Below are 94,269 nucleotides of genomic sequence, written 5' to 3' on the forward strand. Positions count from 1 at the left end.
TTAGACTTTAAGTCTAACCAGTGCGGAGCGGTAGTTCAGTTGGTTAGAATACCGGCCTGTCACGCCGGGGGTCGCGGGTTCGAGTCCCGTCCGCTCCGCCACTTATTTCGAAACCTCGCTATGGCGAGGTTTTTTCGAATCTACAATTTGAAAGATTCTACAGGTAAGTATCTCCAGTTCGAATCTGATTGTGGAAAAATTTAGGGGTGTAGCTCCAATTGGCAGAGCAGCGGATTCCAAATCCGCGTGTTGGGAGTTCGAATCTCTCCACCCCTGCCATATTCAAGGCTCTAGCAGAAATGCTAGGGCCTTTTTGTTTTTCTAAAGGCGAGTACTTCACCCCTAGCTCTCAAACTCGCTTCCTTGTTGAGAATTGTTCTTACTATCTGTTACATTTGGTAACTTGTTTACTCAATAGTCGTTAGTTTATGGATATTTCTCGTCGCCACTTTATTAAAACAGGATTAGCTGTTTCAGCATTAAGCGTTTTGCCTGCATGTACTCTAACTCGTGCTAAGAGTGATAAGGGTGAGTTCGTTTATGAGCTCACCGCAGAGCCAGCAACGGCTGAACTAGTACCTGGTTATACAACGAATGTACTTGGATTTAACGGTGAGATTCCAGCCCCAACGATTCGTTGTCGTCAAGGACAAGAAGTCACGATCAGATTTACCAATAAGCTTTCAGAGCCAACCACAATTCACTGGCATGGGTTAAGAATTCCAATAGAAATGGACGGTGTACCATTCTTAAGCCAAGCGCCAATCATGCCGGGTGAAACGTTCGAGTATCGTTTTACCCCACCTGATGCGGGTACCTTCTGGTATCACCCGCATATGAATAGCGTCAAACAACTCGGTATGGGGTTGGTAGGGCTGATCATCGTCGAAGAAGCGATTCCAGTAGAGTTTGATGAAGAACATGAGTTGATGCTTAAGCACTGGCACCTCGATAAGCAGGGGGCGTGGAAAGAATTAATGATTCCTCGTCTTAGCGCGAGAATGGGAACCCCCGGAGAGTGGAGTAGCGTCAATGGTGTACATGAGCCTAAGTATCAATTAAAGGAAAATGCCACTACCCGGCTGCGTATCGCCAACGTCGACAATACGATTACCTATCCAATTGCTATTGAAGGGGCCGAAGCATGGGTGATAGCCATCGATGGTAACCCGATTAAAGCTCCCTATAAGCTCTCTCAACATAAAATTGGCCCGGGTATGAGGGTTGACCTTGCCTTAATCGCTCCGAAGCAAGGAGAGTCCGTTTATGTCCGATATATGAAGGGTAGATTTCCGTTTCCTCTGTGTGAGTTTGAAGCGATCAGGTCTGATCTTTCCGATCATAGGCCGAGCCCTCAACTTCCTCTTAATCCTGTGCCTGATCTTGATTTGGTCAATGCGGAGAAAATTGATTTTGTATTTGAATGGGAAGGGGCAATTTCACCGGTTGGAAAAGATGGTAAGTCGGTTCCTAAGTTTTGGTTAACCAACAAACGGGCTTGGGAAGGGATGTCGAAAGATAATATCCCCGCTCCACTCGCTTCGTTACAACTGGGTAAAACTTATATTTTCTCTCTCAAGAACGTCACTCAGTATCATCATCCAATTCATATCCATGGTCATACATTCACAGTTTTGGAGCTCAATGGTAAAAAGGTCGAACAGCCTTTCCACACAGACACTGTTTTACTAGGCAAAAACGGTACGGCTATCGCAGCGTTCGTGGCGGATAATCCAGGGCGCTGGATGTATCACTGTCATGTGATCGAGCATATGAAAACCGGATTAATGGGGTATATTGAAGTAAAGTGACTCCTGTAACTTTTCAAATGTTTGCAGTTAGCAATGGCTAAATCTTAATTTATGATCTTCCGCGAGCGTGTATTTTGGCTACAATACACCCAGTAAATTGGAGGAATTATGGGTCAGTTTTCAATATTGGGTTTTATCGCACTCGGTGGTGCATTTGGAGCATGCTCTCGTTATCTTGTTTCAGAGCTTTGTGTTGTGCTTCTTGGGCGTGGTTTTCCATACGGTACGCTAACTGTTAACGTGGTCGGTTCTTTCATTATGGGCTTGCTTATTGCGGCTTTCGAAAATGAGATGCTTGCTACCGAACCATGGCGCCAAATTATCGGGTTGGGTTTTCTTGGGGCACTCACCACCTTCTCTACGTTCTCTATGGATAATGTGCTTCTAATGCAGCAAGGCGCTTTTTTTAAGATGGGTTTGAATGTGTTGTTGAATGTCTTTTTAAGTATTTCTGCTGCATGGATTGGTTTTCAAATACTCATCAAGAGCTAATGTTGGTTAAAATTTAGCTAATTATTGTTCATCACGGCTTGGTTTACCCAAGCCGTTTTTATATACTGCAATTACTTGTCGGAGTGCCATAAGGCTGAGACCGTTAATTCGGGATCCGTTGAACCTGATCAGATTAAAATCTGCGAAGGGAACAAGAGAAGATATCTACACCAGAGTTCTGTCTGGTTACCTATCAAATAGTCGAATGTTGTTATATACCATTAGTGCACACTAATAAGGTCATAATTCGATTCCTCTTGTCGCATCTTTCCGCCAAGCATTTTTATCCCATTACTTTTTATCTAAGAATAACAAAGCAAGGAAAAATGCTATGTCGAGTCGCAAACAAGCGAGACTGGAAGCAAAACAGTTCATTGATACACTTTCGGTACAGCCGTACCCAAATTCAAGCAAAGTCTATGTAGAGGGTTCACGCCCAGATATTCGTGTGCCTATGCGAGAAATCTCACTCGCGGATAGTCTTATTGGAGGCACAAAAGAAGCGCCTATTTTCGAACCTAATGAGCCTGTACGTGTTTACGATACTTCTGGTGTATACACTGACCCAGAACACACAATTGACCTTTACAGCGGTCTACCAAAGCTAAGAGAAGGGTGGATTGAAGAACGTGCCGATACTGAATTACTCGACGATGTTAGCTCGGTATACACCAAGGAGCGTTTAGAAGACGAGACGCTTGATGAGCTACGTTATGGCAATTTGCCACGAATTAGACGTGCTAAAGATGGTCAGTGTGTCACCCAGCTTCACTATGCGCGCAAGGGTCTTGTTACCCCTGAGATGGAATACATCGCCTTACGTGAAAACATGGGGCGCGCTCAATATCGCGATGAGGTGTTGAATCAACAGCACCCTGGTCAAAGCTTTGGGGCCAACTTACCCAAAGACATTACTGCAGAATTTGTTCGTAAAGAAGTCGCAGAAGGTCGAGCGATTATCCCTTCCAATATTAACCACCCAGAATCTGAACCAATGATTATTGGGCGTAACTTCTTAGTTAAAGTAAACGCTAATATCGGTAATTCATCAGTGACATCTTCAATTGAGGAAGAGGTTGAGAAGCTAGTATGGGCGACTCGCTGGGGTGGCGATACTGTTATGGACCTGTCTACTGGCCGCAATATTCACGAAACTCGTGAGTGGATTCTACGTAACAGTCCAGTGCCGATCGGTACTGTGCCAATGTACCAAGCGCTTGAAAAAGTTAACGGCATTGCGGAAAACCTCAACTGGGAAGTGATGCGCGATACTCTGATTGAGCAAGCAGAGCAGGGCGTCGATTACTTCACTATTCACGCAGGTTTACTGCTTCGCTATGTACCTATGACGGCAAAACGTGTGACTGGCATTGTTTCTCGTGGTGGTTCTATTATCGCTAAATGGTGTTTAGCGCATCATCAGGAAAGCTTCTTATATACTCATTTCCGCGAGATATGTGAAATCTGTGCCAAGTATGACGTGGCGCTTTCTCTTGGCGATGGATTACGTCCTGGCTCAGTAGCTGATGCGAACGACGAAGCGCAATTCGCTGAGCTTCGTACTCTTGGTGAACTAACCAAGATTGCTTGGGAATATGACGTACAGGTCATTATTGAAGGACCTGGCCATATTCCGATGCATATGATCAAAGAGAACATGGAAGAGCAGCTAGAGCACTGTCATGAAGCGCCGTTTTACACCCTTGGCCCACTGACAACCGATGTTGCGCCGGGCTATGATCATATCACTTCAGGTATTGGTGCCGCGATGATTGGTTGGTATGGCTGTGCGATGCTTTGTTACGTTACACCAAAAGAGCACCTTGGCTTACCGAATAAAGAAGACGTTAAGGTAGGTATGATCACCTATAAGCTCGCAGCACATGCGGCCGACTTAGCCAAAGGTCACCCTGGTGCTCAAGTCCGTGATAATGCGCTTTCTAAAGCGCGTTTTGAATTCCGTTGGGAAGACCAATTTAACCTATCGCTAGACCCTGACACCGCACGAGCTTACCACGATGAAACTCTACCTCAAGAGTCTGGAAAGGTTGCACACTTCTGCTCAATGTGTGGACCTAAGTTCTGTTCAATGAAGATTTCACAAGAGGTTCGCGAGTACGCGAAGGATACTGAACAGGTAGCGGCGGACAAAGCTATCTCGATTAAAATGCTCGACGATCCACTTGAAGGTATGCGTCAAAAATCGCAGGAGTTCCGAGAGACAGGTTCTGAGCTATACCACCCAGCAGCTCATGCAGAGGTTAGTGACTAATGAGCAAAATCCTAATTCCGTCATCATTGATTGAGCTAACAGGCATAGTTCAGCAATGTTTGTTGTTGGCGAAAGAGCAGGGCTTTTGTATCGAAGAGGTTGAGTTGGGTGTGAGCCCAACTCAGTCTGTTCAGCTTGTTCGCGACCAACAAATTACACATGTCGCTACCGATCTCATTGATGGGTACGACTATGAGTCAGAATACACATTTGCACTTTATTATCGTTCAGGGTTGTCGGTAGAAGCCTGTGCAGAGCAATCATCTAATGCCATTTATATTGGCATTGCTGATGGTTTGGCTCTTGATAAAAAGGATGAAGTTCTTCAGCTCGATGTTTGGCGTCATCCCATTAACGATGAAGTGAGAGCGCTTTCCATTAAGTCTAAACTCAATTCTGTATTTGAGCCTGAGTATCACTTTGCTTGGATAGTCGTGTTGAGTGTACTCGATTTTCCTATCGAAGATGCGTTAACACTCGCACGAGGAATGACAACTCAACAAACGAATGTTTCACGTGAAACAGTGTTGAATGAGAAATCATTGACTCAGTGGGCTGAGCATTTCAATGATTTCCCAACCCCCGTATTAGAAGATAGCCGACTGGGCATACAAGTTGGGTGGTCTGCGCAAGGGGAGAGTGTCAGCTTTGCTAACTTAACTAAGCAGAGTTTAGGGCTTTACCCAGTGGTTGATGATGTTGCTTGGATTGAGCGCTTACTGCCATTAGGTATCAACACCATTCAACTGCGAATTAAGAACCCGCAACAAGCCGATTTAGAACAACAGATCATTCGAGCGATTGAACTCGGTCGCCAGTACCAAGCGCAAGTGTTTATCAATGACTACTGGCAGTTAGCGATCAAGCATGGTGCCTTTGGTGTTCATCTTGGGCAAGAAGATATAGAAGAGTCAAACTTGGCTCAGCTAACCAAAGCTGGCATTCGTTTAGGCCTTTCTACCCATGGCTATTATGAGCTGCTTCGTATTGTGCAAATCCACCCTAGCTACATTGCGCTGGGACATATCTTCCCAACCACCACTAAGCAGATGCCATCGAAGCCACAAGGTTTAGTGCGCTTAGCTCTATATCAAAAATTGATTGATAGCATTCCTTATGGTTTCACGCATGAGGGTGCTAGTGGTTTGACTCTCGGTTATCCGACGGTTGCAATCGGTGGTATTGACCAATCGAACGCAGACCAAGTTTGGCAAACCGGCGTTTCTTGCTTGGCGGTTGTTAGAGCGATTACTTTGGCGCAGTCACCTAAGCCTGTGATTGAGTTTTTCACCCAGTTGATGAAGGAAAGGCAGTCAAATTTTACTGATTCAATCTCTACGGCAACTAGTGAAGAGAGAGAACAACATGCTCACTGATCAGCAGTTCCTCCGCTATCAGCGTCAAGTCGCTCTGCCAGAAATTGCTGAAAGTGGTCAGGAGAGGCTGAGCAAGTCGCACGTGTTGATTGTTGGCTGTGGCGGACTTGGAAGTGCTGCGAGTCTCTATTTGGCGTCGGCGGGGGTCGGTAAGTTAGTGGTCGTTGATGATGATGAGGTCGATAGTAGTAACTTACAGCGTCAGATCATCTATCGTGAACGTGATCTCCAGCTTGCTAAAACGGAAGCGACGGTTAAACAGCTTTCAGAACTTAACTCCATGATCCAAGTTCGAGCGCTTCACAAGCGGCTCGACAAGGCACAGTTGCAGCTTGAAGTTATGCTGGCGGATGTCGTATTGGACTGCACTGACAATATGCCAACTCGTCAGCTAATAAACCAAGTTTGTTTTGAACAAGAAACGCCACTGATATCTGCAGCCGCGATTGGCTGGCAAGGGCAATTTGCTGTCTTTGACTATCAAGCGAATAGTCGTGCTGACGGAGAAGAAACTAAGGCTTGTTATCGCTGTTTGTATCCATTCGATGAGCTGCAACAAACGCAGAAATGCAGTGAGAGTGGTGTGGTTGGCCCTGTGGTGGGCACACTTGGTAATTACCAAGCATTGGCGGCGATTCAAAAACTCGCTACTGGCCAGTTTTATGTCGAGACCTCCAAGCTGCATCTTTTTGATGGCTTAAAAATGCAGTGGCAAACCATGGGGATTAGCAAAGACCAACAGTGCCAAGTTTGCGCTCAAGATCAGAGTGCAAATTAACGAGAGCAAAACAACCAATAGGTCTAATTGAAGTAACGGTTGGAAATAAGAGAGTTAGAAGCAATGGCGTTATCAGAACAACAAATAACACAAGCACTTGCTGAAGAACTCGATGTGATCACTATTGTCATTAACGACCAATCACATCAAGTTGCCAGTGCGTCAAATCTACAGCAAATCATTCACCAGTTTGAGCTGCCTGAAATCGGGTGTGTTTTTGCAATTAACAACAATGTTGTGCCGCGCAGTGAGTGGGCGAGCACAGTACTTTCGCAGGGAGATAGTATCTCTTTGTTTCAAGCTATCGCAGGGGGTTAAAGTCGATGCTTAAAATTGGTGATAAACAGTTTGAATCACGACTGTTCACAGGAACCGGAAAGTTTGCTAATAGCCAATTAATGGCGCAAGCAATTCAAGCTTCAGGCTCTCAATTGGCAACTATGGCGCTAAAGCGTGTCGACGTGAACGATCAGCAAGATGATATTTTGAAGCCGCTAGTGCAATCGGGCGTAAACTTGTTACCAAACACTTCTGGTGCAAAGAATGCGAAGGACGCTGTGTTTGCTGCGCAACTCGCGCGTGAAGCGTTGGGAACTAACTGGTTGAAATTAGAAATCCACCCAGATCCTAAGTACTTAATGCCGGACCCAATTGAAACACTAGCTGCTGCTGAGCAGTTGGTTCGCGAAGGGTTTATCGTACTTCCTTATTGCCATGCAGACCCTGTGTTGTGTAAGCGGTTGGAAGAAGTAGGCTGTGCGGCAGTTATGCCATTAGGGGCGCCAATAGGCTCAAATAAAGGTATCGTTTCTCACGACTTTCTAGAGATTATCATCGACCAGGCTGATGTTCCTGTGGTTGTGGACGCAGGTATTGGTGCGCCTTCACATGCGGCGCGTGCAATGGAAATGGGCGCCGATGCGGTACTTGTTAATACGGCTATCGCCGCATCTAGCGATCCAGTTGCAATGGCACAGGCATTTAAAATGGCGGTTGAATCTGGGCGAATGGCTTATGAAGCGGGTCTTGCTGGTAAGGTGTCTCACGCAGTCGCATCGAGTCCACTGACTTCATTTTTAGATGAGCTATAGGTTCTAAGCGAGAATAACATGAGCTTTGTTGAACAATTTAAGCAGCTCAATTGGGATGACATTTCGATGTCGATTTATGCCAAGACAGCACAAGATGTTGAACGTGCATTGAATAAGCCCAAGCGTGATCTGGAAGATTTTAAGGCATTGATTTCGCCTGCTGCTGAGCCCTATTTAGAGCAGATGGCTCAGTTGTCTTACACGGCAACTCGTAAACGGTTTGGCAATACTATGTCACTCTATATTCCACTGTACTTGTCTAACTTGTGCGCCAATGCTTGTACTTATTGTGGATTCTCAATGGAGAATCGTATTAAGCGTCGCACCCTAAACAAAGATGAAGTGTTTGCGGAAGTGGAAGCGATTAAACGAATGAAGTTTGATAGCGTTTTGCTGGTAACAGGCGAACATGAAACCAAAGTTGGCATGAACTATTTCCGTGAGATGGTGCCGATGATTAAGCAGCGCTTTAACTATTTGGCGATGGAAGTTCAACCGCTCGATCAAGACCAATATGCAGAACTTAAGACCTTAGGCTTGGATGCCGTGATGGTGTATCAAGAAACTTATCATCCTTCTACCTATGCTGAGCACCACTTGCGTGGTAACAAGATGGACTTTGAATATCGACTAGATACCGCGGATCGATTGGCAAAAGCGGGCATTGATAAGATTGGAATTGGTGCTTTAATAGGTTTGGAAGAGTGGCGAACAGATTGCTTTTATGTTGCGGCGCATCTGGATTATCTAGAGCGCACCTATTGGCAAACTCGTTACTCGATTTCGTTCCCGCGATTGCGTCCCTGTGAGGGAGCGCTTCAGCCAAAGTCGGTGATGACAGATAAACAATTGGTTCAACTCATTTGTGCATACCGCTTGTTGAATCCTGAAGTTGAGTTGTCTCTATCTACTCGTGAGTCTCCGAAGTTTAGAGATAATGTCTTACCCTTGGGCATTACAACCATGTCTGCTGCATCAAAAACTCAGCCAGGTGGTTATGCGATGGATGACGTTGAACTGGAGCAGTTTGAGATCAGTGATGAGCGAAGCGCAGGTTCGGTCGAAGATATGATTCGCGCAAAAGGGTTTGACCCGGTTTGGCGAGATTGGCACTCGGCTTATTCAGGCTTGTCTTGAAAATAGTGTTTCACGTGAAACACACGCAATAAAAAGAGGGTTGATGCATTACATCAGCCCTCTATTTTTATCCAGTTATCCAGTTATCCAGTTATCCAGTTATCCAGTTATCCAGTTATCCAGTTATCCAGTTATCCAGTTTCTAGCCATGAGCAAGTGGTAAGGTTGCCTGACGCAGCCAATCCTTCACTTCACCTTCTACTAGAGGGCTGATCTCATCCCAGACTTTTTGATGATAGTCATTCAACCAAGCCAGCTCAGGTCGAGTCAGCATATCTACATTGATGTTACGCTTGTCGATTGGGCAGCGTGTAAGCGATTCAAAAGACAGAACAGGGAAATCGCCGTTGGTAGGCGTTTCGACAACAAGTTCTAGGTTCTCGATGCGGATACCAAATGCGTCAGCGCGGTAATAACCTGGCTCGTTCGATAACACCATGCCTTCAGTTAAAGGAACATCGATTTGTCGCTTGGAAATACTCGCCGGTCCTTCGTGAACACTGAGGAAGTGACCAACACCATGACCGGTACCATGATCGTAATCATAGCCTTCAGCCCATAGATGCTGACGAGCGAGCGTATCAATTTGGTAACCTCGTGTACCTTTAGGGAAACGTGCGCGAGCAACACCGATATGACCTTTTAGCGCAAGTGTGAATTGCTTAATCATCTCTTGTGATGGTTGACCGATAGCGATTGTGCGCGTGATGTCTGTGGTGCCATCTAGGTACTGACCACCCGAATCGACAAGGTAAAGCGTGTTCAATTCAAGCTGACCTGGCTCTGGTTGATTCTCGTGGTTGTAGTGGCACATCGCTGCGTTGCCACCTGCTGCTGAAATCGTATCGAAGCTAAGATCCATCAGAGTTGGGTCTTCACTACGAAATGCTTCCAGCTTATCTGACAAGGTTGCTTCGTCATGTAGGATACCTGCGGCTACCTCAGCATCGAGCCAGCAGAGGAATTTGCTCATCGCAACGCCATCACGGATATGACATGCTTTCATGCCGGCGATTTCAATTGCGTTCTTCGCCGCTTTTGGCATCAGGCATGGATCAGCTTTGCTAACTACAGTTGCGCCTGCATTTTGTAGAATTAGCTTAAACCATGCGTTGCTTGTTGCCGGATCCACTAGTACTTTCTTTCCGTTTAAAGTTTCTAAACGCGCTTGTAAAGCTTCAGGGTGATGAACCGTTAAGCCTGTCCCTACGTGCGCGTCAAATTCTACTGGTAGGCGAGCTGGGTCGAGGAAGAATTCTACGCTTGAGTCTGAATGAAGAATCGCGTGAGAAAGCAAAACGGGTAGTCGTGAAACGTCAAGGCCGCGGACGTTAAGCAACCAGCAAACTGAATCAAGAGCGGTAATCACTGCGCTGTCTGCGCCAGACTTTTTAACTAGTTGCGCGATTTCTTGGCGTTTACTTTGACTAGATTGTCCGACCGCTTCCGTCGCCATTAGGCGAACATCAGAAACCACAGGAGCAGGGCGGTCGTGCCAAAGCTCATCAATTGGGTTGTTGTCGAGGATCTTTAACTCGAGTGTGCCGGCAAGTTTTGCTTGTGCCATGTCTAACCAAGCAGAATTGTGCATGCGTGGGTCGATGGCTACAGATGCGCCATTTACAAGTTGGTCTTTAATCCAATCTAGCGCAGGCTCTTCAATCAGGTGACGATATTCGAACAGATCAGCAGGTACCTGCTTAGTCACTTGCACCGTGTAGCGACCATCAACAAAAATAGCGGCTTTATCTTTGGTGATTACCGCAGCACCAGCTGAACCGGTAAAACCTGTTAGCCAATGTAAACGCTCATTATGCGCTGGTACGTATTCGCCCAAATACTCGTCTTCATGTGGGATAAGTAGGGCGTCAATATTGTTCTGCGCTATCCAGTGACGAATCGCGGTTAGGCGCTGTTCTGTTGTTGTAAGCATCTATGTTAATCCTTCATATTATTATGGCGTCCATATCGACGAGAGTGACTAAAATTGGACGATGCGAATAAGCTACTCTTTTTACCGTCAGCCTGCAAATTATCTAAGAGCAGTGGTTTTATCGCGGATAATTTGTCGTAGCCAAGACAAAGCAGGGTCATTTTCTCTGTCTTTGTGCCAGAACAAAGTGTAAGCCATAGGAGGAAACTCCATCGGCAGTGGTAGCACAGCTAAATCGAGTTGTTTTGATGCGAGTTTGACGAAGTGACTCGGTGCGGTAAAGACAAAGTCGGTGTATGAGCACAGGCTCGCTGCGCTGTTAAAGTCAGGCACCGTAATCGCGATATCACGTTCTTTACCTATGTCCGCCAGACGATAATCTAATAGCCAGCGTTCATTGCCGTCACACCTGACTTGTACGTGACGTTGAGTTAGATAGTTTTCGAGGTTCCAGTTTTGATTTAGGGCAGGGTGCTGCTTACGGACTAAGCACATTTGGTTATCGCGATAGATTTCTTGCTCACAAATATCGCTAGGAGGCAGCATAGTTAACTTTGCATCATTTATATCAATGTCTTTGCCAGTAATGCCTAAGTCAATTTCCCCACGCTGTATTTGCCTAAATGTCTCTTCAGCCCAAGCGTGAGTGCTTATGGTCACTCCTGGAGCGCGCTTAAATATCTCCGGCAAAAAATGCGGGAGAATAAGTGGGTAAACACTCTCCACCGCAGCAATCTGATAGCGATAGTCACTTGAGCTAGGCGAGAATTGTTCTGGCTGAGTCAGCTGTTCTAGTTGGTTAATCAGGACTTCTAGCTTAGGTTTTAAAAACAGCGCTTTAGGTGTCGGTTTAAGGCCATGAGCATGGCGAACAAACAAAGGGTCGTCAAACTGGGTTCTTAGCTTGGCTAAACTCTTGCTCACAGCGGATTGGCTTAAGCACAATCGGTGCGCAGCGCGAGTGACGTTGAGTTCTTCGATTAAAACACGCAAACAAACCAATAAGTTGAGATCGATGCGCGCTAGCTTTTCTATATTCATTAGAAATTCTCAAAGGGAATAACATTAATGACTATACGTCATTGGTTGGCATATCTAGTTTAGCTTAGAATATCGACAAATTCATCAAGTGCATCGGAGTTCAAAGTGCAAGCGGTAAGTGAAAGTTCCCCACGTAAATCACAGTTAGTGTTGTTAACACTGCTGGTTCTATTTAGCCCATTAGCGATAGACATATACTTGCCAGCACTACCAATGATCTCTTCTACGTTCCACGTGGAACATGCACTAGCTCAAGACACAATTACATGGTTCTTGTTTGCAATGGGTGTAGGGCAACTGTTTGCTGGCCCTTTAGCAGACAAACTAGGACGTCGAACTGTTGCATTGGGAGGCGTGAGTATCTATGCCGTGAGCGCTTTATTGGCGTGGAGTGCTCAGAATATTGAGTGGATGCTCATGTCTCGACTGCTACAAGGCTTAGGTGCGTGCGCGACATCGGTAGCGGCCTTTGCAACAGTTCGCGATATCTTTGGGCCGCAGAAAAGTGGCAAAATGATCAGCTACCTCAATGGTGCTATCTGTTTCATTCCTGCCTTGGCTCCTATTTTAGGCAGTTGGTTAACACAGCAATTCGGTTGGCGCTCTAACTTTAGCTTTATGGCCGGATTTGCTGCAGTGGTTCTAGTCATGCTTTGGACGGGACTAAAAGAGACTAATCCGCAACTGAGCAAAGAACCCGTTTTCAAGCTTAACCGTTATCTTGATGTTGTGAAAACACCTACCTTCCTTTTCCATGCAACGTTATGCATGCTGGCAATGGCTGTCATACTCGGCTATGTCACTTCTGCGCCTGTTGTGTTGATGGAAAACTTAGGCTTGTCGATGAATCAATTTACTATGTGGTTTGGTATCAATGCGGCAATTAACATCGTGGCTTGTATGAGTGCGCCTAAGTTCATGGATAAGTTTGGTACTCACAAGGCTTTGTCAGTGGGTATTATTACTTTGGCGATTGCTGGTATTACTATGTTGGCAATGAAAGACCAAGCAACGGCCTTTGCTTTCATGTTGCCAATCTTTATGTCTTCTATTGGTTTTGCGTGGATTCTGGGTGCCGCTGCAGGCAAAGCTCTAGCGCCTTTTGGTGATAAAGCCGGTACAGCAGCAGCACTATTAGGACTGTTTCAGATGAGTGGTTCAGGCTTAGTAGTTGGCACCGTTCAGCGAATTGGTATGGAGCCACAAGTGATGATTGCGACGCTGATGCTGATCGTTGTTCCTGCGTTAGCAATTCTTTGGTCGAAAACAGGGAAAACCTGGCATCACGCAATGGCTTAGAGGCACTGACAAGCCTTGATAATCTAACCAAACGATGTATATTTGAGCTTCTTATTTCGAGTTTTGTGGATAAATCACAACGATGTCAATGACAACATACGAGATGGCTCGTTTATTGGAGCAACTAGAAGAGGCTCCAGAAAAGGTCATGTTTGGTAAACTTTTGAGTGAATTAGGCAATCAAAGTGGTGAACGTATTCGCAGCGCCGCAAAACAGGTGCCATTGCCAATTCTGCGTGATATGGTTTACCAGTTTCAGCAAGTGATTGACTCACGTAAAGGTGAGCAGATTGAGTCGCTGGCGAAAGAGATCGCCGAGCAAGGTATTTCAGTTGATGATCTTAAGCACTACCTAAGCTCGAAATAGTCAGGCTTTTACAAATACTAAAACTCGCTACGGCGAGTTTTTTTATGGGTTAACGTTACGATTGATCGGGTTTTGCAAAGAGATAAGGGTTTCCGTCGATTGCACTTCATCAATCGCTTGTAGCTTATCGATAAGAACGTATTGCAGCTCTTCAATGGAGCGGCACATTAACTTAACGAAAATATTGTACGCTCCAGTGGTGTAATAAGCTTCGACAACTTCTTCTAAAGCGTTGAGCTTCTCCAGTGCAGAATGATAGTCTCGTGCAGCATTGAGGTTAATACCGATAAAGCAGCATACGTCATAGCCGAGTTTCTTCGTATCAACGATAACCTCTGTACCTTGGATAATATCTCCAGCTTTCATTTTCTCGATTCGTACATGAATCGTCGCCGGGCTGACTTCAAACTGCTTAGCCATTTCGGCATAAGGGGTTCGAGCATCTTCCATTAAAGTTTTTAAGATGGCTTTGTCTAAGTCATCAAGTTTAATACCGTGTGCCTGCATGTAAGTCCTTGTAAATCAGCCTAACTTAGTGGAATAAGTACAAATTATCACCAGTGGTGATACAATTATATCTATATTCCTTTGATTTTGAGACTATTTTAGTGCGTTTGTGCCTCCTCCTACTAGCGCTAGTTGTCAGCTTTGTTGCGCGAGCAAATGAAAAAGATGTGTTAGTGGTCCACTCTTATCACCAAGGGTTCTTTTGGACAGATACATTTCAGAGTGGTCTAGAACATCAGCTTAGCAACACCTATATCTCTACTCGGGTACTTTATCTAGATACCAAACGAATGCAGAGTGAGGCTTATTTGGATCAGCTATACTCACTGTATAAAACCAAGTTTGAACAAGAAAAATTCAAAGCCATTGTCGTTAGTGACAATAATGCATTAATACTAATGAACAGACTGGCTGATGTGATTGGTGATACGCCAGTTATCTTTGGTGGCATCAATAACTACACCCCTTACATGCACCGAGATTTAAACGCGACTGGAGTTATTGAAGATATCGATCTCTATAGCAATATCTCGCTGATAGAGCGCATTCAACCCGAAGTTAAATCCATCTACATTATCAGTGACCACTCGGTGACAGGCGCCGCTGTTCGCGCTCAAGTTGGTCAGTTCTTATCGAATTACCCAAACTACTACAGCAAAATCATCTCCTTTATTCCAGACACGTTTGATCAGCTATTAGAAATGGTTCAACTGCTGGATAGTCGTTCTAGTGTACTTTTTTGGATCTACTACCGAGAGCGAGATGGTTCTGTTGTTGCTACTAAAGCTCAGTGGGAGAAGCTGAACCAACTATCTCTTGCGCCAATCTATATGGTGCATGATTTAGGCTTGGGATCTGGAACGGTTGGAGGAGTGATTCAAAGTGGTCGCCAACACGGTCAACAAACGGCTGAGCTGTTGATGAAAGTTCTGGAAGAAGAATCTAAACCATTGCCTAGGGTTGAAGTGGGCATTCCGGAAATCAAACTCGACTACCAAGCTGTGCTCAAATGGGGTTTAGGTATCGAGGGGGAGGCGACGTCGGTCATTTTCAATAAACCACAATCTTTTACCGATCGTTATCAACAAGAAATTAAGATTGTAGGTAGTGTAGTTCTTTTCCTTTCCTTGATTATCATGGGGCTCATTTACTACCTCAGCCGTATCAAACGCAGCGAGCAATTAGCAAAAGATAGCCAGACACTTATAGAGATGGTGTTTGACCAAAGCTATCACTTTATTGGCGTTCTTGATGACAATGGGCATATTACTTCTAGCAACAGCAAGCTGCAGGATTTGCTCTATGACCAGAATTTTAGTGTAGATAGACCCATCTGGCAGCATAGGCATTGGGAACAGGAAGCGTCACAGCAGTTGAAGCAGTTTTTTACCACTGAGCACGATACGTTGGCTCAGTTTGAAGCAGAGATTTGGCACTCAGATCAAGGCTCAATAGTGCTAGAGCTTTCGCTTAAACCGATTCCAATACCCGATAAGGGCACTCAATACTTACTGGAAGCTCGCGATATTACCTCACGTAAGATTACCGAGGAGCGCCTGTTTCAACGTGAAGCTAACCTCAGTCACTACTATGATCAGCAACCCGTGATGATGCTGACTCTTGATGAGCAAAACCGCATTCAACAAGTGAATCAGTTTGCCGAGCAGTTGTTAGGTTATGCGGCTGACGAAGTGTTGGGGCATCGGCTTAGAGAGTTTTATTTCCATGAGGCAACGCTAATACCTCGGCAAGTGTTGTTACAACCCAAGCTTGCCATAAAGGGGGTTTGGCGTCGTGAGGTCGAATATCGTCACGCTAATGGGCACACGGTGTGGGTTCGAGAAAACATTCGTCCTTTGGCGGAATCTGGGCACCTGCTGATAGTTGGTGAAGATGTCACTGAGACTAAAGCGCTTTCGGAACAGCTTCAATATCAAGCGCAGCATGACTTGCTTACCGGTACCTACAGCCGCAACTACTTCGAAGCAGAATTAGAAAAGGCTCTGCGGGAAGTAGAGAGCTACACTCGAACGCATGCCATGCTTTACATCGACCTCGATCAGCTAAAAGTGCTTAATGACACTGCAGGTCATGAAGCGGGCGATGCTGCGATTCAGTTCTGTGCCAGCATGCTAGAAGAAACATTGCCTTACAACACGATATTGGCGCGCATGGGGGGAGACGAATTCGCAATCCTTCTCAAAGACTGTACCGAAGTTGATGCTAAGAAACTGGCAACAACCATCATTAATACCTTAAGCGAACATGCCTTTATCTGGGAAGACATCAGGCTCAACCTAAATTGCTCGATTGGTATTCGCTTAATAGACCATACCGCCTCTTCGCCACAAATGGTTCACGCTCAAGCGGATACGGCTTGTCATATTGCTAAGGAAGAAGGGCGAAATCGATACAGTATGTACTGTCTTGATGACCAAGAACTACGTCGTCGTGAGCAAGAGATGGAAAGCGTTAACCTAGTTCACAACGCCCTAGCCAATAACAGACTAGAGCTGTTCGCTCAGCAAATTCTTGACTTGACGGGTGAAGAGCAGGGTATGCACTTCGAAATTTTGGTTCGAATCAGAAACGTGGATGGTGAGTATATTTCACCGGGTATCTTTATGCCGGCCTCTGAGCGTTACAACATCGCCCATTTAATCGATAAGCAGGTTGTGAGTCAGACCTTAGAATGGTTTGAACAACACCCACATGCGCTAGAGCTGCTGGGGCTGTGTTCGATAAATCTGTCTGGTCACTCAATGGGCAATAAAGAGTTTACGGCTTACTTGCTTGAGAAATTGAAATCGAGCTCAGTGCCGTGCGAGAAAATCTGTCTTGAGATCACCGAGACGGCAGCCATGAGCAACATGAATCAAGCGATAGAGTTCTTTGGACAACTGAAAGCGCTGGGCTGCTGCATTGCGCTAGACGATTTTGGCTCGGGTCTTTCTTCATTTGGCTACCTGAAAAAACTTCCGGTCGATATCGTAAAAATTGACGGTATTTTTGTCCGCGATATGGACACTAACGAGATGGACCACTTAATGGTGCGTTCAATTAACGATCTGGCTCGTCAAATGGGCAAGCAAACTGTCGCTGAGTTTGTCGAAAACGCTCAGATTATTGAGCAATTGATGGAGCTCGGAGTCGATTATGCGCAGGGCTACGTGATTGGCAAACCGAAACCACTTGCTGAGCTGGTATCAGAGCTAACGCCATAACATAATGCTTAGTGAAATGGCTCAAGATCCAGTAAACTGCGCCCGAGTCGAGACAATACCCTAGGAACATTGCGTGCAACTACAACTGCTATGTGAAGACCAAACACAATCTGAACGTTTTCAACAGATAACCCAACGCTGGGAGTTAACTCATAGCGATGACAGCCCATTTGCTCTTGTGCTCACTGAACAGCGTTTGGAGTTACGCAAGTTGGATGAGCCAAAACTAGGCGCTATCTTTGTTGATTTAGCAAGTGGTGCAGTTGCACACAGGCGTAAATTTGGTGGTGGCAAAGGTCAGGCGATCGCCAAAGCGGCCGGATTAAATAAAGGTGCCACACCAACGATACTTGATGGTACGGCTGGTCTTGGGCGTGACGCTTTTGTATTGGCTTCATTAGGCTGTAAAGTTCAAATGGTTGAGCGTCATCCAGTTGTAGCAGCGTTATTGGATGACGGACTAACCCGAGCCAAAAGCGACCCTGAAATCGGAGTGTGGGTGAGCGAGCGGATGTCATTGATTCACGCATCTAGCCACAATGCACTGAGCCAACTTGCTGAAGATCCTGAGTTTGTTAAACCAGATGTGGTTTATCTCGATCCTATGTACCCGCACCCTGAAAACAAGAAAAAAAGCGCGTTAGTGAAAAAAGAGATGCGCGTCTTTCAGTCTTTAGTCGGTGCCGATCACGACGCTGATGGACTGTTGGAACCCGCCTTAGCCCTTGCTACTAAAAGGGTGGTGGTGAAAAGGCCTGACTATGCAGACTGGCTCAATCAACAAAAACCTATGATGGCTATCGAGACCAAAAAAAATCGTTTTGATGTTTATGTTAATGCATCAATGACTTAGCGAACACTGTATCAATAGTGCGATTTTTGTCCTTGCTAATTCGCTATCAAGCAGGTATATCTTACTAAGAACTATTCGTATTCTTAGCTGGAGTTGTAGCGTGGCTAAACGTTTCTGTAAGATGAATCGCAAGCAAATTGCGGAAAATTTGGGTGATATCCATCGTTTGGTGGTTGAACCTAAATACCTTTGCCGTTCCTGTGCTCGTTCGTCTGCTTCTAAAGACTCTCTTTGCAAGCCAGCTGCTATTCCACCTCAAGCATGTCAAAACAAGCCGTTAGAGCAACAACAGAGCTGCGCTTTACTTGCAGAAGCCTTGCCTAACACTCAAGTAAATCTCCCCTCAGAGCAAAAAGCGCAAGCCGTCAGAAGAGTGGTTGAGAGGGTGAAAGAGAAAGCCTTGCTGCAAAAAGCGCAACTTCAATCTAGCCAAACCGAAACTGTAGCCAGTGAAATGTTTGATTTAGAGGACAAAAAATCGCTTAAGAAAGCAAAGAAAGCGATAAAGAAACACTACAAACAGCAGAAGAAACTGCTCAAGTTAGCTGACAAGCAACGTAAGCTGATTAAAAAGCAGAAGAAATTGGAAAGTAAGGTGAGTATATCTCGCTTAATTGCTGAAAGCTCAGAAGCACAAACTAGCTCAAACCTTCATTAATCCTCCAAATAATAAAAAGCTCTCCATCGATGGAGAGCTTTTTAGCATCTAATGATTCTATCTACTGTGGATTGGCTTGATAGCTCTGCTCAACTTTACGCTTAACCCAGGTTTCGTTGACCCATAAAGAAAGCAAGATAATAGCTCCACCGATACTCAATTGAGTGATATCTACATCTCGATTCCAAATCACAATGTTAACGATGAGACCGGCAGGCACCAATGCATTGTTCATTACCGCGAGCGCTCCTGCATTGACCATAGTTGCGCCTTTGTTCCAAGCAAAGTAACCGAGGCCAGAAGCAATCAGACCTAGATAAATAAGAACACTCCACTGGGTCGTCGTGGTTGGCATCTTGTCTAGGTTGCCCATCAAGGCGAACGCGACCGTTGCTACACACAAAGCGCCTAAATAGAAGTAGCCAAAAATTGCGTGCTGCGGCAATTCAACATCGTAATTTTCCATCAGGTATTTGTAGCCAACCTGACCGATCGCGAAACAGACATTGGCGCCCTGAACCACTAAGAAGCCGACGATGAAGTTTTCATTGATTCCAGCGAATTTAATAAAGGCAGCGCCAGCGACGGCAATAACCGCAGTGACTAAGTACCACGGCGAGAAGCGACGTTTAAGCAGGTCGTAAATAAGCGTGACGTAGATTGGAGTGAAGACGGTAAACAGCAGTACTTCTGGTACAGAAAGCAATAAGAAAGATTGGTAGTAGAAGCAGTACATTAAGCCGAGTTGGAAGCCACCAACCACCATTAGTTTGGCAATCAGCCCTTTATCGACCCCTTTGAACTTAAGAAATGGTAGGAAAACCAAGCTCGCTAATGCCACACGCATTAATACCGAGAACCAAGAATCAACCTGACCAGCGAGATAAACACCGATCAGGCTGAATGAAAACGCCCACAATAAAGTGACCGCAGATAAATAACCCATGATTAAGACTCATTCGCAAAAACTATGGGTGCAGTGTAACTCTATTTAGTCTTTGAGTGGTACTACCAACATATCAACTGGCGAGCAATTAATTAGCTGGCGAGTTGACGAAAGCAGTTTACTCCAAAAGTCTTGATGGTGGCCGCATACCACGAGGTCGATATTGAACTCTTTAATGGTGTCGCACAGTTCATTGTTCAGATCACCGCTGCCGACCAGCGTGTGCTTAATTGGGAAATCGGCATGATCCGCCAAATTTTGTAACTGCTTTTGTGAGGCTTCGATAGCCTGATGTTGGGTTTCAGCCAGATTAATATCAATTAGGCCTGTATAGAGCTCGGCGTAATTAACATCGATATGGACAAATGACACTGATGCATCAAGTGGTTTTGCCAAGGATACGGCTCTTTCGACCAAGAGTTTGCTGTCCTCAGAGAGGTCGATGGCAACCAAAATATGTTGATAACTCATAGTGCTATCTCCTTGTAAGAGTCTTAATTAAAGATTAGCACCTTGAATTAATAAATTTTGCTGAAGTGATCTCAGATCCACATTTGGCATACAAAGTGTTATGGTTGTGAACATGATATAGTCAATTTAACTTCATAGACTTAGTAGGAGTGGTAAATGCTTTCTCAAGCAATGGTCGATCAATTGAATGAGCAAATTAATCTCGAATTTTTCTCATCCAATCTATACTTACAAATGAGTGCTTGGTGTGAAGACAAAGGATTTGAAGGTGCAGCTGAATTTTTACGCGCACACGCCGTAGAAGAAATGGAGCACATGCAGCGTCTATTCACATATGTGAGTGAGACAGGTGCGATGCCTATTCTAGGTGCAATTGAAGCACCAAAGCACGAGTTTAATAGCCTAGGTGATGTCTTCCGTGAAACGTTTGAACACGAGCAGATGATTACGGAAAAAATCAACAAACTTGCTCATGTTGCGTTTACATCACAAGACTATTCTACGTTCAACTTCTTACAGTGGTACGTTGCAGAGCAGCACGAGGAAGAGAAGTTATTTAAAGGGATCTTAGATAAGTTAGATCTAGTTGGCGAAGACGGCAAAGCGCTGTTCTTTATCGACAAAGATTTAGCAGCTTTGGCAAAAGAAGGTTCATCTTCAATTATGGATGCCCCTGCTGAATAAACTTCAGCGTAAGACACTCTAAGTAGATCGTCTTTTTCTCCGGGCATACCAGAAGATGTAGGGAGGAAAAGATGATCAATGCTGACACAATTCTATTTGCGCTAATGATGGTAACTCTAGTCAATATGGCTCGTTACCTTACTGCACTGCGTTCTCTAATATACATCATGCGTGAAGCCCACCCATTACTATACCAACAAGTTGATGGTAACGGTTTCTTTACCACTCATGGTAATGTCACTAAGCAAGTTCGCTTGTTCCACTACATCAAGAGCAAAGAGTATCACCATCATCATGATGAAGTGTTTACTGGAAAATGCGATAGAGTCCGTGAGCTATTTATTCTTTCGACCTCTTTACTCGCGGTAACCTTGTTGGCTGCGATGATTCTTTAGGTCAATTGGCATTCGTTCAAAATGCCGTTAAAATAGCCGCGCAAATTGCGAAGGATGTGCATCAGGCACATCCTTTTTTATTGGTTTTTATTTGAGTAGTAGTTCATGACAGAGAAGTTTGATGTCGTCATCATAGGCGCAGGTGCAGCAGGGCTGATGTGTGCAGCAGAAGCTGGCAAACGCGGTCGTAAAGTGTTGGTGCTTGATCATGCCAAAAAGCCTGGACGTAAAATCTTAATTGCTGGTGGCGGTCGTTGTAACTTCACTAATTACGATGTGTCAGCCAACAACTTCCTGTGTCAGAACCCTCATTTCGTTAAATCTGCGCTGTCTCAATACACCAACTGGGACTTTATCTCTATGGTCAGTAAACATGGGATTGAGTTTGAAGAGCGAGATCATGGCCAGCTATTCTGTGTCGGTGACTACAACTCAAAAGACATCGTTAAAATGTTATTGGCTGAGTGTGACTTACCAAGCGTGACTCAACGTTATCAGCAAGATGTCCATCATATCGAGAAGACTGAGGCGGGCTTTGAGCTACATGCCAATACCAGTGTGATCGAATGTGAGTCGCTAGTCGTGGCGACAGGTGGTCTTTCCATGCCGAAACTGGGCGCGACGCCATTTGGCTATAAAGTGGCAGAGCAGTTTAATCTCAGCGTTGTACCCACCAGTGCGGGTCTTGTACCTTTTACTCTGCACAAAGAAGATAAAGAAGCGTTTGCTGAGCTGTCTGGTATTGCTATTCCGGCTGAAATTACCGCTCAAGATGGAACCGTGTTTAAAGAGGCACTACTGTTTACTCACCGTGGTTTATCAGGGCCTTCTGTGTTGCAAATCTCGTCGTTCTGGAAAGCGGGGCAAAAAGTCACGATCAACCTGGTTCCGGAAGTTGACGTTAATGAACTACTGCAACGCTCATTAGAGAAACACCCAAACCAGAGCCTGAAAAATACCTTGGCTAAAGTACTACCTAAGCGCCTTGTCGAAGTACTGATAGAGCGTAAGGTATTTACAGACAAGCCCCTTAAGCAGTTCAATGCTAACCAGCTAGAAGCGGTCACCGCTCAGCTTGAAAACTGGCAGATTGCTCCCAATGGAACGGAAGGGTATCGCACAGCAGAGGTTACTCTCGGTGGCGTAGATACTAATCACCTTTCCTCAAAAACCATGGAGTGTAAGCAGGTTCAAGGCTTGTACTTTATAGGTGAGGTTATGGATGTCACAGGTTGGCTTGGTGGCTACAATTTCCAATGGTGCTGGAGTTCCGGTTTTGTCGCCGGGCAATGGGTCTAGCCTGAATGGATAGAAAAAAGCGGAAGAGTCTAGACTCTTCCGTTTTCCATTGAAGGGAAATAAGCAGAATGGAAGGGGTTATAATTTATCCGCAGCAACGGTTTTGATACTGGTCCAGTTGGTGTTTGCATCCTGAATGAAGCCTTGAGTATCCTCTAACCAGCGCTGTTGTACTGTTTTGTCGAGATTGAGATAAAGCTTGCCGTCTTCAATTTTCCACGCCTGTGGGTCGGTTTCAAACTTCTTACCCATTGCTACCCCAAATGCGCAGTAGCCACCATACTGAGGGGCGAAAGCTTGGGGATCCGCTTTGAATTGATCGCGGTTTTCACTGCTCGCGAAGTGATAAATGGCATTTTTATAGGTGGCGGAAAACTGTGGGTTGCCCTGTACTGCACCTGCGTCAGTAAAGTACGCGACCGGATCATAGCCTTTGATTGCTAGATCATTCTCATCCACACTCATATCTATATCTGCTGCCATCAGTGAGAAACTGGTTCCGAGTAGCGCTGCCATAAGAGTCAGTTTTTTACCGGTTGATTTAATGCGTGCCATAACAAGCTCCTTGCCTATGTTTGGTTATCTTGTATGAAATAAATTAGCCGACTCATCCGGTCTATAGAGGGACTAAAAGTCTAAAAAGTACGCGAATCGTTCGGAGGTAACATGGATCTGCTGTCAAAATTGATGGGGCACTTTTCTATCCGCACTGGTGTTTTCTATTCTGGCCAATTATGCGGCGTCTCTTCGTTCAAGCAGAGTCCGCATAACCAAGGGCATCTTCATGTGCTTAAATCTGGTCATTTGAAGTTGGCAAGCTCATTGGGGAGTGCGCATCACCTAACGCAACCCAGCATCATTTATCTACCTAGTAGTACGCTGCATGTGATAGAAGGCGTCGCTGAGGGGGCTGACCTCGTTTGCGCTAATGTTGAGTATCGCGCAGGGCGAGTGAACCCTCTGTTGTCGGCGTTGCCAGACGTCGTGGTCATCCCATTTGAAGTCGCCCCTAACTTAACGCCAGTGATTGAGCTGTTGTTTCAAGAGTCGCATAGCGAGTCTGCAGGGCAGCAATTTATGATGGATAAGTTGAGCGATACATTGATGGCACTGATCTTTCGCTATTTAATTGATGAGCAAAAAATAGAGCAGGGACTGTTTGCTGCCTTGGCGCATCCACGCTTGGCGGCAGTTGTATCCGCAATTCACCAGCTACCAGCCCGTCATTACACTATTGCCGAAATGGCTTCGTTAGCTGCTATGTCACGCACTCAGTTTATTGAAACCTTTAAGCAGGTTGTTGGTGACACTCCGGGGGATTATGTGCAGAAGTGGCGAGTGTCGGTTGCTCAATCTTTATTGCTAAAAAACAAACCTCTTAACTGGGTTGCTGATGAAGTTGGATATGGTAGCTACTCTGGCTTTTCTCGCGCTTTTCAACATGTTTCGGGTACTTCTCCACGCCAGTGGCTACAGGACTCGAAGCAATAAGTTACCCCATTTTATGAAAGGCTTATCGACCTAGTTGTTAATTTCTGTCCTATATTAAATGGGGAGAAGAGAGCAAGGAGTAACCTCTATGAGTCAACAAGCACTGATTTCTCGTATTAACGAGTTGCCGCGAATCGAAAGTGTACTGCAAGAGTTATTGGAGATGGTCAACCGAGACTCGATCGACTTCGGTGAGCTCGCCCATAAGATGGCAATGGATCAGGTATTGTTGGCAAGGGTTTTAAGGATGGCAAACTCTGCTCAATTTGGTGGTGTAAAAGGGGTGGCGAATATTAATGATGCCATTGTTCGTATCGGAATTGGTGCTATACGTAACCTAATTTCTTCTTCGATACTTGCTTCGACGTTTCCCAAGATAGAAACCCTCAATATCAAAGATTATTGGGCGGCAACCTTTGAAGTAGCGACAATTGCTAGCACCATAGCGAGAGACATCAAGCTGGACCCCAATGAGGCGTTTAGTACTGGCGTGCTGCATAACATTGGTGAACTCATGATTCATACTCTAGAGCCTGAAAAAGCGGTCGCTATCAGCCAACGTGTCGCCAATGGGGAAAATGCTGCTCAGGTGCAAAAAGAAGTACTTGGTGTTGATGCTCAAGAGCTCGGAGCCGTGCTTGCTGAAAGCTGGAAGTTCCCTAATCAGCTTGTTGATGCCATCGCCAATGTTAATCACCCAGCTAAAGCGGTAGAGTCGAAACGACTTGCTTGCTTGATGTATCTGGCGCGAGATGCGCATCAACGCTGGGACATGATGTTGGAAGAGAGTGAAAAGCTGAGTTACCTGGAAAACAGTAAAGCGGCTAAAGCACTACATGTATCACCTGAGCTAGCCGCTAAGATTGATGAGGTGCGCGGGCAAGGAAGTGAGCTAGCCTATCAACTATTTTAGATAGGCTAGGTCAACAAGACCCTACCGGTGTTAACGTGTTGTTATACAGGCTGTTTGGCGTGATCTTTTTTGCCAAATTTGATCTGCTGGATCACTAGGCCAGTAATGATCAGTACCAAGCCAACCAAAGTTGATGGATGTATTTGTTCACCGATAATCGTTGCTAGCAACATCAGCGAGATAAAAGGGGAAGCAAAGATAAGGTTGCTCAAACGCGATGTATTTTGAGTTAACTTCAATGCGCTCAACCAAAGAACAAAAGTAATCCCCATTTCAAACAAGCCCACATAGCTGACGGCAAGCCATCCCTGGGTAGATATATGGCTAAAGCTCAGCCCTTCATACAGCGTTAAGCCAATAGCGAATGGAATCGCGACCAGAAAACCGAGCAAAACGCCAACTATCGGGTCCGCTTTGTTTTTGGTGTTTAAAATCCAGTAACTTGCCCATAGCAGGGTGGAGAATAGAGCGAGGCCAACTCCAAGCGGGCTCTCAAAGCTTAAGCCAAGTACATCGCCTTGTGTGGCAATTACTATCACTCCCAAGTAGCTAAACGTACAAGCGATCCAGTCTTGCTTACGGATTTTCTGACCTAAAAACACGGCCGCCATCAGGGTAAGCGTAATTGCCCAGCTGTAATTGATCGCTTGTGCTTGTGATGCTGGAAGCAAGTCATAGGCTTTAAACAAAATCACGTAGTAAGCGAGTGGGTTAATCAAGCCTAACAGTAGGTAATACCAAGGATTGGAGAGAAACGTACTCGGTAGTGTTTTAAGCTTACCTTGCACGGCACAAATCGCCATTAGTGCCAGCGCGGAAACGATACTAGCAACAGTCAACATTTGAATAGGGGAAAACTCAGCTAAGGTGAGTTTGAATGCGGTGGCAACCGTTGACCAGAGTAATACTGCTGATAAACCTAAGCCTAAAGCACGGCGCTCGTTCATGATGCTCCTTCAATAAAACCAACCAGTTAAGACTTACTGGCGACAAGTATGGGACAGGGTAGTGAGCGCCTAGTCTAGCTGTTCGATATCTAGCCGACAAACTGGACATTTATCCAGTGCTAAAATACCATTGAAAGTATCTCATTCTGAACAGTTAAATCTTTATTATGCAATGGATTCTTGAGCATCAAGCTATGTTGATCAGTGGCCTATCCGGTGCCGTAGCAAGTGGCGTGGTAGTTGGCTGGTGGGTCAAACAGAAAATGCGCTTTGACAATCAGCTTCTTGAACAACAACTGGAATCGAATCAGCACCTTGCCAGTAGCCAGATTGCGCAGCTAGAAAAAGAACTCCGTGAGGCACAGCAAGAACTCGACGAGCTAGATAGTGAACGTGACAAGTCAGCATACGAGTTAAAACAGTCTCACGGCAAGTTAATGGCAGTGCTAGAGAAGCTGCGCTATTTCGAGGCAGTGAAGCAGGAACGTCAGCAGTATGCCGATAACCTCAACCAAATTCGTGAGCAAAAGTCACAATTAGAGGCACAGTTGCGTGAGCAAGAAGCGCGACATGAGCAACAAAACAAAGCTAGCCAAGAAAAGCTCCAACTGTTAGAGCAGGCAGAGGAGCGCCTCAAGCAGCAATTTGAACAGCTTGCCAATCAGCTATTTGAAGCCAAAACGGCCAAAGTGGACCAGCAAAACCGCCAGAGCTTGGATGGTTTGCTTTCTCCTCTAAAAGAGCAACTGGAAGGGTTCAAGAAACAAGTGAACGACAGCTTTAATCAGGAAGCCAAAGAGCGCCACACCTTAGTTCACGAGTTAAAAAACCTCCAACGCTTAAATGAACAGATGACCAAAGAAGCGCTTAACCTGACTCAAGCGCTAAAGGGCGACAACAAGCAGCAGGGTAACTGGGGCGAAGTGGTACTCGCGCGCGTGCTCGCTGATTCTGGCTTACGTGAAGGGCATGAATATCAAACCCAAGTCAGTTTGCAAAATGAAGCGGGTAAACGCTATCAGCCCGATGTCATCGTTCACTTACCGCAAGATAAACAAGTGGTGGTGGACTCGAAAATGGCTTTGGTGGCCTACGAAAGGTACTTTAATGCTGAAACTGATAACGAGCGAGATCGAGCACTAAGTGACCACTTACTTGCATTGAGAGCGCATATAAAAGGGCTGTCTCAAAAAGATTACCATCAGCTAAAAGGCATTCAGAGTCTAGACTATGTACTGATGTTTATTCCCGTTGAGCCTGCATTTCAGGTCGCTATTCAAGCAGACCCGAGTCTGGTAAAAGATGCCATGGAGCAAAACATCATTTTGGTGAGTCCAACGACTTTGCTTGTAGCGCTACGTACGATCGATAACTTGTGGCGTAACGAGCGGCAAAATCAGAATGCTCAGGTTATTGCTGAGCGTGCCAGCAAACTTTACGACAAATTGCGCCTGTTTGTTGATGATATGGAGAGTCTTGGCGGCGCATTAGATAAAGCCAACCAAAATTACCAAGGGGCAATGAACAAGCTCGCGACTGGGCGCGGGAATGTGATTCGCCAAGCGGAAAGCTTTAAACAACTGGGCGTTGAAGTGAAAAAACCGATTTCCAATGATTTGGCGCAACTCGCTCAGCATGACCATTTCACAGAAAATGCTGCCTTGGATAAAAATGACTCTTTCGTACAAAGACATCCGGATGAGGATAAAGTAAACTAATCGCCCGCAGTGCTTAGGTCGTATTAATTCAATGCGCTGCTCGAAGAGGAATCATCATGACGGATACAAGCGTGCAATCGAATACAGCTTTAGAAACAAATGAAACCACGCACTTTGGTTTCAGTACCGTAGCCAAAGAAGAGAAAGTGGCTAAAGTTGCTCAGGTCTTCCACTCAGTAGCAGCGAAGTACGACATTATGAATGACTTAATGTCGGGTGGTATTCATCGCCTGTGGAAGCGCTTTACTATCGACTGCAGTGGTGTTCGTCCTGGTCAGCGCGTGCTTGACCTTGGTGGTGGTACGGGTGACCTAACCGCAAAATTCTCGCGAATTGTTGGCGAAAAAGGTCATGTGGTACTGGCCGATATCAATAACTCTATGCTTAACGTTGGCCGAGATAAGTTACGTGACAATGGTATTGTCGGTAATGTCCATTACGTGCAGGCGAATGCCGAAGAGTTGCCGTTTCCTGACGACTATTTTGATGCGATTACGATTAGCTTCTGCTTACGTAACGTAACAGATAAAGATAAAGCACTACGCTCTATGTACCGTGTGCTCAAGCCGGGTGGACGTCTACTCGTTCTAGAGTTCTCTAAGCCGATCTTAGAGCCGCTATCAAAGATTTATGATACTTATTCATTCCATTTACTGCCTAAGATGGGCGAGTTAGTGGCTAATGATGCTGAAAGCTACCGTTACCTAGCGGAGTCTATCCGTATGCACCCAGATCAAGAGACACTGAAAGGCATGATGAATGAAGCTGGTTTCGATAAAACCAGTTACTACAACCTGACGGGTGGTATCGTTGCCCTTCACCGTGGTTATAAGTTCTAAGGTCGGTTGCTATGCCATTTGAACCTCTTGTTACTGCAGTGATTGAAACGTCACTCAATACCCTTATCAACGATGACCCTGAGCTGGGTCGTCGTCTTGCTCGCTTAAAAGGGCAAGTGATTCAAGTTCATCTTAAAGAGCTGAACAAGACATTGACCTTTATCTTTAGCCAGCAAATTGATGTTTTGGCGAATTATGAAGGTGAGCCGGATTGCTATTTATCCTTGAACCTCTCGGTACTGCCAGAACTGCGTGAGCAGGCCAATATCACTAAGCTGATCAAGCAAGATAAGTTGGTCTTAGAAGGTGATATTCAGTTGGCGCAAAAGTTTTCTCAGCTGATGACGGACTGCAAGCCAGATATTGAAGAGTGGTTATCACGTGTGACTGGAGATGTTGTCGCGCACACTGTGGTTCAGGGTGCTGCCAATGTCGGTCAATTCTTCAAGTTGCAAGCGGCAAAGCATCAAGACCACCTTGCACAAGTCCTGACAGAAGAGTGGAAAATTGCGCCAGCACCGCTAGAGGTGGCGCATTTCTGCGACCAAGTCGATGAAGTGAAAAGCCAAGCGTCACGTATCGAGGCTAAATTGAATCAACTGTTGGAGCGCGCATGACCCCGACAGAGATGCGTCGTTTATACCAGATTATCCGTGTTCAGCTAGAGTATGGATTGGACGAACTACTGCCAACACACCAACTGACCAAAGCGCCACTGCTGGCAAGAAAAAGCCTGTTTTGGATTAAGAACAAACATCCAGAGAAGCCACTCGGTGACAGACTGCGTTTAGCACTGCAAGAGCTCGGCCCTGTATGGATTAAATTTGGTCAGATGATGTCGACTCGTCGAGATCTTTTCCCGCCGCAAATTGCTGATCCACTAGCCTTGCTTCAAGATCAGGTTTCCCCATTTGATGGTCAGCTTGCCAAGCAGCAAATCGAACAAGCTCTCGGTGGTTCACTAGAAACATGGTTTGATGATTTCGAGATTGAACCGCTTGCGTCTGCCTCGATCGCTCAGGTGCATACCGCCAAGCTAAAATCGACTAACCAAGAAGTGGTATTGAAGGTTATTCGACCAGATATTCGCCCGGTCATTGATGCAGATCTAAAACTGATGTACCGAATGGCGCGTATAGTCGCCAAAGCACTTCCTGAAGCACGTCGTTTAAAACCTGTTGAAGTGGTGCGCGAATATGAGAAGACCTTGCTTGATGAATTGGACTTGCGCCGAGAAGCGGCCAACGCGATTCAGCTAAGACGTAACTTCGAAGGAAGTGAAGAATTGTACGTTCCTGAAGTTATTACCGACTTCAGTAATGAAACTGTCATGGTTTCTGAGCGAATATACGGCATCCAAGTTTCTGATATTGAAGGGTTGAAGGCTAACGGCACTAATATGAAGCTGTTGGCGGAGCGCGGCGTAAGCGTGTTCTTTACCCAAGTATTCAGAGATAGCTTCTTCCACGCGGATATGCATCCGGGCAATGTATTTGTTGAGCCGGAGCATCCAGAAAACCCGCGTTGGATTGGCTTAGATTGTGGCATCGTTGGTACGCTAAATAGTGAAGATAAACGCTATCTAGCGGAAAACTTTTTAGCTTTCTTTAATCGCGACTACCGACGTGTGGCGGAATTGCATGTTGAGTCAGGTTGGGTTCCACGTGAAACCAACATTGATGAGTTTGAATTCGCAATACGCATTGTATGTGAGCCGATATTTGCTAAGCCGTTGTGTGAAATTTCGTTTGGTCATGTTTTGCTAAACCTGTTTAACACAGCGCGCCGCTTCAATATGGAAGTACAGCCGCAGCTCGTATTGCTGCAAAAGACGCTGCTTTATGTTGAAGGTTTGGGCCGCCAACTCTACCCGCAACTTGATTTGTGGGAGACGGCTAAGCCATTCTTAGAAGAATGGATGATGAACCAAGTTGGTCCTCAAGCGGTAATTAATGCGGTTAAAGATCGTGCGCCGTTTTGGGCTGAGAAACTCCCCGAGTTGCCAGAGCTTCTCTACGATAGTTTGCGCCAAGGTAAAATGATGAACCAGCGTATGGATCAGCTTTACCAAGGTTATCGTTCAAGCAAGCGTCAGCAGGCGACAGGTAAATTTTTATTTGGTGTTGGAGCCACATTAGTCGTATGCTCGGCAATATTGGTCAACAGCACTTATGAGCAACTTTCACTGGCCAGCGCCCTAGGTGGGGTCACATTTTGGTTGCTTAGTTGGCGAGCTTACCGTCAATAGACGTTAAACTCTTGAAATAAATTTGTTTAATAAGACCCGAGGTAAAAAGAATGGGTGGTATTAGTATTTGGCAACTTCTGATTATTGCTGTCATCGTCGTTCTACTATTTGGTACTAAGAAGCTACGTGGTATCGGTGGCGATCTAGGTGGAGCAGTAAAAGGCTTCAAGAAAGCAATGAGCGAAGATGAGTCGGACAAAGATAAGAAAGACGCAGACTTCGAGCAGAAAGCGATTGATCAGCAGAAAACAGACGCAACTGCTGAAACTAAGAAAGACAAAGAGCAGGCGTAGATCGTGTTTGATATCGGTTTTTGGGAACTGGTATTAATATCTGTCGTTGGGCTGGTGGTTCTTGGTCCGGAGCGTTTGCCTCATGCCATTCGTAGTGTTTCCAAGTTTGTTGGTGCGGCGAAAAACATGGCAAACAGCGTGAAAGATGAACTTTCACATGAGCTTAAGGTTCAAGAGCTACAAGAAAACTTGCGCAAAGCCGAGAAGATGGGCATGGAAGATTTATCTCCAGAGCTAAAATCTTCGGTGGAGCAATTAAAGCAAGCTGCGCAAGATGTTCAACGCCCATACGCGAGCAAAAGCGAATCAGCGACGAACAGTGCTGAAGCGGCCAACGAAACTGTTGAGCCTGCTCAGAACGCCAATGACTCAGTAGGGGTGGTTGAGAGTCTAAACACTCAATCAGCACCACAGGCAGATAAAAAAGCCGAATAGTCTCGCATATAGGAGGAGCTGCTATGGAGTAGCTCCTTTTCGATCTTTATGAGTAGAGGTTTCCATGTCTTCTGTTGAGCAGACACAACCTTTGATCAGCCATTTACTAGAGCTGAGAAATCGCCTGCTACGAGCAATTGTAGCGGTATTGGTGGTTTTCATCGGGCTGATCTATTTTGCCAATGACATCTATGAGTTTGTCTCTGCACCTTTGGTAGAGCGTCTACCTGAAGGGGCAACCATGATTGCTACTGATGTGGCATCACCTTTCTTTACCCCGTTAAAGTTGACCTTGATTGCGTCTATCTTTATCGCCGTTCCGTTTATTCTCTATCAGGTATGGGCATTTGTCGCACCTGGCTTGTATAAACATGAACGCCGTTTAATCATGCCGCTAATGTTCTCTAGCTCACTACTGTTCTATTGTGGTGTCGCGTTTGCGTATTTTGTGGTGTTTCCATTGGTGTTTGGCTTCTTTACCGCTATTTCACTGGGTGGAGTAGAGTTCGCCACGGACATATCGAGTTATCTTGATTTTGTTCTCGCGCTGTTCTTAGCCTTTGGTATTGCCTTTGAAGTGCCAGTGGCGATCATCTTGCTATGTTGGACTGGGGCGACTAACCCTCAGAGTTTAAGCCAGAAGCGCCCGTATATTATTGTTGGTGCGTTTGTGGTCGGGATGATGCTGACGCCGCCAGATATGATCTCGCAAACACTATTGGCAATTCCTATGTGCCTACTGTTTGAAGTTGGTTTGTTCTTTGCGCGCTTTTATGTGCGTAAAGGGGATAGTGAGGAACAGGCGGAAGAGTAGAGTTTCCACTAGGCCATAAGAGCAACGGGGTTGATAGCTAGCTATCAACCCCGTTTTGTTTTTGGAGAGCTAAAGGCTAAACAGCGTCTTGGCATTGTGAGTGGTGAGGCTATCTACTTGTTCGATACTGATTTCTCTTAGGTCAGCGACGCGCTGAGCAACAAGCGAGGTATACGCAGGTTCATTGCGTTTTCCACGATGAGGAACTGGAGCGAGATAAGGGCAGTCAGTTTCTAAGATAACGTAGTCCATATCTAGATGTGGAATCACTTTATCCATGCCACCATTTTTAAACGTCGAAACGCCACCAAGCCCAAGATGAAAGCCGAGATCATTGATCGCTTGGGCTTCTTCAACACTGCCACCAAAACAGTGGAATACTCCGCTTAATGAACCATCTTGTTCTTGGCGAAGTAGTGTGAGGGTCTCTTCTATTGAGTCTCGTGTGTGAATGACCACTGGCAGTTTCATCTCTTTTGCCCAATTGAGCTGAGTAATAAACGCCATCTCCTGCTCGGCTTTGAAGGTTTTATCCCAGTACAGATCGATACCAATTTCACCTACGGCGATGAAGTTGTGCTTATCAAACCAAGAATGAATGATGTCTAGGCTCTGTTTAACATTGGCGTCGACGTAACATGGGTGTAGTCCCATCATCGAGCGGCAAACGTCTGGATACTCAGCCTCGGTGCGCAACATCGGCTCAATCGATTCTAAATCAATGTTTGGCAGTAATATCTTATCAATGCCTTGTGCCAACGCACGCTGGACGACTTGGTCGCGATCAGAATCAAATTCAGTGGCATAAATATGTGCGTGGGTATCAATCATTGCTTATCTCACTCTCTATCAGAGCTGAGAGTATACGGCAGTGTGAGCATTTGGTCATTTTTTGCATTTTTCTCGACTCTCTCTGGCGTCGTCGGCTTGGAGTGATATTATGCAATTCAAGCACTTTCACCACACAAGGAGAATAGAGTGTCAGTTTCGATTCAAGGTCAATTCCCTGGCCGTCGTATGCGCCGCCTGCGCAAGCATGACTTTAGCCGCCGCTTGATGGCTGAAAACCAATTGTCTGTTAACGATCTGATTTATCCAATGTTTATTCTTATGGGTAAAGATCGCCGCGAAACCGTGGAGTCAATGCCGGGTATCGAACGTTTGTCGATTGATCTAATGCTAGAAGAGGCGCAGTACTTAGCTCAGCTAGGTGTTCCTGCGATCGCTCTATTCCCTGTGGTCAACCAAGATGCAAAAAGCCTATGTGCTGCTGAAGCCTACAACCCTGAAGGTTTGGTTCAGCGTGCGGTTCGTTCTCTGAAAGAGCATGTGCCAGAAATCGGTGTGATCACGGATGTCGCGCTTGACCCGTTCACGACTCATGGCCAAGACGGCATCATTGATGAAGAAGGTTATGTGCTAAATGATGAGACAACTAAAGTCTTGGTTAAACAGGCTCTGTCTCATGCCGAAGCCGGCGCTGATGTTGTTGCCCCTTCAGACATGATGGATGGACGTATTGGTGAGATTCGTAAAGCGCTTGAGCAAGCGGGTCACATCAATACTCAGATCATGGCCTATTCTGCCAAATACGCCTCTTGTTACTATGGGCCTTTCCGCGATGCGGTCGGTAGTGCAAGCAACCTTAAAGGCGGCAATAAGAAAAACTACCAAATGGATCCTGCTAATAGCGATGAAGCGATTCATGAAGTGGCGATGGATGTGAATGAAGGCGCAGACATGGTCATGGTGAAACCTGGTATGCCTTACCTTGATATTGTTCGCCGCGTTAAGTCGGAACTTGAAGTACCAACCTTTGCTTATCAAGTCTCTGGTGAGTATGCGATGCACAAAGCGGCATTTGCCAATGGTTGGTTAAAAGAGCGTGATACCGTAATGGAGTCGCTACTCTGCTTTAAGCGTGCAGGAGCAGACGGCATCCTTACCTATTTTGCTAAAGACGTCGCAGAGTGGTTAGCGGAAGAAAATGCGCAAGCAGCGACGTTCTTAAAAGAAGACTAGGGTCTGTTAAACAAAGAATATCAAAGGCTGGCGTTTGTCAGCCTTTTTTAATTTTGGAGAATATCGATGAGTATTATTTATCGTTTAGGAACGCTAGAAGAGTGTGTTCAAGTCGTTGAGCAGATCGCGGAGTTTGCCCATAAAGAGAGTGTTGAGAGTTTGTCTGCACGTTTAGAAGGGAAGCAGCGCTCTTTGATCCAGGTGGCGCAACAAGGTGATGACATCCTAGGGTTCAAGATTGGCTACCAGATCGACGAAACGACTTTCTACAGCTGGTTTGGTGGCGTGTCTTCTTTAGCGAGAAACAAAGGGGTGGCGCAAAAATTATTAGATATTCAGGAGCAATGGGTAACAGAGCAAGGTTATAAACAGCTTAAAGTGAAATCACGTAACCAATTTCCTGCCATGCTCAGACTGTTGATTAAAAATGGTTATCTTATTGAAAATTATGAACTAAAAGAGCCGTTATTAGAGAGCCGAATTCACTTTGTAAAGCAGTTAGGCGAGTGTCATAAAAATTAAATGAGATTTTTTCTCATTTAGGTGTTGACGCATTAAATGAGAATGGTTATTATTTATCTCGTCTTAGGGAATGAGAGAAGTTCACAAGGACGTTGAGTTACCAGATTCACAATTGGAGACGGTGATGACACTGAACTTAATCGAACTTGCACGAGTTCTTTTTGACACGACATTGCTCACATTGCTTCCAGTGTAATTTATAGCTTTATGGCAAAGCACCTCATTCACCTGAATTGCTTTGACCCCTTTTTGCTAGGCGACATCGAAAGATGTCGCTTTTTTTATGCCTGCTATTTCGCTCCGAACAAAAGGACACCAGTAGTCTTTTCCACAACGCAAGATCATCTCAGGATCGATCTTTAAACGATCGATTGGATAATTTGTTTATTATTTACAAAGGCTTGTGGTCTATTTTTAGTTTTTTGTGCACTGTTTTATATCCTGTGGGTAAATAATATAAACAGAGTTATCCACAGAGTGGTGAGTGGGATGATAAAGGAATAACCAAATGTGTGAGTAGAGTTCAAAGAGTTAAAATGGATTCGCTGAACCAGTCATGGCATCCTAAGCAGATCTTTTTTGCATTTTCTTTGGATACGTAAAGACTATGGCCAACATTCCTGATAATCCGTTGATTCTGATTGACGGTTCTTCTTATTTATACCGCGCATTCCACGCTTATCCAGAAACGATGAGTAATGGCGAGATCCCAACCAATGCCGTTTATGGTGTGGTTAACATGCTGCGTAGCATGATGCGTCAGTTCTCTTCAGATCGTATTGCGGTTGTCTTTGATGCAAAAGGAAAAACCTTCCGTGATGATATGTACCCAGAGTACAAAGCTAATCGTCCTCCAATGCCCGATGATCTGCGTTGTCAGATTGAGCCTTTGCACAATGTAATTCGCGCGATGGGTTTGCCATTGATTTGTACCCCGGGTGTAGAAGCCGATGATGTGATTGGTACGCTCGCTTACCAAGCATCTCAAGCGGGTATGCCTGTGTTGATCAGTACCGGTGATAAAGATATGGCTCAGCTGGTGGATGACAATGTTACCTTGATCAACACCATGACCAATGTGGTGATGGATCGTGAAGGTGTGGTTGAGAAGTTTGGTATCCCACCAGAGCTGATTATTGATTACCTCGCATTAATGGGTGATAAGGTCGATAACATTCCTGGTGTACCGGGTGTTGGTGATAAAACCGCAACGGCTTTGCTGCAAGGTATTGGCGGTATTAACAAACTGTATGAAAACCTCGACGACATTGCTCCACTAGGTTTCCGCGGTTCGAAAACCATGGCGAAAAAGCTACTCGACAACGAAGAAAATGCACGCCTGTCGTATGAGCTTGCGACGATCAAGCTGGATGTTGAGTTAGAAGAGACGCCTGAATCTCTGCTTAAAACTGAGCCTAACAAAGATGAGCTGATCAAACTGTATGGTCAGTTGGTGTTTAAATCGTGGCTAAACGAGCTTCTTGATGGTGGCACTGGTGTGGTTGAGGCTGATGAGAAGTCGGGCAACCAGAGTGGTGCATCGGCCAGTACTGCGGCAGATATCGACACATCGGCAGTGACTATCGACCGTAGTCAGTATGAAACGATCCTAGATGAGTCTTCATTCAATGCTTGGCTAGAGAAGCTAAAAGCTGCTGAGGTGTTCGCCTTTGATACTGAAACCGATAGCTTGGATTACATGGTTGCAAACCTTGTTGGCCTCTCTTTTGCGACCGAAGAAGGTATTGCTGCCTATGTTCCTGTTGCCCATGATTACCTAGATGCCCCTGCGCAGCTAGAGCGCGATTGGGTGTTGGCGCAACTAAAACCTATCTTAGAAGATGAGGCTCAAGCGAAGGTAGGTCAAAACCTTAAGTACGATGCGAGCGTGTTGGCACGTTACGGCATCGAGATGAAAGGCATTAAGCATGACACCATGTTGGCCTCTTACGTCTATAATAGCGTGGGTGGTAAACATGATATGGACAGCTTGGCGCTGCGTTTCCTTCAGCACAGCTGTATTTCATTCGAGCAGATTGCAGGTAAAGGCAAGAACCAGCTAACCTTCAATCAAATCGACCTTGATGAAGCGTCACCTTACGCGGCAGAAGATGCCGACGTTACGCTACGTCTTCATAACCGCTTAATGAGCAATATTGAGCAGGATGAAAAGCTGAAAGGTATCTACCAAGATATCGAGGTTCCTTTAGTGCCTGTGCTTTCTCGTATCGAACGTACTGGTGTTCTAATCGATGACATGAAGCTGTCTGCACAGTCTCAAGAGATTGCCCAGCGTCTGGATGAATTAGAGCAGAAAGCGTTTGAAATTGCAGAGCAAGAATTCAACATGAATTCGCCAAAGCAGCTTCAAGCCATCCTGTTTGAAAAGATGGGTCTACCAGTAATCAAGAAGACACCTTCAGGTACGCCTTCGACTAACGAAGAAGTGTTGCAAGAGCTGGCATTGGACTACCCATTACCTAAGCTGATCCTTGAATACCGTGGTCTAGCTAAACTTAAGTCTACCTACACAGATAAGCTACCTAAGATGATTAACCCAGAAACTGGGCGTGTGCATACTTCGTATCATCAAGCGGTAACCGCGACTGGGCGCCTTTCTTCAACCGATCCTAACTTACAGAATATTCCAATTCGTAATGATGAAGGTCGCCGTATCCGACAGGCATTTATAGCTGAACGAGGCTATAAGATCATGGCTGTCGACTACTCGCAGATTGAATTGCGTATTATGGCGCATTTATCTGGTGATAAAGCCCTATTGGATGCTTTCCAGCAAGGTAAAGATATCCACTCCGCGACTGCGGCAGAAATTATGGGTACCACCATTGACCAAGTGAGTACTGAGCAGCGTCGCCGTGCGAAGGCAGTTAACTTCGGCCTTATCTATGGTATGAGTGCCTTTGGTTTGGCTAAGCAGCTAGGTATTCCTCGTGGCGAAGCGCAAGACTACATGAATAAGTACTTCGAGCGTTACCCTGGTGTGATGCAGTATATGGAAGATACACGCAGCGCCGCAGCAGAGCAGGGCTATGTTGAAACTATCTTTGGTCGTCGTTTGCACCTTCCTGAAATTAAGTCACGTAACGGTATGCGTCGTAAAGCGGCAGAACGTGCAGCGATCAATGCACCAATGCAAGGAACGGCAGCTGACATTATCAAGAAGGCGATGCTGTTAGTCGACGAGTGGATTCAAACTGAAGGCGACGGGCGAGTGAAACTGCTTATGCAGGTTCACGATGAATTGGTATTTGAAGTTCAAGAGTCAGCTTTAGCCGAAATTGAAAGTAAAGTACAACAATTGATGGAATCCGCAGCACAGCTAAATGTCCCTCTGGTTGCTGAGGCAGGGCATGGAGACAACTGGGATCAGGCGCACTAGGCAAAAAATCGCCTAAAACACCTATTTTGTATGAGCCAGCGCACAAACGCTGGCTTTTTTTTATCTCTAAAAAAGTTAACTGGCATTTGGCTTAAATGTAGTTTAATAAAATTTTAATGAAAAAAACTTACGAAAAGAGTTTTCATTTCTGACCAATTGTTGTACATTAATCTGCGTAGGGTACAGAGGTAAGATGTTCTATCTTTCAGACCTTTTGTTTCACGTTATTGGATTAGGCTGATTCAGCCGCCCCAGTCAGTTTTTGACTGGGGCGTTTTTTATTGTGCCAAAGAAAAATCCCTACTTATCAAAAAGCTACATACCAAGCGAATCCTTTCCCTGATATTTCCCCTGATGCCATCTAAAAGCCATTAAAATAATTATGGTTATTGACCTTGGTGTAATTTGGCCAAAGTTTGTAAATTTATACCAGTCACAGTTTGGTTATTTTGATAGAAAAACCAAAACCAAAATAGGCCATAAAATATAGCTTTAATTTCGGTTTTTATGGTTGTTTTTCAATGAGATGGCTGGTGTTTGGCTGTGGTTTGTCTGAGCGGGCACCCCTCTGTTGGGAGTGTTGATTTACGCCTTTAGATACATAATCCTAAGCGCATAATTAATAATAACTACTATTTCTCTCCCGTTGCCCCGCCAGGAAGGTGGGGCTTTTATTTTTCTATGCCGATAAAAAAGCCCTACCATTTTAGCGGCAGGGCTTTAGCTATCATTGTCTGGTCGAGTGTTTACTCTGACTCGCTATCGAGATTCTCTTCTTCGATGAGCTCTTCAACAACTGATTCCGCCAGTGCTGGAGCGAACCACTCATCGAGCTTGCTACGCAGTGTATCGACACCGATGCCTTTTAGCGATGAAAAAGCAGCAACGCTGACATCGCCACCAAAACCTACCGCGTCTTTTTTGATCTTCAGAACTTGTGCTTTGCGTGCCCCGCTCTTTAATTTGTCTGCTTTAGTTAGCAGCACCTGAACAGGAATACCACTGTCTACCGCCCAAAAGATTAGCTGTTGGTCGAGGTCTTTCATTGGGTGACGAATATCCATCAGAACCACTAAGCCCTTTAGACATTGGCGTTTTTGCAGGTACTCACCCAACGATTTTTGCCACTTCTTCTTCATTTCTAGTGGTACTTGAGCAAAGCCGTACCCTGGAAGATCGACAATATGACAGCCATCGGTAACCTTAAAAAGGTTAATAAGTTGTGTACGGCCTGGCGTTTTACTGGTTTTCGCTAAACTACGTTGGTTTGTCAGGCGGTTTAGAGAACTCGACTTACCCGCATTGGAGCGTCCTGCAAACGCAACTTCGATACCTTCATCTTCTGGCAAGGCGCGGATATCCGGCGCACTTGTGATGAAATGGGTGTTTTGATAATGAATTTTTACGCTCACTGTTAACTCCATCTCGACTTTGTGTAGTCGATTGATTACTTTTTTGTGAAATTGTGTAAAATAACCGTGCTCGGCATAAGGTCGCCTATTGTACCATGAGTGGCAACGCAGAGTGGTACCGGAAGCTTGATAATTATAATGGAATGTCATGAAGAAATTAGCGCTAATCTTGAGTCTTTTAGCCAGCTGCTCCGTGTGGGCCCAAGGTAACATTGAAGCTGGTAAAGCAAAATCCCAAACCTGTGTTGCCTGCCATGGTGCTGACGGCAACAGTCAACTCGCTATGTACCCGAAAATTGCAGGTCAGCATGCTAAATATATTGAAAAGCAGCTGAAAGAGTTCAAGTTGGGTATGACTAGTAATGGTAAGCAAGGTCGTATGGATCCTGTGATGAGTGGTATGGCTATGCCACTGTCTGAGGAAGATATGAAAGACCTAGCGGCTTACTATGCCTCTCTACCAATTGCTCACAACACTACGCCTGAGAATGTGGTTGATGCAGGTAAAGTTCTTTACACCGCGGGTGATGCAGAGCGTGGCCTAACGGCATGTATCGCTTGTCATGGTCCACGTGGTAACGGCACAGAACTTTCTGGCTTCCCGAAAATTTCTGGCCAGCATGCTGACTACATTAAGGCTCAGCTTGAAAAATTCCGTGATGGTTCTCGTGGCAACGACATGAACGCTATGATGCGTGATATTGCGAAAAAACTAACGGATGAAGATATAGATACACTTTCTAAATATGTTGGTGGCCTACACTAAGCCCTACTTATTCGTTCGAGCATAAAGTTGTATTGAAAAAGCCCAAGCAGTTGCTTGGGCTTTTTCGTTTGAGCGTGATCACATGACTCGCGTGGCCTTGATGAGTCATCTTTCCTCGTTGCTTGTAAGAGATCGCCCATACTTGAATGTGCAAGTTTCTATTGGTTGTTTGTAACTCATTGAAAAATAGGGCTCTGAAATTGTGGGAGTAAAAAAGTGCACTTTTTTAGCTTGAGTGGATTGTTCGAAACGACCAAAGCGATAGAGTGTACTCATCGGCAGGGCGCTGATAACGGATTTAAGACTAGGAAGTCTCCACGGACGCAAGTTATGGAAACTTGGTAGTTATAGAAAGGATGCAAGGGTAGGTAGGAAACCTACTTGATAGGGATGGTCGACTTGTCTAATGGTTTAAGACAGTGAAACGGATCAGGCTAAGGACTAGCCCAGACATCAGGAAGTAAATGGAAAGCCAAAACTCACCAGGATGGTGGCAAACAACACTTTTGGCAGGGAAAGCACTAAAAACAAATGGAATATTGGTGCACTGAAGTAAGTGCAACACAGTTTTGCCGTAAGGCATTTAGAAAGCGATAGATAACTCTATCGCTTTTTTTATTGCTATTTTTTATGAAGTGATGATTATTTGCACAATAGTGCTCCACTCTAACGCCAGTTTCTGGTATGTTTCGCATCCCGTTTGAGGATATGTTAAACGCACCCAATATGCATAGTTGCCCCCTTTGTCAAAGCTTGGAGACTCAGCACTACTACCAAGACAAACGTCGAGAGTATTTACAGTGCCTGCAATGTGAGCTTGTGTTTGTTAATCCAGATCAGCGTTTGGATGCAAAACAGGAAAAAGCCCACTACGATTTGCATGAGAATGACCCAAATGATCAAGGGTACCGACGCTTTTTATCTCGGGTTGCAGACCCCATATTAGAGCGTATTGAGGCTAATTCTCACGGGTTAGATTTTGGCTGTGGTCCTGGCCCAACATTGTCACTGATGTTGGAAGAGCAGGGACACACCATGAGTCTTTACGATATCTACTATCACCCGAATCCTTCGGTGTTAGAAAATTCGTATGACTTTATTACTGCTACAGAGGTTATAGAACACCTCTATGAACCGAATAAGGTGTGGCAGCAATGGTTGAATTTAGTTAAGCCAGGTGGCTGGATTGGTCTTATGACTAAGATGGTCATCGATGTTGAAGCGTTTGCCTCATGGCACTATAAAAACGATCAGACCCATGTGGTGTTCTTTAGTCGTAAAACGTTTCAGTATTTGGCAGAGCGGGATCAGCTCAAGCTTGAATTTATTGGTAATGATGTAATTTTACTGAGGAAAGCCCAGTAATGAGCCGTAGTAAGAAAGCAAGATCGGGTGGCAATGGCGACGTAGTTGTTGTTCGCAACCGAACTCAATCAGACGTTGAAGGACGTCTACGTAAGAAAGACAAAAAGCGCAAAGGTCTAAAGACTGGCGGCCGTAACTCTGAAGCAAAAGTTCAGAAGCAGCAGACTACCGCGCAAAAGCGCGATCCGCGTTTAGGCAGCAAGAAGAAAATTCCTCTTGTGGTTGAAGCCGCTAAGAAGCCAACTAAGGCTGAGCGTCGTATTAATGCAGAGAAAGAGCTAGAAATGCTAGAGAGCGATGCACAATTGAATGTGTTGCTCGATCGTCTAGACAATGGTGATAGCCTAGGTGCTGGTCTACAGAAATACGTTGACGAAAAATTAGCTCGTATCGAAGTGCTGATGAAGCAGCTAGGTATCTACGAAGAAGAGCCTGAAGAAGAACTTGAGGAAGAGATCGTAGAACAACCTGTTGTGCAGAAGAAGACCAGCAAGAAAGCAGGCTCAGATGATGAGTTACTTTCTCAGTTCGAAGACTTAGACTTGAACCAATTTAAAGGATAATCGAGCATTATGAATGTAACCTTGTTAGCCATTGCAGGCGGAGCCATCATCCTCGGTCTAGCGTCATATGCAGGTTACCTTCTGCTCAAGCTCAAGAAGCAAAAGGAATTGCAACTGCAGCATCAAAAGTTAGCCATTGAAAAACGCAATGCCAACATCTTTGAAAGTGTGCATGTTCTTTGCTTAGCGGGTATTCAAGAGCAGTGTGATCTGTCAGAAATCAGCATTCGCCTCTATAACATCATGGACTATGTTCAAGGTGAAGAGCGCGTTGATTTTGAAAAAGAATTTCCAGCGACGTCAGAGCTTTTCCACATCGTTAAAGATATGGCTCGTGGCGAAGAGCGTCAGGCGTTAGCGAAAAAAGAGCGCATGAAGCAAAACCTTGAGCGCCATAAAGCGGAGTCTCGTCTTCAAGATGCTATTGTTGAAGAGCTGAAGCTTCTGCAGAAAAAGGTTCAACCTCTCAACAATCAGATCAACATCCAAATGATCTAGATTGGCTTTATAGCTCGATCGACTACCCTTTAGAGGGAGTGATCGAGTTATCAATTCTGAGTATTGCTACTCAAAAAGCAGCCTGTCCCACAACCAGTGATATCGAGGTGTGGCAAAATAGCCTGCTAACAATAATGGCTCGTGTAGCCAAACGAAGCATTATAGCCCAAACGGAAATACCATCATGTCGCAGCATGTCGTCGCAAGCCAGCAAATAGTCTGGGACCAAGCCATCCTTGATAAGTACAACTATTCGGGTCCTCGTTACACTTCATACCCAACTGCTTTGGAGTTTCATGAAGCGTTCACGGTAGCGGACTACGATATGGCGTGCACTCAGTACCCAGACAGACCGCTGTCTCTTTATATCCATATCCCTTTCTGCCACAAGCTTTGTTACTACTGTGGTTGTAATAAGGTGATCACCCGTCATGCCCATAAAGCGGATGAGTACTTGGATGTATTAGAGCTTGAGGTTCGTACTCGTGCGGCATTGCTGCAAGGGCGTAAAGTGACTCAGCTGCATTTTGGTGGCGGTACACCGACGTTTTTGACCAAGGCACAAATCAGCCGAGTGATGAATATCTTGCGTGATGAGTTTAATTTCGAAGGTGATGCTGAAATCAGTATCGAAGTTGACCCGCGTGAAATCGAACTCGATATGCTTGATCACTTACGCGGTGAAGGCTTTAATCGCCTCAGTATTGGTGTACAAGACTTCAATAAGGAAGTTCAAAAACTGGTTAATCGTGAGCAGGATGAGAAATTTATCTTTGCCATGGTTGAACGTGCCAAACAACTGGGTTTCCGTTCGACTAACCTAGATCTGATCTACGGCTTGCCAAAGCAGACCCAAGCACGCTTTGCTGAGACTTTAGCTCAGGTATTACAAATGCAGCCAGGCCGCTTGTCGATCTTTAACTACGCGCACATGCCGCAGCTATTTGCCGCGCAGCGTAAGATTAAAGATGAAGACCTACCAGTAGCAGAAGAGAAGATGGCGATTCTGCAAGATACTATCTCGACACTGACTGGTGCAGGGTATCAGTTTATCGGTATGGATCACTTTGCTCTGCCAGATGATGAGCTTGCGGTTGCTCAGCGTAATGGTGTGCTCCACCGCAACTTCCAAGGTTACACCACCCAAGGCGAAGCGGACTTAGTGGGCTTTGGTGTGTCAGCGATTTCCATGATTGGCGATGCGTACGCGCAAAACCAAAAAGAGCTCAAGAAGTACTACGCGCAAGTAAACGACCTACGTCATGCTCTATGGAAAGGGGTAGCCCTTGATAGTGATGACTTACTTCGACGCGAAGTCATTAAACAGCTTATCTGTAACTTTAAACTTGATAAGACCATGATTGAGTCTGAGTTTAAGGTGACGTTCAATGACTACTTTAAAGAAGACTTGCAGCTACTACAGACGTTTATCAATGATGAATTGGTGGAAGTGGATGACGAAGAAATTCGCGTTACACTGCGTGGTCGCTTACTGATCCGTAACATCTGTATGTGTTTCGATAAGTATTTAAGGGCAAAGGCGCGTCAGCAGCAGTTTTCCCGAGTCATTTAAGTTTTCGTCATATTTGAAGCCACAGCGTCGTTGTCTTCACAACCTTATCCCAATCACATAGTGGACTATGCTCATGGGAATAAGGTTATTCGACGCCTAGCTGTGACTCCAACTATCTAGAAAACTACTTTAAATGCAAAAGCCACCGTTATTCTTTCGATCTGAAAAAGCGGTGGCTTTGTTGTATCTGTGTTTATAGTTAGGGCGCGATGTAAGTATCGTGGGCCATTTCCCACAGTGCTTTGACTAGTGGGTTATCAAGCTGCGAGCGTTTGCAGCACACGCCGAGTTTAAAGGGTTTTATCGAAGCGACTTTTAAGCGCTCGATTTTTTCCTTAACAGGGCTGTTGTTAATCACCACATCGGGAGCGATTCCCACACCGCAGCCAAGGGCAACCATACTGACGATCGCTTCATGACCAGAAACTTGGGCGTAGATATTTGGCTTAATCTTCATTGCCTTAAACCAAGCGTTGGCGCGGTCTCGGGCGGTACCTGACTCAGGCACAATAAATGGAATTGTTGACCAATCAGGCTGCTCTTTTTGCAGCTCCTTAGCAAAATTACTGACCCCGACCGGAGCAATCACGGAAAGGGGAATTTCACTGATGGTTTCAAACTCGATTCGAGCGGGCAGTTGCTCAGGCTGGGCAGAAATCGCGATATCCACTTCATCACTCAATACCTTGTTGATTGCTTGTGCTGGATCTCCGGTTGAAAGCTTAAATTCAATAAACGGATGCTGAAGACGAAACTCGGACAAGAGCTCAGGCAAATGGCTGTAACTGGCCGTTACCGAGCAAAAGAGACGAATTTCACCTTTCAGTTCTTCTTCATGGCCTTTGAGTTGGGCGTTGTAGTTTTGCCACTCACCAAGAATGTTTAATGCGACAGGCAAAAGCTTTTTCGCGGCTGGGGTCAGCTCAACGCTGCGATTATCTCGCACAAACAGCACTTGAGCAGTGTCGTTTTCCAGTTTTTGTATCTGTCGACTCAGGGCTGACGGGCTGATATGCATCGCCGAAGCTGTCTTAGCGAAGCTCTTACTATCACACAGATGAATGAACAACTGCAGACACTTAATGTTCATGAAATGGTCACATCCTTGTTGCATTAATTGCAATTACTAATTGTGAATATATCACTTTAAGCAACTAAATACCTGTTTTAGTATGGACTTATTCGGTACCCAAGCTACCGACCTCAACGGAAAAATTCTTTAAAGGAGCGCCCTGATGGCTAACTATTTCAACACTTTAAACCTACGCGAGCAGCTAGACCAACTAGGTCGTTGTCGTTTTATGGATCGCAGCGAGTTCGCAACTGAAGCTGATTACCTGAAAGGTAAGAAAGTGGTTATTGTTGGTTGTGGTGCTCAAGGCCTAAACCAAGGTCTAAACATGCGTGACTCAGGCCTAAACGTAGCGTACGCATTACGTCAGGCGGCAATTGACGAGCAGCGTCAATCTTTCAAGAACGCAAAAGAGAACGGTTTTGAAGTAGCAAGCTACGAAACGCTAATCCCTGAAGCAGACCTAGTAATCAACCTTACGCCAGATAAGCAGCACACTAACGTAGTTGAAACAGTAATGCCGCTAATGAAAGAAGGCGCAGCACTAGGTTACTCACACGGCTTCAACGTAGTTGAAGAAGGTATGCAAATTCGTAAAGACCTAACAGTTGTGATGGTTGCACCTAAGTGTCCAGGTACAGAAGTACGTGAAGAGTACAAGCGTGGCTTCGGTGTACCAACGCTAATCGCTGTTCACCCAGAGAATGATCCAAAAGGTGAAGGTTGGGATATCGCGAAAGCATGGGCAGCAGGTACAGGCGGTCACCGCGCAGGTTGTCTAGAGTCTTCATTCGTAGCGGAAGTTAAATCTGACCTAATGGGTGAGCAAACTATCCTATGTGGCATGCTACAAGCGGGCTCTATCGTTTCTTACGAGAAGATGGTTGCTGACGGCATCGACCCAAGCTACGCAGGTAAACTTCTACAATACGGTTGGGAAACCATCACGGAAGCACTGAAGTTCGGTGGCATCACTCACATGATGGATCGTCTATCTAACCCAGCGAAAATCAAAGCATTTGAGCTTTCTGAAGAGCTAAAAGAGCTAATGCGTCCGCTTTACAACAAGCACATGGATGACATCATCACAGGTGAGTTCTCAAGCACTATGATGGCTGACTGGGCTAACGATGACGCAAACCTACTAGGCTGGCGTGAAGAGACAGGCGAAACAGCATTTGAAAACTACCCAGCAGGCGATATCGAAATCTCTGAGCAAGAGTACTTCGACAACGGTATCCTACTAGTAGCAATGGTTCGTGCCGGTGTTGAACTCGCATTCGAAGCAATGACAGCATCAGGCATCATCGATGAGTCTGCGTACTACGAATCTCTCCACGAGCTACCACTAATCGCAAACACAGTAGCACGTAAGCGTCTATACGAAATGAACGTAGTAATCTCAGACACAGCGGAATACGGTAACTACCTATTCGCTAACGTAGCAACGCCGCTACTACGTGAGAAGTTCATGCCTTCAGTAGGTACAGACGTAATCGGTAAAGGTCTAGACGAGACGTCTAACCAAGTAGATAACGCAACGCTAATCGCTGTGAACAATACTATTCGTAACCACCCAGTAGAGTACATCGGTGAAGAGCTACGTGGTTATATGACAGATATGAAGAACATCGCGGTAGGCGGCTAATTACTTGCCTTAAGGCTTAATTTCGGTGTCGAAGGTGCTCATTTGCTCGCGCAAACTCCGCGCCTTCTCCTAGAAATAAAATCTTAATTCTTCGTAATTCACTAACCTAGGTTAGTAAAGAACTCCAGACAGACTGGGGTGATAAATACAAAATAAAACACAACATCTAATTAAAAGGCTTGGTCTCCGTTGACCAAGCCTTTTTGTTTGGGGCAGCGCAACGCGCTTGGAACGGGCTTCGCCCTGCGAGATGCTAGAACGCTTCGCTCCGAGATTCGAGAACGGACTTCGTCCTTCCGGAAGAGGATGTTGATAGGAAAGCGATAGAACTACTGTTACAAGAAAGGTGACATGATTTGTTCCTAAAGAGAGAGATAATGTGCATGCTCTCCAGCTCTCCAGCTCTCCAGCTCTCCAGCTCTCCAGCTCTCCAGCTCTCCAGCTCTCCAGCTCTCCAGCTCTCCAGCTCTCCAGCTCTCCATAGGACGAAGTCCGTTCCCGCATCCAAACTCCGTAGCACGGCGTTCACAAACAAAAAGGGCCGACGTTCTCACGTCAGCCCTCAGGATTCTCTAGCCTTTCAGCTTACTTATCCGCAAGCTTCTCTTCTAAATCCGCGAGCTTCTTTTCCATCTCAGTCAGCTTTTGACGAGTGCGCAGAAGGACTTGAGTCTGAACATCAAACTCTTCGCGGCTAACTACGTCTAGCTTGTTAAGTTGGCCTTGGATGACTTGGCGAACTTTTTGGTCAACATCTGCACCAAGCTCTTTGACTGGTGCTGGCATTGAATCGTGAATTTGTTTAGCGATTTGCTCTAGTTTCTTTGGGTCAAACATGGTGACTAAAACTCCTTTCTATTTGTGCTCATTCTATGTAATTGATAGGTGAAAGTCGCTACTTCGATAGTAAAAATTCGAAGCTGTTATACCAATTAGAATAAATAGTTGCTCAGCTATTGAGCGGGATAGTTACCGAAATGACAGGTACAAAAAAGGCCACCGAAGTGGCCTTTAACAGAAGTGACTGATTATTTGTTCTCTGCCCGTTCACGATGTGCGGCTTTTGCTTCATCAATTCGTGCTAGCTTTTCCAAGTCTTTGTCTTCAACAAACACTGGTAGAGGCTTATGTTTTTCAGCTAGGTAGCTGTAAATCACAGGCAGTACGAATAGCGTAAAGATTGTACCAATCGCTAGACCAGCAACGATTACGATACCGATACTAAAGCGCTGAGCTGCACCTGCGCCAGTTGCGTACATTAGCGGGATAAGACCAGCAATCATCGCAGCTGTCGTCATCAGGATAGGGCGTAGACGAACTTTCGCCGCTTCCATTACCGCTTCTGTCTTGCTCAGTTTGTTGTGTAGCTGCTCTTCTTTCGCTACCTCACAGATCAAGATACCGTGCTTGGTGATAAGACCAACCAGAGTAATCAGACCTACCTGAGAGTAGATGTTCATCGAAGCCGCACCCCATGCCAGAGCAATCAAGGCACCACAGATAGCCAATGGTACAGAAACCATGATAACTAGTGGATCTTTCACCGACTCGAACTGAATTGCCAGTACCAAGAAGATGATTGCTAGTGCCAGACCGAATGTTGCGTATAGTGCGCTACCTTCTGTTACGTACTGACGTGCTTCACCCATGTAGTCATGGTTGTAACCGCTTGGTAGTTTGCTCGCTGCAATGTCTTCAAACCATGCAATTGCATCACCCATAGCCGCACCAGGAGCTGGAACCGCACCAATGGTTGCTGAGTTTAGCTGGTTGAAGTGAGGCAGTGAACGAGGTTCTGCGACAACATCAATCGTAATTAAGCTACCTAGAGGCACCGCTTTACCATCAGCTGCTTTAACGTAGAAGTTGTTCATCGACTCTGGGTTTAGACGCCACTTACGTTCTACCTGAGGGATAACTTCGTACGAACGTCCGTTAAGGTCGATACGGTTTACGTAGCCATCTGCCATCATTGTACTTAGCGTAATACCGATATCTTGCATGGTCACGCCGTACGCACCTGCTTTATCTTTGTCGATGCTGATTTTCATCGTCGCAGAGTCGTAGTTCAGGTCGAGATCTGAATACACGAAAAGTGGGTTAGTTTGTACTTCAGCCAGAATGTCAGTGGTTACTGCAAACAAGCTTTCAAACGCATTTGGCGTTGTGATAACAAACTGAATTGGTAGACCTGAACCCGCACCTGGTAGCTCTGGCATCTGGAATGCTGTTACTGCCATACCAGGTACGTTCGATACTAATCCACCTACTCGGTTTGCTACTTCAGACTGACTGGCTTCACGCTCACTCCAAGGCACCATAGAGGCAATACCAAATGCTTGGTTTGAGTTTGGTACACCAGTGAACACCTGTGCAAACGCAACTTCTGGCTGATCAGACAGAATCTTGTTGACGTCATTCATGGTGTTTTGCATGAAGTCCAAGTTTGCGTTTGATGGTGCTGTACCCATCAGCATCACTACGCCTTTATCTTCCGATGGTGCCAGTTCACTTGGGATGAACTTAAACAGCATTGGTAGACTGGCAAATACGATGATAGCGAAAGCAATCACTACTGGGCGATGCTGCATAACTGCGCCAAGCATCTTCGCGTAGCGGTTAGTCATGCCATCAAGCACGCTATGTACTTTTGTCTCAAATTTGCTTGGCTCTTCATTGGCCTTAAGCATCTTTGAACACATCATAGGTGAAAGAGTCAGTGCCACAATACCGGAGACAAATACGGAACCGGCAAGGGTTAAGGCGAACTCTTTAAACAGCGAGCCGGTAATACCACCCATCAAGGCAATTGGTGCATATACCGCACCCAACGTGAGCGTCATTGCGATAACAGGGACGGCAATTTCACGAGTACCAATAATCGCAGCGCGGAATGGTGACTCACCCAGTTTGATGTGACGGTCGACGTTTTCCAGTACAACGATCGCATCATCTACTACCAGACCGATGGCGAGTACCATTGCCAGTAGCGTCATTAGGTTCCATGAGAAGCCCATCGCTTGCATTACCATTGCCACACCAATCAGAGACAGTGGGATAGTAACGATAGGGATGATTACCGCACGGAATGAACCTAGGAACAGGGTAATAACCACTAGTACGATAAGTGCTGCTTCAACAATCGTTTTGATTACTTCGTTAATCGACTCGTTAATCGCAATCGTTGAGTCGTACATCACGTTCATTTTGATGGTACTTGGCAGGTTACGCTCTAATTGAGGTAGCAAATCAAGTACATCGGCTGCGATGTTGATTGGGTTAGCACTTGGCGCTGCGTTAATAGCCGCAACGACGGCTTCTTGTCCGTTAGCACTTGCACGGTAAACATCGTGGCTCTTCTCAAGCGATACTTTGGCAATATCACTTAGACGAGTAACGTTACCTTCGTCAGTACTCACAACTAGGTTAGAGAGCTCTTCTACGTTAGATACCTGAGTATCTGCGCTACCGTTGTAAAGTACGAACTCACCAATTGCTTGACCAGTCGCTGACTGGTAGTTGTTGGCATTAAGCACATTCATTACGTCGGTTGCGGTCAAGCCTAGCGCCGCCATCTTGGCAGGATCTAGCCAAATACGCAGTGCGTATTTCATACCACCGTAGAGGTCAACCTTAGACACACCGTTAACAGTGAATAGCTGCGGGTTGATTACACGCTCTAGGTAATCGGTAATTTGACTTGATGATAGCTCGTCACTGGTGAAACCAATGTAGAGTACCGCCGTTGTTGAACCTGTCGACATGGTTACGGTTGGGTCTTCTGCTTCTTTTGGAAGTTGAGAGCGAACCGAGTTAGTCTTCGCCAGAATGTCAGACAGCGCCGCATTCGGGTCGGTATTGAGCTTCATGTTGACGGTAATGGTGGATTTACCCAGTACCGAAGACGAAGTCATATAGTCGATGTTGTCTGCCTGCGCGACCGCTTGCTCCAGTGGCTGAGTAATAAAGCCTTGGATCAAATCGGCACTCGCGCCGTAGTAACTGGTATCTACGGTGACAACGGTGTTTGTCATTTCAGGGTATTCGCGAACCTGCATCTTGAACACCGCTTGGAGACCAAGCAGGGCGATCAAGAAACTGATCGATACCGCTAAAACTGGACGTTTAATAAAAACATCAGTAAAGCGCATGAGGCCTCCAATTACAGCATTGGTGTTTCAGCTGGTGGAGTAGTTGCATCGCTTTCTACTACACGAACTTTCGCGTCGTTACTTAGACGAACCTGACCGGAAGTCACCACAACATCACCCGCTTTCACACCTTCTAGGATGTGGGCGATATCTTTAGTGCGTTCACCTACTTTAACCACTTGTTGCTTAACGCGCTTCTCGCCGTTCTCTTCGCTAATGATGTACACGTTGTCACCGTATAGCGTGAAAGTAATGGCGGTTTGAGGTAGCGTTACTTGGTTTTCTAGTTTAGGCAGAATGATATTTGCACGTGCGAACATACCACTACGTAGCTTACCGTCACTGTTCGGGATATCCGCTTGTACCTGAATCAGACCACTTTGAATGTTTACCGCAGGCTCGATCGCTGAGATAGAACCCTTAAATGGTTTCTCTGGGTAAGCATCAACAAAGATATCGACTTCCTGATCAAGAGAGATGCGTGAGATATCCGTTTGTGGCACTGTGAAGCGTAGGCGCATAACGCTCGTATCTTCTAGACGAACAATATCGGTACCCGATTGCAGGTACTGACCTAAGTAAACGTTACGAATACCAACCACACCCGCAAATGGTGCTTTGATTTCACGGCGATCGATTGATGCTTTTAGGCTTTCAATATCCGCTTTAAGCGAGAAGTAGTTTGCTTCCGCTTCATCATACGCTTCTTTAGAAATAGAGCCTTTCTTGTACAGACCTTGGTAGCGTTTGTATTTAGCTTCGGCTGCCGGTAGCTTAGCTTGCGAGCTCTTAAGGTTGGCTTTCTCTACATCAGAGTCAAGCAAAACCAATGGCTGGCCTTCTTCAACTTGAGTGCCTGATTCAAAAGCAATTTTGTCGATCACACCGCTAGTTTCGTTAGCAATGGTCACACCTTGGTTTGGCTCGATGAAGCCGATCGCTTCAATCACAGGTACCCAGTCCACAGGGTTTACTTCGGTTACCGTGACAGGAAACTCTGGCTCAGGACGATTCGCCATGTATTCAGCGATCTTCTGTTGTTTGAATAGATTGAAACCTATCACACTGCCGAACAGCAGTATCGCGATAAGTAACATAAAGAAAGTCCACTTTTTCATTCTGATTAGAACTCCAAATTAGTGTTTTATAATCGCATCCCAACTTGCTTCGATCGCTGCGTCAATGGCGTCTTGGTCAAGTTGGTAATATCCGAGAGATTGCTTACGTGCCAGAGTGACACTGACTTCTAAACTAAGTGCAGCCAACACTGGGTTTTCTAGGGGCTTAAATACCCCTTGTTCTCGCCCTTCAGTGAAGAGTTGATCCACTTTGCTAAACATCTTGCGTTCGATCTCTTTGGTTTCATGGCTTCGGACGCAGGGCAAAGAGTCGTACTGAGCACGATTCTTTAAGTTGCCGATGTTTGACCCCGAGAGATCGAAAATGTTTAACCACATTTTGCGAAATCGTTCTTTTAACGGCATAAATTCTTCAACACCGTCCTGAATGGCTTCAGCATTGCGTTGGATGACCGCTAATCGAACCTGTTGCAGTAAATCTTCTTTATCAGAGAAGTAGCGATATATCGTTCCTGCTGCGACCCCAGCTTCCTTGGCCAACTTATGCATCGAGAGACCTTGAAAGCCTGATTCTGCAATCAGTTTTTCTGCGGCATCTATGATTTGTTGTCTTTTATCTACCATAAAATGAGAACCAGACAGTGACATATAGTGGGTTGATGAATGAACGTTCATTCATTATAGCCTAAGAAGTCATCAAATATGCAACAAACTATCGAATGATTTATGAAAAAAGTTGTTATTCACACTTGTTGAGAAACATTTAGCCGACGTTGTCTTGGCTATAAACATAGCAATCTGTCTGTTGCACTATTATTATATGCGCCACATTTTTCCTACCGCTGAGATGATCATGAAGCTGAACCCCAATCAAGATGAAGCAGTTAAATACGTATCTGGCCCTTGTTTGGTGCTTGCTGGAGCAGGGTCGGGTAAAACGCGTGTTATTACCAACAAAATTGCTTATCTGGTTCAGCAGTGCGGTTATAAAGCGCGTAATATCGCGGCGGTGACTTTTACCAATAAGGCGGCGCGTGAAATGAAAGAGCGCGTTGGCCAGACATTAGGTAAAAATGAATCAAAGGGGTTAATGGTCTCTACCTTCCATACGTTGGGCCTCAATATCATTAAGCGTGAATACAAATCATTAGGTCTAAAATCCGGATTTTCACTGTTTGATGATCAAGACCAAATGGCGCTACTTAAAGAGCTGACAGAAAAACAGCTCGATGGTGATAAAGATCTACTGCGTCAGTTGCTCGGCACGATTTCTAACTGGAAAAACGACATGCTTACGCCTGAGCAAGCCAAGGCGCAGGCGAAGGGCGAGCAGCAACAGTTGTTTGCCTTCTGTTTTGAGATGTACCAGAAGCAGATGAAAGCCTATAACGCTCTCGACTTCGATGATTTGATCTCATTACCTGTTCTTCTACTGCGTACCAATGAGGAAGTTCGTCAGCGTTGGCAAAATCGAATTCGCTACTTGTTGGTCGATGAATACCAAGATACCAATACCAGTCAATACGATCTGGTTAAACTGATTGTCGGCGAACGAGGCCGATTAACCGTAGTAGGGGATGATGACCAGTCAATCTACTCTTGGCGTGGAGCGAAGCCACAAAACTTGGTGTTGCTGGGTGAGGATTACCCAAATCTGCGCTTGATAAAGCTTGAGCAAAACTATCGCTCAACCAGTCGTATCTTGCGCGCTGCCAATATCCTTATCGCGAACAATCCACACGTGTATGAGAAGTCCCTGTTCTCAGAAATTCCTGATGGTGAAAAGCTCAAAGTCCTGTTAGCAAAAAATGAAGAGCATGAAGCAGAGCGAGTTACCGGTGAGCTTATTGCGCACAAATTCCTTAATCGCACTGACTATAAAGATTATGCGGTTTTGTATCGTGGTAACCACCAATCGCGTCTGATTGAAAAGTCTTTGATGCAGAACCGGGTGCCATACAAGTTATCTGGGGGCACCTCGTTCTTTGCTCGTGCCGAGATCAAAGACATCATGGCTTATCTGCGTGTCTTGGTTAACCCAGATGATGACAACGCATTTCTGCGTATTGTTAACACGCCAAGACGTGAAATTGGCCCAGTAACATTAGAAAAACTGGGCAGTTACGCCAATATGCGTGGCAAAAGCCTATTTGAAGCGAGTTTTGAGCTAGGTTTGGAGCAGTCGTTGAGTGGGCGTGGGCTAGAGAACTTACGCCGCTTCACTGCTTGGCTTGTTAAAATTGCCGATCAAGCAGAGCGTGGTGATACCGTGGAAGCGGTGCGCTCGTTAGTACGTGATATCAATTACGAAGACTGGCTATACGAAACATCCTCTAGCCCTAAAGCGGCTGAGATGCGGATGAAAAACGTCTCAGATCTGTACTCTTGGATTGTGGCTGACCTTGAAGGAGATAACTATGACCAAGAAGAGAAGAGCATTAAAGAGGTCGTTCAGCGCTTGACGTTACGCGACATGATGGAGCGCGGCGAAGAGGACGAAGACAGCGACGCGGTTCAATTGATGACGCTACATGCTTCTAAAGGTCTAGAGTTTCCTTACGTCTACCTGATAGGAACAGAAGAAGGGATCTTACCGCACCAAACCAGTATCGATGAAGAGAATGTCGAGGAAGAGCGCCGCTTAATGTACGTTGGCATCACGCGCGCGCAGCGAGAACTGACCTTTACCATGTGTAAAGAGCGTCGTCAGTTTGGTGAGCTAATTAAGCCGACACAAAGTCGTTTTCTCGATGAGTTGCCATTTGATGATGTGGAATGGGAGCAGGTTAAGAAGCCGGTGACGCAGGAAGAGCGTATGGCGAAAGGCCAAGCACATATTGCTAACTTGAGATCGATGTTCAACAAGAAGTAATAGAATAGCAGATACTAAAAAAGGCTTGGTGTAAACCAAGCCTTTTCTCTTTATATATAGAGGGAACTTATAGCCCTTCAATCATATGGTCAATTGCGGCGATGATTTCATCATCTGAACAGTCCATACATGAGCCTTTCGCTGGCATTGCATTAAAGCCGTTAATAGCGTGGTTGTTTAGCACATCTCGGCCTTGAGCAATTCTTGGTGACCAGTCACCAGCATCACCAGTTTTTGGTGCGCCGCTGACACCAGATGCGTGACAAGCAATACAGAAAGTACCGTAAACAGTCGCACCATCGCGCGGACCAGTTGGTTCAGCTTTAACTGGCTCTGCACCTGCTAGGTAAACATCACCAACAGGCTTAATACGTTCTGCAATTGCATCATATTCTTCTTGGCTTACATTTGCTGCAAAAGTGGCGCTAGAAAAAGTGATCGCAGCGACCAAAGCGGTTAACATTTTTCGAGACATATCCATTAAACTCACTTTACATTCCTGAAGGTAAGTTCGTGCTTACCCATTATTAGAGTGTGGCTTGACCAACAGTTAGACCTTGCCAAAAAGCGTGGTTGGCTGTTAAATCAATGTAAATAATGGGTGATTATATCCTGTTAAGTTGTTGCAATAAACAACAAGTTACCCGCTTTCAGGGGGGTATCTAATGGGAAATAGGGGTTTATCACACTTTAATTGCCGAAAAAGGCACCAAACGATAAAAAAAGTTGAAAAAGTACTAGACGGCATAGTGTGATATACGTATTATTCCACTCCGCCGATAGGGCATGCGCCCGTAGCTCAGTTGGATAGAGCGTTGGCCTCCGGAGCCAAAGGTCGAAGGTTCGAATCCTTTCGGGCGTGCCATTCGCCTAAAGGTATATCGGTAAAAATTTCAGTGGTGGCTATAGCTCAGTTGGTAGAGCCCTGGATTGTGATTCCAGTTGTCGCGGGTTCAAGTCCCGTTAGCCACCCCATTATTCTGGTAGCATTGCTTCCATTCTTGATGAAGTTCGAGATAAAACATAAGTCGGTGAATAGCGCAGCTTGGTAGCGCATCTGGTTTGGGACCAGAGGGTCGGGGGTTCGAATCCCTCTTCACCGACCACTATTTAGTTTAACGCGAATAGCGGTAAACAAAGGCAAAGCCAGTGGTGGCTATAGCTCAGTTGGTAGAGCCCTGGATTGTGATTCCAGTTGTCGCGGGTTCAAGTCCCGTTAGCCACCCCATTTATTTAGGTAACTTAGGTTTCCTGTTCTGATAAGTCAGAATAAAACACAAGTCGGTGAATAGCGCAGCTTGGTAGCGCATCTGGTTTGGGACCAGAGGGTCGGGGGTTCGAATCCCTCTTCACCGACCACTATTAGAAAGCCTCGTCAGAAATGACGAGGCTTTTTTGCATTTGGGAAACCAGGAACGCTTCGCTACGAGATCGGGCTACGCCCGCGAGAATCGGGAACGGACTTCGTCCTGCTAGAGGTGGGGTTGGTGACTCAACGAAAGTTGTTGACGGTATTTGATCTCTAGCAGGATAAAATAATCCCGCAATCCCGCAATCCCGCAATCCCGCAATCCCGCATCTCTCATACTTAAGCATTAACTAGCTTCAGTAAGGCAATAAAAATCGTAGATAATAGATTTGCCATTTGGGTTTTTTGGTTTGATTTAATTCTGTATAAATAAAAATAGATGGACTAAACGACCTAATTTGAAATTATATTTGGAGTTATGTTTTAAATTTGTTAATGGTGGTGGGGTTTGAATGACTGAATGGTTATTCTATTTTGGTTATAACCAAATGCGATGTTAAATAACCAAAAGTTACGTTTTTATTGGTCTGGTAAGTGTTTTTGGCGCAGGTATGACCAATGGAAGATATAGCTCTATTGCATATTTATTTTGCTATGCTGCTTGGTTTTTGTTCGAACTCGACTTTTTATCCTATCTTTGTTGCTTTTCTGTGAATTTTTTGCCAAATTGATGACCTTGTAATTTGCCAGAATGATATTCTGGTACGAATGGATTCACTTTTCAGACAGGGCAGAAAGCTGCCGAAGCAGTAGAGGTCTGGTAATGTCACTTTTAGAAGTTAAAAATCTTCGAATAGAGTACCCTTCGCGTCATGGTGTTCATGCCGCAGTTAAATCACTCTCCTTTAATATTGAACGTGGAGAGATCGTCGGCGTTGTTGGCGAGTCTGGTGCCGGTAAGTCGACCGTTGGTAATGCGGTCATCGATTTGCTGAGCCCACCTGGTCGTATCGCGAGTGGCGATGTTTACTTAGACGGTGAGCAGATCTCTGGTTTATCCCCAGAACAGATGCGCAGCGTTCGAGGTTCTAAAATTGGATTCATCTTCCAAGATCCAATGACTTCTCTAAACCCACTTTTTACCGTTGAGCAGCAACTCAAAGAAACCATTCATGCCAATATGAAGGTATCTGATGAAGAGGCATATCAGCGTGCGCTGTCATTAATGCAGCAAGTTGGTATTCCTCAACCAGAGAACCGCTTAAAGCAGTACCCACACCAGTTTTCTGGTGGTATGCGTCAACGTGTGGTTATCGCGATTGCTTTGGCGGGTGAGCCTGATCTGATTATTGCCGATGAACCGACTACTGCATTGGACGTATCTATCCAAGACCAGATTCTGAGTTTGATCCGCGAGTTGTGTATCAAGAACAACGTTGGTTGTATGTTGGTTACCCATGATATGGGAGTAGTTTCCAACGTAACAGATCGCGTTGCGGTGATGTACCGTGGTGATTTGGTTGAGTTTGGCCCAACGGCGAAAGTACTCGGTGATCCAGATCATTCCTACACACGCAGTCTGATTTCAGCGGTACCTCGCTCTGATATGAAGCTTGATCGCTTCCCGCTGGTTAGCTACATCGAAGAAGCGCACGAGATGGAGCCGCTCGATGTTAAAAGCCACTGGCTAGGTCAAAGCCAAGACCATCGCGATTACACAGGTTCGTTGCTCAATGTTGAGAACGTTAACCTACGCTTTGTGACCAAAGACTCTCTGTTCGAAAGTCGTCGTGAGTATGTCCAAGCTTCTAACAATGTCAGCTTTGAAGTCTTTGAGGGTGAAACTTTCGGTCTTGTTGGTGAGTCGGGCTCTGGTAAGTCGACTATTGCACGAGTGATCGCGGGCTTGTATGCGCCGAACTCGGGCAAGGTAACTTTTGAAGGAATCGACCTAACGTCTCTCAAATCAGAGAAAGAGCGTCGCCCGCTGCGCCGTCAAATGCAGATGGTGTTCCAAAACCCTTATACTTCAATGAACCCGCGAATGAAGATTTTCGACATCATCGCGGAACCTATCCGATTCCATAAGCTGACCAATAGCGAAACGGAAACACGTCAGATCGTCAACGATCTACTTGATCACGTTGGTCTGGGCAAAATGGCAGGGGTGAAATACCCGCACGAATTTTCTGGTGGTCAGCGACAGCGTATTTCGATTGCACGTGCACTTGCGACACGTCCGCGCCTACTGATTTGTGATGAGCCGACTTCAGCATTGGATGTGTCGGTACAAGCGCAAATTCTTAACCTGTTAAAAGATTTACAAGATGAGTTAAATCTAACCATGCTGTTTATTAGTCACGATTTACCCGTTATTCGCCAGATGTGCGACCGAGTGGGTGTGATGCAGATGGGTACGCTACTGGAAGTGGCGCCTACCGAGCAGCTCTTTAGATCACCTCAGCACGAATATAGTAAGCAACTGATTTCTTTAATGCCTGAATTTACGGGCTTAAGAGAAGAAGTAAAAACGGCGTAAGTCGTGATTCTTTCCCGTTTTGACGGGCAATAAACAGAAGCAAACACAACAACTAGGGATAGAAAATCCCGCATAAGGAGTTATGCAATGAAAACCATGAAAAGCAAACTAGCAGTGGCTTTAATGGCAGCTGGCCTTAGCTTTGGTGCAGCGGCAGCAGATATTACCGTCGCCTATGACGCTGACCCAGTGTCACTTGACCCGCATGAGCAGCTATCTGGCGGTACACTGCAAATGTCTCACATGGTATTTGATCCGCTTATCCGCTTTAACCAGAAGATGGAATTTGAACCTCGTCTAGCGGAGTCTTGGGAGCGTATTGACGGCGAAACAATGCATTTCAACATTCGCCAAGGCGTTAAGTTCCACTCAGGTAACACGCTGACTGCTGACGATGTAGTTTGGACGTTTGACCGTCTGAAGAGCTCACCAGACTTTAAAGGTATCTTTGGCCCAATCGTTTCGATTTCAAAAGTTGGCGAATACGAAGTAGAAGTAAAGACTGACGGTGTTTACCCACTAGTAGAAAACGTCATGACTTACCTATTCCCAATGGATAGCAAGTTCTACTCAGGTAAAACGGAAGACGGCAAAGATAAAGCTGAGCTAGTTAAGCACGGTAACTCTTTCGCATCGACTAACGTATCTGGTACTGGTCCTTTCATCATCACTCAACGTGAGCAGGGTGTAAAAGTGACTTTCGAACGCTTCAATGATTACTGGGATAATGGTTCAGGCGGTAACGTTGATAAGCTAACGCTAGTACCAATCAAAGAAGACGCGACTCGTGTTGCAGCACTTCTATCTGGTGACGTAGATATGATTGCGCCAGTAGCACCAAACGACTACAAGCGTATCAAGAAAGCTGACAGCGTAGATCTATACACTATGCCTGGTACGCGTGTTATTACGTTCCAAATGAACCAAAACAGCAACCCAGCACTGAAAGATGTACGTGTTCGTCAAGCGATTACTTACGCAATCAACAACGAAGGCATCACTAAGAAAGTCATGAAGGGTGCAGCTACTGCGGCAGGTCAACAGAGCCCAGTTGGCTTCGTTGGTTACAACGCAGACCTAAAACCTCGCTACGACCTTAAGAAAGCAAAAGAGCTGATGAAAGAAGCGGGTTATGAGAACGGCTTCTCACTGACTATGATGGCGCCAAACAACCGTTACGTGAACGATGACAAGATCGCTCAAGCGTCGGCGGCAATGCTGTCTAAGATCGGTATCAAGGTTGATCTGAAGACAATGCCTAAAGCTCAGTACTGGCCTGAATTCGATAAGTGTGCAGCAGACATGCTAATGATCGGCTGGCACCCAGATACAGAAGATTCAGGTAACTTCACTGAGTTCCTAGCAATGACGCGTAATGCTGAAACGGGTAAAGGTCAGTACAACTGTGGCCACTACTCAAATGCAGAAGTTGATAAGCTAATCGAAGATACCAACAAGATGACTGATCTTAAAAAACGTAGTGCATCTTTGAAGAAAGTTGAAGAGATTCTATACAATGAAGCGGCATTCGTTCCTCTACATTGGCAAGATCCTTCATGGGCAGCGAAAGGCAATGTTGAGATTGGTCCAATCATCAACGGCATGAACTTCCCATACTTTGGTGACCTAGTAGTTAAATAATTGCTAGTGAGCTAGACCAAGTGCTCAACGAAATGAGTGCTTGGTCGACTTTTGGTGCTTAGCTTTGTTTCAGTCGGGTTAAGTGCCATTTTTAAGACTGAAAGTTGCAGCCAGTTTTGTCTGGTTCTGCAGACTGAAATCTATGGAAAGTTAAAGGGGCAAGGAATGTTTTCGTTTCTGGTCAAGCGCCTGTTTCAGGCACTGATAGTGATGTTTGTGATCAGTCTAGTGGCGTTTGCCATTCAGGATAACCTCGGTGACCCATTGCGTGAGCTTGTTGGTCAGTCGGTTTCCGAATCAGAGCGCCAAGCTTTGCGTGACGAACTAGGTTTGAATGATCCCTTCATTACAAAATACACTCGCTTTGTTGGCAATGCGCTACAAGGTGATCTCGGTACTTCTTACTTCTTCAAGCGCCCTGCGGTTGAAGTGATTCTGGATAAGTTAGTGGCAACGCTAGAGCTCGTGTTCGGCGCTACGCTAATCATTGTATTCTGTTCAATTCCACTTGGTGTTTACTCAGCCATTCACCCAAAAAGTATATTTACCAAAATTGTCATGGCTGGCAGTAGCATCGGGATTTCGATTCCGGTTTTCTTAACCGCAATCATGTTGATGTATGTGTTCTCTATTGAGCTAGGTTGGTTACCATCTTATGGCCGCGGCGAAACCGCCAATCTGCTTGGCTGGGAATCGGGCTACTTTACTCTTGATGGTTTAGCGCACTTGGTTTTACCTTGTATTGCTCTTGCTTCCATCATGTTGCCACTCTTTATTCGTCTTGTGCGTTCTGAAATGCTTGAAGTACTGAGCTCTGAGTACATCAAGTTCGGTAAAGCAAAAGGTCTGGCTCTCAATAAAATTTACTACCAGCACGCATTGAAAAACACCATGCTACCTGTGCTAACGGTTGGTGGCGTTCAAATTGGTACCATGGTTGCCTATACCATCCTGACCGAAACTGTTTTCCAGTGGCCTGGAACGGGCTTTCTTTTCCTTGAAGCAATCAACCGTGTAGATACACCGTTAATCACAGCTTACGTTATTTTCGTTGGTCTGATTTTCGTTGTCACCAACACCATTGTTGACTTGCTATACGGCATCATCAACCCGACCGTAAATCTAACAGGTAAAGGAGCTTAATCATGAGTCAAACTGCAGCAGCTCCTTCACGCTGGGAGCGATTTAAACAATCAGATTTCTTGTACTACTTCAAGCGCGACAAAGTGGCGATGGCCAGCTTTACCGTGTTTATGTTGTTCTTGGTGATGGCTCTGGCCGCGCCAATTCTGTCACCGACTGACCCGTATGACTTGTCGTCAATTGATATTATGGATTCAGAGCTTCCTCCAGCTTGGATGGAAGACGGTGATGAGAACTTTCTGTTAGGGACTGATGAGCAAGGTCGAGATATCCTTTCGACAATTCTCTATGGCTCGCGTCTCTCTCTGACCATTGGTTTCCTAGCGGTAGGTTTACAGCTTGTGCTAGGAATTGTGATTGGTCTTTCGGCGGGTTACTTCGGCGGCCGTATTGATAGCTTCTTAATGCGTTTCGCCGATGTCCAGTTATCGTTCTCAACCATGATGGTAGCAATCATTGTCTCGGCTATCTTTAAAGCCAGCTTTGGTAGTGATTTCTACAGCCAGTATGCGGTCGTCATGCTAGTGGTGATCATTGGTGTGGCTGAATGGCCTCAGTATGCGCGTACAATTCGTGCTTCAGTGTTGGCTGAGAAGAAGAAAGAGTACGTAGAGGCAGCACGTGTGATGGGCTTTAAAGCACCACGAATTATGTTCCGCCATATCCTACCGAACTGTTTATCGCCAATCTTGGTTATTTCAACGGTACAGGTGGCAAATGCCATCATGTCAGAAGCGGCACTTTCTTTCCTAGGTTTGGGCCTACCGGTAGACCAACCTTCTCTAGGTGCACTGATCAGCATTGGTTTTAACTACATTTTCTCTGGTGCGTGGTGGATTACTGCATTCCCGGGTATCGTACTGGTGACTTTGGTTTTGGTTATCAACCTGCTTGGTGACTGGTTACGTGATGTATTTAACCCAAAAATCTACAAAGGGTGATCCAAGCCTAAGATTTGATTATAAAAACCTATCTACACTGAGAGCCGTAATTAATTACGGCTCTTTTTTTGCATTCTCATTTTCAGGGCAGTGAATCGTCAATAAAGTCACTATAGTGATCCACGTAGATGGATAAACTCGAAATTAAATTTAAAGAGTATGGATATCAATATGGCCTCAAAGCCAAAACAAACTTTTTTAAAGTGTTGGAGTCTTGTTGCAGTACTGGCCTTGCCCGCTTTGTCAGCCCCAACACTTGCTGAAGAATTTTTATGCGATGCAACGCAGGCATCTACCAATGAATTGCCGTTGCTAGATAAGTCGTGCCCGATTGGTAAAGGGTTATGGGGTAAATCTCAGCCACGTGGCCAAGAGTCAACATTTTGGATTCAGTGTGGTGTGTTTAGTAAGCCACTACCTCTTGTAAAGGCTAAAAAGCTTTACCAGCATATTTCAACGGATGTATGGGCAAAGCCAGAAGCCAAAGCTTATCGTTGCCTGATTGGCCCATATAAAGACTTTGCTCAAGCAAATACAGAATTGGCAAAAGTGAAAACTGAGCCAGGCTATAAAGAAGCATTTGTTCGAGAAGTGGTCAAGGGGGCTCCTGTAAAGCAGGTGAAAGCAAAACCAGCACCTAAACCCGCAACACCTAAGCCTGTCGTAAAACAGCAGCAATCGACTACTGTGATACCTGCGCCAGTGAAAGCGAAGCCAGAACCAATTAAACCTATGGTTCAAGAGCCTAAGCAGCGTCAATCTGATGTTTCGATTCGTTTAACAGCGACGGTTTCTGGTATTGAGTACAAGGTGCCATACACCATGTTCAGCAATGACCAGTTTTATATGGAACACGAGCTGCCGTGGAATAGACTCGACTACGAAGGAGCCTATAAAACCTGTTATCGTTTAGGCATGCGCTTAGCAACATCAACTGAGTGGCAAGCCCTGCTTGCTTCTAACGTGATGCAGAAAGACAAATGGCCAATGCATCTACCTTATTGGGGCGCTGAGAAGTCAGGGTTATTTACCAGTGGCAAAACCAATAAGTTAAAAGGCACTTCACTACTGAATGTTATGTGTGTGAAATAAGCTAAGAAATCAGTAGCCTCGCGCTACTGATTTTTTTGTTCTGCTTCTTGCAACAGCTCCAAATACTTTTTCTCAACAAAATCTTTCTCTTTAGTCATATGGTGTAATTGCTGTTTAGAGGCTTCAAGTTCTGCCGCTAAACCAGCCACATCGCCTTGTGAGCCTGCTTGCTGTTTATACTCTTCAAGCTGCTCAAGTAGTTGCTGCTTCTCTTGTTGGAACTCTTTGGCAAGGTTTGCCGACCCACCAGATTCACTGATTTGAATGTACTCTTGCTCAAGTTGTTCAAATTGCTTTTCTAACTGCTCTTTTTCCAACTGTAAGCTTTCCACTGTATCGGTCTGTTTAAGTAGGCGGCTTTTGGCATTTCTTAAGCCTTTAACACTTCTGTCTAAATCCCCTTTTAGCTTTTTGATCAGGCGGTGGGACTTATTGAGCTTTTGATTCAACTCGTCAATTGATTCTTTCTCCTGCTCACTGAGTTCTCCTTTCGCGGCTTTGATTTGTGATACCTGACTTTCCAGAGCTTGCTGAATCAGAATTAAGTCGTTGAGCGTATCACCATTGTCCGCTGTGTAGCTGAGTGCCTTGTCGACAGAGTGCTGACAAAGTTCGTAGGTGTTTCTGTCCATATCACGGCCAATGACGACCTGGCGGGCAAACTGGCGGAACTCGCGCAAAATCAAAAGCAATATGATAAACCACACCAAAAGTATCAGTAGTCCAAAGTCGACCGCGAGGGCAATTAGGTTTTCTAGGGTTAATCTCGGTAATAAATCCATCTATCAAATACGTAAGTTGGGACATTCATCGACTGTAAGTTTAGTTGTCAGTGGAAAATATGCCTATAATTTAGACAGTTCAGTCTGGGAGGTGACGGCGACCTGTGAAAATTTTGATTGTGGACGACAGTAAGGCAACTTTGGAGATAGTTAGGCGGGGCTTGGAGAGCTTTGGTTATTGTCGTTTATCGATCGAGAAAACCTGCAGTGCGACTCAAGCATTAGAGCTGGCAAAAGAATGGCATCCAGATATTGTGCTAACAGATTGGTACATGCCGGATATGACAGGTCTAACACTCACTGAAGAGCTTATGAAGCTTGGGGTTGGGATAAAGGTAGGTATGATTACTACGGTTGATGATGAGAGCCAAATCAAGCAAGCTCAAGCTGCTGGTGCTAGCTTTGTGTTAACTAAGCCTTTCGAAGACAGTGAGTTGCACCGTTACTTGCTTCCTTTAGTGCAAGGCGTGGAAGAAAGTAAGAAAACACTCGATTCGATCACTGAAGTGCAAAAAGAGTTAGCTTTGCCTAAGTTATCGCAACTTGAGAAACTGCTGCAAAGGGAGCTCGGTGATAGCTTAACTCTCAACAATATTGCTCCACAATTGTTCGATGAGAGCAAGATTCCGTGCCTTTTAGCCGTATATGAAGACACTGCAACCCAGCGCCCTCGTGCTGTCGCAATGCTTGACCTGCATGCGATCTGCGTTTTTGCTCAGACGAGTTCTGTTATCTCGAAGGGGGACATTCAGCAAGTGATTCAGAGCAAGCTCGCGAGCAAGGGGGTATTAGATGCTTGCCACCAAGTTCTAGACCGTTCAGCTTTGGCATTTTTGGACAGCCAAACCCGTAAGAGCTTACGTCTAAAAAATATCAGCTTTGTTCCTAGTGCGTTTGATAAGTTGAAAACTTTATACGATAAAGACGCGGATAAGCGGGTTGATTTCACCTGCCAACTAGATGGAGCTCTACAAGGGAAAGTCACCTTAGTCGGCTTTTAACTGGCAAACAAAAAGCAGACACAAGGTCTGCTTTTTATGTTTAACGTCGCACATCAGCGATTAACGCATAGTCACGAACTCTTCTGAGCCCGTAGGGTGGATGGCAACCACAGAATCGAAGTCTGCTTTAGTTGCGCCCATCTTCATCGCGACACCGAAGCCTTGAATCATCTCATCGACGGTGAAGCCGATGCCATGTAGGCCAACAACGGTTTCTTCTTCACCCGCGCAGACCAATTTCATCTTACATGGCTGACGGTGCTTAGTAACGGCAGTGTACATCGCGGTAAAGCCAGAGGTGTAAACTTTCACGTTGTCTTTGCCGTACTTCTCTTCCGCTTCTGGTGTCGTTAGACCAATGGTACCGATTGGTGGGTGGCTAAATACCACGGTAGGGACTAGGTTGTAGTCCATCTTCGCATTTGGCTTGTTGTTAAACAGGCGCTCAGATAACTGACGACCTGCTTTAACCGCAACAGGTGTGAGTTCGATACCACCTTCCATGATGTCGCCAACACAGTAGATACCTGGAACGTTAGTCGCTTGGAATTCATCGACCTTGATGTAACCGCGGTCGTTGGTTTCTACACCTGTTGAAGCTAGGTTGATTGCATCGGTTGCTGGGTGACGACCAATAGCCCAGATGAGTTGGTCAACGTTTTGCGTGTTGCCGTTCTCTAGGTGAAGAGTCAGGCTACCGTCTGCTTCTTTCACCACTTCTTTTGGAATAGAGTGAGTATGCAGTTTAGGTCCTTCAGCTTCCATTACTTCAACCAACGTTTCGATGATCATTGGATCAAAGCTACGTAGTGGCGACTCTTTACGTACGTAAAGGTGCGTTTCAGTGCCAAGTGCATTCAGTACACCTGCAATTTCTACTGCGATGTAGCCAGCACCGATAACCGCGACGCGCTTTGGCTGCTCTTGTAAGTCGAAAAAGCCATTTGAGTCGATGCCGTATTCTGCACCTGGAATGTTAGGAATAGTCGGGCGTCCACCTACTGCAATTAGGATGTGGTCAGCGGTGTAATGTTCGCCATTCACTTCGACCGTTTTCTCGTCAACAAACTTAGCAAAGCCTTTGATGACATTAACCTTGTTGTTGCCCAGTACACGATCGTAAGACTGGTGAATACGACCAATGTAAGCCTGACGACTCTCTACGAGTTTGCTCCAATCAAAGCCTTTAACGTCGATGTCAAAGCCGTAATCTTCAGCGTATAGGTTCATTGCATCTGCAACTTGAGCGCCATGCCACATAACCTTCTTCGGCACACAGCCGACGTTTACACAGGTGCCACCTAGGTCTTGAGCTTCGATAAGTGCAACTTTAGCGCCGTACATAGCTGCGCGGTTTGCTGATGCGATACCGCCAGAGCCACCGCCGATACAGATGTAATCAAAATGAGTCGCCATTACTTTCTCCAAGATTATTAATTTTTCTGATAACAATTACATTGGGGTGAAAGTGAACGAACTCAATATCACCAAAATGATTTGTTATTTATCCCACCGTCTATCATAAATCGAGTCTAGCCATTTCCTAAATGGGAAAAAGTGACATTTCTTATGACAAATAACGATGAATAGGTAGTATAGCGGAATAAGGTGCTATTCCGCTGTATGTATGAAAGGCTTAATCGCAGCAGCTAGCAGGGCCACAGCAGCCTTGGGTTTGAATATCTTTTCCTTCACCTAGGTAAGTATTGGTGAGGTAAAAGCTGTGGAATTTATCCTCAAAGTCACCGGAAACGGTCTTTTCTACCAGACCAGTGTCTAATAGGTTACGCTGCCAAGCCTGCATTTTAGGTAAACCGCATAAGAAATCGTACCCAGAATGCTCTTTTACGATGGCTGCTCGATGCAATAGTGGCAACCACGCCATATCGACATTGCTTAACTGGTTGGACTTAAAGAACTTATTGCCCTCACTGAGCTGTTTTTCTGCTTTTCTAAACGCTGTTAGTAGTTTTCCTTCGCGTTGCTCAAAAGTCTCTTGGTCTTTACTGCTCATCGTGCCGCATTGCGCTAGATAATGTTTAGAACCTAGGTAACTCCAAGCTCGATCCAATGCTCGTTGTTCGTTAGTCACCCCTTGCTCTAGTGGGCCATACTCATCTTCAATGTATTCAATGATGGCGTCTGATTCGAACAGAGCAGTTCCTGACTCTGTGACCATGACGGGTACCTGCCCATTAGGCGAGATATCTAAGAACCATTGTGGCTTGTTTTTTAGCTCAATATATTCAATTTCATAAGGGATTTGCTTGGCTTCTAATGCTGCAGTGACACGTTGAACAAATGGACAAATTATAAAGCTAACGATCTTAAGCATGGTGTTTTCCTAAAGTAGTGGAGTATTTACACTTACTAAGACGATAGAGAAAAACAAAAGACGACATTTAATTTTAAAAATATTGAAATATTTTCTTCGTTCAATAAAAAAGGCGTAACCTCAATAGGTTACGCCCTTAAATAATTTGGTCCGATTTACTCTGGCACTATCCATTCGACTTTAAAGTGCCCAGTTGCAGGAGCAATTGCCTCTTTCAAGAAAGGTAGAATCTCGTTCATTTGGCTTTCTAGTTTCCACGGAGGGTTGATAACTATCATGCCTGATGCAGTCATACCACGCTCGTTGGTATCAGGGGTTATGCCTAGTTCTATTTGCAGTATCTTGCGAATGCCAAGACCTTCTAGGCCTTCAATCATATCTTCGATATCGCAGCGATTGACCACTGGGTACCAAATCGCGTAAATACCGGTCGCCCAACGTTTATGGCTTTGGTAAATCGCCTGTACCACGTCGCGATACTCTTTTGCTAGCTCGTAGGGCGGGTCAATCAAGACTAAGCCACGACGCTCTTTTGGCGGTAAACTCGCTTTCAGACGCTTAAAACCATCTTCTTTATAGATGCTTACTTGGCGGTCACGATGAAATTCTTGTTCAAGTAACGGGTGATCGGCTGGGTGCAACTCAGTCAGTACCATGCGATCTTGCTGGCGCAGGTGAGCACGAGCGACGCGTGGTGAGCCAGGGTAGTAACGCAGTGAGTCACCATTGTTAAGCGTTTTAATCGCCTCTAGATAGCTCTGAATATCTTCTGGAATATCATTCTGTTGCCAAACTCGGGCGATACCTTGTTTGTATTCACTGGTTTTCTCTGACCACTCGTGGGTTAAGTCATAACGACCAACACCTGAGTGAGTATCGTGATAAACAAACGGCTTTTCTTTCTGCTTCAGTGAGTTAAGAATAAGACTCTGAACGATATGTTTAATCACGTCTGCGTGGTTGCCGGCGTGAAAACTGTGGCGATAACTTAACAAAATGACACTCTCGAAATGGTCTTTAAACCATATTGAAGTTAGTACGAACGATTCGCCGATTATATACTCAGTGGCTTTGGGATGCTCGCATTTAGCAACAACTTAGCGAATCCCTTCTATTGAAAAATGACGACGCCACCTATATTTAATCTATAAGACGTTGAATATACTTAATAGACGAACCCGTCAGTTCGCTTGCCAATAAAAGGAATGATTTATGTCTAATCCACTTCTTAGCTTTACCGATTTGCCTCCATTTTCTCAGATCAAACCGGAACACGTTAAGCCAGCTGTTGAACAAGCGATTGCAGATTGCCGCGCTAAAATCGACAGCGTACTAGAGGGTAACAGTCAACCGACTTGGAGCAGTGTGGTAGCGCCAATAGAAGAAGTGGATGACCGCTTAAGCCGTATTTGGTCACCAGTGAGCCATATGAACTCGGTGGTGAACAGCGATGAGCTACGCGAAGCCTACGAAAGTTGTCTGCCTCTGTTATCTGAGTATGGTACTTGGGTTGGGCAACACAAGGGCCTATTTGAAGCCTACAAGGCAATCAAAGCGAGTGAAGAATTTGCCGCTTTGACTCAGGCACAAAAGAAAACCATCACTGATTCACTGCGTGACTTTGAGTTGTCAGGTATTGGTCTGCCTGCCGATGAGCAACATCGCTATGGTGAAATCAGCAAGCGTATGTCGGAGCTCGGCTCTAAGTTCTCTAACAATGTGCTCGATGCCACTATGGGTTGGACTAAGCATGTTGAAGATGAAGCGCAACTAGCAGGTATGCCAGAGTCTGCGTTGGCGGCAGCAAAAGCGGCAGCCGAAGCAAAAGAGCTTGATGGATACCTGCTGACTTTAGATATCCCTTCTTACCTGCCAGTAATGACCTACTGTGACAATCAAGAACTGCGCAAAGAGCTATATGAAGCGTATGTCACTCGCGCCTCGGATCGAGGTCCCAAAGCGGGCGAGTGGGACAACAGTGAGATCATCAATGAGCAACTGAAACTGCGTCATGAAATCGCACGTATGTTGGGTTTCAATACCTACAGTGAAAAATCGCTTGCGACTAAGATGGCGGAAAACCCTTCTCAGGTTCTTAGCTTCTTAAATGATTTAGCGAGCAAGGCTAAGCCTCAAGGTGAGCGTGAAGTAGAAGAGCTGCGTCAGTTTGCTAAGAGCGAGTTTGGCGTTGAAGCACTTAACCTTTGGGATATTGCTTACTACAGCGAGAAGCAAAAACAGCATCTGTTCCAGATTTCTGACGAAGAGTTGCGCCCTTACTTCCCTGAAGCAAAAGCGGTCAGTGGTCTATTTGAAGTGCTAAATCGTGTCTTCGGTATGACGGTCACTGAACGTGAAGGGGTTGATACTTGGCATGAATCGGTACGCTTCTTTGATATCTTTGATGCAGATAGCAACCTTCGCGGTAGCTTCTATCTTGATTTGTATGCTCGTGAACACAAGCGCGGTGGTGCTTGGATGGATGAGTGCCGCGTGCGCCGTAACAATGAAAGTGGCGAGCTGCAAACACCGGTGGCGTACCTAACCTGTAACTTCAACCGTCCTGTCGGAGATAAGCCAGCACTGTTTACCCATGATGAAGTTGTGACTCTGTTCCACGAGTTTGGTCATGGTATTCACCATATGCTGACTCAAGTAGAGACGGGTGCTGTATCTGGTATCAATGGTGTGCCTTGGGATGCGGTAGAGCTGCCAAGTCAGTTCCTTGAGAACTGGTGCTGGGAAGAGGATGCGCTGGCGTTTATCTCTGGTCACTTTGAAACAGGCGAACCACTGCCGAAAGAAATGTTAGAGAAGATGCTAGCAGCGAAAAACTTCCAGTCTGCGATGTTCATTCTTCGTCAGCTAGAGTTTGGTCTGTTTGATTTTACTCTGCACACTGAGTTTGACCCAGAAGTTGGTCCACGTGTCTTAGATACACTGGCAGAAGTGAAATCAAAAGTCGCGGTGTTGCCAAGCTTAGAGTGGAACCGTTTCTCGCACAGCTTTAGTCACATCTTTGCTGGTGGTTACAGTGCGGGTTACTACAGCTACCTATGGGCAGAAGTGCTCTCTTCTGATGCGTTCTCACGTTTTGAGGAGGAAGGCATTTTCAATACCGAAACTGGTCAAAGCTTCTTGAACAACATTCTTGAAATGGGCGGCAGTGAAGAGCCGATGGAGCTGTTTAAACGCTTCCGTGGTCGTGAGCCGCAGATTGATGCGTTACTGCGTCATTCAGGTATTGCTGCCTAACTTGAAAGTAAGAATTTAATCAATTCGAAACCGCCCCTCTGATACAGAGCGGCGGTTTTTGTTATTATGCCTCCCATTAATTGCATGGAGGTTTTATGTTAGTTAACAAAATTTTGTTAGGTGCTGGTTTAGCAGTGGTTATGTCAGGATGTGCTGAGCTAAAAGAGGCGGGAACGGCGATTGGTCACGCAACTCGTGACACCACTACAGCGATAGGTCATGCAACCCGTGATACAACCAAGGCAATTGGTCATGCATCACGAGATGCGGTTAACTCTGTCAAAGAAGACTTATCTTCAGAAGATTAGCCAAGCTTACTACGTAGTACTTTATCGGCTGAGATAACACCAGGCCCCCAAACCACGACATTCAAGATCATTAAGCCCCACAGCTGGTGATCATAAAAGCCTTTGTCCCACAGAACGGGATAAGATACGACGGCGATAATGTTAAACACAAACAGGATCGCTGCCATTGGGCGTGAGAGTAGTCCTAAAGCAAGAAAAACAGGCAATATCAGTTCAGCGGCTGTACCCAGATAGGCAGCCATTTCCCAAGGTAAAATCGGAACCTGATACTCGTACTCAAATAGGAATAGGGTACTGTCCCATGAGGCTATCTTGGTTAGCCCAGAATTAAAGAATACCCAAGCAACCCAAAGTCGACAAAACAGTAGCAGTAGCGGGACAAAGCCAGCTTGAAATTTGGCGACCCAGTTATCATAGCTATCGAGCATATTCTTAATGGCGCTAGACATATTCTTATCCTTCTAATGTGGCGAGCGAGAAACCTGCCAGTAGGTCATGTTGAGTGAGGAAGTCCAAATGGGCCAGTAGTGCTGGTGGGACTTCAGTGAGCATGCAGCCAGACAACAAATAATTGAGCAGTTCATAAGGCTCAGCGGCGAGAGCCAAAGTCCACACTTCGCTTTCTGCTGAGTAGGCAATAATCCCTTGTTCTGCTTGCTCTAAACTTAAACCATCAAAGTTGTTACTGTTGATGGCTTGCTGAAGTGAGAACAGCGCGTAAGATGACTGAAACGCAATCACACCGGGTTTCAGGTGCAATTGAATTTGCGGTTGCTGATCTTCTGCAACATGAGCAAGGTGAGCTAATGGCCGTAAATCGTCAGCAAGACTGATCTGATTGCCCAGCTGCTGAGCAAGGTCGATATGCCATTCGAAACGAGCCACTTCTAAGCTATAAGGCGCCGCTTCAATCACCGCCGGAAAGCGTTCGATAGTCTGTTCGAAATGCTCCCCATAGTGGCTGACATCTCCGGCTTGCAACGGGTAGTTAAGTACGTGTTGGCGGGCAACTTGCTCAAAGCACTCTTCCCCCCACAGGGCGTGCAGCATCGGGTAGGTTGCTTGCAGGACTTCACTCAGGCTGATGATGAAGTTATTGCGATAAATCTGCATTCTCTCATCGGCACTGAAAACATCGCTGCAAATATTGCAATCTTCACCAGAGGCTTGGTAGTGCAGCGCTTTGGCAAAGGTGCTTTGTAATTCGCTTAGGGAAGGTGAAGCATTTGATGTCATGACACTTTCCTCTTCGCGGCTTGCCACTGATTGAGTTGCTCGCTCGCTTTGGCTGCTTCCGCGAGCAAGACTTCTGGCTGTGGAATATCGAGATCCCATTCAATCAAGGTATGTCTTTCGCCATAGTGTTCTAACCAGAATTGATACAGCTGCCACACTTCATCACTGACAGGGCGGCTATGGGTATCGATCCACACTTCTCCCTTATCGAGCTGCTTGACAGTAAAGCCTGCCAAGTGAATTTCATCCACAGCCTCGGCTGGAATTGAAGCTAAATAATGGTGGCTATCAAAGCCATGGTTGAATGCGGATACATGAATATTGTTTAGGTCCAACAGCAGCCGACAATCAGTGCGCTTTTGGACTTCAGTTAAAAAGTCCCATTCACTAATCGTCGAGTGATTGAACTTCACATAGCTGGATGGGTTTTCAATCAGCATTGGCCGTTGCAGCGTATCTTGAACCTCAAGTACGTTGCGACAAAAGATCGCTAAGGCTTCTTCGGTGTAAGGCAATGGCAGCAAGTCATTGAAGTAATGGCCACCATTTTCGCTCCAGCTTAAATGATCAGAAACCAGAAAAGGGTTTATTTCACTGATGAGATCTTGCAGCTGCTTGAGGTGACGACGGTTAACGCGTTCAACACTGCCTAATGATAGCCCGATACCGTGACAGCTAATTTGATAGTCGTTAGCAAGCTTACGTAGAGTTTGACGTGGTGCCGAATAGGGTTGGAAATAGTTTTCACTATGGATTTCTAGCCATGACAATGATAGTTTCTCTTGGCTGAAATAATCTAGGTGTGGTGAACGTAATCCCACCCCGACTTTATTATGAAAATGATCTGCATTCACTGGGCATTCCTTGAAAGTAGAAGCGGCAGAAGTAAGGCGGCCGATTGAGCCTCAGGCCGCCTAAAATTTTTATTATGAAGATTGAGTGCTGCCGCCAGTTAGCTTGCCACATAGACCTTTTGGTACGACTACGAAAGCATCCGTTTGGTTGTCTTCTTTTGATGTACCTGCACATGAGCTGGTTTTAGTTGCACAGTCATTTTTACCTGCTTTTGCCACGCCGTAGCATTTTTCTTTCTCTGCTGCGACCGCTGGAGCAGCCGTTAACATTGTGCCACCAAGAGCAATTAAACCAGTAACAGCGGCAGTAACAGCAAGATTAGACTTTTTCATAGTAATTTCCTCAGACTTTATTCCTTTACTTTATGTGGGCAAGCGAATCATGAAGTAATTCATCAACTTGCTTAATTAAAAGGATAGAAAACTCGCCTAAAAACTTTCAAATAAATTATAGAAAATGACCTTATTATTAGTTTTGGTTATTTAATTTATTGATTTAACAGACTTTTAATAGTTGGTTTTTTTTCTATTTTTTTGTGTTGGAAGCCTAAAAAGTACCAATATCGGCAAATTCAGTTGCTTATCCCTGCACCTAGCATCTTGAGGTCACTCGGGTATAATGCCATTTCATGTATAGATAACCAGTAACTGAGCACACAATGGATCCTTCCTTACTTCTCGATGGTCTGAATGACAAGCAGCGTGAAGCCGTTGCTGCACCACTAGAAAACTTACTCGTATTGGCTGGCGCAGGCAGTGGTAAAACACGTGTGCTAGTGCATCGTATTGCGTGGTTGATGTCTGTTGAGCAAGCTTCGCCGTTCTCTATTATGTCGGTGACCTTCACTAACAAAGCGGCGGCGGAAATGCGCGGGCGTATTGAAGAGCTAATGATGGGCAGTGCTTCGGGTATGTGGAACGGCACATTCCATGGTATCTGTCATCGTATCCTTCGTGCTCACTATCTGGATGCTAAATTACCTGAAGATTTTCAGATCATTGATACAGACGATCAGCAGCGCTTGTTACGTCGCTTGATAAAAGCGCAAAACCTTGATGAAAAACAGTGGCCAGCGCGTCAGGTTAGTTGGTGGATCAATGGCAAAAAAGATGAAGGTCTACGCCCGAATCATATTGATGCTTATCACGACCCCATCACTAAAACTTACTTGCAGCTTTATACGGCTTATCAAGAAGCGTGTGACCGTGCAGGCCTGGTCGATTTTGCTGAAATCCTGCTTCGTGCCCATGAGTTATTGCGTGATAACAAGTTTGTTCGAGAGCACTATCAAGCTCGCTTCAAGCATATCTTGGTCGACGAATTCCAAGACACCAACAACATTCAGTACGCTTGGTTACGCATGATGGCGGGACCTGACTCTCATGTCATGATTGTCGGTGATGACGATCAGTCCATTTATGGTTGGCGCGGCGCAAAAATCGAGAACATTGAGAAATTCACCCGAGAGTTTCCAAGCGTTAACACCATTCGTCTTGAGCAAAACTATCGCTCAACAAAAACCATCCTAGAGGCATCCAATACCCTGATTGCCAATAATACTGAGCGAATGGGTAAAGAGCTGTGGACGGACGGCGCGGAAGGTGAGCCAATTTCTGTTTACTCAGCCTATAACGAGCTGGATGAAGCTCGCTTTGCCGTGAATAAGATAAAGGAATGGCAAGACAAAGGCGGAGCGCTGAATGATGCCGCTATGCTGTATCGAAATAACGCCCAGTCCCGTGTACTGGAAGAAGCGTTGATTCAGGCAGGCTTACCTTATCGTATTTACGGTGGTATGCGATTCTTCGAACGCCAAGAAATCAAAGATGCACTTAGCTATCTGCGCTTAATGGCTAATCGTAACGATGATGCGGCTTTTGAGCGAGTGGTGAATACGCCAACTCGTGGTTTAGGGGATAAAACCTTAGAGACGATTCGTTTTGCTGCGCGCGATCGCGGTTGCACCATGTGGGAAGCCAGCGTTGCGCTCCTTGATGAAAAAGTCTTAGCTGGTCGTGCTGCTGGAGCCCTAAGCCGTTTCGTTGAATTGGTTAACGCCTTAGAAGATGACACTTGTGAGCTTTCATTGCATGAGCAAACCGACCACGTCATCAAGTACTCAGGTTTGTTTGCTATGTACGAGCAAGAAAAAGGCGAGAAGTCTAAAGCTCGTATTGAGAACTTGGAAGAACTTGTAACGGCGACCCGCCAGTTTGAAAAGCCAGAAGAAGCAGAAGAAATGACCTTACTGACGGCTTTCTTAACTCATGCTGCGCTCGAAGCGGGTGAAGGTCAGGCTGACGAGTTTGAAGATGCCGTTCAGCTTATGACACTGCACAGTGCAAAAGGTCTAGAGTTCCCGCTTGTGTTTATGGTCGGTGTGGAAGAAGGCATGTTCCCAAGCCAGATGTCTGCAGAAGAAGCAGGGCGTTTGGAAGAGGAGCGCCGCCTTTGCTACGTCGGCATGACGCGAGCAATGGAAAAGCTCTATATCACCTATGCAGAGATGCGCCGTTTATACGGTCAGGATAAGTACCATAAGCCATCCCGTTTTATTCGTGAATTGCCAGAGACCTGTCTTGATGAAGTGCGTATGAAAGCGCAGGTGAGCCGTCCGGCAAGCTCAGGTCGCTTTAGCCAGACTGTGGTTAAAGAGAGTTTCAATGAAACTGGCTTTAGTTTGGGCTCGCGAGTTATGCACCCTAAGTTTGGTGAGGGTACCATTATCAACTTTGAAGGCAGTGGTCCACAAAGTCGTGTACAAGTCGCTTTTAACGGTGAGGGTATTAAGTGGTTGGTGACCGCTTACGCCAAGCTAGAAACGTTATAAACGCTAAGTTTATTTTCTCAAAATAGTTGGACTTGTAGACAAGGCGACAATTGAACGAGTCCCCTGAGCATAGGGAACCTATGTGATGGGGCGAGTGAAAGCAGACAACGCAGTCTAAAGTTCAAATATGAAGAGAAAAAGATAAAGAAAAACCCCGAGGGCGCAAGCCCATCGGGGTTATAGTCTTACTCGCAGCAATCCGGCTACTATAGGTGCTCCATGCATCTAATCCTTGATAGTATGCTGACGTCCTTCAGCTTAGTCCATTCATCGCCATCCTAGCGGTGTCCTTGACCCTATCCTGGTCTGCTAACAATCCTCGTTAGCTCACTTCGCTTGTTCCTTGAGCGGTGTCCTTTTCATCGTCCTGATGATAAGTCCTTTCCTCGTCCAGAGGTGTCCATTTCCCATCCTTAGTAGCAACCATCCTAGTTACTATTGCGTCCGTTCAATGTCCAATTCGCTTTCCATGCCGATTACTCATCCTAAGCAACCGTATCTTCTTCCTGAAGATTACCTAATCCGTGGTAATTTCCTGTTCCGTGTCAGCATCCTTCCGACACCATTCATATTACTCGTCTAACGAATTTCAGCAATATAAGGCAAACGTTTTTCTACATAAAAATTCGTTTACGCTTTATACGTATCCTTATAAAACAGTGATTTAGATATTGTTGTTTACATTTTTCTCAGCCAAAAAGCTATTTTTACTCACTTGCTTGTGAGAGATCTCGCACAAGCAAGTGAGTCGATCTACGCTTATTAATCTCAGCTCGGGATAAGAAAGTCGACGCTATATATGCGAGTCACTTACTTTTTGGGTGAGTCAGTGCGGTTATTTCAGATGCATAACAAGGCAAAATCACAAGTCCATAGCTTGTCTATGGCGGTGATTTTAACGCGGTTAGGCGCTGAAAGAGCGGTACTGACTGGCTTAGATTATCCCGAGCTGAGGTTACTTACCGATTGCTGTACCTTCTCGTCGTGGATCAGCGGCGCCTTGCAATTGGTTATCTTGCAGTAAAATCGCGTGTAATCCTGAGTTCAGATCGCGAACATTGACCTTAAAGCCCATTTCCTCTAGTTGAGGTTTGAATTTTTCCGCGCTAGTACCTTGCTCTACGTCTAAAGTGCCGAAACGGTTCAACAGATGAGGTTGGTTGGTTGCTTGCTGAATATCCATTCCCCATTGAGTGTGGGCAATAATGGCTTGTGCGACATAACCAATAATACGACTGCCACCCGGTGAGCCAATAGCCATATATGGTTTGTCATCTTGCATGATGATGGTTGGTGCCATTGATGAACGTGGACGTTTTCCTGGTTCTAAACGGTTCGCAATCGGCTTACCTTCTTTATGAGAGCGGAAAGAGAAATCGGTCAGCTCATTGTTGAGTAGGAAGCCATTGGTCATCAAGCGTGAGCCAAATGCATTCTCAATCGTTGTGGTGATGGAAACCACGTTGCCTTGTTTATCGACCACATTGAAGTGGCTGGTTGAAGGTAGCTCGATGGATTCATCCATGCTTTGACGCTGTGCATAGCTCCAAGGTGGGCTACCTGCACTCACTGACTCTAGTGCTTTACCCGGTTGAATGAGTTGTGCGCGCTGCTTTAGATACTCTTTATCGAGTAGACCTTGGGTTGGCATTGGCACAAAGTCTTCATCTGCCATGTACATACCGCGATCGGCAAAGGCTAAGCGAGATGCGTCTGCAATCACTTGCCATGATTTTGCATTATCTGGTCCCCAAGACTTGAGGTCGAAACTCTCGGTAATAGATAAGATCTGGCCAACAGTCAGAGCACCTGAACTTGGCGGCCCCATTCCACAGACATCAAAGCTTTGGTAAGCCGAGCACACCGCGTCTCTTTGCTTAATTGAGTACGCATCAAAGTCTTTCTGGGCGAGTACCCCTGGGTTACCGGCGGCACTCTGCACCGTTTCGATAATATCTTCAGCGATTTCACCTTGATAAAAAGCTTGCGCGCCACCTTTAGCAATCGCAGTGAGTGTTGCCGCATACTCTGGGTTTTTAAGTAAGGTACCCGCCGTTTTAGGTGAGCCATCTGGATTGAAGAAGTAAGCTTTCGTGGTGGCAAAGCGGCTTAGACGCTCGGCATCTTTCTCTATTAGTGTCGCTAGGCGTGGACTGATCTCAAAGCCTTGTTTGGCAACGTTGACAACTGGCTGGATAAGATCTGCCCAAGCAAGTTTGCCGTATTTTTGGTGTGTATCCCACATCAACTTGACGGTACCCGGCGTACCTACTGATCGTCCGCCTACCACTGCGTCGTAAAACTTCAGTGGTTCGCCATTGACGTCTTGGAATAGACGAGGTGTCGCATCGAGTGGAGCTGTTTCTCGGCCGTCATACGTGGTGAGTTGCTGATTTTTGGCGTCCCAATAGACAAGGAACGCGCCACCACCAATACCTGAAGATTGTGGTTCAACCAAACCTAGCATTAGCTGGGTGGTGACCATAGCATCAATCGCGTTACCCCCTTTGGCAAGAATATCTGCGCCCGCTTGGGTAGCGATTGGGTTCGCTGCAGTCACCATCCACTCTTTGGCGGTGACCAATTGTTTGTTCTCTAGGCCACTACTGTGCTCGGGCGCTACAGAATCGGCTGCTTGGTTGGCCCAAGTTGTTGCTGACGTTGCAAGCAAACATGTGGTTAGAAATTTGAGTTTCCACTGCATCTTGTTCTCCTTTTTTTATGCAGATCAAGAGTGACAGTGGAAGAGGTTTAGGTCTAAGGGTTTGTTATCAAATTGTAATCTTGAATCAAATTTTAGACACCAATGGATTAAAACAGAGCAGTGATCGCCGTGGTAGATTGCCAAAGAATGCCAAGTCCAAGCACGGTAAACAGAATGCCGCATAACCCATCAACGTAGTGGGCTGTCGCTTTTATCTTGCGTTGCATACGTTGCGTGGAGAGAGCCCAGGCGAGAAAGGAAAACCACAGTAATGAGATACTCCATAAGATCATCAGTGCCATCCCCTTTCCGGTTAGTGACATGCTGGCTGGTACAAGGCTCGACATAAGGCTGACAAAAAACACCAGTGCTTTGGGGTTAAGGATGTTGGTTGCAAAGCCGCGCGAAAAAGCTTGGCGTTTGTTGCCGAGGAGCAGGCTTGGCTGCTCTGCAGAAGCGCTTTCTTTTACTTTCGCGTTACGCAAACTCGCCCAGCTCGCTTTAAGCGCGCCAAAGCCTAAGTAGAAAAGGTAGCTACCGCCAGCGAGCTGAAGCAAAGCAAACAGAGTTGGCTGTTGGTGAACCAGATAGCTGATGCCAGTTAGGCTAAGAATGGAGTGTAGTAAGATGCCACACGAAAGACCCAAAGCAATATACAACCCAGTTTGACGACCATAGCGTGTCGCATTCTGTACCACTAAGGCAAAATCAGGGCCTGGGCTCATAAGAGCAACAAAGTGAACCACGGCTAAAGTGGTGAGGATAGTTATTTCGTTCATCGGACTCGATTGATGATTTTAGATAGCTTTAGTGTGCTATGGATTACCTGTGAAAGATTGTAAAAAACTGACACTAGCTGATTTGAGAAGGATTAACGCCGAAAGTGGACTTAAACGCTTTGCTAAAATGGGCCTGATCATAGAAACCTACTTGATACGCCACTTCAGTTCCGCTCACTCCGGATTTAAGCAGTTTCATTCCTTGCTCCATGCGCAGACGGCTCAGCCATGCGTAGGGGGTTAAGCCGACTTTGGCTTTAAAATGGCGTTGAAACTGGGTTGGGCTCAGCTCACACAGTTGTGACAGTTGCTCTAATCGTACTGGCTGATCGAGATTGTCTAACAGATACTCTTTCAAGGTTGCCATAGATTGGTTACCCAAAGGGACAGCGCGTTTTTGCTCTAAACTGCCGTAGTGACGAAATAGGCGTTCAAAACCCTCGTAAGGTAAGCAATCTTTTGCCAGTTGGCTGATGTTGTTGTCTGTTAGCAATAGGTGCAATTGAGAAAGGGGCTGAAACACTTTCTGATCAGAAATAATCAGTTGCTTGAAATGAAGTAAGTCACTCGGTTGCTTTAGCTGAGCAAGGTCGCTAAACCACTCAGGGTCAAGTGCAAACACTCGGGTTTGATAACCGGACTCCAACATGGATTTTCCATCATGCAGTTCATCAGGGGGCATGATGACTAATTGCCCTTCACCAACATGATGGCTAGCACCTTTATAGTGGAACTTTTGTTGTCCACCCGTGATAAGACCAATATGAAAATCAAGATGATAGTGGCGTGAAAAAGCGAACGACTGATAGTTCGCTTCAATCAGGCTGATCTCTTTGTTCTCAGTACTGTGGTAATTGACCTTATCCATAAAACTAAAAAAGCTTGATGAGTATTTCATCAAGCTTATATGTGGGTAAGCGATTTGTCTTGTAAAAAACGATCAGTGTGCTTTTGTCGCTTTCTTCGACTGCCTGTTATTTCTTAGGCCGTCAAAACTGAAGATAACCAAGGCGCCCCAAATGAAGGCGAAAGTAATCGCTTTGTCGAGAGTGAAAGCTTCGCCATATACAAGTACGGCCAGCAAAAACATCAAGCTAGGGCCTATGTACTGGAAGAAGCCTAAAGTCGATAGCTTTAAGCGTGTTGTTGCGCCAGTAAAACAAAGGAGCGGCAAGGTCGTGACGATACCTGCTGAAATGAGTAGTAAATTCAGGTCGAGCGGATTCTCGGTCAAGTGTGACGTTGGGCTGTCAGCAATCCACAGCAAGTAGATAGCTGCGGCTGGAAGTAGCACCAAAGTTTCTATAAACAGGCCAGTTTGAGCTTCAAGGCTGACTTTTTTACGTAATAGGCCGTAGAAACCAAAAGTCAGCGCCAAAGTGATCGCAACAATCGGGATTGAGCCAAACACAAACAGTTGGACCAATACTCCACAAGCGGCGAGTGCGACGGCAAACCACTGTAGTTTACGTAACCTTTCTCCCAGAAAGAGCATCCCCAACAGCACGTTTATTAACGGGTTGATGTAGTAACCCAGACTGGCGTCGAGCATATGATCGGAATTCACCGCCCAGATGAATATCAGCCAGTTAGCGCCAACTAAAACCGCCGTAGTCACTAAATAAAGCAGCTTCTGTTTCGACTTGATCACGTCGCGAACATTACGCCAACGACGACCAAAGTGAAGCAGGGCAGCGAGTAAGAAAAAAGACCACACAACGCGGTGACTCAAAATCTCTAATGGCGAGACTTCAACCAAAGCCTTGAAGTAGATAGGTGCGATGCCCCACATGGTGTATGCCCCAATGGCAAGAAAGACACCCTGTTTCGCTCGCTGTTGTTCTTCTGGAGTCATTTATCTTTACTCGATCATAATTTTTACAAATTGAAACACGCAGTATAAGGAGCATAATCCGATTCACCTAACAATTTGCGGTTTTATTCACCTTTAAACCCCACTACAATGTGCCCCTTGCGTTCGACGCGCACTCATCCTGCAATTCTATTGAGATAGTTCATGACCTCGACACTTTTAGCCCAGTCACCTTCAGCCGATTTGCCGACGCCGCAAAGCATCTTAGAAGATGTTTTTGGTTATCAGAGCTTTCGTGATGGTCAGCAAGAAGTGATTGAGTCGGCGGTTGCTGGGCAAGATAGCTTAGTGATCATGCCAACGGGTGGCGGTAAATCTTTGTGTTATCAGATCCCTGCCTTGGCACGTGAGGGGTTAACGTTAGTTATCTCCCCGTTGATTTCATTGATGAAAGATCAGGTAGACCAACTGAAAGCGAATGGTGTGGCCGCTGAGTGTGTCAACTCCACCATGCCACGTGAAGAGCTGATCTCCGTTTATAATCGCATGCATTCTGGCGCGTTAAAGTTGGTTTATGTTTCTCCAGAACGTGTATTGATGCGCGATTTTATTGAGCGTCTGGAAAATATCTCATTGTCGATGATAGCGGTTGATGAAGCGCACTGTATTTCTCAGTGGGGGCATGATTTCAGACCTGAGTATGCCTCGTTAGGCCAGCTCAAACAGCATTTTCCTCATATCCCTGTCATGGCGTTGACGGCAACCGCAGATGACGCGACGCGTAAAGACATCATGCAGCGCCTGCAACTCGACGAGCCGCATACTTATCTTGGTAGCTTTGATCGCCCCAATATTCGTTACACCCTAGTCGAGAAACATAAGCCAGTTTCTCAGGTAGTTCGCTTTCTTGAAGGACAACGTGGCAGCTGCGGCATTATCTATTGTGGTAGCCGCAAGAAAGTAGAGATGGTGACGGAAAAGCTGTGTAACAACGGCTTACGTGCTGCAAGTTACCACGCAGGTCTTGAAGCGGATGAGCGTGCGTACGTCCAAGAGGCGTTTCAACGTGATGATATCCAGATCGTTGTTGCGACTGTGGCGTTTGGGATGGGGATTAATAAACCCAACGTTCGCTTTGTGGTGCACTTTGATATTCCGCGCAATATCGAATCCTATTATCAGGAGACAGGCCGAGCCGGGCGAGATGGATTGCCTGCCGAAGCGATGATGCTTTACGATCCAGCAGATATCAGTTGGCTGCGCCGCATGTTGGATGAAAAAGATGATGGTCCGCAGAAGCAAGTTGAAGCGCATAAGCTAAACGCAATGAGTGCTTTTGCTGAAGCGCAAACCTGTCGCCGCCAAGTACTGCTTAACTATTTTGGCGAGTACCGTGAGAAACCATGTGGTAACTGCGATATCTGCCTCGATCCACCTAAGCACTTTGATGCCACGGAGCAAGCTCAAAAAGCGCTCTCTTGCGTGTACCGGGTAAATCAAAGCTTTGGTATGGGCTATGTAGTCGAAGTTTTACGTGGGATGCAGAATATCCGTATTCGTGAAAACGGTCATGACAAACTGTCGACTTATGGGCTGGGGCGTGAAAATAGTCATGACTATTGGGTCAGTGTTTTTCGTCAGTTGATCCATAAAGGTTTGTTGTTCCAAAACATCACTCGCAACTCCACTTTGCAATTGACGGAAGAGGCAAGGCCGCTGTTACGCGGTGATATGTCATTAGAGCTTGCTGTACCACGCCTTGATACCGCCGCTCGCGCCGCTAAATCAGACAAGCTGTCGAGCAAAAACTACGATAAGAAGTTATTTGCTAAGTTGCGTAAGCTTCGTAAAGCCATTGCGGATGAAGATGGTTTACCACCATACGTAGTGTTCAGTGACGCGACATTAATTGATATGGCAGAAATACTACCGACTTCTTACGGTGAAATGCTTGCCGTAAACGGAGTGGGGCAGCGTAAGCTAGAAAAGTACGCCGACCCATTCTTAGATCTTATTCAGGAGCACTTAACAAATCATGGCTGATGTCACACCACAAACGGAATTTGGTCTGCTTGATTATCAGGTAGAAGAGGGGCGCATCATCATTCGTGCTCCGCAGTTTGATTTTGATAGCTTTCCTCAGTTAGCTGACAAACTGGTCAAACTGCTATCGGCTTCAGTGGTCGAAAAGCAGTGGGATGCAGATATCCACTCTTGGTTGATTGATTTTGAAGGTTGTCAGCTATTCTTAAAATCAGAGCACTACAGTGAGAGTATCTGGTTTGAAGCACTGGCAATTGAAGAATCTAAACCAGAGCTCGATTTTCTGGCTTCACTATTTAGCAAAGGTTTCTAAGCTGATTTTAATACGCTAACGATTGCGTAGCCTTAGCCAGTTGCAGCTCAAATTGGTTAATGTATAATCGCCCGCCGCGATAGTTATCACAAAAACATCGCGGCTAGTTTCTTTTAACATTGTTGGTAAGAGTCTTTCCTTGGCTTGGAATGGATTCGATTTGGGTTCCCTCACCCCCAAACCAAACTAAAAAGGTATCGCATGAGTAACTTTACCCCTGCGCAGCAGCGCAAAGCCCTTTTTCTATTAGTTCTGTTCCACCTGATCATTATTGCATCGAGCAATTACTTAGTTCAGCTGCCCTTTACCGTTTTCGGTTTCCATACCACTTGGGGCGCATTTACTTTCCCATTTATTTTCTTAGCGACTGACTTAACCGTTCGTATTTTTGGTGCTCAGCTTGCTCGTCGCATCATCTTCTTAGTGATGTTGCCAGCACTGGCGGTTTCATACGGCTTATCTGTTCTGTTCTATGAAGGTTCATTTCAAGGGTTGAATCAGCTTGGGGAATTTAACCTGTTTGTTGCGCGCATAGCGATCGCAAGCTTTATGGCTTATTTGCTGGGCCAGATTCTGGATGTGCATGTCTTTAACCGTCTGCGTCAGCTAAAACAGTGGTGGGTTGCCCCGACATGTTCAACGCTATTTGGTAATGCGTTAGATACCATTGCTTTCTTCGCGATTGCCTTCTATCAAAGCCCAGATCCGTTTATGGCCGAGCATTGGACAGAGATTGCGCTGGTGGACTACGGCTTCAAATTAGTCATCAGCTTGGGTCTGTTTGTTCCTATGTATGGCGTATTGCTGAATTACTTGGTCAAGAAACTCACCGCAGTGAACCCTGACTTTAAAGTGGTTGGCGCTAAGTCTTAATTGAAATGACCAACAAGAAAAAGCCCGAGGAATACTATTCCTCGGGCTTTTTAGTATCTTTCGAACATTGCTCAGTTGAGATTAGTACTCAACAATCGAGAGTGGCCAACCAATATCACTTTGACGGTTTGCTTCTATTTCGAGTTCAGCAGCGGTCAAAGGGTTGTCTTTAAGCCACTGCGCTTTTAGCGTTAGGGTCAGCTTATCATCGTTAGAGCTTAGGGTAATGTTAGGCTCAAGCTCAGGGTTACGACGATGAGTTAATAACACCGCTAAACGCAGCAGGCGTAACACTCGTTTGGCACTGTTGCTGGATAAAGCATGCTGCTCCGGGAGTGATGTTAGCTGTTCACGATAGCGGCGCGTGAGCTCACCTAAGAGATGCTTTTGTGCTCGCGTGTAACCAGGTAAATCCAAGTTTTGCAGCAGGTAAGCACTATGTTCGCCTCCTTTTTTGAAATCGATAGTCAAACCGATCTCATGTAGCTTGGCTGCGGTTTCAAGCAGTACACTACCGTGCGACTCTGCGATCCAATCAGACTGACATTCAGCGAGCAGTTTAGCTGCCATGTTGGCAACTTGCTGACCGTAAGCGACATCAATTTGGTAGCGGCTCTGAACGCTACAGATAGTGCGAGCACGAATGTCGTCTTGCTTTAGCTCATCAACCATTTCATACACTAGGCCTTCACGTAGTGCGCCACCCGCAAGCGTCATTGAATCAATCTCAAGTAGCTCAAAAATCGCGATGAGAATAGAAAGGCCGCTAGGGAAGACTAATGCACGCTCTAGGGTCAGTCCTTCTATCTCAAGCTCTTCAAGGTGATCGGCTAACATTGCTTGTTTTTGCAGGCGTTTCAGTTTGGCGTGAGTAATAACCTCATCCATCCCTTGCGCCAACATGATTTCTTGCAAAGCCTGAACAGTGCCTGATGCGCCGACACATACATCCCAGCCAATTTGAGTGTACTGTTCCAAGATAGGTTGCAGTGTCTCTTTGGCTGCTTGAATGGCATTGTTGAAGTTGGTTACGGTCAACTGACGATCTTTAAAGTGGCGCTCCAGCCAAGTGACACATCCCATTTTCAGACTAGTCAGTGCCTTAGCTTCAAAACCTTCACCAATAATAAGCTCGGTACTTGCACCACCAATATCAACCACTAAACGTCGACCACTACCACCAGAGGTATGTGCGACCCCTTTATAGATAGTCGCTGCTTCCTCTTCGCCGCAGATCACTTCAATCTTATGACCAAGTATCTGATTGGCTTTTTCCAGAAACAGGTCCACGTTAGTTGCGGTACGCAGCGTAGCGGTACCCACGATGCGAATGTTCTCTTTAGGAATATCTTGCAGTCGTTCTGCAAATAGACTCAAGCAGTCCCAGCCGCGTTGCATGGCTTCTAGGCTTAGCGCGTTGTTTTCGTCTAAGCCCGCTGCAAGGCGAACTTTGCGTTTGATTTTAGCCATCGTTTGTACGCTGCCATCAATGTGACGCACAACGAGCATATGAAAACTGTTCGACCCGAGGTCGATGGCTGCGTAAAGCGGAGATGAAACTGCTTGGCTCATAGACGACTTAAGAATCCTTTTGTTGACGTTGACGAGAGCGATTGTTGTTGCGACGGTTGCCTGAACGAGAACCACCTGTATTGGTGCGACGTTGCTGCGGACGGTTTGAACGCATACGTAGCGGTGCAGGTAAATCTTCAATCAAAGCACTTGGGTCGTAGTCTGACACGGGAATCGCGTGCTCGATGTACTCTTCAATCGGAGGAAGGTTAATCGCGTAGTCTTCACAAGCAAAGCTAATCGAATGGCCGCTCGCGCCAGCACGACCTGTACGGCCTATGCGGTGTACGTAATCTTCGCAGTCATCTGGTAGGTCAAAGTTAAACACGTGCGTTACTTGAGGAATATGTAGACCACGCGCTGCAACGTCTGTTGCCACTAATAGGTCAACTTCACCTTTAGTAAACTGCTCTAAGATACGCTCGCGTTTCTTCTGCGGTACATCGCCTGTTAACAAACCAACACGATGGCCGTCAGCAGCCAAGTGGCCCCAAACCGATTCACACTTATGTTTAGTGTTAGCAAAGATGATCGCGCGCTCAGGCCACTCTTCTTCAATTAAGGTTTGCAGCAGAGCCATCTTATGTTCATTAGAAGGGTAAAACAGCTCTTCTTGGATGCGATGGCCGGTTTTAACTTCTGGCTCAACCACAACATGCTCTGGATTATGCATGTGCTCGAATGCCAACTCTTGAACGCGGTAAGAAAGCGTCGCTGAGAACAGCATGTTCAAACGCTCTTTTGGTTCAGGCATACGACGGAACAAGAAACGAATGTCTTTAATAAAACCAAGATCGAACATGCGATCGGCTTCATCAAGAACAACCGCTTGAATGTTGTTTAGGTTAAATACGCGTTGCTTGTAGAAATCGATAATACGACCGGTAGTACCGATCAGAATATCCACACCATCTTCAAGCTTAGCTAGTTGCTTGTCGTAGCTTTCGCCGCCGTAGGCAAGCGCAGCTTTAATGCCTGTGCTCGCAATTAGCGGCTCAGCATCATTGTAAATCTGAATTGCCAACTCGCGTGTTGGTGCCATGATGATGGCACGCGGCTGATTTGGCTTACGACCTTCATGTTCTGAAGTCGTCAGTAGGTGGTTAAATGTAGCAGTCAGGAAAGCGAGTGTCTTACCTGTACCCGTTTGGGCTTGGCCTGCGATGTCTTGGCCGGTGAGCAGTACCGGCAACGCCAAAGCTTGGATAGGGGTACAAAATTCAAACCCTTTCTTCTCCAAACCTTCAGTAATTTGAGGGTGTAAACCCAAATCGGCGAACTTTTGCTCTGTGATATGCGTCTTTTTCATGGTGATAGAATATCAGCTAAAGCTTGCAATAAGAAAGTAAATACATTCCAATAGGGCATCTATTTACTGGTTATCATCCAACCAGTTTCAAAAAACACATTGGAGTGGAAGATGAGTGATAAGATTTTGCAGCTTACGGATGACGGTTTTGAAAACGACGTAATCAATGCTGCAGGCCCTGTACTAGTGGATTTTTGGGCAGAATGGTGTGGTCCTTGTAAGATGATTGCTCCTATCCTGGACGAAATCGCAGATGAGTACGAAGGCAAGCTCACTATCGGTAAACTAAATATCGACCATAACGCAGGTACTCCACCTAAGTTTGGTATCCGCGGTATTCCAACATTGCTTCTTTTTAAAGACGGTAATGTCGCAGCAACCAAAGTTGGTGCGCTGTCGAAGACTCAACTAAAAGAGTTCCTAGACGCAAATCTATAAGTAGTTACTGAGCAAACCGTGCGATTTGAAGAAATGCACGGTTTTGTTTTTGCTGCCTAACAAAATCTAGACTAGGCTAGTATTTAGTGCTAATTTATCGCACGTTAAATAAACAAGTTTCTCTTCTTGGTCGATCCTGTGACCAAATTCATCTTAACTAAATAACAGATCCTATTTTGACTAAAAAAGTATCCACCACCATGAATCTAACAGAACTGAAGAACAGACCTGTGTCTGATCTTGTTAAACTTGGCGAAAGCTTGGGCCTTGAAAACCTAGCTCGTCTAAGAAAGCAAGACATTATCTTCGCCATCCTAAAAGCTCACGCGAAAAGCGGCGAAGACATTTTTGGCGACGGGGTTCTGGAAATACTTCAAGACGGTTTTGGCTTCTTGCGCAGTGCAGACAGCTCTTACTTGGCAGGCCCAGATGACATCTATGTATCTCCAAGTCAGATCCGCCGCTTCAACCTTCGTACAGGTGACTCGATTGCCGGTAAGATTCGTCCACCAAAAGACGGTGAGCGATACTTTGCTCTACTAAAAGTCAATACAGTTAACGATGACAAACCAGACAACGCGCGTAACAAGATTCTATTTGAAAACTTGACGCCACTACACGCAAACGAGCGTATGGTGATGGAGCGTGGTAACGGTTCGACAGAAGATATCACAGCACGTGTTCTAGACTTAGCTTCACCAATCGGTAAAGGTCAGCGTGGTCTGATCGTTGCTCCACCTAAAGCGGGTAAAACAATGCTGCTGCAAAACATTGCACAGAGCATTGCTTACAACCACCCAGAGTGTGAGCTAATGGTACTTCTTATCGATGAACGTCCAGAAGAAGTAACTGAGATGCAACGCCTAGTTAAAGGTGAAGTGGTTGCGTCTACGTTTGATGAGCCTGCATCTCGCCACGTACAAGTTGCTGAGATGGTTATCGAGAAAGCAAAACGTCTTGTTGAACACAAGAAAGATGTAGTCATCCTGCTTGATTCTATCACTCGTCTAGCTCGTGCATACAACACAGTTGTTCCATCATCAGGTAAAGTTCTGACTGGTGGTGTCGATGCTAACGCTCTACACCGTCCTAAGCGCTTTTTCGGTGCTGCACGTAATGTAGAAGAAGGTGGTAGCCTGACAATTCTAGCAACAGCGCTAGTAGATACAGGCTCTAAGATGGATGAAGTTATCTACGAAGAGTTTAAAGGTACAGGTAACATGGAAATTCACCTGAACCGTAAGATCGCCGAGAAGCGTGTCTTCCCTGCAATCGACTTCAACCGTTCAGGTACTCGTCGTGAAGAGCTTCTAACTAAGAATGAAGAGCTACAGAAGATGTGGATTCTACGTAAGATTGTTCATCCAATGGGTGAGATCGACGCGATGGAGTTCCTAATCGACAAGCTAGCAATGACTAAGACTAACGATGAGTTCTTTGACGCGATGCGCCGTCAATAGTCGATAGATTGAATTATCAAACGCCACCATATTTGGTGGCGTTTTTGTTTGCATTATCTATTGATAGCGAGCACAATGGTGCAATATGTTACAAGGAGGTTAACATGCAACAAGGAATGTTGTCGTCGGTACTCCTGTCTATCGCACTTCTTACCGGAGTACCTACCGTCGCTGCAACTGAGATGGAACCTCAGCGTGTGGAGCAATGGTTACAAGAATCTCAAGTTCACGATAAAGTCGCTGAACTCCTTCAGTATGTGGTTGAAGATGATACTGATGGCCTTAACTTTGCGTTGCAAAGGCTATCTCTTCCCGTACAAGAAGTTTCCCGCTATCTACTGCTAAAGAAAATTGAAGACCAAAACCTGATTTTGACACCTAAAATGGCGCTGTTTGTTGAGCAGCAACAGTCAATGGTGCCAACCTACCAAGTGTTAGAAAGAGGGGATGGCTATGAGTTTTCAGTCCCTGCTTTTAATTACCCAGCGATTGCCAACCGCTTACTCAAACAGTGGCGTCAAGATCAGTCAACGCTTGCCTTTGTTTTAGATGCTGAGCGTGGTGAGCTGGATTTGAAAGATTGGCTGACTGGTAGCGATTACCAAGTACAGACTCGTGAAGCTCTGCTGATCCGCGAACTCGATAGCCTCTCACCTGAAGCAGTGAATAACCTCGCTGAACAGTTGACCAAAGCTCCGGTAGTCAGTTGGTTACCTTCATCTCAAGTCATGGTGCGATTAGCTCAAGTCAGTGAAAATCCAGATGTTTATAAACTTCTGTGGCTGATGAAAGCTGACTTTAACAGTGAGTCCGAACTGGTGCGACTGGCTAAAGTGGCAGATAGCTTTTCTTTAGAGCAAGTGATGCAAGCCTCGAATAACCCAAGCCTCAAAGAGCGAGCGATTACCGAACTGACCAAAGTTAGGCCAATGTCGAGCGATGTAAAAGAGTTTCTTATCGCGCGAATGGCGGCATCTGATGATGCAAGGTTCATTGCTGGTGAACTTGCACGCCAAGGTTACTCATCGTGGCTAGAAGAATTAGCCAGTAGCAACCAAAAAGTAAATAGCCGCGCGATCCTCAGTGTGATCGGACAGTAAGGCTAAGACATATAACCACACGAAAAAGAGGGATCGAATGATTCCTCTTTTTGTTATACTGCGTGCAGATTAACCAGCCCACAATTAGGTCTATGAGTTTTAAGGATTTACGCGACTTTGTCGCTCATCTAGAAAAAGAAGGGAAGCTAAAGCGCATCTCTCATCCCGTTGATCCCGACTATGAAATGACGGAAATCAGTGACCGTACCTTAAGGGCTGGCGGCCCAGCTCTACTGTTTGAAAACCCAATCGGCTACGACATGCCTGTACTGACCAACCTGTTTGGTACTCCGGAGCGTGTCGCGATAGGTATGGGGCGACAAGATGTCAAAGAGTTACGTGAAGTCGGTAAGTTGCTCGCTTATTTGAAAGAACCTGAGCCACCAAAAGGTTTTAAAGACGCATTAGATAAGTTACCAGTGTTCAAACAAGTATTGAACATGCCTGCTAAGCGTCTACGTAAAGCCCCTTGCCAAGAGATTATCTGGCAAGGCGAAGAAGTTGATTTGGATAAAGTGCCAGTCATGAGTTGTTGGCAAGGTGATGTCGCGCCGTTATTGACTTGGGGACTGACCGTTACCAAAGGGCCGAATAAGAAGCGACAGAACCTAGGTATTTACCGCCAGCAAAAAATCGCTAAGAACAAAATCATTATGCGTTGGCTAGCTCACCGTGGTGGCGCATTAGATCTACGTGACTGGATGGAAACCAACCCAGGTAAACCCTTTCCTGTTTCCGTCGCTTTTGGAGCCGACCCAGCAACGATTCTCGGCGCAGTAACGCCAGTGCCAGATACATTATCTGAGTACGCATTTGCGGGTTTGCTGCGCGGCAAAAAAACCGAAGTCGTCAAATCGGTTAGTAATGACTTAGAAGTCCCAGCTAGCGCTGAAATCGTTATGGAAGGCTACATTGATCCTAATGAGTTCGCTGATGAAGGGCCTTACGGTGACCACACCGGGTACTACAACGAAAAAGAAAAGCACCACGTCTTTACTATTACCCACATCACAATGCGTAAAGAGCCGATTTATCACAGTACCTATACTGGTCGCCCACCTGATGAACCAGCAGTACTAGGCGTAGCACTCAATGAAGTGTTTGTACCTATTCTGCAAAAGCAGTTTCCTGAAATAGAAGATTTCTATTTACCACCAGAGGGTTGTTCATACCGCATGGCGGTAGTGACAATGAAGAAACAGTATCCGGGTCATGCTAAAAGAGTCATGATGGGAGTCTGGTCCTTCTTGCGTCAGTTCATGTACACCAAGTTTGTTATTGTGTGCGATGAAAAGGTCAATGCACGCGATTGGGATCAAGTGGTAGCAGCGATGACTGAACATATGGATCCGGTCAGAGATACATTATTTATTGAGAATACCCCAATTGATTCATTGGACTTCGCTTCTCCGGTCGTTGGCCTCGGCTCGAAAATGGGGCTAGACGCAACAGTCAAATGGGATGCTGAGTTGGTTGGCTCGGAGCAATCCGTAAAACAACATACCCAATTGAGTGAAGCTGCGCTTAAGAGCTTTATTGAGCATAACCCAGAAGTTATCGATATCTATATCCCATCGACAGCTAAGAATAACAGCTTTGCTATTGTCACTATGGATAAGCAGCACGCTGGTCAATCTAAGCAGCTGGCGCAAAAGGTAGAGCAGTTCTTGCTCGAGCGTGGCGCACCTAAATTCATCGTTGTCTGTGATAGTGATGTGAATGCAAAAGATTGGAACGACATTATCTGGGCTGTGACTACTCGTATGGACCCAGCACGAGATACCAAGCAGGAAGCGGGCACTAATCTGTCTTGCTCTCACCTTGTGTTGGATGCCACTAATAAGCTGGAAGGAGAGGAGGTTGTCAGAGAATGGGGCACACCTATCAAGAAAGATCCTCAACTTGTGGCAAAAATTGATGCGATGTGGGATAAGTTGGGTATTCTATGAATCATTCCGTCATCTTGTTGCCAGATAGCATAGAATTCGAAGTACAAGATGGACAAACGGTGTTGGAAGCGGCGCTCAACAATAATATCCGCTTTCCTCACCGATGCCAGGTTGGTGCATGCGCTGCCTGTTTGTGTCGTAAACTAGAAGGAACAGTCTCTTATCACCTTGAACCTATGCTCACAGAGAAAGAGCAACAACAAGGATGGATATTTGCTTGCCAAGCCTTCGCAGAAAGTAAATTAGTGCTTACTTTTGAAGAGTAAGTAAGAGGAAACCATGACTATTCAATGTAAAGTAAAGTCAATCCAGCCGTTGGCTTGCAATACTTACCAAATTCTATTGCACCCAGAAAGCCCAGTAAGTTTTAAAGCTGGCCAGTACCTAATGGTTGTGATGGGTGAAAAAGATAAAAGACCATTTTCTATTGCGAGCAGCCCATGTCGCCATGAAGGTGAACTGGAACTGCATATCGGTGCTGCAGAACACAATGCTTACGCTCACGAAGTAGTAGAAGCGATGAAAACTGCACTAGAGCAAGACGGTGAGATTACTATCGACGCGCCACACGGCGATGCTTGGATCCAAGAAGAGAGTGAGCGTCCTATTTTGTTGATAGCAGGTGGTACTGGTTTTAGTTATGTGCGTTCTATCCTCGATCATTGCATCGCGCAAAACAAAACTAACCCTATCTACTTATACTGGGGTGGGCGCGATGAATGCCAGCTATACGCGAAACCAGAACTTGAAGAGATTGCGGCGAATAATCGTAATGTTCAGTTTGTACCTGTAATAGAAGAAGCCCCAGCTGAATGGCAAGGAAAAGTAGGTAATGTTCTTCAAGCTGTAGAGCAAGATTTCGATTCGTTAGCAGAGTATGACATCTATATCGCTGGACGCTTTGAAATGGCAGGCGCTGCGCGTGAGAAATTTACCCTAAATAAGCAAGCGCAAGCGGAAAGAATGTATGCCGATGCTTATGCTTTTATATAAAGCTTAAGAATTCAGGTTAAAAAGGGAGCGTTTTGCTCCCTTTTTTTATGCTTTTGCATACAAATTCAACGAACGGTCATTTTTTTCAATTTTATTTGAAAAAGGGCTTGCGCTTAAATCTCAACTCCCTATAATGCGCTTCCACTGACACGGCAGACGCCACAAGGCTTCAGCGGAAAGTCAGTAAAGCCAACTAGCTAAGTTTCAACTCAAATCGAGTGAAACAAAAAATTCAAAAAAAGTGTTTGACACTTCAAATTGAAACGCTAGAATGGCTGCCTCTTCCGAAGTGATGTGAGTCACAAAGAAGAAAGCTCTTTAACAATATAAACCTATCAATCTGTGTGGGCACTCGTTGATGATAATCCAATTAGAAACTTCGGTTTCAAATTAGGTTTCAATGAAACGAAGTGACCATTGAATCTTCGGATTCAGCACAGT

Annotated in this window: 84 protein-coding genes, 7 tRNA genes and 1 riboswitch; of the genes, 62 read left to right on the plus strand and 29 right to left on the minus strand. The window is 45.6% G+C overall.

From position 1 onward, the window contains the following. Window positions 1-24 precede the first annotated feature (24 nt). From AC5O63_RS19870 to thiH, 10 genes are all read left to right on the plus strand, one after another. A tRNA-Asp gene (locus AC5O63_RS19870) sits at window positions 25-101 on the plus strand. Window positions 102-202: 101 nt separating this feature from the next. Further along, a tRNA-Trp gene (locus AC5O63_RS19875) sits at window positions 203-279 on the plus strand. 149 nt (window positions 280-428) lie between these two features. Further along, window positions 429-1,811: a multicopper oxidase domain-containing protein gene (locus AC5O63_RS19880; protein ID WP_494506036.1), complete on the plus strand. Its 1,383-nt coding sequence runs from the start codon at window positions 429-431 to the stop codon at window positions 1,809-1,811. 108 nt (window positions 1,812-1,919) lie between these two features. Beyond that, window positions 1,920-2,303 (plus strand): fluoride efflux transporter CrcB, encoded by a 384-nt coding sequence (crcB, locus tag AC5O63_RS19885; RefSeq protein ID WP_367937396.1) that lies wholly within the window; start codon window positions 1,920-1,922, stop codon window positions 2,301-2,303. 69 nt (window positions 2,304-2,372) lie between these two features. Then, window positions 2,373-2,471, plus strand: a riboswitch (TPP riboswitch). A gap of 163 nt (window positions 2,472-2,634) precedes the next feature. Beyond that, on the plus strand, window positions 2,635-4,575 hold the full coding sequence (gene thiC, locus AC5O63_RS19890) for a phosphomethylpyrimidine synthase ThiC (protein WP_494506037.1): 1,941 nt from the start codon (window positions 2,635-2,637) through the stop codon (window positions 4,573-4,575). Next, on the plus strand, window positions 4,575-5,951 hold the full coding sequence (locus tag AC5O63_RS19895) for a thiamine phosphate synthase (protein WP_494506038.1): 1,377 nt from the start codon (window positions 4,575-4,577) through the stop codon (window positions 5,949-5,951). The genes thiC and AC5O63_RS19895 overlap by 1 nt, the downstream gene beginning before the upstream one ends. Continuing rightward, window positions 5,941-6,729: a thiazole biosynthesis adenylyltransferase ThiF gene (thiF, locus tag AC5O63_RS19900; protein ID WP_494506039.1), complete on the plus strand. Its 789-nt coding sequence runs from the start codon at window positions 5,941-5,943 to the stop codon at window positions 6,727-6,729. Before AC5O63_RS19895 ends, thiF begins: the two co-directional genes overlap by 11 nt. 63 nt (window positions 6,730-6,792) lie before the next feature. Further along, window positions 6,793-7,047: a sulfur carrier protein ThiS gene (gene thiS, locus AC5O63_RS19905; protein ID WP_494506040.1), complete on the plus strand. Its 255-nt coding sequence runs from the start codon at window positions 6,793-6,795 to the stop codon at window positions 7,045-7,047. A gap of 5 nt (window positions 7,048-7,052) precedes the next feature. Further along, window positions 7,053-7,820, plus strand: coding sequence for a thiazole synthase (locus AC5O63_RS19910; RefSeq protein ID WP_494506041.1), 768 nt, complete (start codon window positions 7,053-7,055; stop codon window positions 7,818-7,820). A gap of 18 nt (window positions 7,821-7,838) precedes the next feature. Continuing rightward, window positions 7,839-8,957 (plus strand): 2-iminoacetate synthase ThiH, encoded by a 1,119-nt coding sequence (thiH, locus tag AC5O63_RS19915; protein ID WP_494506042.1) that lies wholly within the window; start codon window positions 7,839-7,841, stop codon window positions 8,955-8,957. Window positions 8,958-9,099: 142 nt separating this feature from the next. Here thiH and AC5O63_RS19920 read toward each other — a convergent pair whose 3' ends face one another. After that, on the minus strand, window positions 9,100-10,890 hold the full coding sequence (locus AC5O63_RS19920; RefSeq protein ID WP_494506043.1) for an aminopeptidase P family protein: 1,791 nt from the start codon (window positions 10,888-10,890) through the stop codon (window positions 9,100-9,102). 99 nt (window positions 10,891-10,989) lie between these two features. Further along, on the minus strand, window positions 10,990-11,931 hold the full coding sequence (locus AC5O63_RS19925) for a LysR family transcriptional regulator (protein WP_494506044.1): 942 nt from the start codon (window positions 11,929-11,931) through the stop codon (window positions 10,990-10,992). A 105-nt stretch (window positions 11,932-12,036) separates the two neighbouring features. Between AC5O63_RS19925 and AC5O63_RS19930 the strand changes: the two genes are divergently transcribed. After that, window positions 12,037-13,230, plus strand: a complete 1,194-nt coding sequence (locus tag AC5O63_RS19930) for a multidrug effflux MFS transporter (protein ID WP_494506045.1) — start codon at window positions 12,037-12,039, stop codon at window positions 13,228-13,230. Window positions 13,231-13,312: 82 nt separating this feature from the next. Then, a complete protein-coding gene (gene tsrA / locus AC5O63_RS19935; RefSeq protein ID WP_004745357.1) occupies window positions 13,313-13,597 on the plus strand; it encodes an H-NS-like global regulator TsrA in 285 nt (94 codons plus the stop codon). 42 nt (window positions 13,598-13,639) lie between these two features. Here tsrA and asnC read toward each other — a convergent pair whose 3' ends face one another. Further along, a complete protein-coding gene (asnC, locus tag AC5O63_RS19940; protein ID WP_004745358.1) occupies window positions 13,640-14,104 on the minus strand; it encodes a transcriptional regulator AsnC in 465 nt (154 codons plus the stop codon). A gap of 101 nt (window positions 14,105-14,205) precedes the next feature. Between asnC and AC5O63_RS19945 the strand changes: the two genes are divergently transcribed. The 3 genes from AC5O63_RS19945 (at window position 14,206) to AC5O63_RS19955 (ending at window position 18,839) form a co-directional block, all read left to right on the plus strand. Next, window positions 14,206-17,328 carry an EAL domain-containing protein gene (locus tag AC5O63_RS19945; protein WP_494506046.1) on the plus strand — a complete coding sequence of 1,041 codons (3,123 nt, stop codon included), beginning with the start codon at window positions 14,206-14,208 and terminating at the stop codon, window positions 17,326-17,328. A 73-nt stretch (window positions 17,329-17,401) separates the two neighbouring features. After that, entirely contained in the window at window positions 17,402-18,181 is a 780-nt protein-coding gene (locus tag AC5O63_RS19950; protein WP_494506047.1) for a class I SAM-dependent methyltransferase, read from the plus strand. Between the two features lie 100 nt (window positions 18,182-18,281). Further along, window positions 18,282-18,839: a hypothetical protein gene (locus AC5O63_RS19955; protein WP_494506048.1), complete on the plus strand. Its 558-nt coding sequence runs from the start codon at window positions 18,282-18,284 to the stop codon at window positions 18,837-18,839. 61 nt (window positions 18,840-18,900) lie between these two features. On the opposite strand, the gene AC5O63_RS19960 is transcribed toward AC5O63_RS19955, so the two are convergent. Further along, the gene (locus tag AC5O63_RS19960) at window positions 18,901-19,785 is read right to left on the minus strand and encodes a carboxylate/amino acid/amine transporter (protein ID WP_494506049.1); all 885 of its coding nucleotides are present in this window, start codon (window positions 19,783-19,785) and stop codon (window positions 18,901-18,903) included. Window positions 19,786-19,830: 45 nt separating this feature from the next. Then, window positions 19,831-20,256 (minus strand): universal stress protein UspA, encoded by a 426-nt coding sequence (gene uspA, locus AC5O63_RS19965; protein ID WP_069667948.1) that lies wholly within the window; start codon window positions 20,254-20,256, stop codon window positions 19,831-19,833. Between the two features lie 156 nt (window positions 20,257-20,412). On the opposite strand from uspA, the gene ftnA reads away from it, so the two are divergent. From ftnA to AC5O63_RS19980, 3 genes are all read left to right on the plus strand, one after another. Then, on the plus strand, window positions 20,413-20,940 hold the full coding sequence (ftnA, locus tag AC5O63_RS19970) for a non-heme ferritin (RefSeq protein WP_004745366.1): 528 nt from the start codon (window positions 20,413-20,415) through the stop codon (window positions 20,938-20,940). Between the two features lie 71 nt (window positions 20,941-21,011). Then, the gene (gene uspB, locus AC5O63_RS19975) at window positions 21,012-21,335 is read left to right on the plus strand and encodes a universal stress protein UspB (RefSeq protein WP_045954504.1); all 324 of its coding nucleotides are present in this window, start codon (window positions 21,012-21,014) and stop codon (window positions 21,333-21,335) included. Between the two features lie 105 nt (window positions 21,336-21,440). Continuing rightward, the gene (locus tag AC5O63_RS19980; RefSeq protein ID WP_494506050.1) at window positions 21,441-22,634 is read left to right on the plus strand and encodes a BaiN/RdsA family NAD(P)/FAD-dependent oxidoreductase; all 1,194 of its coding nucleotides are present in this window, start codon (window positions 21,441-21,443) and stop codon (window positions 22,632-22,634) included. Window positions 22,635-22,712: 78 nt separating this feature from the next. Here AC5O63_RS19980 and AC5O63_RS19985 read toward each other — a convergent pair whose 3' ends face one another. Then, window positions 22,713-23,189, minus strand: a complete 477-nt coding sequence (locus AC5O63_RS19985; RefSeq protein ID WP_171325914.1) for a YHS domain-containing (seleno)protein — start codon at window positions 23,187-23,189, stop codon at window positions 22,713-22,715. 111 nt (window positions 23,190-23,300) lie between these two features. Here AC5O63_RS19985 and AC5O63_RS19990 point away from each other — a divergent pair, with 111 nt between their 5' ends. Together AC5O63_RS19990 and AC5O63_RS19995 are read left to right on the plus strand one after the other, a co-directional pair. Beyond that, on the plus strand, window positions 23,301-24,125 hold the full coding sequence (locus AC5O63_RS19990) for a cupin domain-containing protein (RefSeq protein ID WP_494506051.1): 825 nt from the start codon (window positions 23,301-23,303) through the stop codon (window positions 24,123-24,125). A gap of 88 nt (window positions 24,126-24,213) precedes the next feature. After that, complete coding sequence (locus AC5O63_RS19995) at window positions 24,214-25,038, plus strand: HDOD domain-containing protein (RefSeq protein WP_425666179.1); 825 nt, start codon at window positions 24,214-24,216, stop codon at window positions 25,036-25,038. Between the two features lie 41 nt (window positions 25,039-25,079). On the opposite strand, the gene AC5O63_RS20000 is transcribed toward AC5O63_RS19995, so the two are convergent. After that, window positions 25,080-25,985 (minus strand): DMT family transporter, encoded by a 906-nt coding sequence (locus tag AC5O63_RS20000; protein WP_494506052.1) that lies wholly within the window; start codon window positions 25,983-25,985, stop codon window positions 25,080-25,082. Between the two features lie 167 nt (window positions 25,986-26,152). Between AC5O63_RS20000 and rmuC the strand changes: the two genes are divergently transcribed. The 7 genes from rmuC to tatC all read left to right on the plus strand — a co-directional run bounded on the left by rmuC (window position 26,153) and on the right by tatC (window position 32,332). Then, on the plus strand, window positions 26,153-27,703 hold the full coding sequence (gene rmuC / locus AC5O63_RS20005) for a DNA recombination protein RmuC (RefSeq protein WP_494506053.1): 1,551 nt from the start codon (window positions 26,153-26,155) through the stop codon (window positions 27,701-27,703). A gap of 56 nt (window positions 27,704-27,759) precedes the next feature. After that, a complete protein-coding gene (ubiE, locus tag AC5O63_RS20010) occupies window positions 27,760-28,542 on the plus strand; it encodes a bifunctional demethylmenaquinone methyltransferase/2-methoxy-6-polyprenyl-1,4-benzoquinol methylase UbiE (RefSeq protein WP_494506054.1) in 783 nt (260 codons plus the stop codon). A gap of 11 nt (window positions 28,543-28,553) precedes the next feature. Then, window positions 28,554-29,159: a ubiquinone biosynthesis accessory factor UbiJ gene (locus AC5O63_RS20015; protein WP_494506055.1), complete on the plus strand. Its 606-nt coding sequence runs from the start codon at window positions 28,554-28,556 to the stop codon at window positions 29,157-29,159. Next, the gene (ubiB, locus tag AC5O63_RS20020; protein WP_171325924.1) at window positions 29,156-30,790 is read left to right on the plus strand and encodes a ubiquinone biosynthesis regulatory protein kinase UbiB; all 1,635 of its coding nucleotides are present in this window, start codon (window positions 29,156-29,158) and stop codon (window positions 30,788-30,790) included. Before AC5O63_RS20015 ends, ubiB begins: the two co-directional genes overlap by 4 nt. Window positions 30,791-30,840: 50 nt before the next feature. Next, window positions 30,841-31,083: a Sec-independent protein translocase subunit TatA gene (gene tatA / locus AC5O63_RS20025; RefSeq protein WP_171325926.1), complete on the plus strand. Its 243-nt coding sequence runs from the start codon at window positions 30,841-30,843 to the stop codon at window positions 31,081-31,083. A 3-nt stretch (window positions 31,084-31,086) separates the two neighbouring features. Further along, window positions 31,087-31,518, plus strand: coding sequence for a Sec-independent protein translocase protein TatB (tatB, locus tag AC5O63_RS20030; RefSeq protein WP_171325928.1), 432 nt, complete (start codon window positions 31,087-31,089; stop codon window positions 31,516-31,518). A 64-nt stretch (window positions 31,519-31,582) separates the two neighbouring features. Then, window positions 31,583-32,332 carry a twin-arginine translocase subunit TatC gene (gene tatC / locus AC5O63_RS20035; protein WP_494506056.1) on the plus strand — a complete coding sequence of 250 codons (750 nt, stop codon included), beginning with the start codon at window positions 31,583-31,585 and terminating at the stop codon, window positions 32,330-32,332. A gap of 69 nt (window positions 32,333-32,401) precedes the next feature. Here the strand turns inward: tatC and AC5O63_RS20040 are convergent, their stop codons facing one another. Further along, entirely contained in the window at window positions 32,402-33,163 is a 762-nt protein-coding gene (locus tag AC5O63_RS20040; protein WP_494506057.1) for a TatD family hydrolase, read from the minus strand. 147 nt (window positions 33,164-33,310) lie between these two features. Here AC5O63_RS20040 and hemB point away from each other — a divergent pair, with 147 nt between their 5' ends. The 4 genes from hemB (at window position 33,311) to spfP (ending at window position 38,517) form a co-directional block, all read left to right on the plus strand. Continuing rightward, a complete protein-coding gene (gene hemB / locus AC5O63_RS20045) occupies window positions 33,311-34,354 on the plus strand; it encodes a porphobilinogen synthase (RefSeq protein ID WP_004745392.1) in 1,044 nt (347 codons plus the stop codon). A gap of 66 nt (window positions 34,355-34,420) precedes the next feature. Next, a complete protein-coding gene (locus AC5O63_RS20050; RefSeq protein ID WP_494506058.1) occupies window positions 34,421-34,876 on the plus strand; it encodes a GNAT family N-acetyltransferase in 456 nt (151 codons plus the stop codon). A gap of 607 nt (window positions 34,877-35,483) precedes the next feature. After that, on the plus strand, window positions 35,484-38,276 hold the full coding sequence (gene polA, locus AC5O63_RS20055) for a DNA polymerase I (protein ID WP_494506059.1): 2,793 nt from the start codon (window positions 35,484-35,486) through the stop codon (window positions 38,274-38,276). Window positions 38,277-38,469: 193 nt separating this feature from the next. Then, window positions 38,470-38,517, plus strand: coding sequence for a small protein SpfP (gene spfP / locus AC5O63_RS20060; protein WP_438356636.1), 48 nt, complete (start codon window positions 38,470-38,472; stop codon window positions 38,515-38,517). Window positions 38,518-39,022: 505 nt separating this feature from the next. On the opposite strand, the gene yihA is transcribed toward spfP, so the two are convergent. Next, on the minus strand, window positions 39,023-39,688 hold the full coding sequence (yihA, locus tag AC5O63_RS20065; protein ID WP_494506060.1) for a ribosome biogenesis GTP-binding protein YihA/YsxC: 666 nt from the start codon (window positions 39,686-39,688) through the stop codon (window positions 39,023-39,025). Between the two features lie 148 nt (window positions 39,689-39,836). On the opposite strand from yihA, the gene AC5O63_RS20070 reads away from it, so the two are divergent. The 5 genes from AC5O63_RS20070 to hemN all read left to right on the plus strand — a co-directional run bounded on the left by AC5O63_RS20070 (window position 39,837) and on the right by hemN (window position 44,453). Beyond that, window positions 39,837-40,454 (plus strand): c-type cytochrome, encoded by a 618-nt coding sequence (locus tag AC5O63_RS20070; protein WP_171325940.1) that lies wholly within the window; start codon window positions 39,837-39,839, stop codon window positions 40,452-40,454. A gap of 726 nt (window positions 40,455-41,180) precedes the next feature. Further along, a complete protein-coding gene (locus AC5O63_RS20075) occupies window positions 41,181-41,819 on the plus strand; it encodes a class I SAM-dependent methyltransferase (protein ID WP_171325942.1) in 639 nt (212 codons plus the stop codon). Continuing rightward, window positions 41,819-42,382 (plus strand): Der GTPase-activating protein YihI, encoded by a 564-nt coding sequence (gene yihI, locus AC5O63_RS20080; RefSeq protein ID WP_494506061.1) that lies wholly within the window; start codon window positions 41,819-41,821, stop codon window positions 42,380-42,382. Before AC5O63_RS20075 ends, yihI begins: the two co-directional genes overlap by 1 nt. A gap of 9 nt (window positions 42,383-42,391) precedes the next feature. Next, complete coding sequence (locus AC5O63_RS20085) at window positions 42,392-42,880, plus strand: DUF2489 domain-containing protein (protein ID WP_171325946.1); 489 nt, start codon at window positions 42,392-42,394, stop codon at window positions 42,878-42,880. A gap of 184 nt (window positions 42,881-43,064) precedes the next feature. Continuing rightward, window positions 43,065-44,453 carry an oxygen-independent coproporphyrinogen III oxidase gene (hemN, locus tag AC5O63_RS20090; protein ID WP_494506062.1) on the plus strand — a complete coding sequence of 463 codons (1,389 nt, stop codon included), beginning with the start codon at window positions 43,065-43,067 and terminating at the stop codon, window positions 44,451-44,453. 199 nt (window positions 44,454-44,652) lie between these two features. On the opposite strand, the gene ilvY is transcribed toward hemN, so the two are convergent. Further along, a complete protein-coding gene (gene ilvY / locus AC5O63_RS20095) occupies window positions 44,653-45,543 on the minus strand; it encodes an HTH-type transcriptional activator IlvY (RefSeq protein ID WP_069667928.1) in 891 nt (296 codons plus the stop codon). A 145-nt stretch (window positions 45,544-45,688) separates the two neighbouring features. Here ilvY and ilvC point away from each other — a divergent pair, with 145 nt between their 5' ends. Further along, the gene (ilvC, locus tag AC5O63_RS20100; RefSeq protein WP_494506063.1) at window positions 45,689-47,173 is read left to right on the plus strand and encodes a ketol-acid reductoisomerase; all 1,485 of its coding nucleotides are present in this window, start codon (window positions 45,689-45,691) and stop codon (window positions 47,171-47,173) included. 585 nt (window positions 47,174-47,758) lie between these two features. Here the strand turns inward: ilvC and ubiK are convergent. The 4 genes from ubiK to AC5O63_RS20120 all read right to left on the minus strand — a co-directional run bounded on the left by ubiK (window position 47,759) and on the right by AC5O63_RS20120 (window position 53,078). After that, the gene (gene ubiK / locus AC5O63_RS20105; RefSeq protein WP_004745538.1) at window positions 47,759-48,010 is read right to left on the minus strand and encodes a ubiquinone biosynthesis accessory factor UbiK; all 252 of its coding nucleotides are present in this window, start codon (window positions 48,008-48,010) and stop codon (window positions 47,759-47,761) included. A gap of 191 nt (window positions 48,011-48,201) precedes the next feature. Further along, window positions 48,202-51,324, minus strand: coding sequence for a multidrug efflux RND transporter permease subunit (locus AC5O63_RS20110; protein ID WP_494506064.1), 3,123 nt, complete (start codon window positions 51,322-51,324; stop codon window positions 48,202-48,204). Window positions 51,325-51,335: 11 nt separating this feature from the next. Next, window positions 51,336-52,442, minus strand: coding sequence for an efflux RND transporter periplasmic adaptor subunit (locus AC5O63_RS20115; protein ID WP_004745536.1), 1,107 nt, complete (start codon window positions 52,440-52,442; stop codon window positions 51,336-51,338). Window positions 52,443-52,460: 18 nt separating this feature from the next. Next, entirely contained in the window at window positions 52,461-53,078 is a 618-nt protein-coding gene (locus AC5O63_RS20120; protein ID WP_004745535.1) for a TetR/AcrR family transcriptional regulator, read from the minus strand. Between the two features lie 178 nt (window positions 53,079-53,256). On the opposite strand from AC5O63_RS20120, the gene rep reads away from it, so the two are divergent. Beyond that, window positions 53,257-55,275: a DNA helicase Rep gene (gene rep / locus AC5O63_RS20125; RefSeq protein ID WP_494506065.1), complete on the plus strand. Its 2,019-nt coding sequence runs from the start codon at window positions 53,257-53,259 to the stop codon at window positions 55,273-55,275. A 67-nt stretch (window positions 55,276-55,342) separates the two neighbouring features. Here rep and AC5O63_RS20130 read toward each other — a convergent pair whose 3' ends face one another. Then, window positions 55,343-55,756 carry a c-type cytochrome gene (locus AC5O63_RS20130; RefSeq protein WP_171802241.1) on the minus strand — a complete coding sequence of 138 codons (414 nt, stop codon included), beginning with the start codon at window positions 55,754-55,756 and terminating at the stop codon, window positions 55,343-55,345. A gap of 307 nt (window positions 55,757-56,063) precedes the next feature. On the opposite strand from AC5O63_RS20130, the gene AC5O63_RS20135 reads away from it, so the two are divergent. The 10 genes from AC5O63_RS20135 (at window position 56,064) to AC5O63_RS20180 (ending at window position 63,880) form a co-directional block, all read left to right on the plus strand. Further along, window positions 56,064-56,140 (plus strand) — tRNA-Arg (locus AC5O63_RS20135). 34 nt (window positions 56,141-56,174) lie between these two features. Next, a tRNA-His gene (locus AC5O63_RS20140) sits at window positions 56,175-56,250 on the plus strand. Between the two features lie 54 nt (window positions 56,251-56,304). After that, window positions 56,305-56,381: transfer RNA gene (locus AC5O63_RS20145), tRNA-Pro, on the plus strand. 46 nt (window positions 56,382-56,427) lie between these two features. Continuing rightward, a tRNA-His gene (locus AC5O63_RS20150) sits at window positions 56,428-56,503 on the plus strand. Between the two features lie 54 nt (window positions 56,504-56,557). Next, window positions 56,558-56,634, plus strand: a tRNA-Pro gene (locus AC5O63_RS20155). Window positions 56,635-57,347: 713 nt separating this feature from the next. Further along, entirely contained in the window at window positions 57,348-59,063 is a 1,716-nt protein-coding gene (locus tag AC5O63_RS20160; protein ID WP_004745532.1) for a dipeptide ABC transporter ATP-binding protein, read from the plus strand. An 87-nt stretch (window positions 59,064-59,150) separates the two neighbouring features. Next, a complete protein-coding gene (locus AC5O63_RS20165; protein ID WP_004745531.1) occupies window positions 59,151-60,704 on the plus strand; it encodes an ABC transporter substrate-binding protein in 1,554 nt (517 codons plus the stop codon). Window positions 60,705-60,869: 165 nt separating this feature from the next. Continuing rightward, a complete protein-coding gene (locus tag AC5O63_RS20170; RefSeq protein ID WP_004745530.1) occupies window positions 60,870-61,847 on the plus strand; it encodes an ABC transporter permease in 978 nt (325 codons plus the stop codon). Between the two features lie 2 nt (window positions 61,848-61,849). Continuing rightward, window positions 61,850-62,788: an ABC transporter permease gene (locus tag AC5O63_RS20175; RefSeq protein WP_171325865.1), complete on the plus strand. Its 939-nt coding sequence runs from the start codon at window positions 61,850-61,852 to the stop codon at window positions 62,786-62,788. Between the two features lie 171 nt (window positions 62,789-62,959). Then, window positions 62,960-63,880 (plus strand): SPOR domain-containing protein, encoded by a 921-nt coding sequence (locus AC5O63_RS20180; RefSeq protein WP_494506066.1) that lies wholly within the window; start codon window positions 62,960-62,962, stop codon window positions 63,878-63,880. A 23-nt stretch (window positions 63,881-63,903) separates the two neighbouring features. Here the strand turns inward: AC5O63_RS20180 and AC5O63_RS20185 are convergent, their stop codons facing one another. Continuing rightward, window positions 63,904-64,662 (minus strand): chromosome partitioning protein ParA, encoded by a 759-nt coding sequence (locus AC5O63_RS20185; RefSeq protein ID WP_494506067.1) that lies wholly within the window; start codon window positions 64,660-64,662, stop codon window positions 63,904-63,906. 104 nt (window positions 64,663-64,766) lie between these two features. Here AC5O63_RS20185 and AC5O63_RS20190 point away from each other — a divergent pair, with 104 nt between their 5' ends. Further along, window positions 64,767-65,663, plus strand: a complete 897-nt coding sequence (locus tag AC5O63_RS20190; RefSeq protein WP_494506068.1) for a response regulator — start codon at window positions 64,767-64,769, stop codon at window positions 65,661-65,663. 60 nt (window positions 65,664-65,723) lie between these two features. On the opposite strand, the gene gorA is transcribed toward AC5O63_RS20190, so the two are convergent. The 3 genes from gorA to AC5O63_RS20205 form a co-directional block, all read right to left on the minus strand. Beyond that, complete coding sequence (gorA, locus tag AC5O63_RS20195) at window positions 65,724-67,079, minus strand: glutathione-disulfide reductase (protein ID WP_494506069.1); 1,356 nt, start codon at window positions 67,077-67,079, stop codon at window positions 65,724-65,726. A gap of 220 nt (window positions 67,080-67,299) precedes the next feature. Next, window positions 67,300-67,998 (minus strand): glutathione S-transferase family protein, encoded by a 699-nt coding sequence (locus AC5O63_RS20200; RefSeq protein WP_494506070.1) that lies wholly within the window; start codon window positions 67,996-67,998, stop codon window positions 67,300-67,302. Window positions 67,999-68,153: 155 nt separating this feature from the next. Next, the gene (locus AC5O63_RS20205) at window positions 68,154-68,993 is read right to left on the minus strand and encodes a 23S rRNA (adenine(2030)-N(6))-methyltransferase RlmJ (protein ID WP_494506071.1); all 840 of its coding nucleotides are present in this window, start codon (window positions 68,991-68,993) and stop codon (window positions 68,154-68,156) included. A gap of 217 nt (window positions 68,994-69,210) precedes the next feature. Here AC5O63_RS20205 and prlC point away from each other — a divergent pair, with 217 nt between their 5' ends. Together prlC and AC5O63_RS20215 are read left to right on the plus strand one after the other, a co-directional pair. Beyond that, window positions 69,211-71,253: an oligopeptidase A gene (gene prlC / locus AC5O63_RS20210; protein WP_494506072.1), complete on the plus strand. Its 2,043-nt coding sequence runs from the start codon at window positions 69,211-69,213 to the stop codon at window positions 71,251-71,253. 95 nt (window positions 71,254-71,348) lie between these two features. Then, window positions 71,349-71,561, plus strand: a complete 213-nt coding sequence (locus tag AC5O63_RS20215; RefSeq protein WP_494506073.1) for a hypothetical protein — start codon at window positions 71,349-71,351, stop codon at window positions 71,559-71,561. Here AC5O63_RS20215 and AC5O63_RS20220 read toward each other — a convergent pair. From AC5O63_RS20220 to AC5O63_RS20235, 4 genes are all read right to left on the minus strand, one after another. Further along, window positions 71,558-72,010 (minus strand): DoxX family protein, encoded by a 453-nt coding sequence (locus tag AC5O63_RS20220; RefSeq protein WP_494506074.1) that lies wholly within the window; start codon window positions 72,008-72,010, stop codon window positions 71,558-71,560. The genes AC5O63_RS20215 and AC5O63_RS20220 overlap by 4 nt on opposite strands. A gap of 4 nt (window positions 72,011-72,014) precedes the next feature. Further along, window positions 72,015-72,797, minus strand: coding sequence for an HvfC/BufC N-terminal domain-containing protein (locus tag AC5O63_RS20225; RefSeq protein ID WP_494506075.1), 783 nt, complete (start codon window positions 72,795-72,797; stop codon window positions 72,015-72,017). Continuing rightward, entirely contained in the window at window positions 72,794-73,651 is an 858-nt protein-coding gene (gene bufB, locus AC5O63_RS20230; RefSeq protein WP_494506076.1) for an MNIO family bufferin maturase, read from the minus strand. The genes AC5O63_RS20225 and bufB overlap by 4 nt, the downstream gene beginning before the upstream one ends. 72 nt (window positions 73,652-73,723) lie before the next feature. After that, the gene (locus AC5O63_RS20235; RefSeq protein ID WP_004745517.1) at window positions 73,724-73,984 is read right to left on the minus strand and encodes a BufA1 family periplasmic bufferin-type metallophore; all 261 of its coding nucleotides are present in this window, start codon (window positions 73,982-73,984) and stop codon (window positions 73,724-73,726) included. 326 nt (window positions 73,985-74,310) lie between these two features. Between AC5O63_RS20235 and uvrD the strand changes: the two genes are divergently transcribed. Continuing rightward, window positions 74,311-76,482, plus strand: coding sequence for a DNA helicase II (gene uvrD / locus AC5O63_RS20240; protein WP_494506077.1), 2,172 nt, complete (start codon window positions 74,311-74,313; stop codon window positions 76,480-76,482). Between the two features lie 451 nt (window positions 76,483-76,933). Then, window positions 76,934-77,065, plus strand: coding sequence for a hypothetical protein (locus tag AC5O63_RS20245; RefSeq protein ID WP_272236456.1), 132 nt, complete (start codon window positions 76,934-76,936; stop codon window positions 77,063-77,065). Window positions 77,066-77,437: 372 nt separating this feature from the next. On the opposite strand, the gene ggt is transcribed toward AC5O63_RS20245, so the two are convergent. The 4 genes from ggt to rarD form a co-directional block, all read right to left on the minus strand. Next, window positions 77,438-79,186 carry a gamma-glutamyltransferase gene (gene ggt / locus AC5O63_RS20250; protein ID WP_494506078.1) on the minus strand — a complete coding sequence of 583 codons (1,749 nt, stop codon included), beginning with the start codon at window positions 79,184-79,186 and terminating at the stop codon, window positions 77,438-77,440. Between the two features lie 107 nt (window positions 79,187-79,293). Further along, a complete protein-coding gene (locus AC5O63_RS20255; protein ID WP_494506079.1) occupies window positions 79,294-79,965 on the minus strand; it encodes a LysE family translocator in 672 nt (223 codons plus the stop codon). A 73-nt stretch (window positions 79,966-80,038) separates the two neighbouring features. Further along, entirely contained in the window at window positions 80,039-80,833 is a 795-nt protein-coding gene (locus AC5O63_RS20260) for a helix-turn-helix domain-containing protein (RefSeq protein WP_494506080.1), read from the minus strand. A 72-nt stretch (window positions 80,834-80,905) separates the two neighbouring features. Continuing rightward, on the minus strand, window positions 80,906-81,820 hold the full coding sequence (gene rarD / locus AC5O63_RS20265) for an EamA family transporter RarD (protein ID WP_494506081.1): 915 nt from the start codon (window positions 81,818-81,820) through the stop codon (window positions 80,906-80,908). A gap of 162 nt (window positions 81,821-81,982) precedes the next feature. Between rarD and recQ the strand changes: the two genes are divergently transcribed. The 3 genes from recQ (at window position 81,983) to AC5O63_RS20280 (ending at window position 85,007) form a co-directional block, all read left to right on the plus strand. Further along, a complete protein-coding gene (gene recQ, locus AC5O63_RS20270) occupies window positions 81,983-83,821 on the plus strand; it encodes an ATP-dependent DNA helicase RecQ (protein WP_272785926.1) in 1,839 nt (612 codons plus the stop codon). After that, on the plus strand, window positions 83,814-84,134 hold the full coding sequence (locus tag AC5O63_RS20275) for a DUF3630 family protein (protein WP_494506082.1): 321 nt from the start codon (window positions 83,814-83,816) through the stop codon (window positions 84,132-84,134). The genes recQ and AC5O63_RS20275 overlap by 8 nt, the downstream gene beginning before the upstream one ends. Before the next feature lie 201 nt (window positions 84,135-84,335). Then, window positions 84,336-85,007, plus strand: a complete 672-nt coding sequence (locus tag AC5O63_RS20280) for a 7-cyano-7-deazaguanine/7-aminomethyl-7-deazaguanine transporter (RefSeq protein WP_004745505.1) — start codon at window positions 84,336-84,338, stop codon at window positions 85,005-85,007. An 81-nt stretch (window positions 85,008-85,088) separates the two neighbouring features. Here the strand turns inward: AC5O63_RS20280 and gppA are convergent, their stop codons facing one another. Further along, window positions 85,089-86,579, minus strand: coding sequence for a guanosine-5'-triphosphate,3'-diphosphate diphosphatase (gene gppA, locus AC5O63_RS20285; RefSeq protein WP_239851282.1), 1,491 nt, complete (start codon window positions 86,577-86,579; stop codon window positions 85,089-85,091). A 7-nt stretch (window positions 86,580-86,586) separates the two neighbouring features. Beyond that, a complete protein-coding gene (gene rhlB / locus AC5O63_RS20290; RefSeq protein ID WP_171325820.1) occupies window positions 86,587-87,888 on the minus strand; it encodes an ATP-dependent RNA helicase RhlB in 1,302 nt (433 codons plus the stop codon). Window positions 87,889-87,999: 111 nt separating this feature from the next. Here rhlB and trxA point away from each other — a divergent pair, with 111 nt between their 5' ends. The 6 genes from trxA to fre all read left to right on the plus strand — a co-directional run bounded on the left by trxA (window position 88,000) and on the right by fre (window position 93,828). Continuing rightward, window positions 88,000-88,326, plus strand: coding sequence for a thioredoxin TrxA (gene trxA / locus AC5O63_RS20295; RefSeq protein ID WP_004745500.1), 327 nt, complete (start codon window positions 88,000-88,002; stop codon window positions 88,324-88,326). A 200-nt stretch (window positions 88,327-88,526) separates the two neighbouring features. Then, entirely contained in the window at window positions 88,527-89,786 is a 1,260-nt protein-coding gene (rho, locus tag AC5O63_RS20300) for a transcription termination factor Rho (RefSeq protein WP_004745495.1), read from the plus strand. 104 nt (window positions 89,787-89,890) lie between these two features. After that, window positions 89,891-90,886 carry a hypothetical protein gene (locus AC5O63_RS20305; RefSeq protein ID WP_004745493.1) on the plus strand — a complete coding sequence of 332 codons (996 nt, stop codon included), beginning with the start codon at window positions 89,891-89,893 and terminating at the stop codon, window positions 90,884-90,886. Between the two features lie 92 nt (window positions 90,887-90,978). Then, window positions 90,979-92,835 carry a 4-hydroxy-3-polyprenylbenzoate decarboxylase gene (gene ubiD, locus AC5O63_RS20310; RefSeq protein ID WP_494506083.1) on the plus strand — a complete coding sequence of 619 codons (1,857 nt, stop codon included), beginning with the start codon at window positions 90,979-90,981 and terminating at the stop codon, window positions 92,833-92,835. Further along, window positions 92,832-93,101 carry a 2Fe-2S iron-sulfur cluster-binding protein gene (locus tag AC5O63_RS20315; protein ID WP_171383442.1) on the plus strand — a complete coding sequence of 90 codons (270 nt, stop codon included), beginning with the start codon at window positions 92,832-92,834 and terminating at the stop codon, window positions 93,099-93,101. The genes ubiD and AC5O63_RS20315 overlap by 4 nt, the downstream gene beginning before the upstream one ends. A gap of 13 nt (window positions 93,102-93,114) precedes the next feature. Continuing rightward, window positions 93,115-93,828 carry an NAD(P)H-flavin reductase gene (gene fre, locus AC5O63_RS20320; RefSeq protein WP_239851278.1) on the plus strand — a complete coding sequence of 238 codons (714 nt, stop codon included), beginning with the start codon at window positions 93,115-93,117 and terminating at the stop codon, window positions 93,826-93,828. The last annotated feature ends 441 nt before the right edge of the window (window positions 93,829-94,269 follow it).

The organism is Vibrio sp. SCP2 (assembly GCF_059295395.1).

Excerpts from the sequence above, each read along its gene's own strand:
- AC5O63_RS20165 (WP_004745531.1), top strand. The coding sequence starts at position 59,151 with ATGAAAACCATGAAAAGCAAACTAGCAGTGGCTTTAATGGCAGCTGGC.
- ilvY (WP_069667928.1), bottom strand. The coding sequence starts at position 45,543 with ATGAACATTAAGTGTCTGCAGTTGTTCATTCATCTGTGTGATAGTAAG.
- AC5O63_RS19960 (WP_494506049.1), bottom strand. The coding sequence starts at position 19,785 with ATGGGTTATTTATCTGCGGTCACTTTATTGTGGGCGTTTTCATTCAGC.
- fre (WP_239851278.1), top strand. The coding sequence starts at position 93,115 with ATGACTATTCAATGTAAAGTAAAGTCAATCCAGCCGTTGGCTTGCAAT.
- AC5O63_RS20040 (WP_494506057.1), bottom strand. The coding sequence starts at position 33,163 with ATGATTGATACCCACGCACATATTTATGCCACTGAATTTGATTCTGAT.
- AC5O63_RS20050 (WP_494506058.1), top strand. The coding sequence starts at position 34,421 with ATGAGTATTATTTATCGTTTAGGAACGCTAGAAGAGTGTGTTCAAGTC.
- AC5O63_RS20245 (WP_272236456.1), top strand. The coding sequence starts at position 76,934 with ATGTCCAATTCGCTTTCCATGCCGATTACTCATCCTAAGCAACCGTAT.
- tatA (WP_171325926.1), top strand. The coding sequence starts at position 30,841 with ATGGGTGGTATTAGTATTTGGCAACTTCTGATTATTGCTGTCATCGTC.
- ggt (WP_494506078.1), bottom strand. The coding sequence starts at position 79,186 with ATGCAGTGGAAACTCAAATTTCTAACCACATGTTTGCTTGCAACGTCA.
- tatC (WP_494506056.1), top strand. The coding sequence starts at position 31,583 with ATGTCTTCTGTTGAGCAGACACAACCTTTGATCAGCCATTTACTAGAG.
- AC5O63_RS20200 (WP_494506070.1), bottom strand. The coding sequence starts at position 67,998 with ATGCTTAAGATCGTTAGCTTTATAATTTGTCCATTTGTTCAACGTGTC.
- AC5O63_RS20160 (WP_004745532.1), top strand. The coding sequence starts at position 57,348 with ATGTCACTTTTAGAAGTTAAAAATCTTCGAATAGAGTACCCTTCGCGT.
- ubiE (WP_494506054.1), top strand. The coding sequence starts at position 27,760 with ATGACGGATACAAGCGTGCAATCGAATACAGCTTTAGAAACAAATGAA.
- AC5O63_RS20220 (WP_494506074.1), bottom strand. The coding sequence starts at position 72,010 with ATGTCTAGCGCCATTAAGAATATGCTCGATAGCTATGATAACTGGGTC.
- uspB (WP_045954504.1), top strand. The coding sequence starts at position 21,012 with ATGATCAATGCTGACACAATTCTATTTGCGCTAATGATGGTAACTCTA.
- tsrA (WP_004745357.1), top strand. The coding sequence starts at position 13,313 with ATGTCAATGACAACATACGAGATGGCTCGTTTATTGGAGCAACTAGAA.
- AC5O63_RS19990 (WP_494506051.1), top strand. The coding sequence starts at position 23,301 with ATGGATCTGCTGTCAAAATTGATGGGGCACTTTTCTATCCGCACTGGT.
- AC5O63_RS20015 (WP_494506055.1), top strand. The coding sequence starts at position 28,554 with ATGCCATTTGAACCTCTTGTTACTGCAGTGATTGAAACGTCACTCAAT.
- rmuC (WP_494506053.1), top strand. The coding sequence starts at position 26,153 with ATGCAATGGATTCTTGAGCATCAAGCTATGTTGATCAGTGGCCTATCC.
- AC5O63_RS20275 (WP_494506082.1), top strand. The coding sequence starts at position 83,814 with ATGGCTGATGTCACACCACAAACGGAATTTGGTCTGCTTGATTATCAG.
- AC5O63_RS20000 (WP_494506052.1), bottom strand. The coding sequence starts at position 25,985 with ATGAACGAGCGCCGTGCTTTAGGCTTAGGTTTATCAGCAGTATTACTC.
- thiC (WP_494506037.1), top strand. The coding sequence starts at position 2,635 with ATGTCGAGTCGCAAACAAGCGAGACTGGAAGCAAAACAGTTCATTGAT.
- rho (WP_004745495.1), top strand. The coding sequence starts at position 88,527 with ATGAATCTAACAGAACTGAAGAACAGACCTGTGTCTGATCTTGTTAAA.
- hemN (WP_494506062.1), top strand. The coding sequence starts at position 43,065 with ATGTCGCAGCATGTCGTCGCAAGCCAGCAAATAGTCTGGGACCAAGCC.
- AC5O63_RS20175 (WP_171325865.1), top strand. The coding sequence starts at position 61,850 with ATGAGTCAAACTGCAGCAGCTCCTTCACGCTGGGAGCGATTTAAACAA.
- AC5O63_RS19985 (WP_171325914.1), bottom strand. The coding sequence starts at position 23,189 with ATGGCACGCATTAAATCAACCGGTAAAAAACTGACTCTTATGGCAGCG.
- AC5O63_RS20115 (WP_004745536.1), bottom strand. The coding sequence starts at position 52,442 with ATGAAAAAGTGGACTTTCTTTATGTTACTTATCGCGATACTGCTGTTC.
- AC5O63_RS19880 (WP_494506036.1), top strand. The coding sequence starts at position 429 with ATGGATATTTCTCGTCGCCACTTTATTAAAACAGGATTAGCTGTTTCA.
- thiF (WP_494506039.1), top strand. The coding sequence starts at position 5,941 with ATGCTCACTGATCAGCAGTTCCTCCGCTATCAGCGTCAAGTCGCTCTG.
- AC5O63_RS20235 (WP_004745517.1), bottom strand. The coding sequence starts at position 73,984 with ATGAAAAAGTCTAATCTTGCTGTTACTGCCGCTGTTACTGGTTTAATT.
- AC5O63_RS20260 (WP_494506080.1), bottom strand. The coding sequence starts at position 80,833 with ATGGATAAGGTCAATTACCACAGTACTGAGAACAAAGAGATCAGCCTG.
- ftnA (WP_004745366.1), top strand. The coding sequence starts at position 20,413 with ATGCTTTCTCAAGCAATGGTCGATCAATTGAATGAGCAAATTAATCTC.
- ubiD (WP_494506083.1), top strand. The coding sequence starts at position 90,979 with ATGAGTTTTAAGGATTTACGCGACTTTGTCGCTCATCTAGAAAAAGAA.
- trxA (WP_004745500.1), top strand. The coding sequence starts at position 88,000 with ATGAGTGATAAGATTTTGCAGCTTACGGATGACGGTTTTGAAAACGAC.
- yihI (WP_494506061.1), top strand. The coding sequence starts at position 41,819 with ATGAGCCGTAGTAAGAAAGCAAGATCGGGTGGCAATGGCGACGTAGTT.
- AC5O63_RS20180 (WP_494506066.1), top strand. The coding sequence starts at position 62,960 with ATGGCCTCAAAGCCAAAACAAACTTTTTTAAAGTGTTGGAGTCTTGTT.
- AC5O63_RS20110 (WP_494506064.1), bottom strand. The coding sequence starts at position 51,324 with ATGCGCTTTACTGATGTTTTTATTAAACGTCCAGTTTTAGCGGTATCG.
- AC5O63_RS20280 (WP_004745505.1), top strand. The coding sequence starts at position 84,336 with ATGAGTAACTTTACCCCTGCGCAGCAGCGCAAAGCCCTTTTTCTATTA.
- AC5O63_RS19920 (WP_494506043.1), bottom strand. The coding sequence starts at position 10,890 with ATGCTTACAACAACAGAACAGCGCCTAACCGCGATTCGTCACTGGATA.
- rhlB (WP_171325820.1), bottom strand. The coding sequence starts at position 87,888 with ATGAAAAAGACGCATATCACAGAGCAAAAGTTCGCCGATTTGGGTTTA.
- crcB (WP_367937396.1), top strand. The coding sequence starts at position 1,920 with ATGGGTCAGTTTTCAATATTGGGTTTTATCGCACTCGGTGGTGCATTT.
- AC5O63_RS19925 (WP_494506044.1), bottom strand. The coding sequence starts at position 11,931 with ATGAATATAGAAAAGCTAGCGCGCATCGATCTCAACTTATTGGTTTGT.
- rarD (WP_494506081.1), bottom strand. The coding sequence starts at position 81,820 with ATGACTCCAGAAGAACAACAGCGAGCGAAACAGGGTGTCTTTCTTGCC.
- AC5O63_RS20075 (WP_171325942.1), top strand. The coding sequence starts at position 41,181 with ATGCATAGTTGCCCCCTTTGTCAAAGCTTGGAGACTCAGCACTACTAC.
- rep (WP_494506065.1), top strand. The coding sequence starts at position 53,257 with ATGAAGCTGAACCCCAATCAAGATGAAGCAGTTAAATACGTATCTGGC.
- uvrD (WP_494506077.1), top strand. The coding sequence starts at position 74,311 with ATGGATCCTTCCTTACTTCTCGATGGTCTGAATGACAAGCAGCGTGAA.
- AC5O63_RS19980 (WP_494506050.1), top strand. The coding sequence starts at position 21,441 with ATGACAGAGAAGTTTGATGTCGTCATCATAGGCGCAGGTGCAGCAGGG.
- AC5O63_RS20120 (WP_004745535.1), bottom strand. The coding sequence starts at position 53,078 with ATGAACGTTCATTCATCAACCCACTATATGTCACTGTCTGGTTCTCAT.
- thiS (WP_494506040.1), top strand. The coding sequence starts at position 6,793 with ATGGCGTTATCAGAACAACAAATAACACAAGCACTTGCTGAAGAACTC.
- AC5O63_RS20315 (WP_171383442.1), top strand. The coding sequence starts at position 92,832 with ATGAATCATTCCGTCATCTTGTTGCCAGATAGCATAGAATTCGAAGTA.
- AC5O63_RS20225 (WP_494506075.1), bottom strand. The coding sequence starts at position 72,797 with ATGACATCAAATGCTTCACCTTCCCTAAGCGAATTACAAAGCACCTTT.
- AC5O63_RS19995 (WP_425666179.1), top strand. The coding sequence starts at position 24,214 with ATGAGTCAACAAGCACTGATTTCTCGTATTAACGAGTTGCCGCGAATC.
- AC5O63_RS20130 (WP_171802241.1), bottom strand. The coding sequence starts at position 55,756 with ATGGATATGTCTCGAAAAATGTTAACCGCTTTGGTCGCTGCGATCACT.
- AC5O63_RS20070 (WP_171325940.1), top strand. The coding sequence starts at position 39,837 with ATGAAGAAATTAGCGCTAATCTTGAGTCTTTTAGCCAGCTGCTCCGTG.
- AC5O63_RS19910 (WP_494506041.1), top strand. The coding sequence starts at position 7,053 with ATGCTTAAAATTGGTGATAAACAGTTTGAATCACGACTGTTCACAGGA.
- ilvC (WP_494506063.1), top strand. The coding sequence starts at position 45,689 with ATGGCTAACTATTTCAACACTTTAAACCTACGCGAGCAGCTAGACCAA.
- AC5O63_RS19895 (WP_494506038.1), top strand. The coding sequence starts at position 4,575 with ATGAGCAAAATCCTAATTCCGTCATCATTGATTGAGCTAACAGGCATA.
- prlC (WP_494506072.1), top strand. The coding sequence starts at position 69,211 with ATGTCTAATCCACTTCTTAGCTTTACCGATTTGCCTCCATTTTCTCAG.
- gorA (WP_494506069.1), bottom strand. The coding sequence starts at position 67,079 with ATGGCGACTCATTTTGATTACATCTGTATCGGCGGTGGCTCTGGCGGT.
- AC5O63_RS20085 (WP_171325946.1), top strand. The coding sequence starts at position 42,392 with ATGAATGTAACCTTGTTAGCCATTGCAGGCGGAGCCATCATCCTCGGT.
- recQ (WP_272785926.1), top strand. The coding sequence starts at position 81,983 with ATGACCTCGACACTTTTAGCCCAGTCACCTTCAGCCGATTTGCCGACG.
- ubiB (WP_171325924.1), top strand. The coding sequence starts at position 29,156 with ATGACCCCGACAGAGATGCGTCGTTTATACCAGATTATCCGTGTTCAG.
- uspA (WP_069667948.1), bottom strand. The coding sequence starts at position 20,256 with ATGAGTTATCAACATATTTTGGTTGCCATCGACCTCTCTGAGGACAGC.
- polA (WP_494506059.1), top strand. The coding sequence starts at position 35,484 with ATGGCCAACATTCCTGATAATCCGTTGATTCTGATTGACGGTTCTTCT.
- AC5O63_RS20215 (WP_494506073.1), top strand. The coding sequence starts at position 71,349 with ATGTTAGTTAACAAAATTTTGTTAGGTGCTGGTTTAGCAGTGGTTATG.
- asnC (WP_004745358.1), bottom strand. The coding sequence starts at position 14,104 with ATGCAGGCACACGGTATTAAACTTGATGACTTAGACAAAGCCATCTTA.
- AC5O63_RS20305 (WP_004745493.1), top strand. The coding sequence starts at position 89,891 with ATGCAACAAGGAATGTTGTCGTCGGTACTCCTGTCTATCGCACTTCTT.
- thiH (WP_494506042.1), top strand. The coding sequence starts at position 7,839 with ATGAGCTTTGTTGAACAATTTAAGCAGCTCAATTGGGATGACATTTCG.
- AC5O63_RS20255 (WP_494506079.1), bottom strand. The coding sequence starts at position 79,965 with ATGAACGAAATAACTATCCTCACCACTTTAGCCGTGGTTCACTTTGTT.
- gppA (WP_239851282.1), bottom strand. The coding sequence starts at position 86,579 with ATGAGCCAAGCAGTTTCATCTCCGCTTTACGCAGCCATCGACCTCGGG.
- AC5O63_RS20170 (WP_004745530.1), top strand. The coding sequence starts at position 60,870 with ATGTTTTCGTTTCTGGTCAAGCGCCTGTTTCAGGCACTGATAGTGATG.
- AC5O63_RS20185 (WP_494506067.1), bottom strand. The coding sequence starts at position 64,662 with ATGGATTTATTACCGAGATTAACCCTAGAAAACCTAATTGCCCTCGCG.
- ubiK (WP_004745538.1), bottom strand. The coding sequence starts at position 48,010 with ATGTTTGACCCAAAGAAACTAGAGCAAATCGCTAAACAAATTCACGAT.